This window comes from Paenibacillus sp. RU5M (genome assembly GCF_900221055.1).
GTDB lineage: Bacteria > Bacillota > Bacilli > Paenibacillales > Paenibacillaceae > Paenibacillus > Paenibacillus marchantiae.
The window spans coordinates 230,686-346,028 of record NZ_OBQM01000005.1; the positions used below are offsets into that span (position 1 = coordinate 230,686).

The 115,343-nt window shown below is 47.6% G+C and carries 112 protein-coding genes and 2 riboswitches (2 of these 114 only partly in view); of the genes, 27 read left to right on the forward strand and 85 right to left on the reverse strand.

From position 1 onward, the window contains the following. The 5 genes from CRO25_RS17115 to CRO25_RS17130 all read right to left on the reverse strand — a co-directional run. A protein-coding gene (locus CRO25_RS17115) for a lanthionine synthetase LanC family protein (RefSeq protein ID WP_079695805.1) crosses the window boundary here: on the reverse strand, positions 1-920 show its beginning. 1,822 nt of this gene lie to the left of the window's left edge; the window shows 920 of its 2,742 coding nt (coding positions 1-920); the start codon lies at positions 918-920; the stop codon falls past the left edge of the window. A 114-nt stretch (positions 921-1,034) separates the two neighbouring features. Then, entirely contained in the window at positions 1,035-1,172 is a 138-nt protein-coding gene (locus CRO25_RS33415) for a hypothetical protein (protein ID WP_157258615.1), read from the reverse strand. Between the two features lie 186 nt (positions 1,173-1,358). Next, on the reverse strand, positions 1,359-2,639 hold the full coding sequence (locus tag CRO25_RS17120) for an MFS transporter (RefSeq protein ID WP_079695806.1): 1,281 nt from the start codon (positions 2,637-2,639) through the stop codon (positions 1,359-1,361). Next, a complete protein-coding gene (locus CRO25_RS17125) occupies positions 2,620-2,997 on the reverse strand; it encodes a hypothetical protein (protein ID WP_063566187.1) in 378 nt (125 codons plus the stop codon). The genes CRO25_RS17120 and CRO25_RS17125 overlap by 20 nt, the downstream gene beginning before the upstream one ends. A 222-nt stretch (positions 2,998-3,219) precedes the next feature. Further along, complete coding sequence (locus tag CRO25_RS17130) at positions 3,220-3,633, reverse strand: GNAT family N-acetyltransferase (protein ID WP_079695807.1); 414 nt, start codon at positions 3,631-3,633, stop codon at positions 3,220-3,222. Positions 3,634-3,851: 218 nt separating this feature from the next. Here CRO25_RS17130 and CRO25_RS17135 point away from each other — a divergent pair, with 218 nt between their 5' ends. Then, a complete protein-coding gene (locus tag CRO25_RS17135; RefSeq protein ID WP_079695808.1) occupies positions 3,852-4,772 on the forward strand; it encodes a hypothetical protein in 921 nt (306 codons plus the stop codon). Between the two features lie 148 nt (positions 4,773-4,920). On the opposite strand, the gene CRO25_RS17140 is transcribed toward CRO25_RS17135, so the two are convergent. The 6 genes from CRO25_RS17140 to CRO25_RS17165 all read right to left on the reverse strand — a co-directional run bounded on the left by CRO25_RS17140 (position 4,921) and on the right by CRO25_RS17165 (position 11,961). Then, positions 4,921-5,160 carry a YezD family protein gene (locus tag CRO25_RS17140; RefSeq protein WP_062322628.1) on the reverse strand — a complete coding sequence of 80 codons (240 nt, stop codon included), beginning with the start codon at positions 5,158-5,160 and terminating at the stop codon, positions 4,921-4,923. A 226-nt stretch (positions 5,161-5,386) separates the two neighbouring features. Further along, on the reverse strand, positions 5,387-6,262 hold the full coding sequence (cysW, locus tag CRO25_RS17145; protein ID WP_064642596.1) for a sulfate ABC transporter permease subunit CysW: 876 nt from the start codon (positions 6,260-6,262) through the stop codon (positions 5,387-5,389). Positions 6,263-6,302: 40 nt separating this feature from the next. Next, positions 6,303-7,139, reverse strand: coding sequence for a sulfate ABC transporter permease subunit CysT (gene cysT, locus CRO25_RS17150; RefSeq protein ID WP_063566191.1), 837 nt, complete (start codon positions 7,137-7,139; stop codon positions 6,303-6,305). An 82-nt stretch (positions 7,140-7,221) separates the two neighbouring features. Further along, on the reverse strand, positions 7,222-8,301 hold the full coding sequence (locus tag CRO25_RS17155) for a sulfate ABC transporter substrate-binding protein (RefSeq protein WP_063566192.1): 1,080 nt from the start codon (positions 8,299-8,301) through the stop codon (positions 7,222-7,224). A 481-nt stretch (positions 8,302-8,782) separates the two neighbouring features. Then, positions 8,783-10,657 (reverse strand): rhamnogalacturonan lyase, encoded by a 1,875-nt coding sequence (locus CRO25_RS17160; RefSeq protein WP_079695809.1) that lies wholly within the window; start codon positions 10,655-10,657, stop codon positions 8,783-8,785. A 248-nt stretch (positions 10,658-10,905) separates the two neighbouring features. Next, on the reverse strand, positions 10,906-11,961 hold the full coding sequence (locus CRO25_RS17165) for a lactonase family protein (RefSeq protein WP_079695810.1): 1,056 nt from the start codon (positions 11,959-11,961) through the stop codon (positions 10,906-10,908). A 325-nt stretch (positions 11,962-12,286) separates the two neighbouring features. On the opposite strand from CRO25_RS17165, the gene CRO25_RS17170 reads away from it, so the two are divergent. Beyond that, on the forward strand, positions 12,287-12,970 hold the full coding sequence (locus tag CRO25_RS17170; protein ID WP_079695811.1) for an S-layer homology domain-containing protein: 684 nt from the start codon (positions 12,287-12,289) through the stop codon (positions 12,968-12,970). 115 nt (positions 12,971-13,085) lie between these two features. On the opposite strand, the gene CRO25_RS17175 is transcribed toward CRO25_RS17170, so the two are convergent. After that, positions 13,086-13,712, reverse strand: coding sequence for a nitroreductase family protein (locus tag CRO25_RS17175; protein WP_063566195.1), 627 nt, complete (start codon positions 13,710-13,712; stop codon positions 13,086-13,088). A 249-nt stretch (positions 13,713-13,961) separates the two neighbouring features. Then, the gene (locus CRO25_RS17180) at positions 13,962-14,426 is read right to left on the reverse strand and encodes an Rrf2 family transcriptional regulator (protein WP_079695812.1); all 465 of its coding nucleotides are present in this window, start codon (positions 14,424-14,426) and stop codon (positions 13,962-13,964) included. A gap of 436 nt (positions 14,427-14,862) precedes the next feature. Here CRO25_RS17180 and CRO25_RS17185 point away from each other — a divergent pair, with 436 nt between their 5' ends. Continuing rightward, the gene (locus CRO25_RS17185; protein WP_177031245.1) at positions 14,863-15,588 is read left to right on the forward strand and encodes an MBL fold metallo-hydrolase; all 726 of its coding nucleotides are present in this window, start codon (positions 14,863-14,865) and stop codon (positions 15,586-15,588) included. After that, positions 15,585-16,154 (forward strand): TetR/AcrR family transcriptional regulator, encoded by a 570-nt coding sequence (locus CRO25_RS17190; protein WP_079695814.1) that lies wholly within the window; start codon positions 15,585-15,587, stop codon positions 16,152-16,154. Before CRO25_RS17185 ends, CRO25_RS17190 begins: the two co-directional genes overlap by 4 nt. Before the next feature lie 97 nt (positions 16,155-16,251). Here the strand turns inward: CRO25_RS17190 and CRO25_RS17195 are convergent, their stop codons facing one another. Beyond that, a complete protein-coding gene (locus CRO25_RS17195; protein ID WP_079695815.1) occupies positions 16,252-17,382 on the reverse strand; it encodes a hypothetical protein in 1,131 nt (376 codons plus the stop codon). A 462-nt stretch (positions 17,383-17,844) separates the two neighbouring features. Between CRO25_RS17195 and CRO25_RS17200 the strand changes: the two genes are divergently transcribed. Next, positions 17,845-18,330 carry a CcdC family protein gene (locus CRO25_RS17200; RefSeq protein ID WP_170867906.1) on the forward strand — a complete coding sequence of 162 codons (486 nt, stop codon included), beginning with the start codon at positions 17,845-17,847 and terminating at the stop codon, positions 18,328-18,330. Between the two features lie 102 nt (positions 18,331-18,432). Here the strand turns inward: CRO25_RS17200 and CRO25_RS17205 are convergent, their stop codons facing one another. The 4 genes from CRO25_RS17205 to CRO25_RS17225 form a co-directional block, all read right to left on the reverse strand. Then, positions 18,433-19,446, reverse strand: a complete 1,014-nt coding sequence (locus tag CRO25_RS17205; protein ID WP_079695816.1) for an NADP-dependent oxidoreductase — start codon at positions 19,444-19,446, stop codon at positions 18,433-18,435. Between the two features lie 174 nt (positions 19,447-19,620). Beyond that, positions 19,621-20,367, reverse strand: a complete 747-nt coding sequence (gene map / locus CRO25_RS17210) for a type I methionyl aminopeptidase (RefSeq protein ID WP_063566201.1) — start codon at positions 20,365-20,367, stop codon at positions 19,621-19,623. 503 nt (positions 20,368-20,870) lie between these two features. Next, positions 20,871-21,713: a protein kinase gene (locus CRO25_RS17220; RefSeq protein ID WP_079695817.1), complete on the reverse strand. Its 843-nt coding sequence runs from the start codon at positions 21,711-21,713 to the stop codon at positions 20,871-20,873. 113 nt (positions 21,714-21,826) lie between these two features. Beyond that, a complete protein-coding gene (locus tag CRO25_RS17225) occupies positions 21,827-22,480 on the reverse strand; it encodes a hypothetical protein (protein ID WP_079695818.1) in 654 nt (217 codons plus the stop codon). Between the two features lie 501 nt (positions 22,481-22,981). On the opposite strand from CRO25_RS17225, the gene CRO25_RS17230 reads away from it, so the two are divergent. Next, complete coding sequence (locus CRO25_RS17230) at positions 22,982-23,935, forward strand: L-lactate dehydrogenase (RefSeq protein WP_063566203.1); 954 nt, start codon at positions 22,982-22,984, stop codon at positions 23,933-23,935. A 132-nt stretch (positions 23,936-24,067) separates the two neighbouring features. Here the strand turns inward: CRO25_RS17230 and CRO25_RS17235 are convergent, their stop codons facing one another. The 6 genes from CRO25_RS17235 to CRO25_RS17260 all read right to left on the reverse strand — a co-directional run bounded on the left by CRO25_RS17235 (position 24,068) and on the right by CRO25_RS17260 (position 31,729). Continuing rightward, entirely contained in the window at positions 24,068-26,782 is a 2,715-nt protein-coding gene (locus tag CRO25_RS17235) for a PAS domain-containing hybrid sensor histidine kinase/response regulator (RefSeq protein ID WP_079695819.1), read from the reverse strand. Positions 26,783-27,058: 276 nt separating this feature from the next. Beyond that, a complete protein-coding gene (locus CRO25_RS17240) occupies positions 27,059-27,793 on the reverse strand; it encodes an ABC transporter permease (protein ID WP_079695820.1) in 735 nt (244 codons plus the stop codon). Between the two features lies 1 nt (position 27,794). Next, positions 27,795-28,511 carry an ABC transporter permease gene (locus CRO25_RS17245; RefSeq protein WP_079695821.1) on the reverse strand — a complete coding sequence of 239 codons (717 nt, stop codon included), beginning with the start codon at positions 28,509-28,511 and terminating at the stop codon, positions 27,795-27,797. After that, entirely contained in the window at positions 28,508-29,422 is a 915-nt protein-coding gene (locus CRO25_RS17250; RefSeq protein WP_063566207.1) for an ABC transporter ATP-binding protein, read from the reverse strand. The genes CRO25_RS17245 and CRO25_RS17250 overlap by 4 nt, the downstream gene beginning before the upstream one ends. Positions 29,423-29,483: 61 nt before the next feature. Further along, entirely contained in the window at positions 29,484-31,049 is a 1,566-nt protein-coding gene (locus tag CRO25_RS17255) for a HAMP domain-containing sensor histidine kinase (protein WP_179132201.1), read from the reverse strand. Beyond that, a complete protein-coding gene (locus CRO25_RS17260; protein WP_063566209.1) occupies positions 31,046-31,729 on the reverse strand; it encodes a response regulator transcription factor in 684 nt (227 codons plus the stop codon). Before CRO25_RS17260 ends, CRO25_RS17255 begins: the two co-directional genes overlap by 4 nt. A 279-nt stretch (positions 31,730-32,008) precedes the next feature. On the opposite strand from CRO25_RS17260, the gene CRO25_RS17265 reads away from it, so the two are divergent. Further along, complete coding sequence (locus CRO25_RS17265; protein WP_079695823.1) at positions 32,009-33,763, forward strand: alpha-glycosidase; 1,755 nt, start codon at positions 32,009-32,011, stop codon at positions 33,761-33,763. Between the two features lie 148 nt (positions 33,764-33,911). Here CRO25_RS17265 and CRO25_RS17270 read toward each other — a convergent pair whose 3' ends face one another. The 15 genes from CRO25_RS17270 to CRO25_RS17330 form a co-directional block, all read right to left on the reverse strand. Continuing rightward, positions 33,912-34,424, reverse strand: a complete 513-nt coding sequence (locus tag CRO25_RS17270) for a PadR family transcriptional regulator (protein ID WP_079695824.1) — start codon at positions 34,422-34,424, stop codon at positions 33,912-33,914. Positions 34,425-34,542: 118 nt separating this feature from the next. Continuing rightward, entirely contained in the window at positions 34,543-35,760 is a 1,218-nt protein-coding gene (locus CRO25_RS17275; RefSeq protein WP_179132202.1) for a YhgE/Pip domain-containing protein, read from the reverse strand. Between the two features lie 343 nt (positions 35,761-36,103). Then, complete coding sequence (locus CRO25_RS34295; protein ID WP_372828833.1) at positions 36,104-36,232, reverse strand: hypothetical protein; 129 nt, start codon at positions 36,230-36,232, stop codon at positions 36,104-36,106. 126 nt (positions 36,233-36,358) lie between these two features. After that, positions 36,359-36,514 carry a hypothetical protein gene (locus CRO25_RS33420; protein ID WP_167434728.1) on the reverse strand — a complete coding sequence of 52 codons (156 nt, stop codon included), beginning with the start codon at positions 36,512-36,514 and terminating at the stop codon, positions 36,359-36,361. Positions 36,515-36,523: 9 nt separating this feature from the next. Then, positions 36,524-36,664, reverse strand: a complete 141-nt coding sequence (locus CRO25_RS33425; RefSeq protein ID WP_167434729.1) for a hypothetical protein — start codon at positions 36,662-36,664, stop codon at positions 36,524-36,526. 110 nt (positions 36,665-36,774) lie between these two features. Then, positions 36,775-37,377: a hypothetical protein gene (locus tag CRO25_RS17285; protein ID WP_079695827.1), complete on the reverse strand. Its 603-nt coding sequence runs from the start codon at positions 37,375-37,377 to the stop codon at positions 36,775-36,777. A 76-nt stretch (positions 37,378-37,453) separates the two neighbouring features. Further along, positions 37,454-38,839 (reverse strand): hypothetical protein, encoded by a 1,386-nt coding sequence (locus CRO25_RS17290; protein ID WP_079695828.1) that lies wholly within the window; start codon positions 38,837-38,839, stop codon positions 37,454-37,456. 857 nt (positions 38,840-39,696) lie between these two features. After that, positions 39,697-40,641 carry an L-serine ammonia-lyase, iron-sulfur-dependent, subunit alpha gene (gene sdaAA, locus CRO25_RS17295; RefSeq protein ID WP_079695829.1) on the reverse strand — a complete coding sequence of 315 codons (945 nt, stop codon included), beginning with the start codon at positions 40,639-40,641 and terminating at the stop codon, positions 39,697-39,699. Beyond that, positions 40,631-41,320: an L-serine ammonia-lyase, iron-sulfur-dependent subunit beta gene (gene sdaAB / locus CRO25_RS17300; protein WP_063566214.1), complete on the reverse strand. Its 690-nt coding sequence runs from the start codon at positions 41,318-41,320 to the stop codon at positions 40,631-40,633. The genes sdaAA and sdaAB overlap by 11 nt, the downstream gene beginning before the upstream one ends. A 258-nt stretch (positions 41,321-41,578) precedes the next feature. Then, positions 41,579-41,702, reverse strand: a riboswitch (glycine riboswitch). Between the two features lie 337 nt (positions 41,703-42,039). After that, the gene (locus CRO25_RS17305; RefSeq protein ID WP_079695830.1) at positions 42,040-43,317 is read right to left on the reverse strand and encodes an MFS transporter; all 1,278 of its coding nucleotides are present in this window, start codon (positions 43,315-43,317) and stop codon (positions 42,040-42,042) included. A gap of 29 nt (positions 43,318-43,346) precedes the next feature. Continuing rightward, positions 43,347-44,477: a phosphotransferase enzyme family protein gene (locus CRO25_RS17310; RefSeq protein WP_079695831.1), complete on the reverse strand. Its 1,131-nt coding sequence runs from the start codon at positions 44,475-44,477 to the stop codon at positions 43,347-43,349. 188 nt (positions 44,478-44,665) lie between these two features. Then, positions 44,666-45,421 (reverse strand): phosphate ABC transporter ATP-binding protein PstB, encoded by a 756-nt coding sequence (pstB, locus tag CRO25_RS17315; RefSeq protein WP_063566217.1) that lies wholly within the window; start codon positions 45,419-45,421, stop codon positions 44,666-44,668. Positions 45,422-45,433: 12 nt separating this feature from the next. Beyond that, positions 45,434-46,321 carry a phosphate ABC transporter permease PstA gene (pstA, locus tag CRO25_RS17320; protein WP_063566305.1) on the reverse strand — a complete coding sequence of 296 codons (888 nt, stop codon included), beginning with the start codon at positions 46,319-46,321 and terminating at the stop codon, positions 45,434-45,436. Positions 46,322-46,323: 2 nt separating this feature from the next. Further along, positions 46,324-47,232 (reverse strand): phosphate ABC transporter permease subunit PstC, encoded by a 909-nt coding sequence (pstC, locus tag CRO25_RS17325; RefSeq protein WP_090810399.1) that lies wholly within the window; start codon positions 47,230-47,232, stop codon positions 46,324-46,326. A gap of 142 nt (positions 47,233-47,374) precedes the next feature. After that, a complete protein-coding gene (locus tag CRO25_RS17330; protein ID WP_079695832.1) occupies positions 47,375-48,298 on the reverse strand; it encodes a phosphate ABC transporter substrate-binding protein PstS family protein in 924 nt (307 codons plus the stop codon). A gap of 194 nt (positions 48,299-48,492) precedes the next feature. On the opposite strand from CRO25_RS17330, the gene CRO25_RS33065 reads away from it, so the two are divergent. Continuing rightward, on the forward strand, positions 48,493-48,768 hold the full coding sequence (locus tag CRO25_RS33065; protein WP_143806558.1) for a hypothetical protein: 276 nt from the start codon (positions 48,493-48,495) through the stop codon (positions 48,766-48,768). Positions 48,769-48,845: 77 nt separating this feature from the next. Here the strand turns inward: CRO25_RS33065 and CRO25_RS17335 are convergent, their stop codons facing one another. The 23 genes from CRO25_RS17335 to serS form a co-directional block, all read right to left on the reverse strand. Continuing rightward, positions 48,846-50,138 carry an arsenic transporter gene (locus CRO25_RS17335; protein ID WP_079695833.1) on the reverse strand — a complete coding sequence of 431 codons (1,293 nt, stop codon included), beginning with the start codon at positions 50,136-50,138 and terminating at the stop codon, positions 48,846-48,848. Positions 50,139-50,327: 189 nt separating this feature from the next. Continuing rightward, complete coding sequence (locus CRO25_RS17340) at positions 50,328-52,424, reverse strand: methyl-accepting chemotaxis protein (protein ID WP_079695834.1); 2,097 nt, start codon at positions 52,422-52,424, stop codon at positions 50,328-50,330. A gap of 216 nt (positions 52,425-52,640) precedes the next feature. Beyond that, positions 52,641-53,684, reverse strand: a complete 1,044-nt coding sequence (locus CRO25_RS17345) for an EAL domain-containing protein (protein ID WP_064642647.1) — start codon at positions 53,682-53,684, stop codon at positions 52,641-52,643. Positions 53,685-53,897: 213 nt separating this feature from the next. Continuing rightward, positions 53,898-56,156 (reverse strand): bifunctional 2',3'-cyclic-nucleotide 2'-phosphodiesterase/3'-nucleotidase, encoded by a 2,259-nt coding sequence (locus CRO25_RS17350; protein ID WP_064642650.1) that lies wholly within the window; start codon positions 56,154-56,156, stop codon positions 53,898-53,900. 481 nt (positions 56,157-56,637) lie between these two features. Continuing rightward, the gene (locus CRO25_RS17355) at positions 56,638-57,051 is read right to left on the reverse strand and encodes a pyridoxamine 5'-phosphate oxidase family protein (protein ID WP_079695835.1); all 414 of its coding nucleotides are present in this window, start codon (positions 57,049-57,051) and stop codon (positions 56,638-56,640) included. A gap of 467 nt (positions 57,052-57,518) precedes the next feature. Continuing rightward, positions 57,519-57,977, reverse strand: a complete 459-nt coding sequence (locus tag CRO25_RS17360; protein ID WP_079695836.1) for an NUDIX domain-containing protein — start codon at positions 57,975-57,977, stop codon at positions 57,519-57,521. A 63-nt stretch (positions 57,978-58,040) separates the two neighbouring features. Beyond that, a complete protein-coding gene (locus CRO25_RS17365) occupies positions 58,041-58,808 on the reverse strand; it encodes a LamB/YcsF family protein (RefSeq protein ID WP_079695837.1) in 768 nt (255 codons plus the stop codon). Continuing rightward, on the reverse strand, positions 58,805-59,833 hold the full coding sequence (locus CRO25_RS17370; RefSeq protein WP_079695838.1) for a biotin-dependent carboxyltransferase family protein: 1,029 nt from the start codon (positions 59,831-59,833) through the stop codon (positions 58,805-58,807). The genes CRO25_RS17365 and CRO25_RS17370 overlap by 4 nt, the downstream gene beginning before the upstream one ends. Beyond that, complete coding sequence (pxpB, locus tag CRO25_RS17375) at positions 59,830-60,540, reverse strand: 5-oxoprolinase subunit PxpB (protein ID WP_079695839.1); 711 nt, start codon at positions 60,538-60,540, stop codon at positions 59,830-59,832. The genes CRO25_RS17370 and pxpB overlap by 4 nt, the downstream gene beginning before the upstream one ends. A gap of 39 nt (positions 60,541-60,579) precedes the next feature. Then, positions 60,580-61,410 carry a DUF2785 domain-containing protein gene (locus CRO25_RS17380; protein ID WP_079695840.1) on the reverse strand — a complete coding sequence of 277 codons (831 nt, stop codon included), beginning with the start codon at positions 61,408-61,410 and terminating at the stop codon, positions 60,580-60,582. 3 nt (positions 61,411-61,413) lie between these two features. Then, a complete protein-coding gene (locus tag CRO25_RS17385) occupies positions 61,414-62,004 on the reverse strand; it encodes a histidine phosphatase family protein (protein WP_079695841.1) in 591 nt (196 codons plus the stop codon). After that, entirely contained in the window at positions 62,001-62,591 is a 591-nt protein-coding gene (locus CRO25_RS17390; protein ID WP_079695919.1) for a DUF1572 family protein, read from the reverse strand. The genes CRO25_RS17385 and CRO25_RS17390 overlap by 4 nt, the downstream gene beginning before the upstream one ends. Before the next feature lie 33 nt (positions 62,592-62,624). Continuing rightward, complete coding sequence (locus tag CRO25_RS17395) at positions 62,625-62,954, reverse strand: DUF952 domain-containing protein (RefSeq protein ID WP_063566229.1); 330 nt, start codon at positions 62,952-62,954, stop codon at positions 62,625-62,627. A 51-nt stretch (positions 62,955-63,005) separates the two neighbouring features. After that, positions 63,006-63,563 (reverse strand): GNAT family N-acetyltransferase, encoded by a 558-nt coding sequence (locus tag CRO25_RS17400; protein ID WP_079695842.1) that lies wholly within the window; start codon positions 63,561-63,563, stop codon positions 63,006-63,008. An 18-nt stretch (positions 63,564-63,581) separates the two neighbouring features. Further along, a complete protein-coding gene (locus CRO25_RS17405) occupies positions 63,582-63,983 on the reverse strand; it encodes a DUF2809 domain-containing protein (protein WP_079695843.1) in 402 nt (133 codons plus the stop codon). 3 nt (positions 63,984-63,986) lie between these two features. Continuing rightward, on the reverse strand, positions 63,987-64,538 hold the full coding sequence (locus CRO25_RS17410) for a GrpB family protein (RefSeq protein ID WP_079695844.1): 552 nt from the start codon (positions 64,536-64,538) through the stop codon (positions 63,987-63,989). Positions 64,539-64,748: 210 nt separating this feature from the next. Further along, positions 64,749-65,846 carry an Ig-like domain-containing protein gene (locus CRO25_RS17415; RefSeq protein WP_256863669.1) on the reverse strand — a complete coding sequence of 366 codons (1,098 nt, stop codon included), beginning with the start codon at positions 65,844-65,846 and terminating at the stop codon, positions 64,749-64,751. A 324-nt stretch (positions 65,847-66,170) separates the two neighbouring features. Further along, complete coding sequence (locus CRO25_RS33430; RefSeq protein WP_179132204.1) at positions 66,171-66,314, reverse strand: hypothetical protein; 144 nt, start codon at positions 66,312-66,314, stop codon at positions 66,171-66,173. After that, complete coding sequence (locus CRO25_RS17420; RefSeq protein WP_079695846.1) at positions 66,307-67,413, reverse strand: undecaprenyldiphospho-muramoylpentapeptide beta-N-acetylglucosaminyltransferase; 1,107 nt, start codon at positions 67,411-67,413, stop codon at positions 66,307-66,309. The genes CRO25_RS33430 and CRO25_RS17420 overlap by 8 nt, the downstream gene beginning before the upstream one ends. Next, the gene (locus tag CRO25_RS17425) at positions 67,362-68,387 is read right to left on the reverse strand and encodes a polysaccharide biosynthesis protein (RefSeq protein ID WP_063566235.1); all 1,026 of its coding nucleotides are present in this window, start codon (positions 68,385-68,387) and stop codon (positions 67,362-67,364) included. The genes CRO25_RS17420 and CRO25_RS17425 overlap by 52 nt, the downstream gene beginning before the upstream one ends. A gap of 169 nt (positions 68,388-68,556) precedes the next feature. Then, on the reverse strand, positions 68,557-69,942 hold the full coding sequence (locus CRO25_RS17430; RefSeq protein ID WP_079695847.1) for a cell wall metabolism sensor histidine kinase WalK: 1,386 nt from the start codon (positions 69,940-69,942) through the stop codon (positions 68,557-68,559). Beyond that, positions 69,935-70,582 carry a response regulator transcription factor gene (locus tag CRO25_RS17435; protein ID WP_063566237.1) on the reverse strand — a complete coding sequence of 216 codons (648 nt, stop codon included), beginning with the start codon at positions 70,580-70,582 and terminating at the stop codon, positions 69,935-69,937. Before CRO25_RS17435 ends, CRO25_RS17430 begins: the two co-directional genes overlap by 8 nt. A 218-nt stretch (positions 70,583-70,800) precedes the next feature. Beyond that, the gene (gene serS / locus CRO25_RS17440; RefSeq protein ID WP_063566238.1) at positions 70,801-72,099 is read right to left on the reverse strand and encodes a serine--tRNA ligase; all 1,299 of its coding nucleotides are present in this window, start codon (positions 72,097-72,099) and stop codon (positions 70,801-70,803) included. Positions 72,100-72,478: 379 nt separating this feature from the next. Between serS and CRO25_RS17445 the strand changes: the two genes are divergently transcribed. Then, entirely contained in the window at positions 72,479-73,714 is a 1,236-nt protein-coding gene (locus tag CRO25_RS17445) for a sugar MFS transporter (RefSeq protein WP_079695848.1), read from the forward strand. A 183-nt stretch (positions 73,715-73,897) separates the two neighbouring features. On the opposite strand, the gene CRO25_RS17450 is transcribed toward CRO25_RS17445, so the two are convergent. After that, positions 73,898-74,386, reverse strand: a complete 489-nt coding sequence (locus CRO25_RS17450; protein ID WP_063566240.1) for a hypothetical protein — start codon at positions 74,384-74,386, stop codon at positions 73,898-73,900. Positions 74,387-74,573: 187 nt separating this feature from the next. On the opposite strand from CRO25_RS17450, the gene CRO25_RS17455 reads away from it, so the two are divergent. The 7 genes from CRO25_RS17455 (at position 74,574) to CRO25_RS17485 (ending at position 80,369) form a co-directional block, all read left to right on the forward strand. Next, positions 74,574-74,960, forward strand: coding sequence for a VOC family protein (locus tag CRO25_RS17455; RefSeq protein WP_064642680.1), 387 nt, complete (start codon positions 74,574-74,576; stop codon positions 74,958-74,960). A 16-nt stretch (positions 74,961-74,976) separates the two neighbouring features. Continuing rightward, positions 74,977-75,732, forward strand: coding sequence for an NAD(P)-dependent oxidoreductase (locus tag CRO25_RS17460; RefSeq protein ID WP_072734946.1), 756 nt, complete (start codon positions 74,977-74,979; stop codon positions 75,730-75,732). A 145-nt stretch (positions 75,733-75,877) separates the two neighbouring features. Next, a riboswitch (TPP riboswitch) is annotated at positions 75,878-75,990 on the forward strand. A gap of 221 nt (positions 75,991-76,211) precedes the next feature. After that, positions 76,212-77,252, forward strand: coding sequence for an ABC transporter substrate-binding protein (locus CRO25_RS17465; RefSeq protein ID WP_079695849.1), 1,041 nt, complete (start codon positions 76,212-76,214; stop codon positions 77,250-77,252). 223 nt (positions 77,253-77,475) lie between these two features. Beyond that, positions 77,476-77,766 (forward strand): MTH1187 family thiamine-binding protein, encoded by a 291-nt coding sequence (locus CRO25_RS17470; protein WP_079695850.1) that lies wholly within the window; start codon positions 77,476-77,478, stop codon positions 77,764-77,766. Beyond that, a complete protein-coding gene (locus tag CRO25_RS17475) occupies positions 77,766-78,524 on the forward strand; it encodes an ABC transporter permease (protein WP_079695851.1) in 759 nt (252 codons plus the stop codon). The genes CRO25_RS17470 and CRO25_RS17475 overlap by 1 nt, the downstream gene beginning before the upstream one ends. A 43-nt stretch (positions 78,525-78,567) precedes the next feature. Beyond that, positions 78,568-79,467 (forward strand): ABC transporter ATP-binding protein, encoded by a 900-nt coding sequence (locus tag CRO25_RS17480; protein WP_079695852.1) that lies wholly within the window; start codon positions 78,568-78,570, stop codon positions 79,465-79,467. Between the two features lie 95 nt (positions 79,468-79,562). After that, complete coding sequence (locus CRO25_RS17485; RefSeq protein ID WP_079695853.1) at positions 79,563-80,369, forward strand: TatD family hydrolase; 807 nt, start codon at positions 79,563-79,565, stop codon at positions 80,367-80,369. 108 nt (positions 80,370-80,477) lie between these two features. Here the strand turns inward: CRO25_RS17485 and nfsA are convergent, their stop codons facing one another. The 9 genes from nfsA to CRO25_RS17530 form a co-directional block, all read right to left on the reverse strand. Further along, complete coding sequence (gene nfsA / locus CRO25_RS17490) at positions 80,478-81,221, reverse strand: oxygen-insensitive NADPH nitroreductase (protein WP_079695854.1); 744 nt, start codon at positions 81,219-81,221, stop codon at positions 80,478-80,480. Next, positions 81,205-81,813, reverse strand: a complete 609-nt coding sequence (locus CRO25_RS17495; RefSeq protein WP_063566247.1) for a TetR family transcriptional regulator — start codon at positions 81,811-81,813, stop codon at positions 81,205-81,207. The genes nfsA and CRO25_RS17495 overlap by 17 nt, the downstream gene beginning before the upstream one ends. 227 nt (positions 81,814-82,040) lie before the next feature. Beyond that, the gene (locus tag CRO25_RS17500; RefSeq protein WP_072734951.1) at positions 82,041-83,201 is read right to left on the reverse strand and encodes a YhgE/Pip domain-containing protein; all 1,161 of its coding nucleotides are present in this window, start codon (positions 83,199-83,201) and stop codon (positions 82,041-82,043) included. Positions 83,202-83,535: 334 nt separating this feature from the next. Beyond that, the gene (locus CRO25_RS17505; RefSeq protein ID WP_372828882.1) at positions 83,536-85,968 is read right to left on the reverse strand and encodes a heavy metal translocating P-type ATPase; all 2,433 of its coding nucleotides are present in this window, start codon (positions 85,966-85,968) and stop codon (positions 83,536-83,538) included. A 257-nt stretch (positions 85,969-86,225) separates the two neighbouring features. Next, positions 86,226-86,426, reverse strand: a complete 201-nt coding sequence (locus CRO25_RS17510; RefSeq protein WP_079348675.1) for a copper ion binding protein — start codon at positions 86,424-86,426, stop codon at positions 86,226-86,228. Positions 86,427-86,474: 48 nt separating this feature from the next. Then, on the reverse strand, positions 86,475-86,876 hold the full coding sequence (locus CRO25_RS17515; RefSeq protein ID WP_079695856.1) for a metal-sensitive transcriptional regulator: 402 nt from the start codon (positions 86,874-86,876) through the stop codon (positions 86,475-86,477). 162 nt (positions 86,877-87,038) lie between these two features. After that, positions 87,039-87,521 (reverse strand): GNAT family N-acetyltransferase, encoded by a 483-nt coding sequence (locus CRO25_RS17520; protein ID WP_079695857.1) that lies wholly within the window; start codon positions 87,519-87,521, stop codon positions 87,039-87,041. Positions 87,522-87,670: 149 nt separating this feature from the next. Then, positions 87,671-87,853 (reverse strand): hypothetical protein, encoded by a 183-nt coding sequence (locus tag CRO25_RS17525; RefSeq protein ID WP_063566250.1) that lies wholly within the window; start codon positions 87,851-87,853, stop codon positions 87,671-87,673. Between the two features lie 124 nt (positions 87,854-87,977). After that, entirely contained in the window at positions 87,978-88,868 is an 891-nt protein-coding gene (locus tag CRO25_RS17530; RefSeq protein ID WP_063566251.1) for a DMT family transporter, read from the reverse strand. A 210-nt stretch (positions 88,869-89,078) separates the two neighbouring features. Between CRO25_RS17530 and CRO25_RS17535 the strand changes: the two genes are divergently transcribed. Beyond that, complete coding sequence (locus CRO25_RS17535; protein ID WP_076290666.1) at positions 89,079-89,966, forward strand: LysR family transcriptional regulator; 888 nt, start codon at positions 89,079-89,081, stop codon at positions 89,964-89,966. A gap of 185 nt (positions 89,967-90,151) precedes the next feature. On the opposite strand, the gene CRO25_RS17540 is transcribed toward CRO25_RS17535, so the two are convergent. From CRO25_RS17540 to CRO25_RS17565, 6 genes are all read right to left on the reverse strand, one after another. Next, positions 90,152-90,910 carry a nucleoside phosphorylase gene (locus CRO25_RS17540; RefSeq protein ID WP_079695858.1) on the reverse strand — a complete coding sequence of 253 codons (759 nt, stop codon included), beginning with the start codon at positions 90,908-90,910 and terminating at the stop codon, positions 90,152-90,154. Between the two features lies 1 nt (position 90,911). Beyond that, positions 90,912-91,583 (reverse strand): sulfite oxidase-like oxidoreductase, encoded by a 672-nt coding sequence (locus CRO25_RS17545; RefSeq protein ID WP_053779836.1) that lies wholly within the window; start codon positions 91,581-91,583, stop codon positions 90,912-90,914. Between the two features lie 46 nt (positions 91,584-91,629). Further along, the gene (locus CRO25_RS17550; RefSeq protein ID WP_024632282.1) at positions 91,630-92,553 is read right to left on the reverse strand and encodes an ABC transporter permease; all 924 of its coding nucleotides are present in this window, start codon (positions 92,551-92,553) and stop codon (positions 91,630-91,632) included. Continuing rightward, positions 92,537-93,604 carry an ABC transporter permease gene (locus CRO25_RS17555; RefSeq protein WP_063566254.1) on the reverse strand — a complete coding sequence of 356 codons (1,068 nt, stop codon included), beginning with the start codon at positions 93,602-93,604 and terminating at the stop codon, positions 92,537-92,539. The genes CRO25_RS17550 and CRO25_RS17555 overlap by 17 nt, the downstream gene beginning before the upstream one ends. Continuing rightward, complete coding sequence (locus CRO25_RS17560) at positions 93,601-95,100, reverse strand: ABC transporter ATP-binding protein (RefSeq protein ID WP_079695859.1); 1,500 nt, start codon at positions 95,098-95,100, stop codon at positions 93,601-93,603. Before CRO25_RS17560 ends, CRO25_RS17555 begins: the two co-directional genes overlap by 4 nt. A 104-nt stretch (positions 95,101-95,204) precedes the next feature. Further along, a complete protein-coding gene (locus tag CRO25_RS17565; protein WP_064642704.1) occupies positions 95,205-96,236 on the reverse strand; it encodes a BMP family protein in 1,032 nt (343 codons plus the stop codon). A gap of 277 nt (positions 96,237-96,513) precedes the next feature. Between CRO25_RS17565 and CRO25_RS17570 the strand changes: the two genes are divergently transcribed. From CRO25_RS17570 to CRO25_RS17580, 3 genes are all read left to right on the forward strand, one after another. Next, entirely contained in the window at positions 96,514-97,956 is a 1,443-nt protein-coding gene (locus tag CRO25_RS17570) for a hypothetical protein (protein WP_079695860.1), read from the forward strand. Between the two features lie 239 nt (positions 97,957-98,195). Then, the gene (locus CRO25_RS17575; protein ID WP_063566258.1) at positions 98,196-98,828 is read left to right on the forward strand and encodes a DUF5317 domain-containing protein; all 633 of its coding nucleotides are present in this window, start codon (positions 98,196-98,198) and stop codon (positions 98,826-98,828) included. Between the two features lie 254 nt (positions 98,829-99,082). After that, positions 99,083-100,915, forward strand: coding sequence for a diguanylate cyclase (locus CRO25_RS17580; RefSeq protein WP_063566259.1), 1,833 nt, complete (start codon positions 99,083-99,085; stop codon positions 100,913-100,915). Positions 100,916-101,043: 128 nt separating this feature from the next. Here CRO25_RS17580 and CRO25_RS33435 read toward each other — a convergent pair whose 3' ends face one another. Further along, positions 101,044-101,211, reverse strand: coding sequence for a hypothetical protein (locus CRO25_RS33435; RefSeq protein ID WP_162842449.1), 168 nt, complete (start codon positions 101,209-101,211; stop codon positions 101,044-101,046). 303 nt (positions 101,212-101,514) lie between these two features. On the opposite strand from CRO25_RS33435, the gene CRO25_RS17585 reads away from it, so the two are divergent. From CRO25_RS17585 to CRO25_RS17600, 4 genes are all read left to right on the forward strand, one after another. After that, complete coding sequence (locus CRO25_RS17585; protein WP_079695861.1) at positions 101,515-102,345, forward strand: sensor histidine kinase; 831 nt, start codon at positions 101,515-101,517, stop codon at positions 102,343-102,345. 1 nt (position 102,346) lies between these two features. Next, complete coding sequence (locus CRO25_RS17590; protein WP_063566261.1) at positions 102,347-103,003, forward strand: response regulator transcription factor; 657 nt, start codon at positions 102,347-102,349, stop codon at positions 103,001-103,003. 180 nt (positions 103,004-103,183) lie between these two features. Next, positions 103,184-104,878, forward strand: coding sequence for a copper resistance CopC/CopD family protein (locus CRO25_RS17595; protein ID WP_179132205.1), 1,695 nt, complete (start codon positions 103,184-103,186; stop codon positions 104,876-104,878). A gap of 243 nt (positions 104,879-105,121) precedes the next feature. Further along, positions 105,122-105,892 carry a YcnI family protein gene (locus CRO25_RS17600; RefSeq protein ID WP_256863670.1) on the forward strand — a complete coding sequence of 257 codons (771 nt, stop codon included), beginning with the start codon at positions 105,122-105,124 and terminating at the stop codon, positions 105,890-105,892. A 175-nt stretch (positions 105,893-106,067) separates the two neighbouring features. Here the strand turns inward: CRO25_RS17600 and CRO25_RS17605 are convergent, their stop codons facing one another. The 4 genes from CRO25_RS17605 to CRO25_RS17620 all read right to left on the reverse strand — a co-directional run bounded on the left by CRO25_RS17605 (position 106,068) and on the right by CRO25_RS17620 (position 109,608). Continuing rightward, positions 106,068-106,340, reverse strand: coding sequence for a hypothetical protein (locus tag CRO25_RS17605; RefSeq protein WP_053780102.1), 273 nt, complete (start codon positions 106,338-106,340; stop codon positions 106,068-106,070). Positions 106,341-106,393: 53 nt separating this feature from the next. Continuing rightward, entirely contained in the window at positions 106,394-107,644 is a 1,251-nt protein-coding gene (locus CRO25_RS17610; protein ID WP_079695921.1) for a hypothetical protein, read from the reverse strand. 82 nt (positions 107,645-107,726) lie between these two features. Further along, on the reverse strand, positions 107,727-108,008 hold the full coding sequence (locus CRO25_RS17615; protein WP_063566264.1) for a hypothetical protein: 282 nt from the start codon (positions 108,006-108,008) through the stop codon (positions 107,727-107,729). 343 nt (positions 108,009-108,351) lie between these two features. Then, positions 108,352-109,608 (reverse strand): DUF445 domain-containing protein, encoded by a 1,257-nt coding sequence (locus tag CRO25_RS17620; protein ID WP_063566265.1) that lies wholly within the window; start codon positions 109,606-109,608, stop codon positions 108,352-108,354. A gap of 336 nt (positions 109,609-109,944) precedes the next feature. Here CRO25_RS17620 and CRO25_RS17625 point away from each other — a divergent pair, with 336 nt between their 5' ends. Next, on the forward strand, positions 109,945-110,772 hold the full coding sequence (locus tag CRO25_RS17625) for an aldo/keto reductase (protein ID WP_079695863.1): 828 nt from the start codon (positions 109,945-109,947) through the stop codon (positions 110,770-110,772). A 95-nt stretch (positions 110,773-110,867) separates the two neighbouring features. Here the strand turns inward: CRO25_RS17625 and CRO25_RS17630 are convergent, their stop codons facing one another. After that, positions 110,868-111,326, reverse strand: a complete 459-nt coding sequence (locus CRO25_RS17630; RefSeq protein WP_063566267.1) for a cupin domain-containing protein — start codon at positions 111,324-111,326, stop codon at positions 110,868-110,870. 258 nt (positions 111,327-111,584) lie between these two features. Here CRO25_RS17630 and CRO25_RS17635 point away from each other — a divergent pair, with 258 nt between their 5' ends. Beyond that, the gene (locus CRO25_RS17635) at positions 111,585-112,436 is read left to right on the forward strand and encodes an AraC family transcriptional regulator (protein ID WP_064642722.1); all 852 of its coding nucleotides are present in this window, start codon (positions 111,585-111,587) and stop codon (positions 112,434-112,436) included. A gap of 114 nt (positions 112,437-112,550) precedes the next feature. On the opposite strand, the gene CRO25_RS17640 is transcribed toward CRO25_RS17635, so the two are convergent. After that, positions 112,551-114,164 carry a glycoside hydrolase family 28 protein gene (locus tag CRO25_RS17640; protein WP_097115788.1) on the reverse strand — a complete coding sequence of 538 codons (1,614 nt, stop codon included), beginning with the start codon at positions 114,162-114,164 and terminating at the stop codon, positions 112,551-112,553. A gap of 437 nt (positions 114,165-114,601) precedes the next feature. On the opposite strand from CRO25_RS17640, the gene CRO25_RS17645 reads away from it, so the two are divergent. Next, positions 114,602-115,343 carry the 5' portion of an amino acid ABC transporter ATP-binding protein gene (locus CRO25_RS17645; protein WP_079695864.1) on the forward strand. It continues 11 nt past the right edge of the window, so only the first 742 of its 753 coding nucleotides appear in the window; it begins with the start codon at positions 114,602-114,604; its stop codon lies beyond the right edge, outside the window.

Consider the following 115,343-nt stretch of genomic DNA (forward strand, 5'->3'; position numbering starts at 1 on the left):
AGAATCAGATACCGATTCTTCTCATAATTGAACAGATCAAGTGGCTGGGGGGTATATCCCGTCTCCTTCAACAACTCAAGTACATGATATTCATTCTCTAGATAGTCGTGGGCAGAGCGTCCAGCACTATCGACACGCATTCGATGGACCGCTTCTTTCATAACGGCTTGCGCATGCCGCGCATTGGAAATGAGAAATACCCCGCCCTTGCCTGACTTCTTGAACACACGCTTTACGCGAATATTTCGTATTCCGAACTCATTGTTATTGGCACTGGATACTTTGGAGGAAGAAATATCCTTCTTTGTGGCCTGGATACGAAGAAGTTCCTCCGGCTCGTTGACCCATTCAGGCTTATACCTGCCAGGTATACGGCGATCCTCCTCCAACTTACCTTCGGTATTCTGGATCGCATGCACTTTTGCTCCCGAGTAACGGTCATAATAGAATCGTTCTGTGAACGCACCATAACGATAAAATACGCATCCGCTCTCTCGGTATGACCGATCTGTAGGAATAGCCGGGCCTTCAAATCCGCTGGTGCATACATACATATCCTCAAGCAGGTTCAGAAACTGTTTCTCGTTTGCTGCATAGATCGTGACACATTTACCCGTTTGAGGCAGGGGGCTAGATCCATTGGACGTTTCAATCAATTTTAATCCACTGTTCACAACCTTCCACTGTACACCGTGCTTCGTCAAAACAGGTGTAATGCGGCGTAACAGTTCAGCTCCTACTCCAGGAACCACAGATAGATGTATTTTCCAGCCTTGTGAAGGAAGTTTCAAATCCTCTGGTCTAAAACAAATCCAATGGCCGTCATTCGACCATTGGATGGATTGGGGAAGTTCCCGGATTATATGTTCCAAAGCGTTCTCAAAGGCGTCCTTTTTAGCGGATACATTTGCGAATTTCAATGAGAATCACTCCTCTTGGTTAAAGTTAGAGGGGGAGGTACAATTATTTTAGTAATGCGAAAATCAAAGACTTATCCTTAAATTTACTGGATAGAGCGTTTAATGAAGATGTTCCTAGCTCTCGACAGCGATTGTCTGTGAGCTTGTCCAGCTACACACGGTACACAGGCTTGTTTCCTCGAACATGTAGTTATCCTCTTCAACCTCTAATGCCATCAAGTCCTGTACAGATAAAATTTCCTTGTTTTCCATGATAAATTACCTCCCATTTGTCTCCCCCTCTTAATAACCAATTTCTACATAAATTTTGATATTCCTTCTTTTTAATTGAATTATTTTACAATAATTATTTACATTATCCATTTATATGACATATAGATGTTAATCCAATCGGAATTATCGTATAAAAAAAGAGATAATATGACATACGAATCCTGATCACATAGATGCCGTTTGCTGTTTGGAGCGTTGCCCCTGTTCCTCTCGGAAAGGCCGGACAAACATGCTCCCCAGTCCCATGACAATAACAAATGCGCCGATTCCCATGTACACCCAGGATGGATTATACGTTTCAATGAGCCAGCCTCCGAGCAATAAACCCAGCGGATTGCTGATGCCACTCATTAAGACCCCCATACTGTTCATGACACGTCCCCTCTTTTCTTCCGGTGTGGATAGAAGAATCGAGGTAACCAAAGGTACATTTACGAGGGCAAGCCCCAACATTAAAAAGAATGAACAGACGATGGCGATATACAGATTAGGAAACATAGGCATGAGCAGCAAACTTGCACCTGAGATGAGATAACTGATTAGGAACCATCGAGCAAGCGAAAGCCGTTTGGCATATTTCCCGCTGAGCAAAGAGCCTGCAATACTACCAGCGGCAAAGGCAGATTGGAGAAGACCATAGCCTTGTGGTCCGGCATGAAGAACCATGTCAGCAAAAATCGGAGTGAAGATATGCAGAGGCGCGCCAGCAAAGTTGATAATGGCACCAAAAATGATGCAACTGGCCAGAATTTTACGTGAGAACAAAAAGGTAATCCCTTGCAAACTGTCCTTCATGAAGCCAGAAATCCCTTTTTGTTTGACCACTTTGGTCACCGGAATATGAATAAAGACAATGGAGAGAGCAGATAGCAGAAAGGTAAGTGCATAGATGAAAAGGATGGACTGGACTGAGATGAACGCCACCAATATGCCACCTACAGCATATCCAAGCAATTCAATTGTTTTGGAAGATGAATTTAGAAGTGCGTTGGCTGGTGCTAACTGTTTCGACGGGTCGGGCAGAATTGCGGGGATGACGGTCTGGGTTGCCGGATTGAACAAAAATCCAAGAATCGCAATGAGCAAATTGGCAGCATAGATATGCCACGGCACCATCTGACCACTCATGAATAAAAGCGCCAATATACAGGCCACGCATGCTCTAAGTACATCTGTCCAGATCAAGAGCTGCTTTTTGGGCAGCCGATCACTGATTGTAGCCAGTGGTATACCCAAAAAAGCATAGATAAAGTATGGCAACATAGGAATCAGTGCTGCTGCGAGTGCTGACTCGGTTAGTTGAAGAATATACCACATCGTAGCCATGGAAAATAAAATTTGACCTGCACCGGATATCAGCCTGCCTGCAAGAAGTACACAAAAAGATGGAAGACGCAGAACAGATCCATAACTGTCGTTATGGATTTCATTTTTCGTCTGTTTCATTCACTCTCTCTCCTTTCCCTTCGATCTCACTTCCAGTTTCACTTTGCAGACGTGTCAACAAACCTGAATTGCGAATGGACTGTTGTATTTTGGCCTTTACCCGCTCAAGCTCTGCCGTATACTCCTGAATCTCGTTCAATAACGATTGATGAGTCCGAATCCCTTCCCTGATTAACATCGCCGTTGCATCAGATCGGTTCTTGGCCAGTTCAAGAAATACAAGCTGATCAATAATATCAATCTCCTCCTGACTTAATCTTACGGAGACAACCCCCTTGGTTCCCGATAGGTTTCTGCTGGCTTGCTCCATGGACCGTTCCACCATTCGATTAAATTGAGTCCGCTGGTCTTTATCCAATTTTGTCTCCTCCATTCTGCATTTATTATGATTATCGTATTTTGTAAATCGTAAATTGTATTTAAATTACATTATACTTGTAAATAAATGGATGTAAAGCAAAAAAACCTATGGATAACCAAAGGTTTAATTAGTTGGATACACGAATGAGGTATTGATAGGCTATTTCCCATATATAAGGCTAATTTTATTTAAACAGGCTTAACTCAGCTTATTTCCGCTCTATTCCCCTTGTCTCCACCACATACCTTCCGATTTCGGACTGGTGTAGGTGAAGCCGAATTGAGCGTACAGACGATCGGCAGGAACGTCAGCCAATAGGCTAACCAAGCCACGAGCAGGCACATGTTCACGCAAATAATTCATGATTTCGCTCATGATCAATTTGCCATATCCTCTGCCCTGCTGGTCCGGGCGTACGGCGATATCCACCACCTGAAAGAAGCAACCTCCGTCCCCGATGACCCGGCCCATGCCTACGATTTCATTTTCTTCACGCAGACATACGGCAAAAAGACTATTGGGCAGCCCAATCTCCGCCCCCTCGTTGCTCATCGCACTAAGACCTGCGCTTTTCCGTAACGCTAGGTATTCTGCTGCTGAGGGCGGTGTGTGTTCAATGTTGATCTGGTCCATGTATCATGCTCCCTTCCTATTAAACCTATAATTATGTGTAGAATTAAAAAAATTCATGGAAATTACATCTTCTTTGCATGGGTGCCGTGGTCCTTCTTATGACAGTAAATTCCTACTGTTCCTGCTTGAATTCACGCAATTCCTGTGTAATAGTGAGAGAAAGCTTATGTGAACCGTGTTTCATGCTACACTACAGTTTTTGCAAAGGAGGAACCATTGTGCTTCAACGCTGGATGCTTGCTCTATTCTCATATCCGGGCTTCGTGGCGGTTCTACTCGGAATGATCGCTGTGCTGCTTGGACTCTACGTGTGGTCAGCCACTGAGGTCAGACGAAGCCGGGACAGGCGAATGCACGCGATACGAGATACATTATACATAAGTACAACCCTATTGGGACAACTCACAGCCAAAGAACAACGGAATGTTGCTATAACGGAACATGAGCATCATGAATTAATAACGGCCATGCTGTCCTGCCGAGCCGCAGTGCATCTGTCTCCACAGCTTCAGGATCAGATCCGCAGCTGTATTATCGATGTTGATCCCGCTCGACTGGCATTGATGCACAGGGCTCTGGAACGAGAGAGTGCAGCATTGTCCGATGAATTGAATCGATACGCACATCCTGACCAGTGGGGAAGAGCGATCTGGAATGTCATTCGTCCAGCTGCCGAGCCCACCGCTGTAGTAGCTGTACTGTACCTAATCGCTGATTTTGTGTTTCGTCAACAAGGTCTGTTGTATCCTTTCTGGCATTCATGGTTCAATGCTTTGCCATGGATACGCTTCGTTTCCTTGATCATAACGGTGTTCTATGGTTATCTGCTCTGGTCCAGCCCAAGACAGGGTTCATCGGGCACAGTAACCAAAGCACTTGTTACTCTAATTGCCATGTGCTCGCTGCTTCATCTGATCGGACTTGCTGCTGCTCCCTACGCATTGGGATTGCAACTCATCCTGTTCATCTCTGGCTTCAGCCTGACAGGAACGCCTTCTCGCAGTGATCGCCCGTACGCGGGACACACCGATTCGGATAAGGAATTGAATAGCAGTACAGAAGCACATGAGGATGAGAACCTGGATATGGAGCTAAACCTCTATAAACCACGCACATCTGGAGCCATTTCTGAAAAGTGAACCTCTCTGTTAACTCGGTTGGCTTGGTATCATCAGACTCAGTTCATTCAAACCCAAAAAAGAGAAGCCCGGAAAATCGCGGCTTCTCTTTTTTGGGTTTCTACTATTTTTTGCATTATGCCTAATTCGATCCTGGATTACATGATGCCTATCCCTTCGCACTTGCATTCGATGAGCGCAGTGAACGGGGTGAGCTGCTTCGTGCAGTGCTGCCGGATTTGGAGGCGCTGCCGGAGGGCGTATTTTCAAAACGCTTGCGTTCGGTCCGCTCCATCTGCACAATCTGGCCTTCATGTACAACGATGTGTAACGAGCCAAACTCCATGTCGTTCAGTTGTCCGGCAATTCGATCCATCCATACCTCATCCACTTTTAACGGCTTAGCCATAGAGCCGCCTCCTCTTCTCGGGCTACTGCCCGCTATATTCCTCAAGTGCGCTGTCATCCAACCCGACTTATAATTCATTCTTATCCAACCTATATACTTGGTTTATACATTAGCAGGGCTTCCAGTAGCTGTCAATCCGAATTTTCATGAAGTTTAAACAAAATCCATTTTCATTCGGAACCCTCTTCAAAACCAAGATGATCGGCATGGATATAGGATTGTTACATCACTTTTCGGGAATCGTTTTATGACCCAACCAGCTCTTGAGCAGCAACGTTGCCAGAGCCAAAATCAGCAACAAGGAGGCGACGGCAAACGAAGCAGAGAATTGATATTCGTTATACAGGATCTCGACATGCAGCGGCAAGGTGTTGGTCTCCCCGCGAATATGTCCCGATACAACAGACACGGCACCAAACTCGCCCATTGCCCGCGCATTACACAGAATAATGCCATATAACAGTCCCCACTTGATGTTGGGAAGTGTCACGTTCCAGAATATCCGCCACCCGGAGGCCCCAAGCGTAACCGCCGCTTCTTCTTCCCTCGTGCCTTGATCCTCCATCAACGGAATCAGCTCTCTGGCAACGAAGGGAAACGTAATGAACAATGTTGCGATGACAATGCCGGGCAGGGCAAAAATAATTTTGATATCATGCTCGGCCAGCCACGGTCCAAACCATCCATTTGAACCAAAGATGAGGACAAAGATCAACCCGCCTACCACAGGCGAGATCGAAAAAGGAAGATCGATCAGGGTGATCATGAGTCCTTTGCCCCTGAACTGGAACTTGGTAATGACCCACGCAGCCGCCACACCGAATATCGTATTGAGCGGTACGGTAATCCCGGCAACCAGCAGCGTAAGTTTCAATGCCGACATCGCGTCCGGCTCGGTAAGCGCGGCGATGTAGACACCCCAGCCTTGCTTTAAAGCCTCCATCAGCACGATCACCAGCGGCAAGATGAGCAGCCAGAGCAGCACCAGACTTGCCAATCCGATCAACAACCATTTGACCCATGGTGCTTCCGTGGTTGCACGGTTTGGCCCCGGCCCGGTTCGCACACGGGAAGCAGGCGTCAATGGAACGGTACCCGCCATATTCTGTACCTCCTTTTGGTTTAGGTTGGCTCACTGCTCACTAAGCTCTGCCTGCCTTGCGGCTCCAGCGTTGAAGTGAATTAATGATCAGCAATAGGACAAAAGAGACCAGCAGCAGCAGCAAGGCTACCGCCGTAGCTCCCGCATAATCGAACTGCTCCAGCTTCGCCATGATCAGCAGGGGCGCAATCTCCGTTTTCATCGGCATATTGCCTGAGATAAACACCACTGAACCATATTCGCCAATGCCTCGGGCAAAGGCTAACGCAAAACCGGTCAGCAGCGGCGGGATCAGATCCGGAAGCAGAATCTTACGAAATATCCGCCATCTTCCCGCTCCCAGCGTAGCCGCAGCTTCCTCCACTTCAGTCTCCAGTTCCTGCAAAACCGGCTGCACCGTACGCACCACAAACGGAATCCCGATAAACATCAGCGCGAGAGTAATGCCCGCCTGTGAATAGGCCAGCTTGATGCCCAAAGGTTCCACAAACTGCCCAATCCAGCCATTCCCGGCATACAGCGCCGTTAAGGCAACCCCCGCCACTGCTGTCGGCAAGGCAAAAGGCAGATCAATAACGGCATCAAACAGCCGCTTTCCAGGGAACTCATACCGGACAAGTACCCAAGCCAGGAGCAGCCCGAGAACCAGATCGATCAGGGCCGCTGCACCTGCAGTCAGAAAACTCACCTGGAAAGAAGCCAGTACCCGGGGATTGGTCGCCACCTCAATCAATGTGGACCAGGTCAGCCCCGTGGAGTTAAACAAGAGCGCTGCGAGTGGAATAAGTACAACCAGGCTCAGGTAAAGCACACTGTAACCCATCGTTAATCCGAATCCCGGCAGTGTGCGACTCCGGGCCACCATCACCTTGCTCATGCACGTTCATCCTCTCTGCCTTCAGTCGGTCGGACTGGTTGGCCGCTTACATGGTCACGCAACATCATCGATGGCAGATGCATCAGCTGCCCGGCACATAAATCTGGTCAAAGATACCGCCGTCATTAAAGTGCTTGGCCTGGGTATCGCGCCATGTACCAAATACATCGTCCAATGTGAACAGCTCAAGCTGCGGGAACTGATCCTTGAACTTTTCCTTCACGCTGTCCAGGGTTGGACGGTAATAGTTCTCGGCAGCAATGGTCTGCCCCTCTTCGCTGTACAAATATTTCAGATAGGCGTCAGCCACTTCGCGGCTGCCCTTTTTGTCTGCATTTTTATCTACAATCGCTACAGGTGGTTCAGCCAAAATACTGACCGAAGGCACCACAATATCGAATTTGTCCGGACCCAGCTCTTTAACTGACAAGAAAGCCTCATTCTCCCATGCAAGCAGTACATCACCAATACCGCGCTCTACAAACGTAGTCGTCGCTCCACGTGCTCCAGAGTCAAGGACAGGTGCATGTTTGAACAGCTCTGCAACAAATGCTTTGGCCTTCTCTTCATCATTGTTGTTATGTTTGAGCGCATATCCCCATGCCGCCAGATAGTTCCAACGTGCCCCGCCGGACGTTTTTGGATTCGGGGTAATGACTTGGGTATCTCCCTTGATGAGATCATCCCAGTCCTTGATGCCTTTCGGATTGCCTTTGCGTACCAAAAACACGATCGTTGACGTATACGGGGAGCTGTTGTGCTCGTATTTGTCCTGCCACCCCGCATTGATCAGACCTTTATCTTCAATAGCATCGATATCGTATCCCAATGCCAAAGTAACCACATCTGCGTCCAGCCCATCAATGACGGAACGACTTTGTTTACCTGACCCACCATGAGACTGCTTAACCGTTACTTCCTGACCTTTCTCTTTCAGCCAATACGCCGCAAATGCCTTGTTATATTGTTCATAGAGTTCACGTGTCGGATCATAGGATACATTCAGCAGTTCGATCGCTTTTGCCCCTTCTTTGCCACCTTCCGTTCCCCCCGATGTTGCTGCCGCATTCGTGCCACCGCTATCTGATCCGCATGCCGCCAGTACCCCTGTTAACACCAATGCCAGACCAACCAGAATACCCTTATGAATTCTCTTTTTCATAGATAACACTCCCCCCGAATGGATCTGCAAGATTACCCCAACAGGCTGAACAGCATGGAACGCACCGAAAAAAAAAACAAAAAACGGAGGAACCCCCGCGCACTTCTCCCTCATAAAGTCATGCCGGCCCAAAGGCCGTGTATGCTTCATCCAGAAATGATGCGCTGCGGTGTTCCTCCGTCTATACGGTGAGAACGTTATTCTGTTCACGTTACGATCGCTCATGTGACTGTAAATGACTGCTTCCGCAAATAGAGCGAAGTCATTTTTATTATTCCTACCTGTTTAGTGAGTTATATACGTATCATAAGGGCAGTACATAGGACTGTCAAACGTTTTTTTCCGATTTCTACCGAATATCTGTGTAAATGGCAGAAAAAGAAGAACAACGGACCAAAGTCCGTTGTTCCCTTGTCAGCATTAAGTTTAATTCGCTGTAACATCATCTCTGGGGTTGGCATGAGTTCATGCCCTTTCCCCCTTATTTGCCAGCGTACCGGATATTCGGTACGGGAGGTGTGCTCATGCCATCTCCCAAATAAAAGCCCGTATGTGGCGGTTGGTTATAGGCTACATTTTGCCAAGCTACGCCAAGACGGTATACCGGATCATGCATCAGGGTGTAGATCCGTTTGTCCGTAACGGCTGTTGTCGTATAGATGCGCAGCGCAGAGCTATCATTGGTCCGCCATACCACTTCTTCTCTCCAATCGCCGAACAGGTCAGCCTGCAGATTCGGTGTGGATTTCGTTCCATTATTGGAAGAAACACCGGATGCCGTCAACAGATTAACCGTTTGGCTATTGGCGTAGTCCCATTTATCAATTCGGTTGCTGTCCAGCAATTCGCGGAGCAGGTCACCATCCCACCAGATACCAAAATTCGTGGAGGAAGGCAGGGTTGTCCCAATTTTCTGCCCTTTGGCTGTATACAAACCACCATCTGCCCAAACTTCAGCACCCTTATAACGTGGATCGATATCGGCTGCCATGCCGCGTCCAATATCTTTTGTCGTAGGTATGCCCCAGATCAACTGACCTGTACGCGCATCACGGAATTCCACTCCGGCATTGGATGCTGTCTCATGCACCTGAAATACTTCAAGTCCTACACGATCCGGGTCCAGATCACTGAGATGCATTGCATCCCCATGATGAAGCCCTGTCGTATAGAGTCCTTTGCCGTTATCATCTACCGCCATCGCGCCATATACGATCTCATCTTTGCCATCGCCATCCACGTCCGCCACACTCAGATTATGATTACCTTGTCCAGCATAACCGGAATTACCTGATGTATTGGAATCAAAAGTCCATTGTTTCGTCAATTGTCCATCCCGCCAGTTGTACGCCACCAGCACGGTTCGGGTGTAGTATCCACGCGCCATGACCAGACTGGGCCGCTCCCCATCCAAATAGGCAATCGCAGCAAGGAATCGATCTACCCGGTTGCCATAGTTGTCTCCCCAATCGGACACATTACCGCGCGCTGGTTCGTAGTTCACCGTGGAAAGTGCTTTGCCGGTCTGTCCATTAAAGATCGTAAGGAACTCCGGTCCGGACAGAACGTATCCGCTGGAATTACGATAATCCTTGCTGGCATCCCCGATGACTACTCCCGTACCATCCTTCGTACCATCAGCCGTTTTCATCGCCACTTCGGCCTTGCCATCTCCGTCCAGATCGTACACCATGAACTGGGTGTAATGAGCACCGGCACGGATATTTTTACCCAGACTAATTCGCCATAGGCGCGTTCCATTCAATTTGTAGGCATCGATAAATACTTCACCCGTGTAGCCGCTTTGGGAATTATCCTTGGAGTTGGACGGGTCCCACTTCACAATCAGTTCATACTCGCCGTCCCCGTCTACATCTCCTGCACTCGCATCATTGGCACTGTACGTGTAGGCTACACCATCCGGTGTTGTGCCTCCTGCGGGTACACTGAGAGGTACAGACAAATAATTATTGCCCCATACGCTCGCTGCCGCCGAAGCAGCCTGTTCGGTTCCACTGACTACGGCTCGAACCGTATATTTGGAACTACTTGTCCCGCTTGCATCCTGGAGGTTGGTGCTGTTCGTTATGGGCGATGCATTTACCTTAGTTCCATCCCGATAGACATTAAACGATACATTCGACCCTTCCGTACCCAGAAGCCGCCAACTGACAAACACACCTGTGCCTGTCTTCACTGCAACTACACCTCGGTCCAGAAACTCCATCTGACGGGCACCAGCAGCATGAGTGACTGGTATGTTTCCAAGACCGAGCGAAGTAACCAGTAACGCAGAACTCAGCAGGGATACCCCTGCGGTCCGCAATGCACGCTTCCATAACGATCGTTTTCCCATAAAGCCATTGCCTCCCCAATCGAATTGGTAAGCCCGATGCCCTTGGTAGCGCCATCTCACATCCATGTAAGCGCTTTAATATATTCATTTTAAATTAAACATATAATTCCATCTATAGGTCTAACTTAGTAATTTTATGTATGAAAAAAAGGGGAAAAGCCGAAAGATGAATCTTTCGACTTGGATGCTTCTTTCTCACACGCTCGATCGGAATCTGAACGTAACAAAGAATGTTGTTTCATCCCACCTTATACTACCGGAGCAATACACACTGGGCGGGGTATTTCCAATTTGAATCCGTTGTGTGTCAGACGTCCATCTTCACCATTGATCTGAAAAGCAACCAGGTTGTTGCTGTCCTGATTGGCCACCAGCAGAATACCACCGGCAAGCAGGTTGAAGTTACGCGGAGTCTGACCAATAGTGGAAGTCCACTCTATTGCCTCCAGCTCACCGGATTCCTGGTCAATGTGATACAGCACAATGCTGTCGTCCCCACGGTTGGAAGCATAGAGGAAACGACCACACGGGGACACACGGATATCCGCTGCCGTACCTTCTCCAGAATGTCCTTCAGGCAGTGTGGTGATATGCTGCAACGTATTGAACTCACCTCTGCGTTGATCATACATGAACGCCGTAACGGTGTTACTCAATTCATTAATCACATAGGCCCATTTCGAGCTTGGGTGGAAGACGAGATGTCTCGGTCCGGAGCCTGGATGCTGATTCGTCTCACGATGCGTAACCAGGCGGCCTTCTTCCTGACGATACACGATAATCTGATCCAGACCCAGATCACAGACAACGGCATACTGACCCGAAGGGTCTGGTTGAATGGAATGGGCGTGCGGTCCTTCCTGACGGTCATCATTCTGCCCTCTTCCTGTATGCTCAATCAACGCACTCATCTCTTCCAGCGTGCCTTGATCTCCTACCGGGAATACATTCACACTACCACTGCTGTAGTTCGAAGTCAGCACCCACTTGCCGTCCTCCGTGACAGACACATAACAAGGCGAAGCGCCCTTCGTTAACTTGCGATCCATCAAGTGCAGCTCTCCCGTTGCAGCATCCCTGCGATAGACCAGCACCTCTCCCTCATCTGTCTCACTTACCACGTACAGACTATTCCCATCCGGAGATAGAGCCAGGTAGGATGGATTATCCACCCCATCCATATGATTTACAATCCGCAACTCGCCTGTATCCTTGTTCAACGCACATAGAAAAATCCCCGGCTGTTCTGCTGATGCATAAGTACCTGTATAGAAAAAAGCTTCATTCGTTGCTGTTGGTTCCATCGTCTCATTCTCTCCTTATTGATTCAAATGATTAACCTTACACTCTAATTACATGCAATTATAAGAAGTTGTAACCCGAATAGTTGATTCCACTGTTATGTACTTACCCAAATCACAGACCTTTGCTTCAGTGGTTATCTTTCCTCACCATAATACAAAGCATAAGGCCTTACAATAGTCCATTCACTTTGTACATATTCCAACAGAATTTCTTATAGAAAAACAATGGAAAATTACAGCAACCTTTTGAGGAATAGGGTCGTCTATAGGGACAAATAACTTTTATACAAAGGGATACTCCCTGGAAAAGTGAGGCGAATCTGATATGAAAAAAAATATATTAGCTACATTAACAGCCGGAGCTTTACTTACCCTTTCTCTGAGCGCTGGTCCGATTCACGCCGCTCAAGCGGAATTCACTGATATTCAAGGTATTGTGGGGGCAGACAAGATTGAATCCCTACATCAGGATGGTTTAATCAAAGGCGTGAGTGATAGCTTGTTCAAACCGGAACAGGAACTAAACACAGCTCAGGGTATCCAGCTCATTGCAGATGGCCTCCATCTGAATTTGGACACGATTCGTTTTATCAAACAACCCCTGCCAAGTGACTACTTCTCCAACGTAAAAGATGGCGTATGGTACAGTGATGCTTTTGTCCGTGCCCAATTCAATGGCATTAAGATGTCCAACGATATCGATCCTTCCAAGGCGTTGACCCGTGAACAGTATACCCTTTTCTTGATGCAGGGCATTGAAGCCAAAGGCGGCCTGCCGATGATTAACATCAAACCTGTAGATATCACGGATGAAAAAGAGCTGACTCCAGAATTTCAAGGTGCTGTTCAACGTTCCCTTGTCTTGAAGATTAATGTACTCGATGCAGAAGGCAACTTCAATCCGAAGGAAACGATTACCCGCGCCGAAGCTGCGGTTATGATGTATAACGCAATTGAGTATCTGGAAGATTTCAATGCACCGAAAATCCCGGAAACACCAGAGAAATAATGCCCTTCTTCATCATTTAAATACCAAATAGCCGCATGTTCCCTCTAAAGGGGACATGCGGCTATTTACGTTATATATATTACTCTCTATAGCGATAACTGATCCAAAATCAGTCTTAGAAAGAACCTTTAACAACAACTTCGGACAGCGGGAAACGACCTGCCGGACGAGCTGGTACTGCAGCTTTACCTACAGTGATCAACAACGTTGGTAAATAACGCGCAGGGATGTTGAATGTTTCGATCAATTGTTGCGGGTTGTAACCACCCATTGGGCAAGTATCATATCCCAGGGAACGTGCAGCAAGCATAATGTTCTGTGAAGCAAAAGATGCATTGCGGATTGCTTCGTCACGGGCGATTTGCGGATTTTGGTAAGCACCGTTGATCTGTCCAACCAATGCGTCACGAACTTCAGCCGGGATCGCACCTGCTTCAACAGCCTGATCATAAATCACGGCGTTGCGGTTTGCTTCCAAATCTCCGAGTACAGCGATCGTAACGGAGCTGTCTGTGATTTGACTTTGGCCGTAAGCGATTGGCAGCAACTTGGCTTTGTCTGCTTCGGATTCGATCACGAGGAATTTCCAGTGTTGCAGGTTCCATGAAGACGGTGCTTCGGAAGCGGCAGTCAGGATAGCGTTCAGATCTGCTTCAGGCATAACAAAACCACTTTCGTACTTTTTGACAGCGTGACGTTCGTTAATCACGCGAAGTGTTTCATTGTTTTCAATGCTGGACATGCGTTCCACTCCCCAAATTCTTTTTTTATTTTTTTACGTTCGTAAGGCCAAACTCTACCGAGTACTCACCTTCCGAAAATAACATCAGCGCAGACGATCGCTTCCATCTGTGTTCACGTTATGCCCGGAATCGCCTGAAACATCAACGGATCTTACAACCGGAGCAAACGCCCTTATATAGCCTGTCCACCATGCCTGACAGCAGCAGTCCAAGGCCAGGTCATGAAGAGCTGTTAACGATCAGTTCTGTCACGACCTATCCTTCATGGACAAGGGTTCCATAGACAAAGAACATTCTTCCCCATTACCGATACGATGCTTCACATCCTCAATGGATATACGGTCAAAATAAGCACTCAGTGCCTCTTCGCCTCCATCGTAGATACTTCCCATCACATCCTGCATATTGGAAGAAACAACGCACGTTGAACCGGATTCTCCCGAACACCAGCTGGGACCAAGTGATCCACCTGCTACCAGTCTGTACAGTTCTCCAAGCTTGATTTCTTCACTCGGACGGCTGAGCAGATATCCACCGTGGGCACCTTCCTTGGTGGTCAGGTATCCATGCTTCCGCAGCACACTAAGCACCTTGCGTACTCTGGCTGGATGCGTACCAACACTTTGAGACAAGTCTTCACTATTGGCCATACACTCATCCTTCATGGACAGAAAGACCAGACAGTGCACAGCAATGGTAAATTCACTGTTCATTACTTACTCCCTTCCCGGCATATCGTTCACCGCTGAAAATTCAATCCAAGGTAAGTATAACTGTTATTATAGGAATAACAGTTATGTTTGTCAACATTCTCAACTTAGGGGTTAGAAAACCTGATTCCCCCTGTCATACCAGTATATACAGGCCCTTCATAGGCTTAGTAAAAAGGTTGAGTTCCTCCGTGATTTTGAGGGAACAGAACAAAAAAAGTGAGCCTATCGCTTCGCGAAAGGCTCCAATAAGATAGACATATGAAAGGGCTTACGAGATTATTATAATCGGTTATTCCTATTTTGAAAACGCTTTTTTTGTAAAGTGTTTTGGGATTTTAAAATATGCTATTTTTTAAGCAAATCTACATAGGGTATTGCAAAAACTAATTACATTAGTTATATTACTAATAACATTAGTTTTAAGGAGGATTCAATGATGCGAATTACACGTGAGCATGATGTTGTCCAAGTTTCATTCCTTCCACGCCTCTTCCCTGTGAACGTATATCTTGTTGAAGAAAAAGAGGGGTTTACCCTTATTGATGCCGGAATGCCATTCAGTCTCAAGGGGATTTTGGCTACTGCACAATCCTTGGGCAAACCGATTATCAGAATTATTCTGACTCACGCCCATGGTGACCATGTTGGTGCACTGGATGGTCTTAAGGAGGCACTGCCTGAAGCCGAGGTCTGCATCTCAAGAAGAGATGCCCCACTGCTTGGCGGAGACGCCTCCCTGCTTCCCGGCGAGCCACAGACTCCGGTACGCGGCAGTGTACCCAAAGCGATCCGCACCCGGCCGGATCGCTTGCTCGATGACGGCGACCGGATCGGATCCCTGGTCGCCATTGCTACCCCAGGCCATACGCCGGGCCATATGGCCTTCATGGATACGCGCAGTCGCGTGCTCATCGCTGGCGACGCGTATCAGCTGCACGGCGGCCTCGCCGTATCCGGCCGCCTGCGCCCGCTCTTTCCGTTCCCCGCGCTGGCGACGTGGAACCGTGAACTTGCTCTTGCCAGCGCCAAGCGCCTGGCTGAGCTGGAGCCGTCCGTGCTCGCTGTAGGGCACGGACGAATGCTGCGTCAGCCCGCCGCGGCCATGCGTGCAGCTACAGCAGACGCAGAGCAGCGGCTGCGCCCTGCCGGGGGGCATCTGTGAGCCCCCGCCAAGGGCTGGATCGCGGCGCTCTGTTAAGTGCCGCCACCCAGCTTGCCGACAGCGACGGATTCCATTCGCTAACACTGGCCGCTCTGGCCCAGCGGCTGGACGTGCGCTCCCCGTCGCTTTATAACCACATCAACGGTCTTCCCGGGCTTCGCCAGGAATTGGCGTTGATGTCCGCACAGCAGCTCAGGCATGCATTAACTGAGGCTTCTGTCGGCCGTTCGGGTGACGAAGCCATTCAGGAGGTCGCTGCCGCATATATCGGCTTCGTCCGCAAGCATCCAGGGCTATACGAAGCCTTCTTCCACGCCCCGGACCGTCAGGAAGCGCAGCTCGTTGTGGAGAGTACAGCTGCCCTAGATCTGCTGCTACGCCTGTTGCAGCCCTATACGCTAAGTGAAGCGGAAACGCTCCATGCCGTTCGCGGTTTACGCAGTCTTTGCCACGGCTTCGCCTCCATGGGTGAAAAAGGTGGCTTCGGTATGAACTTTGACCCGGATGAGAGCCTGCAACTGTCCGTGGCCGCTTTCCTGAATGGGCTGCAACATCTTCATTCATAAAACCTGATATATCTTGATGCCAAATGGAGGAGGGCTGCAGATGATCTGCAGCCCTCCTTATGTATCCTACCGTCCCGCTACCAAAGGAACGGTTTTTCTATTGCCAGGGTGCTTGCCCTGTTTGGACTTCCTGCAAAATCTTCTTCATCACGGGTACATATACTTTCCAGTAAAACCGATCCGGAACGCCCTTTTGATCCGGTGTGAGCTTCGTTTTTACCACATCCCACCCTTTAATACGGCGCCAGAACGAATAATGCTCAAGCTCTCCGAAGGACCCTGCCATATAATATGTCCGATTATATCCCTCATGCCGGATAAGAGCAGCGAATTCCACCGGAATACCTGCGTCCATCAGTTTCTGCTGACCATTCTCCGTTAGATCCGTCTTATACCAGGCCAGTACAGTAGCCTGTTGTTCAGGCACAATGATGTCGAACCATTCGCTGTAATAGATATCCCGGGTAATTCCACTCCATTCCCCACCTTCCTGTGTAAAGGAGAGCTTTATGTCGCCGGTCTTTACATCACGGCCTTGCTTCAGTACAATCACCCGTCCATCCTCATGAACCAGTACAATACCTGCTCCATGATAGGGCCACTCTTTTTTCTCCCTAAGCTCATAGTTCATTCGTACCTTCTGTGGCACTTCATCCAAGCTCTGCAGATCCGATACCGATCTCCCCTGCCATCCGCTGCTTTTCATGCCCAGAATCGGATACAATTGCTCTCTTGTCATGTTCGAAACAGCATTCGACAAGGCGCTAAACTCAGCGACAATCGTTACGCCTTTGGTTGCAGCTTCACGAATTTTGTGCGCATCATATATCGTAAGACCTTCATAAGCTTTGCCTTGTATACGTTCATTCGTATCTGTAGATGAAATATGATGATTCGCCGTCAGATAGATCAGGTCCGTGTCGGTCACCTCATCCGGCAATTTCCGTTCAAACCGGGAGATCCCGTTCTGTATATCATATCCGTAGTAGTCTTCTTCATACGTATAATGTTCCCCTGTCTGTTGGACAATCTTCTGCTGATTCAGAATCCAGACTAGTCCCTTATGCCCCACATAGGACAAGTCCGGTTTACTTTTGTCGACAATCATGATGTTAAGCTGTGTCGGTGCCTGTGATTGCCACAAAATCCAGGGGATAACCAGAACCACTGATACCACGGTCAGGCAAGCCAAAGTCCATACCGTGAGTGGCCTGTGATTTCTATTCATGAAGCGTATTCCTCCTTGCTCTGTTCCAAGGTATTACTATGATCGGCATATTACCCCTTTCCCTTATTACTGTCGTTCCTTCTGTAGCCCATCCACCCATAGATCGGATCGGGAATGTATATAATACGTCCACGCCCTTTCATCTGTTTCATATGTTTGTGCAGTCGCATGAACAAGCTCTATATGACCCACTTGGTTATCTGTCTTGTAATCACCGATTTTTATGACCCTAAATGTTCGTTCATTTCCTGAATTCCCCTTATTCGAATAAACCGCCTCACAGTGGGTACAATAATACAAATTTTTCAAATGAATCCTGCATATACAATCCGGGTAAATGATACACTAAGCATTCTATCGGCTTTCTTCGTTTGTGATATAATAGAAACAGAAAATTCCGGTAATTCGCATCATGTTCCGGATGTCCGGATAACATATTATTCCAGAAAGAGGGAGTTTTACGTGGCTCAAATCAGTCCGTCTTACCTTCAGATCGGTGCAACTCTGGGTATGCTCGTCATGGCCCTGCTTGCCATTTTTATTCGAATGAAAGCCAGCCATCGTCCGGTAACCATTCGCAAAATACTTATTCCCCCGCTGGGAATGAGCACGGGTTTTCTCATGTTTGTTGTACCCCAGACACATGTCCCGCTTCTATGGGCAATTATCGCGCTGTTGGTGGGCTGGTTTATATTCTCGTACCCCCTCATTCGCAGTACTCGCTTTGAAAGAGTTAATGAAGAAATTTTCGCCACACGTTCACGAAGCTTCGCGTTCATTCTGCTTGGATTGCTGGCAATACGTCTAATCCTGCATGAAGTCATTCAGCGTTATGTGAGCATTCCTCAAACGGGTGGATTGTTCTTCCTTCTGGCCTTCGGTATGATCGTACGCTGGAGGGTATATATGTACAAGCACTATAAGGAAGTTGTTGCTGCGGAATCTTAGCATCATCGCAACTTCCTAACAACTAAAAAGACACGTTCTGTGCACTTCACCGTGCGGAACGTGTCTTTTCCTGTCCTGGTATATGTTCAAGGGATTCTATATCTATTCAGGGTCTGCAACCTTTACTAGCTGTTTGCCTAAGTTATCTCCAGAGAAGAGGCCCATAAATGCTTCCGGTGTCTGGTCAAAACCTTCCACAATGTTTTCTTCAAACTGTAAGTGGCCTTCCTTGATCCATTTTGCTAGTTTGGCACGGCCTTCCTTAAAGGACTTGGCATAATCACCCACCAGGAAACCTTTCATCAACGCTGTATTCGTTAATAGTAACGTCTGCGGGCGCATGCCGATATCCGGCTTCTCCAAATTATATGACGAAATCTGTCCACAGAGTGGAATACGTGCATTCCGATTAATATGGCTTAGTACCGCATCGGAGATTTCACCGCCAACATTGTCGAAATAAACGTCTACGCCAGCCGGGCAAGCCCGTTCAATGGCAGCAGACATATCCTCTTCGTGCTTATAGTTCAACACCACATCGAATCCCAGATTTTCTTTCAGGTAAGCACATTTCTCGTCAGAACCTGCAATCCCGACTACACGCGCACCTACAATCTTGGCGATCTGGCCCGCAATCATACCTACCGCTCCGGCTGCTCCCGATACGACCACCGTTTCGCCGTCCTTCGGCTTACCAATATCTTCCATGCCAAAATAAGCGGTCAAACCGGTCATGCCCAGCGCACCCAGGTAAGCCGTAATTGGAGCTTCTTCTGTATCAATCAAGGAAATATCTCCCGTATTTACGGCTGCATACTGCTGCCAGCCCCACATGCCGGATACCAAATCCCCTTTGCGCAGATTGGGTTCCGAAGACTCCACCACCTGCCCAATCGTTCCGCCCTTGATCACTTCATTCAACGCATAGGGGGGAGCATAGGATTTTGTATCTTTCATGCGGCCCCGCATGTATGGATCTACAGACAAATATAGCGTACGTACCAGGACTTGTCCTGCTTCCGGTTCAGGAAGGGGTGCATCAATGAATTTAAAGTCTTCTCTGGATGGGGCACCTTCGGGACGAGACGCAAGTACGATCTGTTTATTTTCAGACACCAAAATGACCTCCTTCTTGCCAGTGGACAGGGGTTAACCCTCTGTCAGCTGATATCATTCACCACCGGCTCTATGTGTATCGCCTCTAAATAGTTTAAACCGAAACAGGCGGATCACAAACGTGGGCCGCCTTGAAATATGCAAATATCATCACATTGGAGACATTGAGCGTAATTATTGAGCAGTCAGAATGACAGGACCATCTGCTGTAATGGCAATCGTATGCTCATATTGGGCAGACAGACTTCCATCCTGAGTACGTGCTGTCCAACCATCCGAGTCCAGCTTGCTACGGTACGTACCAATGTTCAGCATCGGCTCAATGGTAATAACCATGCCTTCCTTGAGACGTGGACCACGGTGTGGTGGGCCGTAGTGAGGCACCTGTGGTTCCTCATGCATTTTCTCGCCGATCCCATGACCGATAAATTCACGGACAACCGATAGACCTTCACCTTCTGCATACGTCTGAATCGCATTGGAGATATCACCGATCCGGTTGCCGATCACAGCCAGTTCAATCCCTTTGTAGAGAGATGTTTTGGTAACGTCCAATAGATGTTGTGCTTCTGGAGTCACCTGACCCACCGCATACGACCAAGCGGAATCGGCCAGCCAGCCGTTCAGATTCACGACCATATCAATCGTAACGATGTCTCCATCCTGCAGTACATATTTTCCTGGAAATCCATGACAGATCACATCATTAACCGACGCACATGTCGCATATTGGTATCCGTTGTATCCCTTTTGTTCCGGTGTAGCGCCATTTTTCTTCATAAAAGCTTCTGCAAACTGATCAATTTCCTGTGTCGTGATCCCTGGACGGATCATTCCAGCAATTTCTCTATGGCATGCGGCAAGAATTTCTCCAGCCTTCTTCATAAGTTCGATTTGTTCTTTGGTCTTCAACGTAATCATTACAACTACTCCTGTCCGTTAAAATCTCATCCTGTCTTCTATTGTAACGCGAAATGCTCAAAATAAAAAATTCCGTGTAATCCTCAACATTCTATTATACGCCTAGCCCCTGTCCAATGAATATAATCCCCCTTAAAAAATCCGAAACCCACTCCAACAGAGCCCCGTATATGCTTAAAACGGTTGAAGACGAAAGGATGAACTTTCATGTTCAAAAAGATTATCGGCAAACTCCTCGATTCTAAATCTTCATCTCATCGTAGGCGTAACAGCTCATCGGATAGACGCTCATATAAACGTCACAGCAGTTCCTCAGGCAAGCGTGCCTATCAACGCTATTCATCTTCGGATGCGAAGCGTCGAGATAGCCGCCACGGCTCCGGTTATTATAAAAGCAGGAAATACAGCTCCAGCTAGACTGGCGCTAAATCATCGTATATGTATTAAAAGGGTTGTTCTGCCAGCCGTCTTCACGGTTAGCAAAACAACCCTTATTTATTTCTTCATATCAACTTTATCAGCACACGGTCAATATCCGCCTGTAATTCCAGCGCCCCACCTTCATAGCCACGACGAAGTCCAAGCAGTCGTTCCAGCATATCGTGAACTTCCGGCGTAAGCTTGAGTTCTTCCTGCCAGCTAGCCGGTTTGCGGCCCTTATCTGGCTCGTAAGCGGAATACAGCATGAACAAAAGAAAATGACCGAGATCCTGCAAATCCTGATCCGGCGCAGCCAGTTCATCTTCAGGCTCGGGCAATTCACGCATCCGGCGTTTCAACTCAGGCAACAACGGCTCCCCCATGCGCCGCGCCAGGCCAAAATCAATCAAATGCACCTGCCCGTCACGTAAAATGACATTTGGAATACGGACATCCCCATGAATATATCCCTGCTCATGAACATGCACAATGGGAGCCAGCAGTTGTTTTACCAGCTCCAGACAATCCTGTTCCGTATATTTGCGACCTTGCTCGAATATGCACTGTTCCAGTGTCTCCCCAAGGATATACTCGGTGACAATGTAACTGCGCGCCCGGTATGTGAACACATCCAGCAACTTAGGGATGGCCGGATGATCCATCCGATTCATCACATCCGCCTCCCTGTCCAGCAACCGTACAGCGAGTCTACCCTTGCTGGGTTTGGATTCTTTTAACGCTACATCCTTGCCAGTCTGTTCATCGTTACACAGGTATGTCAGTCCATAACTTCCCATACCAAGCAAGTCATATATCGTATAACGCCCGGCGATCTTCGTACCTTTCCTCCGGGGACGATCAGTCCATAGGCCGAGTAGTCTTTGCCAGCTTCGTCGCAGCTCCACAGGTCCTCCCACGCCAGCCATCTGATCTCCTGTTTTCCGTTCAAGCAGAGCAGATCAGCAGCCAGTCTTGTTGTTGTATGGGCTCATTATACCAAGCTAGCTGTGTAAAATCACGACGAGCATGGACCGGGTTCTCAGGCTTCTTTGTGCTTTTTGGGCAGCAGCCCAAACAACATTCGAAGCGATGTTCCTTTGGGTTTGCGTTTTCTTCCCTGGAAGCTGCGCAGATTGGTGACCAGTTCACGGTCTCGCTCCTCTTCCAGCTTCTCATTCATCCATAGGCGCTGCTTCTCCATCTGCTCCTGGAGAGCAAGATGGGTATCCGCCAGATGCTGCAGCGTTAACTCCAGTTCGTCCACCCGATGCTGCAGCAGCTGGACCTGATCATCCTGCTGTCCGACAGCACCGTAAGTCACTTCACTCACCAGTTGTCCCAGACCTTCATAAGATCTCAATGCTCCAGTTAGTTCAGGTTCCTCAGGAAATATTGCAGGCATCACTGTTGCCGCACATTCTGCCACTGAGGCCTCCTCCATTACCATCACAGGCACGTCTGGAGTCAGTACGGTCACCACAGCATCTGCAAGTGGCAGGTTATGTTCCCTAAGTTCTGTCATCAGGCGTTCGATGCACTCGATATCGTCCGACTTGAACAATCTGGATTTGTTGGCGGAACGCTCGAATCGATACCCTTGTTCCTCAAGCGCTGCCGCATATTTACGAAGAGTACTGGCACCAATGCCCAGGCTCTTGGCCGTTTCCGTCGTTGCTCCTACTTCTTCAATCATTATTATTCCCTCCCGGAATGAAGTCTTTTTGAATATAAGGTAGTGGCTTCAGCGTTCCCTTTTGGAACTGTCATCGGATCGGGTCAACCTGTCTCATAGATCAAGTACGCATATTTCATTTGCTTGTCCGTATGTATTCGTCAGTCTCTTTGCAGATCCCTTTGACGCTTTTCTTCTGTTTCTGCGGATTCATAAGAGCTTTTGTCAGTTGCCTCATTCGTAAAAATAACCCTTCATCCGACAATGAGCATGAATGCTGTCATGTCGAAATTCGTTGGTGCAAACGCCGTCACTTTTTATGAGGATGAATTATTCATGTCAATTTTGTTAACTCCGTCACTCCAATACGCTCCCGCGACAGAGGAAATCATTGCTGCACAGCTTTTCCATGTGTTATCTTATGTAACGTAGAAGCAGCTATTAGCATAAAATAAAGGACTATACTTAACATATGTATTATTACGAACGGATAAATCAAATGTAAATGGGGGCTGAACAGCAGTGTTAGGCAAATCAGGTAAAGTAGCGGTGATCGGGGCGGGACTTGTCGGTTCAAGTTGTGCATATTCCATGATTAATCAATCGATATGCAGAGAAATTATGATGGTTGACCGGACGTATGACCGTGCGGTTGCACAGGCGCTGGATTTTTCCCATTGTATGGACTTCACACATAACCGCACGAAGGTATACGCTGGCACTTATGCAGATTGCGGCAGCATGGACGTCATAGTCCTGACTGCCGGAGCGAATCCGAAGCCAGGGCAGACTCGTCTGGATATTCTGGAGGAAGCGGAGTCCATTGCCAAAGATATCGTTGTTCCTATCATGAATAGCGGATTCCGGGGGATTTTTGTCGTCGCGGCCAATCCGGTTGACATAGTAACTTATATGGTATGGAAACTGTCCGGTCTTCCGCGTGAACGAGTCATCGGTACAGGTACGTCTATTGATTCCTCCCGGCTCAAAACGCTGTTGTCAGAGGTCTTCTCCATCGATCCACGCAGCGTGCATGGATATGCTCTCGGGGAGCATGGGGAATCCCAGTTCGTGGCATGGTCCCATGTCACCATCGGAGGCAAACCGATTATGCACATTATGGAACAGCACAAGGAACGCTTCAAACATCTGGACCTGGAAGATATCGCCCGCAAAACGAAAGACGCCGGTTGGGAAATTTTCACTCGTAAAGGTTCCACCCAATTCGGAATCGGTAACGCACTCGCACATATTACCCGTTCGATTCTCAACGATGAACACAAGATCATTGCTGTCTCCGCAATTCTTGATGGAGAGTATGGACAGAACAACGTATGCGCAGGTGTTCCAGCCATTATTGGCGGGGATGGGATTCAGGAGATTATCGAATTGAATTTGGATGCATCTGAACGTGAGAAATTCGAGCGTTCCTGCGAGGTTTTGTCAGGCAATATCAATCGTCTTACCCTGGTTTGACCAGTTCAGCCATTTAAGGATGGTCCATAACAAAATAAACAGAAACACAAAAACGCCAATAACCTCCTGATACAGAAGCGTCATTGGCGTTTTTGTGTTGTTTGTCTTTATCCACCTTGGGAGTACGAGTCTTCAGCTTGGTGCAAGCTGCGGTTCATCTGTTGGCCCCCATTGCTGCAATACCCGCTTTAATTCACTCAGCATGATTGGTTTGCTGATGAAGTCACGCATCCCAATCTCCAAACAAGCTTCCTTGTCTTCACGTTTGGCATTTCCGGTTACCGCTATAATAGCTGGAATACGCTCCTGCGGAATTAATCGGTGTACAAGGTCTGTCGCTTTGAGTCCATCCATAACAGGCATCTGAAGATCCATCAAGACAATATCATAGGCATTTTGCGAAATGGCTTCAATCGCTTCAACGCCATTGGTGCATACATCTGCTTGGTATCCAAGCTTCTCTAGATACTCCGATAAAATCTTTCGGTTTACCGGGTGATCCTCGGCAACAAGAATACGTATTGCTACCTTATCCCCCTGGCGTGTCCGATCATGGCTGAATTGACGTGCAGATTGCTCTGCCTCTGCAGTCGCATCTACACTTGTGGCAGGCACAGCGAACCGGAAGGTTGATCCCTTTCCTTCTTCACTCTCCACACTGATACTGCCCCCCATAATCTCCACGAGTCGCTTCGAGATGACTAATCCAAGACCTGTCCCGCCATATTTGCGGTTAATGACAGGATGCAGTTGAGAGAACGACTGGAACAACTGATCCAGCTTATCTTCTGGAATACCGATCCCCGTATCCTTCACCGCAAAGTCCAGCACACTCGCTTCCGGTCGATTGCCACGAATAATATCTACCGTGACATCAATGCCCCCCTGATCCGTAAACTTCAAGGCATTGCTCACCAGATTGACGAGAATTTGCCGAATACGCATCGCATCGCCCACCATAAACTCAGGAATGTCGGGATTGAGACGATATCGGATCTTCAACTGCTTCTCTTCCGCTTTAGACGAGAAAAGTTCCGCAACCTGTTCCAACATGATGCGCAGCGAGAACGGTTCGTAGGCCAGAGCCATTTTACCGGATTCCAATTTACTGAAATCAAGGATGTCATTCAGAATATTTAACAGTGCATCACCGCTTTCACGGATGATCTCGGCGTATTCTCGCTGTTCCTCCGACAAATCCGTGCTGATTAGCAATTCAGTCATCCCCACGATTCCATTCATTGGTGTACGAATTTCATGACTGACCATGGACAGGAATTCCGACTTGGCCTGTGCCGCGAGTTCAGCGGTTTCCTTGGCGCGCACAATTTCGCGATCACCCGTCACATCATTGAACACTATAACGGCGCCACGAATCTGACCCTCATCGATAATTGGCGTAACCTGGTATTCCACCAGAAAGCTGGTTCCGTCTTTGCGCCAGAACACATCCTCCTTCACAGTGCGACGCTGCCCGTCCATCACCGTCATATGAATAGGGCATTCACTTTTTGGAAAATAGCTGCCGTCTGCACGTGAATGATGAATGATAGGATGCGAGCTTTTGCCGACAAACTCTTCCGCTTCGTAGCCGAACATGGAAGCAGCAGCCGGATTCATAAACCTGGTGATGCCATCTGCGTCCAGTCCATAGATGCCCTCTGTAACCGAGTTAAGAATCAGAGCATGCTGTTTGCTAAGCTCCTGGATCTGCTCTGTATAATCCTTACGCTCCGTAATATCAGACAGAATCCCATATACACCCACGAGTTCCTGGTCCACAATGATGGGAACATTAATGATAGATACATCAACCTTCCGGCCACTGGAATTCACGATCCGCGTTTCATAGTGTTGGGGTTTCCCCTGCTTCACCAGTTCGAAATATGCTTGCCCGCCGTGCACTTCACATTTATCCAAATGCGAAAGAAAGGACTGCCCAATCAATTTGCTCCGAGGTACATCCAGCATTTTGACCAGATTGCGGTTCACTGCCGTATATTTGCCTTCGAGATTCAGCGAGTATACCGCTGCTGGATTATGTTCGAAGAGAGATTTGTAACGTTGACGACTCTCTCTAAGACGCCTTTCTGCATTTTTATGCTGGGTAATATCCCGGCTGACGCTGACGATCTGAGTATTCTTGCCCTCTTCTCCGGCCACCGGCTTTGCCAGCGTTTCCATCCAGATGTAGTACCCCTTCTTATGAAGCACTCGCATCTTGCAGCCATTCCCACTCGACGACATCTCTAGAAGTTCAGGGTAATCCTCAGGATAACAGTAATCCTTCAGGAACTTTCCTGTTACCTCTTTCGGACGATATCCCAGCAACGAATAGACGGAAGGAGAGACATAAAGCAGCTTGCCGTCCATCGAACTCGTGGTAATGAGGTCCTGAGCATGGTCCGCCAACATCTGATATTTCTCCTGCGTTTCATGCAATTTACGTTCCACTTCCACGATCTCGGTTACATCCCTGGCAATACCGTATATCCCCACAATCTCTTCTTTCTCCGTTATGGGCACATAGGTAATCTTGGCCTGTTTCAGGGAACCGTCTCTATGATAAAACGTGATCGGCTTACTGACTGAATGGCCAGCCAGTACCTCACTAATGTATTCTCCTCGTAACTCCTCACTCTCAGGAGGGCAAATCCTATCTCGATTTAAGCTACGGAGTTCTTCAAATGTATACCCTGAAATCCTCTCAATCGAGGGATTGGCATCAATATAATTTCCATGGATGTCCATCACATATATGGCATCTGGGTGATTAAAAAACAAGGATTGGTAAGAACTTCCCTCAGAAATAATGCGCTTTAGGGTTTCCGTTTTATTAATATCCAAGGCTTACCCCTCTTTTCTTAGCCTATATCTTCATCTAACAACCAAAAAATATAATTTTCGGCGAAATGGGCCTACCCTCGAATAACCATGTAAGCCCTCCTAGAAACAGCTTTTTTTATTTTATCAGATTCCAGTTCGAATTTGCTTACAATCTCTTCACCAAAACCATGTAAAAGCGACAAAAAAATCCCCTTTAAGCGACATAGTCCGTCAATAACTGAGGTCTATGTTTGCTTAAAAGGAATTTATTACACAACTAATGAATAAATTCTACGATTAAATTTCTTTTTTTCTAAAATATAAAACTCCAATTAAAATGAAGAGAACTGCACTGCCCCCGACTACTGCAAGCATGGTCCCAAGTGGAACATTATAAGCTCCGAATCCCCCACCTTCAAAAGGTGTCATTAGAATCATCGGCTGCGCCCAAGGGTAATACGGGCCAAATGTAGCCGAGTTCACGATCAGAATGTTCGGTACGGTCAACGCAAAATTCAATGCCAGCGGTGCGGCAAAGCTGCTCCATACCAAGGAAACGAACATTTGGAGAGCAGCGAGCGGCACACAAGCGAATAGCCCCAGCAGCAGCTTACCTGTAAGCAATCCCCATGGGATGGGATCCGTCATGCCCTGGATCGTACCTGTCAGCAGGATGGCCCCCAGCAACAGTAATTGTGTGCCCGCCAGAAGCAAAATCACAATGGTCAGTTTGCCTGCATATACGCCCGTACGAGTAAGCGGCAGCACCAGCATTTGTTTCCATCCTCCACCCGCATGCTCGAAACGACAGACGAATGACGTAAATACGCCGGTCAGGATGGGCAGCAATAACAAACCGTGCAGAAAGACCATTGAGCCCATAAGCACATTCCATTGACCAGATGGTGTGGATAGCAGCCCGATAAGCAGTGCGATCAATGGGCTCAGCAGAATCAGAAGCCAGACAGGTGATTTGCCCATTTTTAGTCGTTCAGAGGATAGGATTCGAAAATAAGTAGTTGCAAAACTCATCTTAGGCCACATCCTTCCGGCTAAAGTGCACCATCCCCAGCATCATAATCAAGAGACCCGAACCTACGCCCAAACCGACATACACGAATGGTGTCGGGCTGGCCCAAGCCATCTGTGCCCAAGCAAGCGGAAAGTACGGTGAGATACTGAGTGCGAACATCCCCATTACTGCGAGTACAATCCCAAGAGTGACGGGAAGAGCCTGATTTTTATTTACCATCGTCAGCCATAGCTCCAGCGATAACACCGGAAGTGCGCCAGCCAGTGGCAATAAACCCAACTTGATTGCATGTATCCAAGGGATCTCACCCGCGTCGAACCCAAGCAGCAGTCCCAGACCAATAGTTCCCGCGGTTAATAACAAACAGGAGATGATGAGCAGCATACAAGCGAGCAGGAATTTGGCCAAATACACCGCAGGTCTTGTGATTGGCATCGCCAGCAATTGCTTCCATGATCCCTGCTCATGTTCAACATTTGCGATCATCGAACTGAGAATCGTCGCCCCCAGCATCAAGGCAAGCGGTACAAAAACAACCACATTATCCAGCAAACTCTCCCACAGATGACCCCCATACTGTTCTTTCAGATAGTCCAAACGAAGCCCAAAATTCAAAGCTTGCATCGCCGTCAGTCCAATGGGGGCCAAGAAAACGAGGAACCAGATACCTTTGCCACGAATTTTGAGCCAGTCGGACGATAACGCACGGCCCGTCATACCGTTGCCCCCTCACCGATGACCCGCATGAACAAGTCTTCCAGGGATTGACGGTGCTCTTCCACACGATAAACCGCATGGTCCTGCTCGACCAATCGACGGACCAGCAATGCAATCGCGCTATTATCCATATACGGGAACGTGAGCGCCGCTCCTTCACGTTGACCGAATTGTCCCTGCTCTCGTGCCAGCTTCATCGCCTCTTCCGGCTCGGAAACGGTCAGTCGAATGGAGCTGCCCGTCTGGCTATGCAGATTGGCGATCGTATCTTGAAGGACCATTTTCCCCTCACGGATAATGCCAACCCGGCTCGCCATCTGTTCCACTTCACTCAGCAAATGGCTGGACACCAGTACGGTGATGCCGTGTTCCAGCGGCATGCGTTTGATTAATTCCCGGATCTCCTGGATGCCCGCTGGATCAAGACCGTTCGTCGGCTCGTCCAAAATCAGCAGCTCCGGCTGACCCAACAAGGCACATGCAATCCCCAGACGCTGTTTCATCCCAAGCGAGTAACCTTTTACGGAACGTTTGGCATCCCGGGTCAGATCCACGATAGAGAGCACTTCGGCAATCCTCGATTTGGGTACATCCAATATCCGGCGCAAGGTTTCCAGATTCTCCACCGCGTTCAGATGTCCATAGTAAGACGGATATTCAACCAACGAACCGACACGTCGCAGAATGTCCATACGATCCTTGCGGATATCCTTGTCGAATACACGGATGACACCTTTGGTTGGCTTGATTAAGCCAAGAAGCATACGAATAGTTGTTGTTTTGCCAGCGCCGTTGGGACCAAGGAAGCCATAAATGTCTCCCTTTTTAATATGCAGATCAAGTTCACGGACCGCCGCACGGTCCCGGTATGTTTTCCATAAGTTAGCGGTTTGAATAATGTTATCAGTCACTGTTTAATCACCTCGGATATCATCGTAACCTTCCAAGGTTAAAGCTGAAGTCGGTTGAAGTTTAAGTTTTGTTTAAAAAAAGGTACGGCCTTGATTTCCCAGCTCCTCCGCCGCTATAGAGGCACACCCGCAATCCATTCTCAGAGCTGTCTACCCTCTTCCGCAGCCCCATCTCACGAATCAGCAGATCCACGATGGATAACCCCAGACCTGTTCCCTTGGTATCCGAATCTTCCTGCAATCCTGGGCCCCTATCCTGAATAACAAGAGCCTTCTCCCCATGGATCTGTTCTGTCGATATGCCAATATATTTTCCTCTCGCTGCATGACGGATGACATTCTGAAACAGGTTATCGAGAACACGACGTAATCCCTGCTCATCCACCTGCCAGAACAACGGTTCTTCCGGCAGATCGATATCAATCTCAAACTGCTCTTTCTCCCAAACGGGATACCAGGCCGCTGCCGTTTCTCTGACGATTCGCAGGACGTCCTTCTGTTCCAGCTTCAATGTATATTTTCCGCTGGTGAGCAGGTTGTACGATAACATGTTATCGATCAATCCGCTCAAATCATCCATCTTGGCTTCCATACGACGCAATGAAGTATCCGCAGCCGTGCTTAGTGGTTCTTTGTGAAGGGAATGCATATGTCCACGGATGACGGTCAGCGGTGTACGCAGATCATGCGACAATCCCGCGACAAGACGTTTGCGAAGCTGCTCTTCCTCCCGCTCCCGGTGACGGCTGTCTGTCAACTGATGCACCATTTCGTTGAACGATTCCTCCAGATGTCCAATCTCATCCGATCTGCGAATCTCCACAGGAAGGGGAATGCCTTCCTTGCCCGGAGTGATCATCGCCGTCTGGAGCCGGATGAGCCGCTTGCGAATTCGCGCAAAGAACAGGATCGACATGATGATAAATAACAGGAAGATGATCATCATCAATCCACCCAAATACAAAAGTTCCATAGGCCAGTTGTTCTGTGGCTTTTGCAAAAGATACCTTGGAACCTCAATCACCATAAACCCTTGTCCCTTGTCTTCACTATCTCCACCCACAAAAGAAACAACCGTTAGCGGATCACGATAGGAGGCTTCCTTCATAAATTCCAGGGAGCTGTTTGCATTCCATATCGAAGGAATCCGGGTCTCTGTATTCGGATGATCCAACGTCCATTTCAATGTCGTCATTGTTGTTCCATCCACGGTGGACTCCGATACATCAACGTCCTCTCCAGCGAGAATAAATGCCGTTTCACCGTTTTGGTCCACACGGTACATCGAAGATTTGGGATATTTACGATGCAGCTGTTCCATACGTTGATTGATTTTTTCAGATGTCGCCCCATCCAGCTTCTCGGATTCCCGGGTCCACAGGTTGCTAATTTTCGTGCTATCGCCATAAGGTGCCGTATTGTCTTTATTTGTATTGTTCACCACCACCACATAGATAATGGATGTAATGGGGAGAACGACCGGCACAAACAAAACCGCTGCCAAGATCAGGAGAATATATCGGGACATCAAGGTCCGTCCAAAACGCATTTTCCGTTTGCCTGGAAGACTACGTTTCACTCCCCTATTCCTATCGGATGGATCACGCATCGTCGCTTTTCTTCTCATGGCTTCTTCACACGATACCCAACACCACGAACGGTTTGAATGATGGTTGGGTTCGCCGGATCACGCTCCAGCTTCTCGCGCAGATGCCGGATATGTACCATTAATGTCTTGTCCCCGTCCAGATAAGGCTCGTTCCAAACGGCTTCGTAGATCTGTTCCTTGGTTCGAATCATGCCCATATGCCTGAGCAGGTAGGCGAAGATATGAAACTGTTTGCCCGATAAAATAATTTCTTCCTCTGTCTCCTCATTCACGATCCGGTGATCCTTCTCGTAGATGGACAAGTGGTCCAGTTTTACCACGGTATCGGCCGAGATCGCTGTCCCTGCCTTCCGAAGCTGGACTTCAATCCGTGCGGCAAGTTCATCGGGATGGAATGGCTTGGTTACATAATCATCGGCAAAATCAAGCCCATGCAGCTTGTCGTCAATGGACGTTCTAGCCGAGAGCATGACAATGGGCACTTCAGGATGTTCCTTTTTGAGTCGCTGTCCTACCGTAAATCCATCCAGTCCCGGCAGCATGACATCCAGAATAACCAACGAGCAGCCCCCGGCAGCTTCAGCCGCACCTTCACCACTTCCGAGCCATACCACCTCATATCCACGCTCCTCCAAGTCGGCCCTAACCCATGTGGCAATTTCCGTATCGTCTTCAATGTATAACAGTTTCGTTTTCATGCGCGTATTCGTTTCCTTTCTGTACCCTTTGGGTTAATTATATATTTGAAACATAATGAAGTATCTTGTTTATATAAAATGTACGAATGATGATCAAACGACCATGGATATCCTTTTATTTTAAATTATACCTTAATCATCCGCTTCGCATAATTCATGCAGGGATTGAGAGGTTGATTCAACAACATAAGCATGTGGCATTCATCCCGAGATTGATTTGCATCGAATGCGGCTACTTGCTCACATACTACGTGTGTATACGACGGGAGGAACTTCATTATGCTGCTGGAAGCCATCTATCATCAACCGAAACGGAACTGGGCCTACGCCTACGATAAGGATACCATTCGTCTGCGTTTGCGTGCCAAAAAGAATGATCTCACCGAGGTACATGCCCTGACTGGGGACAAATACGCCTGGGATCGCACCAAAGAGCTGGTTCCTTTAATCAAATATACATCCGATTCCATGTTCGATTATTATGAGGGACAAGTAAAGCCTCCGTATCATCGACTGAAGTATTCCTTCCTGCTGAAAAGTGGCACAGAACAGATCTGGATGACCGAAACGGATTTCCAAACGCATGAACCCGACGATCCTGGTCACATGTTCCAGTTTCCGTACATCCATCCCGGAGCTGTATTTACACCGCCTGCATGGGTGAAGGATGCGATCTTCTATCAGATCTTCCCTGAACGATTCGCAAATGGCAACCCGAACCTTGATCCAGAAAAAGTGGAACCCTGGGGTGGTGAGCCGACCCCGTTTAACTTCTTCGGCGGTGATCTCCAGGGCGTCATCGACCATCTGGATTACCTTGAAGAGTTGGGCATTAACGCCATTTATTTCACACCAATCTTCGAGGCAACGACCAATCACAAATACGATACCGAAGATTATTTGCGAGTAGATCGGCATTTTGGTGATGCAGATACAGCTAAACGGCTTGTTGAGCTGTGCCATGCACGCGGAATCCGGGTGCTATTGGATGCGGTGTTCAATCATTCTGGGAAGACTTTTGCGCCGTTTGTCGACGTGCAGAAGAACGGGGAGAAGTCCAAATATAAGGACTGGTTCCATGTGCATGAATTCCCGCTGGACGTGAGGGATGGCATTCCTACGTATGAAACATTCGGATTCGAAGCCCACATGCCGAAGCTTAACACGGAAAATCCCGAGGTGAAGGCGTATTTGCTGGAGGTCGCCGAATACTGGATCAAGGAAGTGGGCACCGACGGCTGGCGGCTGGATGTCGCGGATGAAGTGGATAATGCGTTCTGGCGCGACTTCCGCCGTGTAGTGAAGGCTGCGAATCCGGATGCCTATATCTTGGGTGAGGTATGGAATGAGTCTTCTTCCTGGCTGCAAGGTGATCAGTTCGATGCCTCGATGAACTATCCATTTACGGAAGCCGTAAATCGTTTTTTTGTAAAAGATGCCATGCACGCCGAACAGTTCGCGAACTCGATCGGTCGTCAACTGTCCCGCTATGCGCTGCAAGCCAGCGAAGTGGCGTTCAATCTGCTTGATAGCCACGATACACCACGGCTGCTCACCTTATGTGAGGGTGACCAGCGGAAGATGAAACTGGCCGCGTTGTTCCAATTCAGCTATATGGGTGCCCCGTGCATCTATTACGGGGATGAGATTGGGCTGGACGGCGATCATGATCCCGGCTGTCGGAAATGTATGGAGTGGGATGAGACGAAGCAGGATCGCGAGCTGTTCACCTTTTATCAGAAGCTAATCGCACTTCGCCATGCCCATCCTGCCCTGCGTGCAGAAGGCAGCATTCGATTCCTGCAGGCCCGTGAAGGCGGAAGCCAGCTTGTGATGGAACGACAGGATGAGGAGGAGCGCATTCTGATCCTTTTCAATCGTTCGGAAGAAACAGCTATCGTGGAGCTCGAAGCGGGTGCCGGGGAATGGACGGAGTTATTTGGCGAGAATTATCGTACAGCCAAGGAAAAGGGCATCCTGGCCGTTGAGCTGCCCGCATATGGATATGCTGTACTAAGTACAGATATCGCGTAACTCCTTCATATTGTTGTATCCTTGCAATTCCAACGCATTGCAAGCAACGCCGAATAAGCGCTCACAGACCTGTTACTGATCTGTAGAGCGCTTTTCTGCGTTATGGATGGATCGTCAATTGATTTAGTGACACGGATACTATAGAAAGCTACTGAGGCGCGGTCAGCTGTTCCTTGAGCAATCGGATGGTAGCCTCATATTGCACAAGCCCCACTTGCATACACAAACGCTGTGCAGGTGAGATCTGTTCGCCAAATTGCTTCATCTGGCGCTGCAGCTCGGCATACAGCAACTCTTTACGATTCAGCTCCGACCGGACCCACCCTGCGACAGTATCTTCATCCGCCAGCTCTCCGAAATACAGACGCATCAGAAAATCAGAACGGAACACCTCTCCTTCCAGGGGACTCATCAAATAGGTATTAAACTCCGCAGACCCTTCCGGTGTTAAGGTATACACATTTTTGTCAGGTTTCCCTTCTTGTCTAACGGATTCCTTGGTTAACAACCCTGACTTTTCCATCTTCGCAAGTGTGGGATAAATGGTGCCAAAGCTGGCATCGAAGAAAAATGAAAAATATTGTTCAAAGTACTGCTTGATCTCATATCCGGAACATGGCTGATTGTGCAGTATTCCGAGGATGACATGCTGCGTGTTCATCGGTGTACCGCTCCTTTCCAATTGCTCTTAACGTATCACATCCTCCCTTATACGTTCAACATCATCAGACGTTCACGAATTGGCTTATCCGGCAAAAGGGGGCTTATCGTTATCCATGTTATCCACGATCAGGTGAAGGCAGGTTTCCAGTCAGAGCGACAGGTTGCGCAGCAGACTTGGACTCCAAAGGAATGCCGGATTGTGCAGGACCTGAGCGTTTAATCCACGTACACACCGCTCCCAGAATCAACGTCGCCGCTCCAATCACCACCAGAAGCAGAACATCATGACTAATTCCATCTCCGCCAAGCACCAGATTCATCATACCCTCCACCGCGTAGGTTGCCGGCAGATAATGACCGATCTGTTGATAGAAGTCAGGCATGACATCGCGCGGAATGGTTGCACCTGATGACAACATCAGCAGAGGCAACAAGGCACTGTTTAACCATGCTCCAGCATTTCCAAGCAGCAGCAAGCTCAATTGCGCCACGAATAGAAAAGATAGAGTAATCAACAACTGAAATAGCCATAACATCCACCATCCATCTGCTGATGATACACCCATAACATGCATCATCCCTGCTCCAACGAGCGATACGATAAATGCAGCACCAACATTGATGATATTGCGCGCCCAAAAGCGTTCCCATTTTCCTGCCCTGCTACTGAGTTCACCAGAAACCTTTTGCAGATTCATGCCAAGAAGCATTGCACCTGTAAAGGTAGCCGTCACAATCAACATCGGTACCATGGAAAAGGCAAAATTATGAACTGGATTCAGCCGTTCCACTTCTGCCTCCACCCGGGAAGATAACCCCGCTGCCATCACATTCGCCTGATCGTCAGCCATACCTGATTGATTCAGCACTCCCCGAATGCTGTTTTGCTGTACTTCACGGTTCAACGTCGCTGTAACTTGTGCGGACACGGTCTGCATCACACTTTTTACGGTAGCCACGTTGGATTCATTCATTACATACTTCACTGCCACCGGGCCCGACAAGTCTCCCGCCTGCTGCATGAAACCGGATGGAATCTCGATAATCATGTATACATCCCGGTCCGTTAACATCTGTCTGGCTTCTTCCATAGTTGCCGAAGGTTTAATCGCGAAATGAAGCCCCTCTGCAAGAGACTTTGCCACAGGCTCAGCCGCAGCCCCATCTTCATTTACGATGGTCACAGCAAGCTGATTCATCCGTGCATTTACCTGATCATATCCACTAAGCCAAATGGTATTAAAAAAAACCTGGAACAGTACGGCTGTAATTAACCCGACTACTGTAGCTCCATTTTTCAAAAACAGAAGACTCGTTTGAAAAACACTTTTCATGTTATCCATCTCCTTAATTTGTATAACTTATTCTCGATCTTATATATCGTTTTGATATATGACAATAAATAATATATCTAAACGATATATAAACGTCAATACCTTTTTATTTTTCTTTGTTGGAACAGCAAAAAACCAGCTAATACTTGTCAGCAATTCAGGTTGATAAATTCTCTTTTCTTGTTACACTTTTTCCGACCAACACGAATAACCTCCATTGCCGTGGAGGTTATAGTTAAATATGGTTTATGTTTGGTAGGGCTGCTCCTTTGGCAAGATGATCAAAATGTAATGAACAGCTTGTTTTCTCATTACATATTGTACAGCCAAGTACAGAGAACGTCTAAGCCTCTTCTAGCCCCGTTTCGTTGTTCGTGTGCTTATCGCTGTAAACACTAGAAGTCGTAAGGTCAAGGCCTGCAAACGCCACGAGTTGTTGCTTCGCATCGCTAAACTGCTTCACATCACCCATTTCAGCTACAATCGCTGTCGCCAGTTTCGCTCCAATTCCCGGATGCTTTTCATAAGTCCGGCTTCGTCCAAGTCTACCGCAATGTCCTTCATTTGCTTTTCCAACTAGTTTAGTTGGCGAGCATCGTCAGCAATAACGTGACCACACCAAGCAACGCATGGCTTTAAGTCTTGCTACTCCCCAGTCATCCAGCACTTCCTCCAGTTTTCCGACTTTTTCAATCTCCCATTGCTTGGAATCTCTCTCTGAACAACTGGCCAGTACCGTTAATGACCTTACCAAAAACACATTCTAAAATACCTCTTCATACCCCGGAAACACTTGCCCTAGTAGGTCTTTACTGCTCAGCTTCTCCTGTACATAGATGCCTGTTACAGGTTCATACCCCCAAGCAACGACGTTCTCCCGGCTCCCCCATCGAAAAATGACCAAAAAAAAGGCCAACCAGTACTCACTGGCTAACCTGATAATAGCGAATTTGAATCGTTCGCAACTACATCAACTCATTAATTTAGTAATTCAATTGATTACTGAAAATTCATTTATTTTATCTCTCTTCTCTTAAGCCAAAATTCCTCGATGTTTTCAATTTTATTTTCTTCAAGAAAAATATGAGTATCTTTTTCAAAGTCAACAAGTAATTTAATCCATGAATCATCGGCGATACTAGTTATCTGTCTACTAGAAATTGTACCACTCCATTTTGAATTCAAATCTAGTGCCTTCTCAATTATAACTTTCGAGTTAGGATCAAGAAAATCTTCCTTACCTGCATCTTGTAGATCCTTAAAATAAAGTGTAAGTTTCAAGGCATTTTGTGGTGTGTCCACGTATTGAAACCCTTCCTTCATCTTCCCAAGATGAACAGCTAAGGCAGAGTAATCTCCAACGATCCTCCTTATTTCATCGTTATTTCCCATAAGATAGTTAGCTTGACTTTTTGAGACTTTTCCTGAGCGCAGAATCTCCCCATATACATTGTCATTTGATGATATTGCACTCCGCAGCTCCGAAATGTCAGCTATAAGCTTACTTGTAAATGCTGATTTATATATTTCTTTAGTATGGTATTGCGATATACAAAGGATAAGCAGTGCTATTATTAAACAAACAAAAACTATTCTACCATAATTTTTTTTTAGCATATTTGAGCCCTCTATCTCTTTAGGTAGTTTGAGTAAAGACAAGCGGCGACATCAGTCGCCGCTCGCTTCAGGGGGGTTATTTGGAGACACTATATTGGAACGAGACTTCCTTTTGATTCGAATCTAGTAAAGCACTTGCATAATAAACATCCCATTTAATTTTTAAAAGTCCGTTTGCTGTAGCCGATGTTCCAGAGCTACTCTCGTATTGAACAACAGTTTGAAGATCTAGATGATGCCCAGTATTAGTCCCGTTTACATCTGTATACTTGAACAATTCATTACTGCCTGAATTAGCACTTTCAACTACTGTAGGTGATGTACTAAGCTTAATGTTTGAGCTGCCTAGCGTTATAGTTTTACTTGTACCGGCATCAATGATTGCATCTACCCATCCCTTGATATCGCTAATTGAAGGTGCTACAGGTAAAGCTGTTGACCATGCTTTTTCTGCAATTTTCATTGCTAAACTAGATCCATTGCTTGCTCCAGAAAGTTTACCATCAATATAAGCGGTTATTATGGTAGACTTAGCTCCAACCCCCGTACTTAATTTCACATTACGATATTTAAACGGGCTGTCAACACTTCTATTGGTTGTTCCATTCACAGTCACATGCTCCGCAATTTTAAAGCTGTTTGTCCATGTAGATTGATTTTTTACATCCAAAGCTTTCCATGAGCCATAAGGTAAGGAATAGGCTTGAATATAATCGCTACCAATATAGAAAGATTTATAATAGGTTGTACTATGTGTCCAATCCGAAAAACTCCCAACTGCTTTTAGGCCAATAGAAGATACACCAAGTTCAGCTTTAATTTTTTCATCCGTCGGAATTTCTTTTTGTTCATATGGGGTAATTACACCAGTAAACCAAAAAAAGTCCTTATTTGTATCAATCTCTTCAATATTATTAACAGAAATATATTCTAAATCATCAGGGAGAGGGATCTCAAATAGTAGGATATTTTCCTGATGATCTGTTAAATACGCTTTCAAATGAGGTTTGTTTTGAAGAGACTGATCTACGATCATCTTATCTTTAAATGTGTCATTATAAACATCAAACAATTTAATGTCAAAATTACCGTTACTATCTTTAAGGTCACCGACAACACTGTTAATAGAATCTTGTTGCTTATAGCTGTTGTAAAGCTCACCAGTAGCATCAAGTGCTTTAGTTTGGTTATTGTAATTTACTGTCGCAGAAAGTGATAATTCGCTTCCAGTAAGCTTAATACTTTGGATTTGAATGCTCGCATCTCCTCCAACAATTGGGATATCATCTGTATGGCTCGTTGGTTTACCATAAAGATCGTTGAATGTGTTAATTGGCAAGAATACCCCTTTAGACACATCAATGTTTTCTATTTCACTTTGTTGGGCAAGGGCTGGTACAGATAAACTAAAAGCAAGAACAGAAGTAAGAAGAAAATTTGCAGCCAACTTGATACTTTTCATAAAAAATCCTCCTTTTTTTGTATATTTCAACATAATAATACCATAGTAACAAATGGAATTATATAAAAATTTTTATAACTCAACTTTCACATATCCGTTCACAATCAAACCTATATAACTGGGTAAGCCAGAGTCCATTCGTTTAGTTATAAAAAATAAACGTTTTGTTCTTTTTGTTTTCGCTTGAGATATGTCGAGAAATAAACTCATCAATTGCTAAAGGGCCGGTTCGGGAGCCAAGATCATTAACCCCATCGCAAAAAGATAGAAGAGTCAATCGAGCGTCCGGGCATCTCTGGATTCACCTCGTTTGTACTTCGCCGCCAACTCACAGGAAGACCTCAATCCACGAGCTGACGAAGCAGTGGGGATTAAGTATACGTTTTTCCTCATCTCGCATTGCTCAGCCAAGTACAGAGAACGTCCGAGCCTCTTCGAGCCTCGTTTTGTATTCGTGCGCTTGTCGCTGTATACTTTCCTGAACTAAAGGTCATGGCCTGCAAATGCCACGAGTTGTTTCGTATCGCTAAACTTCTTCATTTCAGCTACACACCGCGCTTTCTTTTTTACAGGTCGAAACCCTTCCAACTCAAAAATGATCTTTTGGAGGTCGCGTGAGAACAGCCTCTTGTAACGAGGTCCCCCCAAGCGGCCACGTTCTCCTGGCTCCCCATCGTAAAACGACCACAAAAAAAGGCCAACCAGTAATTACAGGCTAACCTGATAATACCAAAAAGCCGATACGCTTCTTCACCAGGAAGAATTCGTATCGGCTTTTTTATCATAATGGTAACAGATCATTACCGTTAATGATCAAGCTCCACGAATTAAATTCAGTTCATGTACGTTCATGCATGTTATGCCTTGGCTTCTGGTTCATTTTCAGCAGGAGACTCAGCTTCAGTCTCAGGCTCCGCACGCTTCGCCTTCGGTTTAGCAAGCTTCTCCATCATTTTCCGTCCTGTCGGTGTTTGGGCAAGCCCACCTTGGGCCGTTTCACGGTGCCTGCTCGGCATCGCACTGCCCACTTCCAGCATGACATCAATGACTTCGTCAGAAGGAATGGCACTTCGTACCCCGGCCAGCGCCATGTCGGCCGCAGCCAACGCAGTTACGGCACCCAGTCCGTTACGCACGATGCACGGAATTTCCACGAGGCCTGCGACGGGATCGCAGATAAGGCCTAATGTATTTTTTAACGCGAGGCCAACCGCATGAACCACTTGCTCCGGCGTCCCTCCACGCAGCTCCACCATGGCTCCAGCGGCCATACCGATGGCAGAACCCACTTCAGCCTGACAGCCACCCTCGGCACCGGAGATAAATGAATTGTTGGCAATGACATAACCAATCGCTCCCGCACAGAACAGACCGTTCACCAGATGCTCGTCACTCCAGCCAAAACGCTCTTGGGAGCTGATAAACACACCCGGAATGATGCCGCAAGAACCGGCTGTCGGTGTCGCTACGATCCGGCCCATGGAGGCATTCACTTCCGATACACAAAGGGCATACGCCATGGCCAGTGCAGAAGCATCTCCAGAACAAGTCTCACCTTTACGAATGTACTCAGCCATTTTTTTGCCGTCTCCGCCAGTCAAACCGCTGCGTGATGTCGTATCTTCTGTCAGCCCTTTGTGTACAGCTTCCTTCATCACCTGATAGTAATCTGACATCTGCTGTATAACGTCCGCTTCCGGGATATTCGTCTCCTGAACCTGCTCTTCGATCATCAGCTCGGCGATGGTTTTGGATTCTGCTGTACAGATGGTATTCAGTTCATGTAGATGTTTAAACCGCATCAGGCTCGACCCCTCTCTTTAAATCAATCACGCGAATGTCCAGCATATGATCCAGTGACCGCAGTCGGTTCAGCATCTCAGGATTCGGCACACCATCCATCTCCATCGCTGTCAATGCTTCACCATCCCGGGCTTTCCGATCCACTTGCATGTACCCGATGTTCACCCCGGACGAACTGATGGTCGAGGTTACGGAAGCGAGCACCCCTGCTTTGTCCGAATGGCGCAGTACAAGTGTGGGGAACTCTCCGCTGATCTGTACACGAAAATCATTCAATGCATGCACTGATACACTACCTCCGCCGATGGAAGCACCGATTAGTGAGCATTGGCGGGCTCCATGCCACAGTTCAATTTTGACCGTATTCGGATGAGGAGCAGGCAGGCCGCTTGTGAAAAACTCTACCTCCATACCCGCTTCCTCTGCATATTGTTCTGCATCCGGTATACGTGGATCATCAGTCACATAATCAAGCAGGCCACCGATCAACGCAAGATCTGTACCATGCCCCTGATACGTATCGGCGAACGAGCCATACAGTGTTAATCGAGCGCGTTCAGGCGTGCATCCCAGCCACTGACGGGCAATTCGCCCCAATCTTGCCGCTCCAGCCGTATGTGAACTTGATGGACCTGTCATGGACGGACCAATAATTGAAAAAACGTCTTTAAAACGCATCGCAAACCCTCCATTTATAATCGTCATTTTCATCCAGACGTACACCCATAATGTTCCTTTATTACTGAATGATGACATGAGAAAAGGACAGAAGAAGGCCCTAGGCCCTCTCTCTGTCCTCGATACCTGAGAGTTTCATGATAAGCAGCGCGGCGGATCGATGCATTCCTGTATTCACAGGTGATGTCACCCTGCACACCGTGCTGCTTGACCATATACCCCTTGGGTGGCGCAGTTTCGCGCACTCTCCAGAGTTGCGTCCAACGATGGTACATTTACCTGAGAGATTAACCACTGCGCCGGGTGCGTAGCAGCTTGCTCCTTCGGTGCCCGACAGCTGCCATTTTACTCGACATGCCCAGGTCTCTCCCGCTCGCTATCATTCGCTGTATGGAACCATTCTGATCTTGTAACAGAACGATAATTGAAGTTTTTAATACTTTCTCATTAAGATTAATCGACCGGAAGATCAGTGTCAACAAACTTAACGATTTCTTTGTGAATATTTGCTTTTTTCCATTTTATACACTAAATAAATTAACGAACTGTAAACTTTCATCACATGAATGTGTTAATGCGTTTCATCTCGAAAGCGTATACATTGTTCATTTTCTATTAGTGACTATCAGTGTTTAATACTATTTATGTTATGTTCCACAGAACGGTTCGGGTATTCAGGCAACCTTTATTCTGTATTAGAATTGCCGTATTTCTGCCTGTCACCCCACCATCGCCTTGGGCTTCGATGGTTCATCGTAATACCTGCTTCGGGAAGGAAGCATACTCGTCACCCACAATCCCAACGCAGCCAGCAGCATAACCCCGGATACAACTGTATATACCATACGAAGTGACAACTGCTCGGCCACTACGCCTGCAATCAAAATGGAAGCCACCTGTAGCATACTTAACACTAGTCCAAGTACACTGCTCATTCGCCCCATCAGATCGACAGGGATATTATTTTGATAAAAGGTAACCAGGCCCGTATTCGCCAGTGCGGAGCACAGACCGAGCAGAATAAAGGCAACCGCCGCCAGCTCAAACGAGAATGAACGGGAGAACAGAAAATAACCCAGCGCGACCAGAAGTACACCGCCACCCATCATGTGACGGATCGGCAAATGTTTGGCGAACATCCAAACCAGCATGGAACCTGCCAAATAACCGATTCCGGTGATACTCATTAATGCTCCGTACTGTGATTCAGGCAGGTTCATCACCTGACGGATAAACACCACTTCCTGAGCATCCAGCGACATGCCGACCACCAGAATAATCTGGAACAGGGCATATATACCGACCACGTAGCCCGACTTTCGGCTGAAGCTCAGTACAGCTCTCCAATCCTGGGCAATCATCCGAGGTGTCAGTCTGCTTCCCGTCCCTATATTCTGTTCTCCAATGCCCAGTTTGGGAAGAAACATTAGAATCAACGCAGAAGCAGCAAAAGAAACCGCATTGGCATAAATGGCTGCCGCCGGAGATAAATAAATTAGCATCACTCCTGCAACTGCTGGGCCGGTAATAAATGCCCCTGAGCTGATCAGGGCTTGTAGGGAATTGAAGCGCTTGCGCCGTTCAGCAGGTACCAACCGGGTAATGTATACCTGAGAGGAAGGGACAAATATAGATGAAGACATGCTGATCAGAAACATCACTGCGTACATCATCCATAGGCTGGACATCAGTGGGAGCGCCGCCACCAACAATGCCCGTAGCATATCAGCACCAATCATCAGCTGTCGCTGATCATAACGATCAATCAGGCTGCCTGACCAAAACTTAGTGCACACCGAAGCAATCGGCGAGATAATCCACAACCCTGCGACTGCCGCTGGAGACTGTGTCATATTCAATACCATCAGGTTGATCGCCACAATATATATGAAATCACCCAGATTGGATATGCCCACTCCGCTAAGTAGCAATCCGGCATGCTTCCAGCCACCAGACTGCCCCTTCGATGCAACTCTCTTTGCACGAATGTTCTTCATAGCGCTACCCACCCACTAGAAATCACAAATTATAACTCATAGAAAATACTCTCGTTCTGCAGATATGGTCTACAAAATTTGCTGCATATAAGAGGCATCCGCTCTTTCATCCATTCGTACCTGGACTCATTCTCCATCTGAAATGCAAAATAGCCGAACGTAAAGATCAGCATGAATCCTTCCATTAACCGAATATCACGCTTCGTCAGTGGTCCTGTCTGCTCCGTATATCCCGATAGGAAGACATCCCGTTCCTCCCGATTGAAAATCGTAGCCGCACCTCCGGCATCAAAGAGATAGTAGCCATAACCGTATAAACAAAAATCAATCATAGATATACCCTGATCCGTCACTAGCAGATTGCCGCGGGTAATATCTCCGTGAATTACTCCCCATGTCTCGGCATTGTGCGGATACGTTTCGAGTTGCCCGTTAATGTTCTCAAACGTCTCACGAATCAGATCGAAATCTTCAGGAGTAAAGATACCACGTCTAACGCCTTCCTCCAATTGCTCCAACATGACCAGATTCTCTTTGATCGAGCCATAGGCTGGTCTTACTCCCATTTGCTCTAAGGCAGGGCTATCGTTATATATATCTGAGATGATCGCCTTATCAGCGTGCTGTTCACGGTCATTCGTCTGCTGCCCGCTTTCAGACTTCAGTGAACCCACCTGAGGCTCAGGAGCTCCCGTTGGTCGTCGTCCATATTGGTGCAACGTCTGCAACTGTACGCCCAAATCATGAATCTGCGCTGTTGTCAGACGTTCTCCCTGCTTAATATCCCTGCCCTCAATCCATTCCAGAACAGTACAACAGATCTCTTCTCCTGCTTCGTCCAACCAGACGGTGACCCACTCATCCGATGTATTGCGTACAGGAGTCTGCACCCGCAATGGTCTGGTAGCCCGTAATTCATAAAGTAGATTCATCTCTGCTTCAAGTGCAGGTCGTGTATGCTGGATGCCCGTCATGCTTGCAAAAGCGGCTTTATGTATACGCAATAGGTACTTCTCTCCGGTTGATTCATCAACCACCTGATACGTTAGATTTTCATTATGTCGGATAAAGGAAATTGCAGGCTTTTCTATGGAATAATGCGAGATAATTTCAGTTGCCATGGTGTCATGGGCAATCTTATGGGTAGTTATGATCCACATCTCCTTCTCTTATCAAATTAAAGGTGGTGCTCACAAATATCGTAGCATGATTGTTTTTATTTTGGCAAACTATTCCATATGTAGAATGATGTAAAAAAGCATAACCCCCGAACGACCTCGCCCGAGTGTTATGCTTCCTTCTATCTCTATAAATCTATCTCGATCTCATACTCCATCCAATTTAACAGTTAACCGAAACGTCCCATAATATATTCTTGAGTCAGACGATTGTCCGGGTTGGTGAAAATATGTTCCGTATCCCCGTGCTCAATCATGCTTCCCAGATAAAAATAAGCTGTATAATCCGAGATGCGTGCCGCCTGCTGCATATTATGGGTAACAATCACGATCCGCAGCTCCTTCTTGAGCTCCGAGATCAACTCCTCCACCTTACCCGTTGATACCGGGTCAAGCGCAGATGCCGGCTCATCGAGCAGCAAAATCTGCGGATCAACCGACAACGCGCGGGCGATACAGAGCCGCTGCTGTTGCCCACCCGAAAGGGCCAGGGCAGATTCATTCAGTCTGTCCTTCACTTCGTCCCAGAGCGCAGCGCGACGCAAGCTTTTTTCCACAATTTCATCTAGTGCCTTCTTGTTCTTAATACCGCGGTAGCGGGGGCCAAACGCGATATTGTTGTAGATAGACTTGTGGAAAGGGTTCGGCTTCTGCCACACCATGCCGATCTTCTGACGGAGTTTGATTACATCTGTGCCCGGCTCATTCAGATCATTGCCATCCATCCAGATATGTCCCTCGGTGCGGGAACCGGCAATCTCGTCGTTCATTCGGTTGAGCGACCGCAGGAACGTGGATTTACCACAGCCGGATGGTCCAATGAGTGCCGTTACACTGGCTTCGGGAAAAGTCAGGCTGATCTGCTTAACTGCCTGAAAATGCCCATAATATATGCTTAACTGTTCCGTACCAAAAGGTATGGCCATGTTGGTTCCTCCTTATTTCGAAGCTGTCATGCGGCGGTAAACCACCCGACCGATCCAGCGTGCACTGAGATTGAACGCCAGTACGAGAAGTACAAGCACGGCTGAAGCGCCAGCTGCTACTTCTTTGGAATCCGGGCCAATGCCTTCACTGTTTACTTTCCAGATGTGCACAGCTAACGTCTCTGCCGGACGCAATGGATTGATCGGCGATCTTGGACTCGTTGGATTCCAGTCCGTGAAGTCCAGCGGTGGACTACTCATACCTGCTGTGAACATCAGGGCTGCTGCTTCACCGAAGATCCGGCCCGATGCCAGGATCGTACCCGTGATTAAGCTTGGCAATGCCACAGGCAGCAGAATGGAGGTGATAATTTTCCATTTGGACAATCCGAGTGCAAGACCCGCTTCCTTCTGCTCTTTCGGAACGGCCCGGAACGCTTGCTCCGTTGTCCGCACCATGAGTGGAAGATTGAATATAGCCAAGGCCATGGCACCCGATAATAAGGAGAATCCAAGACCAAATGTATTAACAATTAACAAGAGTCCGAACAAACCAATAACGATAGATGGGAACGAGGATAACACTTCGACAACGAGTCGAATAAAGCTTGTAATCCGGCCCGGCTTGGCGTACTCAGCCATATAAATACCGCCGCCCCATCCGAGCGGAATCGTAATAATCAAGGTCAGAACAAGCAGGAATATCGAGTTGAATAATTGCGGTCCAATCCCGCCTCCACCTTTGAGCAGCTGTGGTGCACTGGTCAGGAAGTGCCAGTTAATCTGCCCAATCCCACGTACCAGAATGAAGCCAAGCAAACCGAGCAAGAGAACAACAATGAACAGCGCCAGAACAACGATAACGGATGTGGCAACTTTATCTACCGTTTTAGCCTTCATTTTCATACCCGGTTCCTCCTTTCAAGCAGGCGAACCAGAATGACGAAGACAAAGGTCATCACCAGCAGGACAAGCGCCATACTCCACAGTGCATTATTATGAACAGATCCCATCGTGGTGTTACCCATACTCAGGGTGATTACACTCGTTAACGTTGAAGCCGATTCGAGCAGTGACGTCGGTACATGTGGTGCATTCCCGATGACCATCTGTACGGCAAGAGCTTCACCAAATGCGCGTGCCATACCAAGTACAATCCCTGTCAGCAAAGCTGGAAGAACCGTCGGGATAATGACACGGTAGATCGTTTGCCAGCGTGTTGCCCCCAGTGCGTAGGACGATTCACGCAGACCTTTCGGCAGTGCTGACAGTGCATCTGCCATAATACTTGTTACGGTAGGCAAAATCATAACAGACAGAACCAAACATCCGGCTGCAATCCCGACGCCGGCTCCGCCAAACATGCTGCGCAATAAAGGAACGATAACACTGAGACCGATAAACCCGTACACAACGGAAGGAATACCGGACAGCAACTCAATCGCAGGTTGCAATATCTTTTTACCTTTACCTGGTACAATCTCGGTCATGAAGAGCGCTGCACACAAGCTAAGTGGACTTGCAATCAGAGCTGCAAGCAATGTTGTTATGAATGAACCGGTAATGAACGGCAACGCTCCATAGGCAGCAGGTTCTCCCGTTGGATTCCACGTTTTTCCGGTTAAAAATTCGCGCATACTCACGCCATCCTGGAAAAAGGTCGACAAGCCTTTGGACGCTACAAAATAAACGATGGAAAACATGACAACGATCAGGAAAACGACACAAATCGACGTATAGATCCGTCCCGTCCACTCTTCCCAATAATGCTTCTCTCTCAAGGGCCGGCGCGGTTTCAACTTGTTGTTCATTACCGTTCCCCCTTCGGTCTGTTCCATAACAACCATCCTTCTATAGTAGAATTCATGCAAAATATGGGATTAATCCAGAGCAAACCGCGCAAAGAGGCAGGACCTGGGTCCGCCTCTCTCGCTGTATGCGCAAGTTCAAAGATTATTGAGTCACAGTGCCTGCTGCGTCACGTTTTACTTTCATGCCGGATACTGGGATGTAACCAAGCTCCGTCACGTCGTTTTGTTGAATTTCGTCACTCAGGATGTAGTCGAGGAATGCTTTTGTTGCTGCATCCGGGTCACCTTTGGTGTACATGTGCTCGTAAGCCCATACCGGATAAGTTCCTGCTTCTACGTTTTCAACCGTTGCTTCTACACCTTCGTATTTCAAAACTTGCAGGCTGTCATCCAGGTAGGACAGAGCCAAGTAACCAATTGCGCCCGGCGTTTCAGCTACGAGCTTTTTAACTGTACCAGAGGAATCTTCCTGAATAGAACCTTGGATATCTTCCACTTTTGTTCCCAGTGCAAAGTTCTCGAATGTTGCACGAGTACCGGAGCTGCTAGGACGGTTTACGATAACGATGGCTTGATCTTTACCGCCAACATCTTTCCAGTTTGTGATTTTACCAGAGAAAACGTCGATCAGTTGTTGCTTCGTCAAATCTTGTACACCTGCATCTTTGTTGCTTACTGGAGCGATGGCTACAACAGCCACTTGGTGGTCTTTCAGTTCGCTTACTTTTGCTGCGTCATCGATTTTCTCTTCTGCAAATACGTCAGAGTTACCGATTGTAGCTTGTCCTTCGGATACTTGTGTCAGACCTGTACCACTACCGCCGCCTTGCACTTGTACCATCACGTTCTTATATTCATCAACTGCCATAAATTTTTGTCCAGCTTGCTCTACCAGAGGTTGCAGTGCTGTTGATCCAACAGCGAGAATGTTACCACTAAGTTCAGTAGCAGTTTCTCCTGTGGAACCATTGCTTCCCTCTGTACCAGCGTCATTTTTCGATCCGCATGCTGCGAGTACCAGTACGAACGTTAAGGTCATCAAAATGAACGGCAACTTTTTAAACATGTTTTGTTTTCCTCCCCCAAATTAGTGACGGCGATTTGCTTTTATTTTTGTTCACCATCAACTCTTTATTCATTGTAGTTGCGTTATGTCATCTCAAAATCAATGTTTTGTAAACGCAATGTTAAAAATGTTTACTGTGGATTGAAATACATCTGTGACAAATTGCGCTGAAGTGGCCGCTCCGGGAACGGACGTTGTTTCAATCGCTGTTATCCCCGGATTTATATGATTTACTTTTCTCAAGGAATACATCCGGGGATAAAGGCGAACGCTTCGCTTTTACACAATCGTTCCGTTCCCTGCGCTGTGTCAGCGCTGGTGGGGTCCCAGGCATTTTAATCCTCAGCCTGGGGACGGCAAAAGAGAAGGCCAGCACTATAGAAAGCTGGCCTTTATGTACACGCTTTAATGTAGAAAGGGAATTTGTTTCTTCTATAGAAGAAACAAAAAAACTGCCTCATAGCTGGTAGGTAGCACCAGCGTGTGAGAGCAGCTTTTTACAATAAGTTGGATCATATGATGATTGCTAAAGTAAAATACGATTTTACTAACTCAAAATCCATAGCCATAACGCTAATCCGGCCAAGGTGATTAATAGTGTGGGAATGGTTAAGATGATGCCTGCCTTGAAATAATATCCCCATGTAATCTTCACACCTTTGCGGGACAGCACATGCAGCCACAGTAATGTGGCAAGTGAACCGATTGGCGTCATTTTGGGACCCAGATCGGAACCAATCACATTAGCATAGATCAGCGCCTCACGCACAATACCTTCGGTGTGTGCACCCTGAATCGCGAGTGCGTTAATTAACACGGTGGGCAAGTTGTTCATTACGGATGACAATATCGCTGCGATCATGCCCATCCCCACTGAAGCTGCCAACAGGCCATGGTCTGCGATGGCATCAAGCCAGCGGCTCAGGTGATCGGTTAAACCGGCATTACGCAACCCATACACCACGATATACATGCCCACCGAGAACACGACAATGGACCATGGTGCTTCTTTGATCACGCGTTTCAGGTCCACAGCTTCGCTCTTTCTTGCCAATATAGCGAACAAAAGAGCTACGGCACCGACGATAACCGATACGGGAATCGGCAAAAACTCACTGGAGGCATAGGCCACGAGCAGCAGCACCAGCATGAACCAAGCGATGCGGAACATCCGCGGATCACGAATAGCTTCCCGTGGATCACGTGCGGCAGAGATATCGTAGCGAAGCGGGATGCTTTTGCGATAAAACAAGAACAACATCCCAGTACTCGCCACGATGGAAAAGAGATTAGGTACGATCATCCGCACCGCATATTCCACAAATGTAATACCGAAATAATCGGCAGATACGATATTCACCAGGTTGCTAACGACCAGCGGTAACGACGTTGTATCCGCGATAAATCCACTAGCCATAACAAAGGCAAGCACCATGCGCTCATCGAACTTCAAAGCACGTACCATCGCGAGCACAATCGGGGTAAGAATGAGCGCAGCACCATCATTGGCGAAGAGCGCCGACACCGCCGCGCCGAGCAAAATGGAATAGATAAAGAGCCTACGTCCATTTCCTCCTGCCAACCTTGCCATATGAAGAGCGGCCCATTCGAAGAAACCTGTCTCATCGAGTATTAATGAAATCATGATAATGCCGACAAAAGCGAGCGTTGCATTCCATACAATGGATGCCACATCAGATGCATCGTTCAGACTGACGACACCACACATCAATGCTAGCAGAGCCCCACCCATGGCGGACCAACCAATACCTAATCCGCGTGGTTGCCAGATAACCAATGTGATGGTCAGGACAAAAATCAGAATTGCTACATATGTCATAAAGCCTCCTGCGCCGCTGTATTCATCATGTTTTGGAGCATGATATGAGAATGGCCTGCCAGATATGATTACACCGCAATTATTGCGGATAAACCAGACGCTATAGTTATACAGGGCTGCAGGAGAAATGTCTATCTTTATTTCCTTCTAATTTCTATAGAAACTGAGATAAAAGATATCGCCTAATGGTTAGGACTTGTCCCCATCCTTCGGCGTGTCCTCCACCATTTTGAACATACCCAACAATCCTTGTAGTTGCTCCGCCATACTGTTCAGATGTGCTGAAGACGAAGCGATCTCCTCCACAGATGCCAGCTGTTCCTGTGAAGATGCCGAGACGGATTCCGTATTCGCAGCAGATTCTTGGGTCACAATCGAAATATTGTTCATTGCTTTGGCAACGTGGGAGGCACCATTCTCCAATTGCTTCGTTGTTTCGGACAAGTCATCCAGCGTATGAACAGCATCCTCTACAGCCTCCCGAATCTGTGCAAAGGATTGTCCGGACGTATTCACGGCCTGAATTCCGTCTCCAACCCGAGTCTGAGCTGCATTCATAGCGTTCAGGGCAGCATCCATATCCTGACGGATATTATGAACGAGTTGACCAATCTGCGCAGCCGAGCTTCCCGATTCCTCTGCGAGCTTCCGTACCTCTCCCGCTACAACTGCGAAGCCACGGCCAGCATCTCCCGCTCTTGCCGCTTCAATGGAAGCATTCAGAGCCAGCAGATTGGTCTGTTTTGAAATTGTGGCAATCACATCTACCATACTGCCGATCTCAACGGAGCGTGCATTCAGTGACTGAACCACCGTCGCCAGCTGTTCCACCGTTTCTTGAATGCTATTCATCTGCTCTACTGCGTGACCTGCAGCCTCATTACCTGAATATGCCGCTCCAGATGTATGCCGCATATTCGTTGTAATGGATTGCACTCGCTCAGACATCATGCGAACATCTTCCGCCATTTGTCTCATTTGTCCTGATCCATCCGTTACACTCTTCACTTGCCGCTCGGCACCCTCGGCAAGTTCCTGAATTGCCATCGTTGAATGCTCAATGGCCTTGGTTGTTTGATCCGCACTAGCGGACAATTCCTGTGAGGAGGCAGATACCTGCTCTGCCGTTTCCTGCACACCCAGAATCATCATGCGCAGATTGTCGACCATCCGTTCAAAGTACTTCGCCAGATCGCCTACCTCATCTTTGCGTCCTGTGTCCAATTTCACCGTCAGGTCGCCTTTACTTACGGATCTGGCGGATTCCTGCAGACGTTTAATCGGACGCAGCATCGAACGTGTAAACCAGATAATGAAGATCAGAGTAAGTAATGTGGCAGCCAGGATAACGATGAGTGTAGCCATCCGAATGTCTTTACTTGCATTGGATACTTCGCTTTTGAACATTGTACCGCCAATTTTCCACCCGGTTTCCTCATTCGTAGAGAAAATCATGGTTTTGGGATCATCATTATAGATATAGCTGAACTCACCTTCCTTGCTATCGAACATTGGATCCAGCGTTGTTGTTTGTTCTTGTGTACCAGCTTCCACGACTGGGGATACGACATAATTTTTGTCTGCATCCAAGATGACGACATACCCTTCTTTGCCAACCTTAATGGATGCCTGTTTTTGAAGCTCTGTTAGATCCATGGATAAACCAATAACACCGGATTGATCATCAAGCGTTTTGGAGACAAAAACAACAGCAATGCCGTCCGTATTTTTGGATACAGGTGAAACTACTGTAGTGCCTGGCTTCTCTATTGCTAGCTTGTACCATTCGCGTTCCCGGGGATCATAGGGCGACCCTTGTGAGCTTCCCGCAGATTCCTTACCACGGACCATGACTCCCTCTTTGGTTCCCACAAAAATATTTAAAGCATCCGGATGTAAACCCAGATACTGTTTCAATTTCATTTCAAGCTCAGGACTTTCATTTTGTCCTTTAATCATGTCTTTCTCAATCAAACTGGCAAAATAATTGATATCATGAATCTTCGCATCCACATGTGTCCCAATGATTGAATTCGTTGTGTCTACACTTTGTTTGGCACTGTCCATCAGTTGGTCTTCCACCGTATGATCAGCGATAATCAGCGTAACGATCCCAATGGCTAGACTCGGCAAGAGCAGAACCGCCAGGAAGGATACCAATAATTTGTTCCTTATGCTCCAGACGAAGCCTTTTTTCTTTTTGTTTTTCTTTTTCGGTTTATTATCTTTTGGCTTGGCTGGCTTGGTTGCTGCCTTAACTTGCTCATTCCCCTGAGTGTTCCCCATTTTGCTTCTCCCCCTCCAAATATAAATCTGCCCTTTTTCTTTTTTATGTAGGACCTCCCCAACCTAATTAAATAAGGTGTCACATAGACGCCCATCTAATCTAAAGGCCTATCCTATATATCGGTTGGATGAGCGTATTTATAAATTTACATAGCATGACAAACAAGCCACTCCGATCATGCGAAGTGACTTGTTTGTACATCCGTATTTTATTGTTTATGCAGATGTTTTTCCGTAGGGACCTTGTGGCGGATATGCGGTTGGCTTACCAAAATAATACCCTTGTGCCAAATCAATACCCACGGATCGACAGAAATCAAATTCCTCGATTCGTTCAATGCCTTCGGCAAGTACCCGCCCCTCAAATCGACGCGACATCTCAACAATATTGATAATTTGCTGCTGTTTGTTCAAATCATGATCACAATGATCAATGAGGCTCCGATCTATTTTGACAAAATCCGGCTTCAGCCGATTCATTACTTCGATCGTCGAGAATCCGGCCCCCACGTCATCCAAGGCAACCGACATTCCATGAGAACGATACACCTCAAAAATATGCTGCAGGATGGACATATGCTGAATCTGTTCCGTTTCCACCACTTCAAACACAAAATCCTTAGGGTCTAGCGAAAGGCGTTCAATCGTCTCAAATGTGTGCGTCAGGCAGTATTCGGGGTTATAGATGGAGGAAGGCAGGAAATTCACAAAACGTTTGACACCATGCGGTAAAAGAACGGCACTCGTCTCGATGGCAGCAACACGTGCTGTCCGATCCAGAAAAGAATGCAATCCGGTATCCCTTGCAACTTCAAATAATTCATATGCACTGAAGGGTCTACCCTGTTCAGCAGGACGAAGTAAAAATTCAAATCCGATAATCTGCTCCGATGCATCTACGATCGGCTGCATATGACTGCTGAATTGATGTTCCAGGATAACAGAAACCAGATCAGCATGTTTGAGGCGAGCTTCCTGCATGGATAGACTAATCCAGCTATCAGCATCGGCCTGGCCATACAGTGGAGTGACCTGAACCGTTAACATATCTGGCAGGGTCGCTTCAATCTTGAGAATATCCTCAATACAACGTTTTACAGATTCAAGATTCAAAAAATGCATCCAGATGAGTTCATCCGAATGTTCGATATGTCTTCCCTGCTTTTGCAGTGCTTCCAGCAAAGCGGGGGAGATGGGACGCATATACAGGGTACCTTGATCCTCTATAGGATGAATTGGACTGCAGCCACTGCAATTCATGTAGAACCCCCTTGCCAGTTTGTGATTCTATCTCATTAATGTTTACTGGTATATACCCAAAGTTTGTAAATATTATAGCATGGGTCTTGAAATTTATCTCTACTGTTTTGATGACATCAACTATGACGGTTACTGATGCATTAACGTATCAGCATAGCATGAAAAAGACCGACAGTCTGATGACTGTCGGTCTTCATTTACCGCTAATTAATCTTAAGAAGCGGGAATTACGATTTTCTGTCCAACTTTAAGATTATGCACATTTGTAATTTTATTTACGGAAACCAGCTTGCGCCAGTCCACACCGTATTTCAAGCCGATGCGGTAGAGGTTATCTCCTTTTTTCACTACATGAACCACTTTGCCGCCTGCTGGTTTCTCAGGTTGTGGCTTGGTTGTAGGTTTAGTTGGAGTTGGGTCTGGTTTCGTAGGCGTTGGAGCAGGCTCCGTACCTGTTTCTGGAGTCGTTGTTGCTTCTCCTGTCAATTTCAAGCCATACTCAGCAAAACCGTCTTTGTTTGTCCCAATGAAGGACATCGCCGGGTTCGCTTCAACCAATGCTTTGGCATCTGGGGAAGACGCGAACACCACTTCAAGATCGTTAAGTGCAGCTGCTGTTACACCTGCAGAAGGCTTAATTGGCGCAAGCGACCAGTTGCCATCTGCTGCCGGGTTAATCGTTTTGTTCTCACGGATGTAATCAATGATCACTTGACGGTTCTCATCCGGTGCAGCCAAGACGATACGTTTACCGTCTGGGTTAGCCAGTTTGGACGAAGAAGCACGATAGTTATTCGTTGCCACGATGAATTTTTGTGCTGGATCAACCGGTTTACCATTGAAGCTCAGGTCTTTAATCCGGTTGGCAGATGCATTTACAATCGTTGCTTTGCCATCGTATTTCGCTGGTTGTGTTACATCAATTTGGTACGTAACACCATCGATAACGTCGAAGTTATACGTTGGGAAGTCCATATTGACCAATTGTTGCTGTCCACCTTTTGCCGGATCGATCTGGTTAAATTGGCCAGCAGACCATTCCAACCATTCTTTCAGCTCAGCGCCATTCACCAATACGGCATGTACCGTATTTGGATACACGTACAAGTCAGCTACGTTTTTAATCGCAATGGTGCCTTTAGGGATATTCGTGTAATACGATGCGCCTGAACGTCCGCCTGCTTTGAACGGAGCGCCTGCAGACAATACAGGAATATCTTCGTATTCTGTTCCTTGCATATGTTTTTCAACATACCATTTCTGTGCATTGGTTACGATCTGAATGGATGGATCATCCTGAACCAGTGCAAAGAAGCTGTTGATTGGAGCTGTCGTTTCGCCGACTGGGCCACGCACATACTCAAGCGTACCTTCATGTTCGTCATGAACAGCATCAACGATCTCTTGATCAGCATCTACCAGAGCTTTTTTGTTAGCTGTGTCATAGATAGGGCGTGCCTCCACTTTGGAGTCTGCCACTTTCCATTTGCCGTCTACCAGTTCCAGATCCAGATCGATAATTCCAAGGTGGTCACCCCAGAAGCCTGGCTCTACAGCAGGAACGCCATTAATTGTACCTTTTTCAAGGTCTACACCTTTTTTACCGGCAAAATCAGCGCTCGGGAATACTTTATGGGCATGTCCGAAGAGAATGGCATTAATGCCCTCAACCTGGCTCAGATACAATACCGAGTTTTCCATCAGATCCGTTTGCGGAATATCTTCAAAACCGGAGTGAGGAATAGCTACAATAATGTCGGCACCTTCAGCCTTCATTTTAGGAATGAATTTTTTCGCAGTAGCGATAATGTCTTTGGCAATGACTTTGCCTTCCAGATTAGCGCTGTCCCACTGCATGACTTGTGGTGGTACAAATCCGATGACACCCACCTTGATGGTGTGCTCTTTGCCACTCTCATCGGTAACTTTTTTGTCTAAAATTTTATACGGGGTAAAATAGTTCTTGTCATTCGTCTCATCGTCGTCACCGTCATCTACATATACGTTGGCATTGATGTAAGGGAAGTTCGCACCTTCCAGCGTCATGTCAAGGAAATCCAAACCATAGTTAAACTCATGGTTACCGATGTTTCCTGCATCATAATCGAGCAGGTTCATCGCTTTATATACAGGGTGAGTCTCACCCTTTTTGAGTGGATCAATCTTCGCTACATAATCCCCGAGCGGATTACCCTGGATCAGGTCACCGTTGTCGAACAGCAAGCTGTTCTTTGCTTCGTCACGGGCTTTTTTGATCAGCGTAGCTGTCTTCGCCAGACCATACTGGTCTGTCTCTTTGTCGGAATAGTAGTCATAGTTAATCAGGTTGTCGTGAATGTCCGTTGTTTCCATGATCCGCAATTTAACCTTGGTAGCGTCCGCAGCCGATACAGGTACCGGAAATACCGCAAGCACGTTTAATGCAACCAAAGCGGCAGTCAGGCTTGATAATACTTTTTTACTCTTTCTCAAAATAACCCCTCCCGGTTATGTACATTGAATCATGCATTAGTGAGCAAACGAATAAGCGCAGAAATGCGAAAGATCTCATGGGTTGTGCGTACTGATTTCCTGATCGTATGGTTCAGAATTCCAGGTTAGTTTATCTCACATGAACATCTATTCATATCTGTGCGTATCGTTTACATTCCAAATCATAACGCAATGTTCAGTCATTGAAAAGCATTATTTTTTACGTTATCCGCACATACCTACCCCAGTTTACAATAACATGCGTGATTTCGACATATTTTGCATGTTTTTGGATGAAAATAGTTTACTCACGCTGTTAAAAACGTATATTACATGTGGCTTACATCTATATCCATATTAGCTGAATCGACCCATATCAAAAAACCGTGAAGCCTTCTGGCGTTCACGGTTTGCTATATCTTTTCCAAATAGTCGGCACGGCCTTCCACTTAGAAAAGGTGATTTTCAATATCTAAAATTGTTACTCCCACACCTGATGCTCATGATCTTTGCCGATGTATTCAATCCGTTTTGGGGTAATGTCCAGAATGACATAATTGGGATCGTTCGGGCCGTCAAACCAAGCTTTTAGTTCATCATTCCATACCTGTTCGCGTAAACCTTCATTTTTCGTCACTTCGCATGTTCCTTCAATCTCAACCACTTCCTTGGAGCCGCCCGCTTCATATCCTAGCAAAAGGCTGACGTTTGGATTATTCTCCAGCTCCTCTACCTTGTGCGTACGGCGGTTTGTCGCCAGATGAATGTTCATTCCATCGTTGAAAAGCGCCATATAGCGGGATTTCGGTTTACCGTTCTCCACCGTGGAGAAACTGCAAAAAGGGTTGTTTTCCAATGCTTTTACAATGTTTTGTTCCAATTCAGTCTGGTTCATGGGACATGCTCCTTTCGATTTGGGGGATATTTGAAGAGCCTTGTAGGCGGCCGTTACGGGTACGGATCGTTCTTTCGATCGCTGTTATCCCCAGATTTTTTTGAAATCCTATTTCATAGGATAAAATCCGGGGATAAAGGCGAACGCTTCGCTTCTACAGAATCGATTCCGTCTCCTTCACTACGTCTACTGTTCTTTCAAATTGAGGAGTGGGTAAGCTAAAGTTCAAATCAAAACCTGTCGACGCCTCAACTTTGCAGGTTTTGTTTCCTTAGGTTTTTTATCCACTCCGCTGCCGTGTATAAGTACAGTCAGCTTACGTTAGGTGTAATAAGCCTGTACTTATAGTGTACCCACCTCATCTATGGTGAATCCATGAACCGGTTCGTAAACGTGACAGTTTTGGAAAAGTTATTTATAAAAATGTGTACATAAAGGAAGCATTTCGTGACCCTATGGATTAATTTTTAATTCAAATCCCCAAGATAAATACGTGAAGACGCCTGATCCAGTAACAACTCACCAATTGTTTTCGGATATAGGCGAACCTTGGACAGCTCTTCAAGCGAAATCCATTCTACGGCTACCTGATGGTCGTCTGGGCTGGAGCCTTCAAAGATTGTAGCTTTCGGATCAATCAATCTGCATTCAAAATAAAATTCAACCTGGTGGACATCGGCATCCCACTCGGCAAATTCATGGTTTTTTCCGATATACTCCCGGATATGCAGCAATTCTCCCACAGTCACTGCCTGTCCAATCTCCTCCAGACATTCACGGGCAACGGCATCCTTAAGTTCTTCGCCTTTCTCCTGTCCTCCGCCGGGGAAAACATAAGCGTCACCATATTGATCCTCCAGCCGGATCACCAGCAAACGTCCATCCTGTACAATAACGGCCTTTGCCGAATTACGTATCGGTTTCATGCTCTAATTTCACTCCTTACAAACTCTTATAGATCGACCTCTGGCCCTCGGTTACCTTAGCAATCATCTAGTAACTCCAGGTGCAGAAAGGTTAATTCCATCAGATTCAAGCAACGTACGTATCTCTTGAGCAAATGCAAGGGCATGAGCTCCGTCGCCGTGAATGCAAATTGTCTCTGCCTTTATGGATACAGGTGTACCTACCGTCGACACAACGATTCCCTCTTTCACCATGCGCAGCACTTGAGCAAGAGCTTGTTCGGTCTGCTGAATGACAGCCCCGGGCTGACTGCGTGGGGTTAGAGTCCCATCCGGTCCGTAGGTTCGATCCGCAAAAACTTCACTGACACTGCGCAGTCCAATGCGATCCGCTGCCTGTATCAGCGCACTTCCGGCCAGGCCATAGAGGTACAGTTCCGGTTGCACCTTATAAAGCGCCTCGGCGATTCCCTCAGCGAGTTGATTATCTTCAGCAGCCATGTTATACAAGGCTCCATGAGGCTTCACATGATGCATACGCCCCCCGTATGAACGGACAAAAGCATCCAGCGCACCAATCTGATACACAACCATGTCATAGGCTTCCCGTGGTGTAATATCCATACGTCTTCTGCCATAACCCTGCAAATCCGGCAGACCGGGATGGGCGCCGATGGCAACCTGATGCTCTAATGCTTGCTGTACGGTTTGCCGCATCGTTGCCGGGTCACCCGCATGAAATCCACAAGCGATGTTGGCTGAAGTGATTAGCGGCAGAATCGACTCATCCGACGCCATCCGGTACACCCCGTAACTTTCGCCAAGGTCACAGTTGATATCCACCGTGTTCATTGATGGTCCCCCATTTCTGCCAATCTCCTGCGAATCAGCTGATCGGTTAGTCGCCACTCCAACTCCTGTTCCAGGAATAGCTGCTGTGCTTCTTCATATGTAATCCGTTCAAAAGTAACCCGCTCCCCTGGCTTTGCCTGTGCCAGTATCGGTAAATCTACGCGTGCCACCTGTGCGATCACAGGATAGCCCCCGATAGTCTGATGATCGGCCATCAATATGATGGGCTGACCATCTGCTGGAACCTGAACTGTACCATAGGTGACGGCTTCGGACAGCCGATCCATTGGTTGAACGAGTTCTAGCTTTGCACCCTCCAATCGATAACCCATCCGATCCGATTGAGGAGAGATTACATATCGTTCTTTATGGAATCGTTCCAGACTATCTTCATTAAACTCTGCACTGTCTTTGCCCGGCATGACACGAATAACAGGTTCAGCATGGTAGGCGGGCCATTCCCTGCTGGACAAATACCAGGCAGGTGCATGCATCCGCCAGTTATTCTTTTCAGCTTCTACAATCAATCCATGCAACGCCGCTTGCGCTTCACGAGAAGCTTCCCCCACAGACAACCTGTCTCCCACCTTCAAGGCACGTCCTTTAAACCCACCAAAACCTGTCTTGAGATCCGTGCTTCTACTGCCCATGATCTCAGGTACCACGATTCCACCAGCAATCGCCATATAAGACCGCAAACCGGAACGGCATCGTCCAAATCTCAGCACACTTCCAGCAAGCAACACGACCGGACGCCATAGTGGAACAGACAGACCATCCACGGTTGCTGTCAGATCCGCACCACATAAAGAGATCAGCCGATTTTCATGGAATCGAAGCTCCGGTCCCGTCATCGTCATCTCCAGCACAGCTGCATCGCGGGAATTCCCAACCAATGCATTGGCTGCTATGGCCGCAAAGGTATCCATAACCCCGCCCGGATGAATTCCATACCGGCGAAATCCCATTCTCCCTTCGTCCTGAACGGTTGATAACAAACCTGGGCGAATGACTTCAATACTCATCGTTCGCCCTCCTTTTGTTCCAGATACTCCTGAAGTGAAATCGATGCAAAACGAACCCGATCCCCTGCTGCCAGCAGGCTTGGTAGATTTTCCATCGGACGAAATAGCGCCAGCGGTGTGCGGCCGATACATTGCCATCCGCCGGGAGTCGTCACCGGATAAACTCCCGTTTGTTTGCCACCAATGCCCACCGTTCCCGCCTCAACTCGAAGCCGAGGTGTAGGTCGTCTGGGCGTGGCGATCTTCTCCGATAATCCGCCCAGATAAGGAAAACCCGGCGCGAATCCGATCATGTGAACCAGGTAATCTCCGGATGTATGAATAGCTATGACCTCATCTGGCGTAAGCCCATGTTCAGTAGCGACATATTCCAGATCAGGACCCAATTCACCACCATAACATACGGGAATAATGATCGTTCTGGGTTCAGCCAGCGTTGCCTCTTGCATCTTGTTCAACTCATGAAGCAGCCTTCCGCATACCTCGTGGTACGGGGAAATCAACGGATCATAGAATAGCGTTACCGATGCAAACGAAGGTAACCACTCCAAGATGCCCGGTAGTTGGCTCTTTTCCAGCAAAGTACATACCGACATCACCCTCCGGTGCACCGCTTCGGATATCGCGTCCCCACAACGGATCATAACCCCTGTTTCGCCCAAAGGAGACAGCACATCCTCAGTCCATGAATACGACAGTTCAGTCATGCTATCACCCTCCTTCTCCACAAGTTTATAGTCCCTTGATCATTTTTTCTCCAAAGCCTGCAAAATAAGTGAACGAACAGCGGGAAAGGGCTCTGCTTCTTCTGTCCGTATGGCAAGATAGAGCGTCTGCAGAAAAACGCGCACATTCAAGCTCATCTGGCTGATCTCCAGAAGCGATTTCCCCTCCTTCTTATCGTTTGGATTCAGTGAATCGATCCAAGACGAAATATCGTTTTGCTCCAGCAGATTGCGACCAAGGATGGTGACCACTGCATGAGCAATCCGTTGATCCTCATCATGGATATAGACTACACTTGATTCGGTAATTTTCACAGTGAGCGCATGCAAAAGCTCCCGCAAGGCGGCCCGCTCCATATAAGGCGACTGTGCAAGATCTTCAACCGCATCTGCCGCGTGTGCCGGGGCGTGCGCCCAGCCCTTATCATCGGTATAGCCACGAACATCTTTTTCACGCTCCAGATACGTGGTCAACCGATGATGAATAACCTCTATATCTTCCTTTTTCAGAAAAGGCCGCTGACGATCTACACTCAGAATTGGAGGCAGGAGCAGCACAGAGAAGGTTCGGGTAAACACACTGTCCGTGCCTTGTTCTCCAATACCATGAAAAAGATGCTGATCATCCAGCGCCATCTGTAACAGCTGAATGAGCTGTTCTTCCGAAAATACACCCTGTCCAATCCAGGTCGCAAACGTAACATAGATCAATTCATCCCGCAGAACCGGGTCTGGACTGCCAATATGCTGCATCATATGCAGAGCCAATTCGTAAGGATGTTCCACTTCATGGGCGGATAGGTTAGCCGACTGAATCTGCCGCAATTTCTGTTTTAATGCCAGAGCATCCATCTATCACAACTCCTTGGAGGAGTCCAAATGTACACTGCAATTGTATAGCTCACATTGCCAAGACTCCGTTTCCCAAGAAATTCGGGTGATCGACGTGTTGGACAGCTTTGCACTCACATCAAGTTCAGGCACCAGACCTCGCAGTGTATTACGGAGAATAGCGCCATGGCTGACAACGATCACTCTTCCATTGGGATGCTGACGTACAATATCTTCTATCGCGGCACTGCCCCGAATCGTACCTGCATTCGCAAGCTCCCGGCCCAAATCGAGATCACTCCAATCCGCTCCCCATTGGGCAACTCGTTCAGCTTCGGTCGTACCCTCCACCTGCCCACCGCCCATTTCACGCAACCTCGGATCCAAGTGAATCTCCTGTATTCCCAAACGGTCGCCAATGATGCGAGCCGTCTCACTTGCACGCTCCAGATCACTTGCATAGATGGCATCCCACGTTTCCTCACTCAGTCTTGCAGCAAGCAATAGTGCCTGTTCTCTGCCTTCCTGATCCAGCGGATTATCCGTCTGTCCCTGCGAACGTTTTTCCTTATTCCACGCCGTGCTTCCATGGCGAATTAATGCGATCTGTGTCATTGCTGTTCCTCACCTTTACCTTTTTCTATGCGCAATTCATCATCTGTAAAATGCTTTCGTGCCTTCGGCTTGGCAAATTTGCCGCCATTATATTGACTAGTACCGTTTCTCGGAATGGAAAGACTGTTCCATGCGGTTTCTTTGAGCATTTTGGCTGCATAGATAATCTGCCCCACATGATAGGGGTAATGCGCCAATTGCCGGATAATTGCTTCCATGACGGTATGTCCTTCATTGCGAATATATATAATATGAGACAGTTGCTCCGGTGTAAACGAACGAATGGCTCCAAGTAGACAGTTCCAGCCTTCCTCCCATTTGGCGAGCAGCTCTTCCCGAGTCGAAATATCATTCACAAATTCCGCATCACGTTCACGCCATGGCTTTTCTCCATCGGTTGTCAGTACATCCGTCCAACGGGACAGCATATTGCCCCATAGATGCTTCACAATAACTGCAATACTGTTGGCATCTTCATTCCAGGATTGAAATAGTTGCTCAGATTCCAGTTGCTCCATGGCCTTTTCACCAAGCTGTTTGTAATACAAAAATTGCTTCTCGGCTGTATCCAGAAATACCTGATTCATATCCACACGTTCACAACCCTTCGCAAAATGTCTTTATTCAGGAAAAGAAAACGTCCCGTCCTCATTTGGTTCAAAGGAAATGACTTTCCGTACAGCATCCAAATTAAGTTCACCATAAATATGTGGAAATAGTTCATTCAACTCATACAGGTCCTCATACACCAGTTCCGGCTTCAAGGCCCTCTCATCAATACCAATCAATAACAAATCCGTACGTCCTTGATAAAATTGAGCCGCTACCCATGGAATCTGTTCTTTAGTGGAACAATGAATGAAACCGTCCGTCTCCAGGCTATCCGGTGCATACACGCTCTGCTTGGATACCTGCTCCCATACCGCTTGGGAAATAATACTGTAGATCATTGTTCCGCCTCCTTCAATTTCTTCTATGTATCCTGTACGTCATTGGAAGTATTATAGATCATCCCGGATACGGGAGTACAATTTTTGATCTGTAAACACACCTTTGATCTTCAACTGTTTACGCAGCAAACCTTCATACGACATGCCCATCTTCTCCATCACTCGTGCAGAGCCGATGTTGCCTGCATTGCATGTCCCCTCCAGCCGATTGCAGTCCAATTCCTGAAAACAATATTCAACAATCGGCTGCATCACTTCTGCTGCGAGGCCTTTGCCCCAACAACTGCTGGCAATCGCGTACCCCAGTTCAGCACTTTGCATGGATTCATTCAGATGAAAAATGCCACCTCGCCCGATCAGCTTCCCCGTTTCCTTCAGAATAAAGGCCCATATATAGACCGTTTTCTTCTCATAATTATCTAACACTCTTTGAATATATTGAACGGAGTCATCCAACGTCTCATGACAGTTCCACAAACTTTGCTGACTCACTTTCGGATCGGAGGCAAACATAAAATAATCATCGAGGTCGTTGAGCGTAAGACGTCTCAGTACCAACCGATCTGTCTCAAATTCGGGTGATTCCGTAAAAAGCTTCTCTACATTCACTTAAGTCCCTCCCCATTATCAAGCCTTCTTATTTCTCAGGAAATAACGATCAATCCCATACACACACAGAATGCCAACAGCATACCTCAGCAGATCCATCACCAGAAATCCACGTCCCAAAATAAGCGCACCCAGCACCGTTGAACGCACTTCGTTCAGCCAAGGGGTTTGAATCATTTGCGAACATTCAACGGCCCAGCTAAAAATCAGGCTCACGATCAGCGCCAACTCTTTGCTGCGATTAATCCAAATCATGCTTACCCCAAAATAGATCATCGCTGCCCACAAGGCATCACCGAAATGCTCATGCACAAAATCCGGTAAAAGTTCACCATAGTGTCTGGATGCCAACCCTGCCGCCATGGTTATGATCACTGCGATGAAATAAATCAGCCTCTCTTTGAAAAATGCCTTCATCATCGATCAAATGCCTTCATCAAGCACTTGTAAAATAAAATCCGTTTTGGCAGCGGTATACGCTTCTCTGTCATCCTTATTCTCATCAGCAAGTTTAGCTTTCAAGGCTGCGTAAACCTCTACCAGATCTGGGCGTTGTCTCAGCACATCCCGAAACTGGATTTGGCGATCCCAACGTTCCTCTCCTGGGCGCATCAGATGAAGATGTACAGCCCTTTTACCATCCTTCACTCTGACCCAGAAACGTCTATACTCCCGACCATCCAGTTCAGGCGGAACGTAGTTCCAGCCTACCGGATTCAGCTGATCTGCAATCATGTCCATGTCCTCCCATGACTGCACCTCTCCCATCAAATCAATAATGGGCTTGGCGGGCAATCCCGGGATGGACGTGCTTCCGATATGTTCAAATTTATGAATATTGAGCTGCTGTAATAGTTCTCTGAGCTGACGAATCTCTTCCTGAGCCTGTAGGCCCCACATAGGGTTGGCTTCAACAATCTCTACCGATTCTGTCGCCCATGCAGGCCAATTTTCCGGTTGCAGATGATCTGTCATTCAGATGCTCCCTCCTTTGCAGGACTGAATTTCAATCGGTATTGTTCCAGGTACTTCGTATGGGATCGTTTCTTCCCGTCCTCAACTGAAGAATTCAGTTTTCATCACATCCAATTTTTTATACTTAAAAGGGGCGTATGTCTACGCCCCATCTGTTTCTGTTCACGATGATGAATTTATTTCATTTGATATGCTTCATTTGTTGAAACTTTATTTTACCGTTACCGGTATAGTAACTTTTTTATTGCCCCACTTGGCAGTGATGGATGTTTTGCCTTTACCCACGGCCACAATCTTGCCGCCCGTTACTGTGGCTACACTTGGTTTGGTGCTGCTCCATACGGCACTGCTCGTTACAATCGTGGTTTTGCCTGTATCATACTGCGCCATCACACTCAGTGTTGTACTTGCCTGTGGCGATAAAATGAGTGTTTTCTGGCCTGTAATCAGTTTTTTGAGCAAAGGAACAACGGTAACCTCTGCCTTTATTGTCTGATTTTGATAAGTTCCTGTCAAGGTGGCTTGTCCTTCCGTCAGTGTTTTGACTGTACCATTCTTGACGATGGCTACATTATTGTTGGAAGAGGTCCACGTTACCTGTTTCGAAAGATTAATCGTTTTCCCATTGGCATATGTACCGATTACCTTCAACGCTTTCGATTTCTTAATATTCAGCTGCATGACAGCAGGAGTTACTTCGACTTTGGTAATCTCGTCCGTGATCGCTACGGGAACTTTAACCGTCTCTGAGCCATATTTGCCTTGTAACAGCACTCTGCCAGGCGTGATTCCTTTGATTTTACCACTCTCCAGCACCGCTGAGGCACTCGACACCGTCCATACAATCTCGGATGTGACGTCTTCTTCCTTGCCGTTTGCACGCACAATGCTTACTTTGGGCAGCGCACTTTCACTACCTTTGACAAAATTATAGGAACTTGGCGAAGCTTTGATGCTTTTAATTTTATCCTGAACCTTAACAAGCAATTGCGCTTTGGCGCCATCTACCTGTGCGTATATCGTCGCTTCTCCCGCTGCCACAGCCTTCACTTTGCCTTTAATAATGGTGGCAACAGCTTCGTTACTCGTGGACCATGTGACGCCTCCAGTAACATCCTGCTTATTATCAAACCCTTCAATAACCGCCATTACCTGAAGCGTAGTTGTCTGGGATACACTCATCTGTTGCGGACTACTGTTGGTAATCTCGATAGATGTCACGTCACCCGTGGCTGCTAGGGCAAACGAAGGAGCCAGTAATACCAATACTAAAATAAAGGCCAAGCTGCCTCGTATTGCTAATTTCATTCCATTCATTGCAATCTTCATCTCCTGTAATCCAATATTTTACTTCTATTATATTATATCGGAAACTCATTACATAAAAGTGAATATCCCAAATAAGTAGAGGCATTCTGCAAGTCATTAGGAAGTGACTGAAGAATGCCTCTTTATTTAGAAGAAGAACGGGATTGTAACAGGTTGCAACCCTATATAAATTAAACTATTCATTTACACAGAAACGGAGAGGACAGAAAAAACCTGGAAAAGCGAAGCGTTCGCCTTTATCACCGGATCTTCCCCTTGAGAAAAGGAAATTTTAAAAATCTGGGGATAACAGCGATTGGAAGGTTATTCTGTCATCGGAGTGTTCAGTGTAAAATCTTTAGTTCTACTTATATAGTTTAATACAATAAACGTTTTGAGAATAATCAGGATAGATACGATGAGCAAAAAGAACATGACCAGCAGCAGTTCGGGAAATCTTTTACTCATGTTCAGCTCTTTCTACCGAAGAAACCGTTGTATGAATAAGCTGCAGAACCTTGTCAACGGCGTTGTCCGTTCCACTCGCCTTCATATGGCCCACCATATGATCTCTCTCCTTATATACAAGGTCAATATCTCGCAGGAATGTCTGAGAAGACAGCTCTTCTTCCTGGAGAACTCTTGCATAACCTCGCTCCTGAAAATACTTCGCGTTCAGCGTCTGTCCAACAAGAGATCCGCCGTTGGCATGGGGAATCAGGAGCATTGGCTTGCGGAGCAACAGCCACTCATGTATCGCATTGGAGCCAGCACGTGACACAACTATATCCGCCATAGCCATTAGATCCGCAAGTTCTTCATGCACGTATTCAAATGCCTTGTAGCCTGCAAAATGTGGGAAGGATGAGTTCAATTTACCTGTACCACATATATGAATGATTTGATACCGCTTGAGCAGCTCTGGCAGTGTTTCAAGTACCATTTGATTAAGCTTTTCCGAACCCTGACTGCCACCCATAATTAACAGAATAGGTCTGTCGGAGACAAATCGGCAAAAATGAATCCCCCGTGCTCGGCTGCCAAGCTTCAACTCCTCCCGAATTACAGGTCCCACGTACATCGTCTTGTCTGACGCCTTAGAGGAAGCGAATGTCGCTGTATCCATAAACGTAGTACACATCATTTGGGCGTATCGCCGTGACAGCCTGTTGGCCAGTCCCGGATGAAGATCCGGCTCCAGAATCAGCACCGGAACCCGATTCCACCCGGCACCCACTACAGCAGGAACAGCCACGAATCCCCCTAACGAAAAGCATACATGTGGTTTAATTCGTAAAATGAGCAGATAAGCCTGCAGCACTCCAAGTATAATTTTGAACACATCGGAAATATTCGCCCACGCCCAATATCTTCTCAGCTTGCCTGTTGCAACCGCATGATAATGAACAGCCGGGATTTTGCCGATTAATTGGCGCTCGATGCCATGCTTGGAACCGATATAATGAATTTCCCATTGCTCCTGAAGCAATCTGGAGATCAGAATGAGGTTAGCTGTTACATGACCGGCGGAGCCGCCTCCTGTAAATATGATCCTCCGCTTGAACACAGAAATCCCCCTCTCCACAGCATGTCGCGAACCTCTGCCTTGGTCATGATGACATCTTCCGAATGATATCCTCTGCCAGGAAGAACAGATGTCTCACAACCCTCTTTATCCGTTAATTTGGTTGAAGATGAGGCGGTGACAACAAAGTACGACTTCTCCTCTTCCACTTCCTTAACGTTTTCCCAATCTGAAATCAGCGTTTCATAAAGCCGTTCTCCCGGACGGGCACCGATGAAATGTATCGGAACATGCTTTTGCCCAGCATCCTCTGCCAAAACCTGTGCGATATCCGTTATTTTGCAGGATGGCATTCGAGGCACAATAATCTCGCCGCCCTCGCATTGCTCCATGGCCGACAGGAGAATTTCCACGGCGTCTCCAAGGGGAAGAAAAAAACGTGTCATTCTGGAATCGGTAACGCTGAGTGGCTGCTTCAACTCAAGCTGGCGTTTGAATAACGGTACTACGCTGCCTGTGGATCCAAGAACATTCCCGCTTCGTACACAAGCAAAGCTTGTAGCGGAACGACTGTCAGCTAATAAGATCAATTTTTCCCCGATGGCTTTGGTCATCCCGTACATGCTGGAAGGATTCGCTGCTTTGTCCGTAGAGACATATACCACCTTCCGCACACCATTCTCGATTGCAGCATCAATGACGTTCTGCGTTCCGGTTATATTGGTTTTGACCGCACAATCCGGTTGGTCCTCACAGACCGGAACATGTTTAAGCGCCGCAAGATGAAAGACATAATCTACATCCTTACAGGCACCTGCCAGCTCCCATCGGTCTCTGATATCCCCCAGTACAAACTTCACTCTCGGGTCAGAGATGGTTTGTCTCATTTGAGCCTGAAGCGATTCATTTCGTGAGAAAATACGAACCTCTTTCGGCTCCTGCACGAGCAATTGTTTGACCAACTCTTCTCCCCATGAGCCTGTGCCTCCCGTTATTAAAAAGGTTTTATTGAACATCGGATATCCCTCCATGAATTAAGTTCTGATTTGGTGATAGGCCTATCCTAAGGCAATTGTGTTACATCAGTATGACAGGGGAACAATTGGCTTTCCCCAACATGAAAAAGGCTCTAATTCAGGTTGCTTCTCACACAAAAAAACCACCATTTGCATGGCGGCTCCTTCATTAACGTTGTATTAAAGGTAAAGAAAAATAAAACATAACTTCTCCATCGGCTACACTAAGGCCATAGTCGGCATGGTGATTCTCCAGAATCGTCCGGGCAATAGACAAGCCCAGACCCGTCCCGCTAAACTTTTTGCTGCGCGAACTATCCATTACATAGAAAGGCTCCCAGACCTGATCCCACTGTTCATGCTCTTCCTTATCCGTTTCATTGGCGATACCGAAATGTGCCGCTTCCCCTTTCAGTTCAAGGGTAATGGTTATTCGGTCACCGCTTGTATATTTCACCGCGTTGGTCATCCAATTGTGCAGAACAGACTCCAGCTTCCGTCGATCAGCCAGCACCCATGTCTCGGCAGTCCATCGATCCTCCACTTCCACATGCAAGCCATGCTGCTGAAATACGGTTTCATAGGTATGAAGGGTCTCCGTGAGCAATTGACGAAGATCAACGGGTTCAAAATCGTATATTTCGGCCTGCAGACGGGATAACTCCAACAGACGGTCAATTAAACCAGCCAGCTCTTCGCTCTGTTGCTGAATTACTCCAGCATAGGTTCCGTCATCTAAGCCATCCTGAATACCAGAGGCATAAACTCGAATCAGGGAAAGCGGTGTTTTCAACTCATGCGAGATATCCGAGATGAACGTTCGCAGATTGGCATTTTTTATCTCCAAAGAATGTTGCGCCTGCTGTAATTTGTCGCTCATCACATTGATGCTACGCCCTAAAGACTCAATCTCATCACCTGTCTTTATATCAACCTTCGTAAACGATAAATTGGAAATGGCTTCAGCCGTTTCGCTTAGCTTTGCGAGCGGTTTAACGATCCGGGCGGTATACAGCACGGAAAGCAGGATAAGCAACAGCAGCATACCGAGCCATATGTACGCATTGAACTGATTAATGATTCGAATCGTCTCCGATGAATGGGAGATGGATTCGCCGACAGCAAACACGGAATCCCCCACCTTCACAAAGTTCACGAGAAAGCTTGATTTCAGCTTGGTCTGATCATAGAATTTATTAACCCGGGCACCCTCACGCAGCGCAGAGATACTCTCTTCTGTCAGCCAAAATTTACTAAGGGCAATTCCCTTGCGGTTATATTGAAATAACAATTGATCGTTAATATCATTCACACTATCCTTCAACGATGCATAAGCGATAGCGACCTCGTATTGCGTTTCAAGACTCTCAATCCGTGATAGCTGATCGCCATGTTCTGAAGCAGAGATTTCAGTCGTTAACTCGGCCAACTTCTGCTTTTTCTGATACAAAAAATAGCTAGGCAGGAAAAACGTATTGACGATAAAGGATAGGAAGAAGACAACACACAATGCACTGATTATGCGCACGAGCAGTTTACGGGTCAGTTTACTCATCTTGATCCTCTAGGCAATAGCCCATTCCCCGGTACGTTTTGATTGAATCTTCTCCAATTTTCTCACGCAGTCTGCGGATATGAGTGTCTACCGTACGCTCCTCGCCGAAGTAATCGAAACCCCACACCTGATCCAGCAATATTTTACGGGTTACGATCTGCCCCTTATTCATTCCCAGAACCTTCATTAATTCGAATTCCTTATGGGTAGCCCCTACATCCACTCCACGACGGTAAACCTTCTGGCCTTCCAGATCGACAGTCAGTTCTCCCACAATGATTTTGGAGGAAAGTTGCAGCAGCTTCTTTACACGCAATAGCAGGATACGCGAATCAAACGGCTTGCGCAGATAATCATCCGCTCCGGCCTTCAAGGCAAGAAATTCATCATCCGATTCCCCTTTGGCTGTCAGCAGCAGTACCTTCGCACGACTCGTACGCTTGATTTCCCGGCACACCTCAACACCGCTGCGTCCTGGCATCATCCAATCCAAAACCGCCAAATCGATTTGATTATTATAAAAGAGATTCAGGGCTGCTTCCCCATCCTCGGCTAAAAACACCTGAAAGCCCTCTTTAACGAAATAGGCTTTTAATATTTGCAGCATCAACGGCTCATCATCCGCGAGTAGCAGGTTCATATCTGTGCCTCCTTTCCAAACTGCATTCTACTATACAATCTGTACGTTACAGCTGTGTGACATACCCATCTGGTTTGGCCATTTCCCACATTCCTGTACTGCGGTAACCGTAGCATAAAAACGCTGCCCACCTTCACCGGTCCCAAAATCACAGGCAAAACAAAAAGAACCCCAAAAACAGGGTTCCCTTTTGTTTCTCAACACAGCTTGTAATCCTTTTAAACCTCTTCATCCTGGTGCGGCAAAATCAAATATTCGGCACCGCCCATATAAGGCTGAAGTGCGGCTGGAATACGAATGCTCCCATCCGCCTGCTGATGATTCTCCAGCAATGGAATCAGAATGCGTGGTGAAGCCACAGCCGTATTGTTCAACGTATGGCAGTAGGCAAGCTTACCTTGGGCATCGCGACAACGAATATTCGAACGCCGAGCCTGGAAATCATGCAGATTCGACGACGAATGTGTCTCCCCGTACGCATTGCGGCTTGGCATCCAGGTTTCAATATCGTACTGTTTGTACGTTTTCTGCGACATATCCCCTGTACACACAGCCACAACACGATAAGGCAGTTCCAGCAATTGCAGTAATTCCTCGGCGTGTCCCGTAATTTCCTGCAGCATTCGCTCCGATTCTTCCGCATCCGGTGCACAGATAATGACTTGCTCCACTTTGGCAAATTGATGCACCCGGTACAATCCGCGTACATCCCGCCCGCCTGAGCCAACCTCACTGCGGAAACATGTCGATGTGGCTGCCAGCTTGATTGGCTCCTGCACATCCACAATCTCATCCGCATAATACGAAACCAGCGGCACTTCCGATGTTCCCACCAGCCACTTGTTCTCGCCTACTAATTCATAGACCTGATCCCGTCCTGTGGGGAAGAACCCCGTGTTCAAGAGTGTATTCTCCCTCACCATCAGAGGAACTTCCATTGGCGTAAATCCATGCTTCAGCAGCAGATCAAGCGCAAGTTGCTGTACAGCCCGGTGCAGGAGAAGCCCTGCTCCTTTGAGCACATAGCTTCGTGTTCCGCCGATTTTCACCCCACGTGGGATGTCGATTAGATCATGCCGTTCACCGAGTTCCACGTGATCCTTGGCCTCATAATCGAATACCGGCAGCTCACCCACACGTCTCAGCTCCACATTATCCTCATCCGATGCACCCACTGGCGTGTCTGGCGATACAACATTGGGTACCAACCATTGCAGCCTTGTCACTTCCTCTTGCACAACGGCAAGCTTGGCTTCAACTTGCTCTAACTGACCATTCAGCTGTTTCACCTGTTCCCTTAAACCCTCGGCCTGTTCACGCTCACCAGCTTGCATCAGTCTGCCAATATCTGCAGATAACGAATTACGAACTCTACGCCCTTCTTCCGTTTCCAGTAAAAGTGCTCTGCGCTCCTCGTCCCGTTCCAACAATTCGCGAATATTGATATTCATTCTCTTGCCAACTGCCGCAGCTTGCACCTCTTCTGCATGCTCCCGAATCCACTTCATTTCCAACATGGTCACCGTCTCCTTTGGCTGTAAAAATACAAAGAGCGCCCTCATCCCTTGGGACGAGGAGCGCTCTGCTCGCGGTGCCACCCAACTTGCCAAACCAGAATATTCTGGTTCAGCCTCTTGGTCCGCGATAACGGGCGGTTCCGGTTAACTTGGGGAATAACGCTCCCCTGGCGAAAACGCCTCAGAGTTGGATGCTCTTCAACGGCATGGTCCGATCTGTAATTGTTGTTTTTCAGTATATACGAACTTTAGCCTCCATTGCAAGTTATCCGTGCACACCCTTACATGTCCTGTTATGATAGAGATTGTTTGTTTTTAGGAAATACTCCTGAATGGCAGACTTACTACATAACATAATATCAAGAAGGAGTTTTTCTTCATGAAAAAATTGCTTTGGATTGGATGCTTGTCCTATTTCCTCATCGGACTTGCCCACGTCGTTCTCGGCTCCATCCTGCCCGTTGCCCTTGAACATTATGGCAAGGATTATAGTCAGGGAGGCACACTGATATTTGCCCAATTTGCCGGGTTCCTGGGTGGTGTACTTTTATCTCCGTGGTTGAATAAACGCTTTGGTAAACGAGGTGGCATATTAATTGCTACAGCTCTGCTCTGCATTGCAGAGTTATCCTATATGCTGCTGCCTCCTTGGGGCTGGATGTTCGTCATTGCACCTGCAGCTGGATTCGGATTCGGCATGATCGAGGCTGTCATCGGTACAATCATCATTGCTGCAATTAAAGATAATACGGCGGTTGCCATGAGCCGACTCGAAGTGTTATTTGGTATCGGCGCCATGGTCATGCCGCTCATTGCCAGCGGTCTGATTTCTGCCGGGTACTGGCGCATGTCGTTCCTCGTGGTTGCCGTCTGTGCAGCGATGACTTTTATCTTCTGGGCCAAAAGTTCATTCGGTGAGCTGGACAACGAACTTAGTCGACGTAACTCAGACCAGACTCCTGGACACACTCACGCTGCTGAATTGCCAAATGGAATGAATCCTGCAGACATTAAACCAACTCGTTCAACCTATCGCGGCCGTAATTTGGCTCTTCTGTCTTTATTTGTTCTATTTTTCTTTCTCTATGTCGGCACCGAAATGAGCCTTGCCAACTTCATGCCAGCCATTCTGATTGAGAAAATGAACATGAAGGAAGCAGGTGCCGCACTTAGTGTTACCTGCTTCTGGATCGCCATGTCTGTTGGACGACTGTTTGCCGGATATATTGCGGAAAAATTCCAATATCGCGTCTACGTTCTGTACAGTTGTCTTGCAGCAGTTGTACTGCTGATGATCTTTCCTTTTACCAACCAGATCTGGTCGGCATTTCTGATCATCCTGTTGCTCGGGCTCGCACTATCGGGCGTGTTCTCCATTGCCCTCGTCTTCGCCAGCAAAATGCTGCCTGGAACAGAAGAATCAACGCCCAGCATCCTGATTGCATCAGGTGGTGTTGGTGGTGCCATTCTACCTTTGGTTACAGGCTGGAGTTTGGACCATCTGGAAGTTAACCAGTCGGCGTGGATGCTTGCCATTTTTGCAGTTGGTCTGCTCATTATCAGCGTGATCGCCTATCAATGGCAGCGCAGGCATACTGTGAGTTCGGCATCGTAATATCTACCGAACCGAAGATAAATTAAATTCCATTAATCATAACTGGTAAAAAGATAGGCTTCGTAGCGTGAATGCTACGAGGCCTTTTTTGATTTGAAAATGAACAATTACTTCTTTATCTTAGTGCAGTGGACGATTGCCCAGGAAATACTTTCAGGTGCTCTAAATCGGAACTAACGTTATTTAGGTTGTAGGGACTACACTCCCTTTATCCTTAATGAATTTACCGAATACATATCGAACGAGTGGTCCCAGAATAATAATTTGGTAAGGAAGCGCCAGGCTGAAATTACGAGCAATCGTATGAAGATACGTACTTAGTACGGATGCTCCATTTAACTGATTCGCAAGATAAGCGGAAATCATTCCGTACAAGGACATAATCAGAACCATTCCAATGACCATGAAAAATGACATAGCGAGCACGCCTAGGATTTTGTTGGACTTGTCAAAAGGTAAGGAAAATGCAATTTTTCTCGCTACAGGTCCGACAATAAAAGACTCCACCAGAAATGCAATGACAAAGCACAATATGAACTGAAGCAGTATTTCAAGCGCGGACATCTTGCTCAATAACCCATTGTGCCATAAATTGAAGGCCATCATGACGATGACCATTCCTGTGCACATCATCATTCCAAAAATAATCTGTTCTTTCTTCGTTGTTGGCAATTCTCTCATCCTCTCTGTTTACCTTCGTAATTATAGAGATGACGAACCCCTCCTCATAAGTGAACATTCTGTGAACAATTATAATTTTTCCAACTTAAAATCTTATTTGACAACCTCGTGGTACAGCCCTATGATATCCCTTAAAATGGTAGAAAAGATTCACTGCATATAAAGGAGGATTTGGATTATGAGTTTTCAAAAGCGCATTGACCACGTCGGCATTGCCGTTCGTGATCTAGAGACCACGCTGCGTTTCTATACGGAGATTGTTGGTCTTGAATTGAAAGATCGGGTAACCCACACCAACGGTGTCATTCAGCTCGCCTTTCTCGGCTTCAACGGAAGCGATGAGACCGAGATTGAGTTGATTCAGGGATACAGCGACAAGCTGCCTTCCGAAGGTACGGTGCATCATTTTGCTATCCATGTCGATGACCTTGAGTCTGAGTACAACCGCATTAAGGCAACTGAGGCCGAGTTTATTGATGGAGAGATGATTACACTGCCTAACGGTTACCGTTATTTCTTCATCTATGGACCCGAGAAGGAATGGATTGAGTTCTTCCAGCGCTAAGAATTGGAGCTGATTTATGAACATTTTAATTACCGGCGCAGCCGGAAAAATTGGACGTGACTTGTCCCAACACTTGTCAGAAGCATTTCACCTGCGACTAACGGATTTGAATATCGACAGACTGCATACGTATCAAGGGACAAGCCATGAGATCATGACACTTGATGTGACAGATCCCGAAGCCTGTCAGCACGCTTGCGAAGGCATGGATGTGGTTGTACATCTGGCGGGAGATCCTTCCCCGCATGCCGGATTCTATGAATCGTTGTTGGACATCAATATCAAGGGCACGTTTAATGTATTCCGTGCAGCTAAAGACCAGGGTGTACGAAGAGTCATTCTGGCAAGCAGTGCACAGACGATTGAGGGGTATCCCATTGATGCTCAAGTCTATCCGGATATGCCGACACGCCCACGGAATTTGTACGGGGTTAGCAAATGTTTTGGTGAATCGCTCGCTTCCTATTTTGCATATACCGAAGGTTTACAAAGTGTAGCAATACGTATAGGTGCATATGATGATTTCCAACCGGATGGACCCGCGCTGGAGGCAAGGGATATGAGCGCGTATATTAGTCCGGCTGACTTGTGTGATTTGATGTTCAAAGCAATTACAACTACAGATCTGGAGCCCTTCACCATACTGCATGGGATCTCGAATAATCGGTTTAAACGATTGAATCTGGAAACCACTCAGAAACAGGTAGGCTATGACCCGAAATCCGATGCTTTTGCACTCAGTCAGATTTCCTTATATGATTCGCCACGATAATTGTTGAAAATCACACATCTAGAGAGGTCGTTATACGCATGTATAATGGCCTCTTTGATTCATTCATACGTGCCCCTATCCAGTTCCTGACTGGACATGCGTGGGCCTCTGGCCTATAATTACACCTAGTAATGCCCGTAACTTCATAGTTTCCCAGGGGAGTCGGAATAGGCCGGCTGAGAGTGTATCCCACCAAGATACTGACCCTTAGACCTGATCTGGATCATGCCAGCGTAGGAATCGGAGTATATCGAATTGGCCCAGCCTCTTTGCTGAGTGCCACATCTCTAACGCCTGCACGCGTCCCGGATTAACGGGGCGCTTTTTTAATGTTCTTTTATATAGCCAGAGAGCTAAAAAAAGTGACGTCATCCGGATCATAGCTGGTATAAATCTGTCGATTTATGCAAGAAGCTTGGATATGAAGCCAAGGAGTACCCCGCGCCACTGGCCGGACAACATGAAGGAGAGAAATGAAGATGAGATGGCGTAAAATGATGGGCCTAATGCTCTCGTGCGTACTACTCGTGGCTGTGGCCGCATGTGGCGGCAAAGAAGCTGCACCTTCAGGAGAAAATGGCAGCAGCAACACCGAAAACAGCAATGAAGGTGCCAACGCAGCCCTCAAGGACATTAAAGTGGTGCTGGACTGGACACCAAATACGAATCATACCGGCCTGTATGCGGCCGTAGATCAAGGTTTTTACAAAGCCGAAGGCTTAAATGTCGAGATTGTACAGCCAGGTGCCGGAGGCGCGGATACGATGGTGGCTTCGAACGAAGTGCCTTTTGGCGTAAGTTATCAGGAGAGTGTAACCCAGGCCCGCACACAGGGCGTACCGCTCGTGTCCATCGCTGCAGTCATTCAGCATAACACGTCCGGATTTGCCGCTCCGGTGGATCGGAACATCAAATCTCCCAAAGATTTTGAAGGTAAAACCTATGGTGGCTGGGGCTCCCCGGTGGAAGAAGCTGTGATGCAATCCATTATGGAAGGCGAAGGCGCCGATGTATCCAAAGTAAAAAATATTAGCATGGGCGATGCAGACTTCTTTACCGCTGTGAAACGCGATATCGACTTTGCCTGGATTTTCTACGCATGGACGGGTATCGAAGCCGAACTGCGCGGCGAACCGATCGACATGTTATATGTGAAAGATTATTCCGAAGCACTGGACTACTACACACCTGTACTCGTTACCAATGAAAAGACGATCCAGAACGATCCCGAGCTGGTTAAAGCGTTCTTGAAAGCGACTTCCGAAGGATATCAATACGCGATTGAACATCCCGAAGACGCTGCTAACATTCTGATCAAGGCCGTACCGGATCTGGATAAGGATCTTGTACTCGCAAGCCAGAAGTGGCTGAGTCCAAAATATCAGGATGACGCACCGCGCTGGGGTGAGCAGAAGCAGGAAGTATGGCAGAACTACACGGATTGGATGTTTAGCAAAAAACTGCTCGATGATCAGGTAGATGTATCCAAAGCATATACAAACGAGTTCTTACCCCAATAAAATTATCCATATAAAACGAACTTAGTATTTACACGATGACGAAGAGGACAGAAATAACGTGAAAAAGCGAAGCGTTCGCCTTTATCACCGGATTTTCCCTTTGGAGAAGGGAATCAAAAAAATCTGGGGATAACAGCGATTGGAAGGTTATTCTGTCATCGAAGTGGCAAGTGTAACAGTCATTAGTTCATTTTATATATTTCGAAAGGAAAAGTGATCTCTCATGGCAAGCACACTACTTAGCATTCAAGTCATTCCCAAAACGCCAAATGGCGAAAATTCCCATCCTTATGTTGATCGTGCGATTGAAGTCATTCAGCAGTCTGGCTTGAAATATCAGGTTAATCCACTGGATACTACGATGGAGGGAGAACTGGAGGAACTGCTGGAGGTTGTCCGCAAAATGCACGAAGTTCTCGTGGAAGCTGGCAGCCCTAGCATCATCTCACAGATCAAAATCGCCCATAGCCCAAGTGGCTTCAGCATGGACACCCTGACGGAGAAATATCGCTAATGCATGCCTATTGGAAAAGCGTATGGCCGCCCTTTGTGGCGGTTATTCTCTTTATAGCGATATGGCAGGGAGCCGTCTCCCTGTTCCATATTGAGAAATGGATGCTGCCTGCGCCTTCGGACATCGCCCATGAAGCAGCCTCCCAGGCCGAGCGACTTGGCATGCATGCATGGGCAACAATCCAGCTGACATTAATAGGGTTTGCAGCAGGTACGCTCGTGGGATTACTGATTGCGATGGTGCTGCATTTGATTCCATTTTTGAAATCTGCACTCTATCCATTACTTATTCTTAGTCAAAATATACCGACCATTGCGCTTGCTCCGCTCTTGCTGATCTGGTTCGGATTTGGGCTGCTGCCCAAACTGATTACCATCATCCTGGTCTGCTTCTTCCCGGTGGCTGTAGCTGCCATGGACGGGTTGACCCGCACCGATGCGGCGATGATGAACTATATACGCATGGCTGGTGCAAAACGCGGCCAAATTTTCTGGAAGCTCGAACTTCCACATGCATTGCCCTCGGTGTTCTCGGGGATTAAAATTGCCGCTACGTACAGCGTCATGGGTGCGATTATCGCCGAATGGATCGGTGCAGATAAGGGCATCGGCTATTATATGATGCTGCAAAAATCAGCCTATCGGACGGATCGTCTTTTCGTGGCAATCATGATTATTGTGGCATTGAGTCTGCTGCTCTTCCTGCTCATTGCGCTACTGGAGAAGCTGCTCGTACGCTGGCGTCCACAAAAGCGATAACTTTGAAATATGCACCATATAAAGGTTAGGAAGTGATGACAAGATGACACCCGAACACAACGAGCGGGTAGCTACTGCGCCGGATGAAGGTGCAACCACTCCAACGAGTAATGGAGTTCCTGAGCATGGAGCCGTTGCCTTACCTGCACATCATTCATCACCCGCGTTGGAAGTTCTGAACGTGAATGCTTCGTTCCGAGAGCGACGCAGCACTTTGCCCGTTCTGGATGGCCTTTCTCTGACCGTGGAACAAGGAGAATTCGTAGCCATTGTTGGTCCTTCCGGCTGCGGTAAAAGCACCCTGTTTCACATCATCGGCGGTCTGCTGAAACCTCAGGCGGGCCAAATCCTGATGAATGGTCAGGATGTCACCGGACAACGCGGCAAGATTAGCTATATGCCGCAGCAGCCTGCCCTCTTCCCATGGCGTAGCATTGAGGACAATGTACTGCTTGCAGGTGAAGTGTCTGCGGATGCACCACCCCGATCAGAGGCGCTTGCAGATGCCCGGAAGTGGCTGAGCAGTGTCGGACTGGCTGGGTTCGAACAAGCCTATCCGCATATGTTATCGGGCGGCATGCAGCAGCGGGTTGCCTTTCTGCGCGCCCTGCTCAGTCCGCAGGAGCTGATGCTGCTAGACGAGCCTTTTAGTGCGCTGGATGCACTGACCCGTAGCGACATGCAGCGCTGGCTGCTCGATATCTGGGAACAGAACCGCCGCTCGGTGCTGTTCATTACGCATAATATCGAGGAAGCATTATTGCTTGCGGACCGTATCTATGTTTTATCGAATCGGCCTGCGGCTGTACTTCACGAGGTCGATGTTCCCTTTGACCGTCCACGTCGCGAAGCGATTACGGAGGAATCTGCTTTTCTTGAACGGAAACGGCAGATTTCCCAGTGGATGAGAGAAGAACAGCAGAAAACCCGCCTATCTAAATAGTGCGGGTTTTTGAGTTATTTTTTCCCTAAAATGGGTGATCCAAGACAAACTACCCTGCGTATCATTGGTAAAAGACAAAAAGGAGGGGTCCATCCATGCAATCAACAGCTTTTGCACCCTTGATCGATGCACATCTTCACCTGGACAAATATACACCTGAAGAACAACGTGAGATGCTGCATTCCTTCCCATCCCAGCAGGTTGAGTCTGTCATCGCCGTTTCCATGAATCTGGCTTCTGCCCAGAGTAACCTAGAACTAGCTTCCCAATACCCTCGTACCGTATATCCGGCCTTTGGGTTCCATCCCGAGCAGCCCCTGCCGTCCCTAGCAGAGCAGGATCTATTTATCAAATGGATCGAAAAGCATATGGGACAAGCCACAGCGATTGGGGAAGTTGGATTGCCTTATTACAACCGACAGGAAGCCGAACAGGCAGGACAGTACTTTGATCAGAGCGGCTATATCGATCTGTTGGAGCGATTTATCCAGCTAGCGAAACGGCACGGTAAACCGATCGTACTGCACGCTGTATATGAGGATGCCGATATCGCCTGTGACCTGCTGGAGCAATATCATCATCGCCGGGCACATTTTCACTGGTTCAAAGGCTCCAAGCGGACCGTCCAGCGAATGGCTGACAACGGATACTTCGTCTCATTTACACCTGATATCATATACGAAGAGGAAATTCGCGAATTAGCTCGCCAGTATCCTTCCGAGCAGGTTATGGCAGAGACTGATGGACCTTGGCCTTTCGAGGGACCTTTCCAGGGAAGAATGACACATCCAGCCATGACCAGACAGGTCATTCAAGCGTGGAGTGAAGTGACCGGTATGGGAACGGAGCGGGCTGCGCGTCTCTTTTATCAGAATACGAAACGCTTCTACGGTCTTCCTTAGTTCCGAATTGGCATCCATTCTTGTGCTGGTTCCTCAACTAAATAGATATAGTATGCAAAAAAAGAAGTCAGTCGGCATCTGCCGAACTGACTTCTTTTGAATTTACACTTAACGTTTCAAGAATCCTTTGCCTTCGAGGAATGGCTTCATCTGTAGACGTACCGGTTCTGTGAGGCGTTTCGCCATCATTTCGGACCACGGTGTAGAACGTTCCCCTTGAGTGCGCTCCTTCATGTATGCAGCAGTCGTTTCGTCATAGCTCTCGACGCCTTTGAGGGTCTGCTCGGCGTTATAGCGGCCATGGTGTAAGACCGTATCCAGCGGTAGACGCGGACGAATACCCGTATCCTGATCAGCAACACCAATGCACATTCCATATACTGGATATACGCCGTCAGGCAAGCCCAATACTTCGCTCACTTCCTCAATACGGTTGCGCAGCCCGCCAATATATACAATTCCGAAACCTAGTGACTCTGCTGCAAGCGCAGCATTTTGCGATGCGAGTGCAACATCAATTGTGGCTACCATAAAGTTTTCAGTGGAGTCCTCATAGGATTCCTTTTCAGGCAAATGACGCTTGGCAGCATCACTCAGGCGATAAAGGTCAGCACACCATACGAGAAACACAGGGCATTCATTGACGTAAGACTGATTGCCTGCCAATTCAGCCAATTTGGACTTCTGCTCCTGTTCGGTAACAGCAATTATAGTATAGGCCTGCACACTACTTGAAGAGGAAGCCATCTGCCCGGCCGCCACGATTGCTGCCAGCTGCTCCTCACTTACCGGGTCTGGCTTGAATTTCCGCACAGAGCGGTGCTTCATCATCAATTCAATGGTTTCGTTCATTGCTATTCACTCCCAATCCTCGTAGTACGAATTCAATGGTTTGCTCAGCCAGTTCATCTGTGTTCATATCCTGATAGTCAAAGCTAAACCGCGAATTCTTAGCCCGTTTGTGCGCCAAAGCCACACCCATGACCTGAAGCATCGCATAAGATACGGACTCGATCTGAAACACGCCCTGCTCCTTGCCTTCTTGCAGCAGTTCTCTCACTCTGGTCCAGACGGGGTCCAAAAAACGAAACACGGTAGCTGTGCGATGGGTACGCAGCGTAATTTCAAGCTGCACAATATCGCTCATCTCCCGGTCGGTCATCGTGAATTTTACGACTTCACCTATGATTCGTCGGATACCCTCCACGGGGGAGGACATGGACTCTTCAGCCAACTCGTTCATCATATGATCAGGAAAAAAGTGCTCAAATAATGCTTCGAACACCTTTTCTTTTCCACCAAAATGATACGAGACCAGCGATACATTCGCACCCGCCTCATCACAGATTTGACGAACACTTGTCCCGTCATACCCCTGCTGTGCAAAAAGCTTCTTGGCTGCAAGCAAAATCCTCGTTTTTATATCCAATTCCGGTTCCGTCATTCCGTCCGCTCCTCTTGTCCGTTCTATTCATTTGCTCCAGCTCACCGGGCTGCAGCGAGACTACTCTATCGTTTCATTATGAAAGTTTGTGCATCAAAGCGCAAGGTGTGCCGCCTGTGGTTCTGCAAAGCTAGCCACCTCAACCTACTATTAAACCAAGCACCCCGGTGAAAATCACCGGGGTGCTTGATCATATCCTATGAAGAACAACCATGATGACTGGAATATTAGCTGTTCATTTGAGCCGGGCTTGGTGCCCCAGCTGGCATAGGTTGTTTTTTCAACAACGTCACCACCAGGGAGAGGGCTACAGCAACCAGCAATACAATGGTAATTGAGCCAGCCGCGGATTGAACTCCAGGTCCACCCAGTTGAGCGCTCAGAACACCTTGAACGGCATATGTGGCAGGCAGATACTGACCAATACCACTGTAGAAGCTGTTCAGCAATTCACGTGGCACCATTGCACCGGAAGATACCAGTTGCAGCGACAGTGAAATGATGTTGAACAAACTTCCCGCTGGTCCAAAGCAGATCAGGAAGAACTGGGAGAAGAACATGAACGTGCAGAGGAACAACGCCTGGAACAACCAGAATGCGATAAATCCTTGCTCGATCTGTCCGCCCAGCGACACGATCAGTGATGATCCCAGCAGGGAAACCACAAGAGCAGACCCCAGATTAATGACTACTCTGGCGCCAAACAAAGTCCAGCGGGAGTGAGTAGCCGACAGCATACCCATCGCTGTCTGCAGGTTCATACCCATAATCATGGCTCCCACATAAGAAGCGAGTACCATCATCATCGGCACCATCTGGTTGTTCATGCCGTTAACCGGATTAATAGAAGTCGTTGTACCTTCCACGCGGGTAGTCAGGTTGGCAGCAGCTTCAGCTGCCTGATCTGCAGGCGCTCCAGAAGCCGTCAACACAGCTTGCACACCTTGAGCGGTTGCTTGCTTGTTAATCGTGTTCGTCACGCTCTGCGATACACCTTGCATCATGCTTTTGATCGTAACCGGGTTCGCCTCGTTAATGGTGTACTTGATTTCGGCAGTGGAACCGGCTGTCTGAATCAGCTCGTTAAACCCTGCAGGAATATTCAGCACCATATGAATCTTGCGATGATTTAACTGGTCAAGTGCTTCGGCAGCACTCAGATTCGTTACGGTATGAAAAGGAAGCGTCTCAGCCATACGATCTGCGATCCCCTTGGACTGCTCTCCATCCTCATTGACAACGGCAACCGTCAATTCATTCATCCGGTCATTCACTCCGGAATATGCTGTCATCCAGATCACGCTGAAGATCACTTGGAACATAAGTGCCGTCACGATCCCCACAATTACTGGCGGTTTTTTCAACAATATACGTAAAGCCTGCAACATAAATGATGTCCTCCATTACTCATTAGTTCGAATTTGATGTAAACGATTGTTTGAATCAAACGATCGTTTTAAATTTTAAGTCTATATGTCTATATTGTCAATCTATTTCTGAAAGGTTCAGAAAGATTAAGATGTGTTTCGCAAACAATGAATTCCATTTCATAAGAGGACATCACTTCACATACTCACCTTCTAATAACAAGGAAAGGACCATTCCCTTAGCATATTTCAAACACCTTTCCTCAACAAAAAAAGCACGGTCCGCCACAGCGGACCGCACCCTATGCTTACTTTTGAGCATAATAGAAAGTTGAATCACGTCCCTCAATGGACATCAGTCATTGCTTTTCAGTTTCATCCGTTGCAGACGCAGCGAATTCAATACAACCGACACAGAGCTGAACGCCATGGCCGCACCTGCCAACCAAGGGGCTAGGAAGCCTACTGCTGCAATTGGAATCCCAATCACGTTATAGCCAAGTGCCCAGAACAGGTTCTGCTTGATATTGCCCATCGTGCGCCGGCTCATCTCGATTGCATCTGCAATACTGTTCAGATCGCCGCGCATTAGCGTAATATCCGCTGCTTCCATCGCTACATCGGTTCCGGTTCCGATGGCCATACCAATATCTGCTGTAGCAAGGGCCGGAGCATCGTTGATACCATCTCCAACCATCGCTACCTTGAGGCCACTCTCCTGAAGTTTTTTCACTTCTGCCGCTTTACCCTCTGGCAGTACCTCAGCCAGAACTTTATTAATTCCGGCTTGCTCCGCTACAGCGCGTGCTGTCCGCTCATTGTCTCCCGTAATCATGATAACATCGATTCCCATAGTATGAAGCCGCTGAATGGCTTCCCTTGAAGTATCCTTGATGGTGTCAGCCACGGCAACAACCCCAGCCCATTGTCCGTCTACCGCGACCAGCATCGCTGTGCGCCCTTGTTCTTCAAGGTTGTTCATCTGTTGCATCGTTTCCTCGGAGACATTCACCTTCGCATCCGTAAGCAGTCGGCGTGTCCCGACCAGGACCTCTTGTCCCTGAACCCGAGCTCGCACACCATATCCCGGTATGTTCTCGAATTGCTCTGACTGGACCAGTTCCAGACCTTTACCTCGGATTCCTTCTACAATCGCCTCAGCCAATGGATGCTCCGAACTCTGCTCTGCTGCTCCCACCCGTTGCAGCAGGTCTGCTTCCGTCCATTCTGGAGCCGTCACCACATCCGTAAGCACGGGCTTGCCTTGGGTAACTGTACCTGTTTTGTCCAGTACAACGGTTTGGATCTGCTGTGCCGATTCCAGATGTTCGCCGCCTTTGAACAACACACCATATTCCGCCGCACGCCCTGATCCAGCCATAATGGACGTTGGAGTTGCGAGTCCAAGCGCACAAGGACAGGCTATGACAAGTACAGCAATCGCCTTCTCCAGCGAACCGGCAAAGTCACCGGGACTGGCGAAAAAATACCAGATCAGGAACGTGACTGCCGCGATGCCTACAACAATCGGAACAAAGATACCTGAGATCACATCGGCAATCCGCTGAATAGGGGCCTTGGAACCCTGCGCTTGTTCAACCACTTTAATAATTTGGGATAACGCCGTGTCCGAGCCCACGCGGGTCGCACGCAGTCTTAATACTCCATTTTTGTTCAGCGTAGCGCCTGTAACGGCGTCCCCTGGTTTTTTATCCACGGGCAGGCTCTCTCCGCTTAACATGGATTCGTCGACAGAAGACTGCCCCTCCTCCACGACGCCATCCACAGGAATGCTGTCTCCGGGTTTTACCAGAACGAGATCACCTACCGCGACATACGCAGACGGTACAATAACCTCCTGTCCATCACGAATCACTCTGGCTTCACGCGGAGCCAGTTCGATGAGGCTCTTGATTGCCTGAGAGGAACGTCCCTTGGCTACGGCCTCAAACCATTTTCCCAATAGGATCAACGTAATCAGAATGGCACTCGTCTCATAATAAAGCTCCACGGTTGGCATGGCTGCTGTAGCCATTCCCGTCCCACCATGATCCATCATGGTCAAAGCTGCATTGCCACTGGTCAGGGTCAGATACAGACTGTAGAAGAAAGCCGCACTTGTACCCAAAGCAACCAGTACATCCATATTGGCACTGCCATTACGGAGCGCTTTATAGGCTCCCACATAGAATTGCCATCCAATCACAAACTGTACTGGCGTTGCCAACACCAGTTGGAACCATGGGTTCATGAACAGATCCGGTACCCAGATCCACGAGGTAAATGAAAAGTGACCCACCATGGCCCAAAGCAGTGGCAAAGATAACAGGGCGGAGATCATCCATTTCCACTTTTTACGCTGTAATTCACGCTCACGCACTGATTGGGTATCTTCCTGTGTCTTCTGCAACTCTGCTCCATAACCGAGCTGTTTGATCTTCGCCGTAATATCGGTTGCCTTCAGTACTCCTGCTGCAAATTCCACATGTCCCGTTTCCAGCGCCAGGTTCACGTTTGCACGGGATACACCCGGCAACCGGGAAAGACCTTTTTCGATTCGAGTAGAACAAGCAGCACAGGTCATGCCTGTAATGTCCAGATCCACGGATTCCGTTACTGTACCATAGCCAAGCGCCTCCACCTTATCCCGCAAAGCATTGATGTTCGTTGTCTTCGGATCATAGGATACCGTTGCTTGTTCTATAGCGAGGTTAACATTCGCCTGATTGACCCCTTCCATTCGGGACAAACCCTTCTCAATCCGGGTAGAGCAGGCAGCACAGGTCATGCCTGTAATTTGCAGTGTTGTCTGCAATCCCGCTGCTTCCTGTGAAGGTACGGGTTCTGATGCTGTTGCGTTTTCCGTTGTTGATGACTTATCCATGTTGTTAGCTCCTTTCTCTATGAAATATCCCTACACATTAAATACCCCCAAGGGGTATATAAAAGACAGAAAATCAGGCTTAAACAATGAACTCATTTAATGGAAAAGACCTGTTGAATTCCTTTCCATGCAAAGGGAAGTTCAGTTTAAGCCTGCGATGATTAGACTACGTCATACCCTTGATCTTCGATGGCTGCTTTGATCTGATCCACATTGACTTTTTGCTCGTCATATTCAACTGCGACAGTTCCTGCTGCCAGATCAACCTTACCATTCGCTCCCGCATTCTTCACAGCTTCTTCAACCGATTTCACACAGTGATTGCAAGACATTCCTGTAACGTTCAACGTAATATTAGACATGGGTAGTTCCTCCTTAGATATATAAATGATGAGTTCATTCAAAAATAATTACTTCATTAACTTTCTTACCGTTACCAACAATTCATCCACAACCTCATGCTCTCCGGCCTGAATGCGCTCAACGATGCAGCTCTTCATGTGGCCTTCCAGCAATAGCTTGCCTACTGAATTAAGAGCGGACTGAGCAGCCGCGATCTGTGTCAGCACATCATCACAATAGGTATCCTTCTCGATCAATCCCTTGATCCCGCGAATCTGTCCTTCAACACGGTTCAAGCGGGAAATCAGGTTGCCCTTCATCTCTTGGGAGTGATGGCTCTTGCGCACATGCTTTCCATCACTGCCTGACGTATGACATGAATTGGCTTGCAGATCATCGGTCTGTGAGACTTCGTTCACCTCTGTTACGGATGACTCCAAAGGTTCCTTGGGATGGCTCTGATGTTCCATCGCGAACACCCCTTTTCTTTCGTTCTGTTATAAGAGTAACATACCCCATGGGGGTATGCAAGACTATTTCTTTTATTTTACTCCAAATGGATGTATTCCATGCTTCCTACGACTGCACTAACGCGCCAGACATCTCATTATTCTTCGTACAGCACATTATAGTTATAGTATGTATTCCATTCTGCTGCTGCGTACAGCCAGACCCATCTGCTCATAGAAAGCTTGAGCACCAGTATTAAATGTAGACACGGTCAGTTCAACACTGTCGACCTGCATTTTTTTGCCAAGTTCGATTAACTCCTGCATCAACAGTTTGCCTGTCCCATGTCCACGATGTTTGCTACCAACGATGATCTCATGGATATATAACATCTTTCGATCCTTTAACAAATCCACATTCTGAATAACATTCAACTGTGCGCTCGCAAATCCAACAATCTCACCCTGTTCCAGCAATTCCGCAACATAGAGATAACGATGATCCGTTTCCAGTAGTTCTTCATATTCCTTGTGACTCATTCTCGTCTGCAGCTCTCTGTATACGTCTGGCCTGGCCTCCACATGCAAGTGATGAAGTTCATCCATTAAGGCAGATACTCCCGTGTAATCTCCGATGACAGCCCTTCTAATGTTAATCTCACTCATCTTCACATTCTCCTCTCACAAACGTTTCCCATGATTATACAATAAGACATCAGGAAGATGATGCTCCGAAACGTGCTTAACCATTCTGATATAAAAAAGCAGATACCTTCTACGGTACCCGCTTCTTTTTAAGCTATATTTGGTTCCTCTTATTCTTTGGATGATTTACCTTCATCAAATGCTACAGGTGACGGTTTGGCAGACCATTCGTCCGCTTGCGGCTCAATATCCACACCGCTCAAAATTTTCTTTTTCTCCATCAAGGAATCCCCGTCTTCATCCAGTTTGTTGCGAATTGCCGCCTCATCCTGAGGTTGATTGTTCTGTGTCATGCTGGAGTCCTCCTCTTCGTAATCATGGTGATGTTCCTATATATAACTTACCCATTTTTTGCATTGTCATTCGGAATGTATACAAGGTTCAACAACCACTTGAAGAAAGTTCACCATAATAACTTTATATTTTCGCCACTTTACTGCCTTTCACTTTAACATTCACAAGCAGGATGCTGGCAATAATCATAACCAGACCTGCGATCAGATTGACCGTAACCGACTCTCCGAGGAACAGCACACTGCATAACAGGGCGATCAGCGGAATCAGGAACGTAAACGATCCTACTTTGCTGGCTTCGCCGGAGCTAACCAGTTTGAAGAACGCGAGCCAGCCCATTGCAATGACAAACACCGAAATAAATAGCGTATCCAGTATAAAAGGAAGCACCCACTGCACATCAGCCCAGCTCTCTGTGACCGTACCTGTCAACGTCAGAACAACTCCGCCGATCAAAATCGGAATGGCTGTCATCCAGATTCCATCGACCTTCATTGAATTTCGCTTCATATATACGGTCCCGATCGCCCAGCTAATTGCACTGAACAGCCCAAGCATAACCCCTTCAGGGGATACTTTGCCTGTCATGCCGCCAATACTGATCGTAGCCACCCCTGCAAAACCGATCACCAATCCGGCAATCTTCAGTCCATACATGGACTCACCCAGCCACAACCATGCCCCGATTCCGAGCAGCACAGGCTGTAGGAACACGATGGATGAAAATAATCCTGCTGGCACTTCCGTCAGCCCCACGGTCTGAAAACCGTAGAAGAAGATGATGTTAAGCACCGCAGATATGGCATAAATATGCCAGGTTTGCTTCAACCGCAGCGTTTTGTAGCGGGGAAAAGCATACAGCCCCAGCACCAGACCCCCAATTAACAGGCGCATGCCTGCGAATATGAGCGGCGGTGTGAAATTTAATGCGTATTTGGTCAGGGGCCAGTTTACTCCCCACATGAGTACCAGAAAAGCCAGGACCCAGCCTGCTTTTGCACGTGATAAAGCCATATGTTTATTCTCCTATCCGGCACACATCTACAGGCGCAGTTTAATCAATCGTACACATTATCCTGCGCTCTTTCTGTGCCTGCAAACCATTTGGAATCCGATCCAGATCCGTTTTACATTCGTTCTTTGATCGTTCCGTGTCTTCATGATACAATAATGATCGAAATAATTGAAATGCATGTTAATCATAAGGAGCATACCATATTTGTTATGAACAACTCACAGTTGCAGTTATTTGTGAAAATTGCGGAGACGGGAAGTTTCACCCGTGCAGGCCAGGAACTGAATATGACACAGCCCGCAGTCAGTCGGGCCATCTCTTCGCTAGAGAATGAACTGGATGTCACTCTAATCATACGGGATCGCAGGAACGGCATCGTGCTTACGGATGTGGGACAGCGAATTCTGGTTATTTTCCGCCGCATTTTACAGCAATTTGATAAGGTACAGCAGGTCGTTGCGGCCGAAAAAGGGTTGGAGATTGGTACGATTCGTATTGGCTCTTTCCCTATGTCATCCGCCCATCTGCTGCCAAAAATCATCCGCTCGATTCGGGACCGCTATCCTCAGATTCAGTTTGAGCTGCACGAGGGGAACATCCTTGAAATTCAGGAGTGGCTAAGCTCACGCGCCATTGATGTAGCTCTCATTATTGCCACAGATAAAGAACCAGTAGATGTGGCTTATGAGACGCTTCCACTCTATAGCGAGGAGATGCTCGCGGTGTTTCGGGACGATGAACCTTTTGCGAATCAGGAAATTCTGCCGGTACAAATGCTGGACAAACACCCCATGATTATTTGCAAAGGCGGCTATGAGGTACCGATTGTTGATCTGTTCAATCGAGCAGATGCAGAATTACATTTCGGATTTGTCGTGTATAACGTAAACACTTGCCTTAGCATGATCGAGCAGGGACTCGGGACCGCCATGCTGCCTGCGATCTCACTATCCTGGCTGCCTCCGGGTGTCAAAGCACTCCCCACAGAGCCGAAAGCCTACCGCAATATTGAGATTGCCGTTCCTTCACTTGTTGATGCTTCTCCCGCATCCCGGTTATTTATTGAGACGGCACAGCAATTGTTCGGACAACGCTAACGAATCGATTGCACCTTCCAATCTAGCAACAGTCGCTTCTATCTCAAACTCAAAAGGGCATCCCAAAGTCATGAATATGACCTTATGGGACGCCCTTTTATATTGTCCACCTCAGATGAACATCATTTACGCGTTTAGCTTTTTACCAGCAATAGTACTACAAAATACCCTGATGATCTCAGCTTTTACGCCTGATCCTGACGAGCCAGTGCAGCCAGTGCACGCAGTGCCGCTTCGATCTCCCGCTCAACTGCATCAGCTACCGCATTTGTATGCGGATCATACTCGGCTGCCAGGTCGCTGTCTGCGAAACCGTCGATAGCGACAATAGCTCCGGCACGAGCGCCGCGTAGTGTGCTGACGATGTAAAGTGCGGCAATTTCCATCTCAGCGGCAAGAGCACCCGCCTGCTTGTACTTGCGATGAGGAATCTCTTCAACGCCTGTGAAGAATGCATCCAGCGTAACGGTAATGCCCACGCCAACTTTACCCGCACTTGAAGCTTTCGCTGCACTTGCATGCTCACGAGTTGCCTCGATTAACGCTTGTGTAACACCAAGGTCCGCTACCGCAGGGAAACCATCTGGTACCAGCTGACGTGTCAGCCCGTCCGTACGCACAGCGGCCGTGCTGACGATTACGCTGCCCGCTGGATAATCCGTTGTGTACGAGCCCGCTGTACCTACACGAATCAGGGTCGTTACCCCTGCCCGGATCAGTTCTTCGAAGCAGACAGCTGCTCCTGGTGAACCTACGCCATGGCTGACCACGGCCATTTGTACACCTTCATACAATCCTACAAACGTGCGATACTCCCGGCTGAACGCCAGTTCTCTCGCCTGCTCCAGCTTGCGGGAAATTTTCTCCGCACGTGCCGGATCACCACAGACAATGGCATATGCAGGCATATCTTCGGAATGAATTTGCAAAATAGGCATCAACATCTTAATCAAACTCCTTCTTCGTCCATTCGTCTTCCGGAATCGGAATATCTTCACCAGAGAAGCGCTGCTCCTTGAACGGATCGGCAAAATGATGGAAACCATTGACTTCCCAGAAGCCATTGCGATCTTCTTTCATGAATTCCAGACCCCGTATCCACTTCGCACTCTTCCAGAAGTAGAGTTGTGGAACAACCAAGCGCAGCGGATAACCGTGCTTTGGTGTGAGCGGCTCACCGTTAAATTTAAAAGCAAGCAATACATCATCATGCATCAATTCTTCAAGCGGAACATTCGTTTCATAATCATGATCCGCGTGGATCATAACATATTTTGCTTCCGGTTTGACGCCAAGTAGCTTGATGAAATCCGAAAACCGTATGCCTTCCCATGGTGTATCAAACTTCGACCAGCGGGTAACACAATGAATATCGCTCACCGTGTTCACTTGAGGCATCGCCTGAAGCTCGGCGAAGGAGAATACCTTCTCTTCTTCAACTTCACCGAATACCTTCAAATCCCAGGTGGAAAGGTCGTATTCCGGCACTTCACCTTCATGCAGAATCGGGAATTTCTCGGTCAGTACCTGCCCCGGTGGCAGTCGGTCTCCGTGCTCAGCACCCGCTTTGGGTGCCGGGCTTTTCGTTTTTTTCAGACGTTCAGCCTTATTATGCAAGCGTGATTCCTCCTTCTTTATATGCTTCCAGCATAACATTCAGGATTTAACGCGAGCTTCCGCCCGCTTTCAGTGCGTCTTGTGCATAAGTACGGTCCTTGAAGAAGAACATCGCCACCAGTGTCACAATATACGGCAGCATCATGGTAAAGTGAGTTGGCAGCGCAAAGCCCTGCAGTCGGATACTAAGAGCTTCCATGAACCCGAACAACACACTGGACCCCATAACGCCGAGCGGATTCGCTTGACCCAGCATGGTCGCTACCAATGCGATGAAGCCGCGACCTGCGGTCATGCCCTCGGTAAACATCGTAACCTGACCGAGCGATAACTGTGCACCCGCCAAGGCGCACAATACGCCGCACATCAGAACTGCACCATATTGAATGCCGCGCACCTTGATGCCGATACTTTGTGCCGCTACCGGATTCTCACCCACGGAACGAAGACGGAAACCGGAGACACTTTTGAACAGATAAAACTGCAAGGCAATCACGATAATAATCCCGAGATACACGAGCGGGCTATGCCCTGAGATAACATCGCCTACCCACGGAATGTCCTTAATAAGAGGAATGTCCCATTTGGGGAGTCCCACCATATCCTTGTCATAGTAAGCACCTTTTACATCAAAAATCGCCCGCAGCGCAAAAGTCGTCAGTCCTGTGGCCAGAAAGTTAAGCGAGATCCCGACCACAATGGCGTTGGCCTTCAGGTTAATACTGATAAAGGCAAATAGCGCAGAGAACAACATGACGATCACAATAGAAAATATTACAGCCAACAGTACATTGCCGAACAGATAGTTACCGACAATAGCGGAGAAAGCACCGATCAGTACGAGTCCTTCCAGACCCACGTTGAACAAACCGACACGAGAGCATAAAGCCCCACCGAGCGCTGCAAGCAGGATCGGCGTCATAATCCGCAAGGTAGAGCCAAACATGGCTGCATCAAACAGTTGTTGCATTGGACTTTTTCTCCTTTCTCCGCTTCAGGAATGAATATCCGATCTGAGCCGATACAAATAACGTCAATACTGCTTGGATGACACTACCGACTTCCAGCGGCACATCCGTATTCCGTTCCATCCCCATAGCACCTGTCTGCAACGCTGCAAGCAGGATTGCCGCCACAGCTGTTCCTAGCGGATGCGAGCGGGCAAGCAAGGTCGCCATAATGCCGCTCCATGCATAACTTGCCGATGACAACGATCCATCAAGGAAACGGTACTGTGTACCCAGCACTTCCCCTGCACCCGCAAGACCTGCAAGTCCACCACTGATGATCATGGACAACATCATCATGCGAATGCGTCGCACGCCACCATACGTTGCAAACGAAGGATTGCTTCCCAACATGCGAATCTCATAACCAGTTACTGTCTTGTGTGTGAACCAGTAGATGAGAATCGCCGCCACAATAGCAATGATGAATCCGGCATGCAGTCCCATACCCTGGAACAGCTTCGGCAGCCAGACACTCTGATCAATCATTGGCGTCTGGGCCATTGCCGCTGATCCTGTACGGTCTTTAAACGGGTAGGATACCATGTATCCTCCAAAATAAATCGCAATATAGTTGAGCAGCAGTGTTGTGATCAACAGATTCATGCCAAAGCGGGCATCCAGCCAACCTGCAAACAGCGACCAGACCCCACCGGCGATGATCCCCGCCACAATGGCTGCAATACAGACAAACCAGCCTGGACCCGGCAGGTAGAGCGCCGTCAGCGCTGCACTAAGTCCGCCCAGAACCATCTGTCCCTCAGCGCCCATGTTAAAAAATCCGGCGCGGAACGCCAGTGCTACGCCCAGCCCCGCAAGAATAATGGGCGTCGAACGTGCCAGTGTGTTAGTGAAGAAGTAGAAGTTGCCGAAGGCCCCTTTCCACATCTCCGCATACGTATCCACCACGGACCCGCCAACGATCAGAATGGCTACAGCACCTGCCAGTAAACCGATGAATACGGCAAGCAGCGGCTGTATGAGTCCGCGAAGTGTTTCTTTTACCCGATTCATATCCGCTCTTTCCCTCCTGCCATCAACAAGCTGATCTGTTCTTCTGTTGCTTCATCTGCCTTCAGTTCCCCGGCAATTCCGCCTTCATACATGACAATGATTCGATCCGATAATTGCAAAATCTCGGACAATTCCGAGGAAACGAGCAAAATACCCGCACCCTCATTCCGTTTGCGCAGCAATTCAGCGTGGATAGTCTCCATCGCTCCGATGTCTACACCCCGCGTAGGTTCAGCCGCAATCAGAAATGGCGTATCCTGGGCAAATTCACGCGCAGCAATCAGCTTCTGCAAGTTACCGCCGGAAAGGAACTGCGCCTTCGTTTCTGCAGAACCCGTTTTGATGCTAAACTGCTTAATCCAGTTCTCCACCATCGTCCGTGCTGCCTTCGCTTTAATGATACCGCGTGAGTGAAGCCGGTGATGATGACCCATCAGTCCATTTTCACGAACGCTCGCATCCTTCGCCGCTCCCCACATATAACGGTCTTCCGGGATATGGGCAAGTCCATGCTCCCGAATGCGCCGCACCGGCCAATTGGTTGTATCCTGCCCTGACAGCAGGACGCGGCCGCTATCTGCCTTGCGTAGTCCCGCAATGATCTGGATCAATTCAGACTGGCCGTTGCCGGAAATACCCGCGATTCCAACGACCTCACCTTTCCGAACTTGCAAATGGATATCCTTGAGTGCAGAACGGTCCTCTGCCCCTGACAAGTTTACCGCTTCCACCTGAAGCACAGCTTCTCCCGGAACGGATGGCTGCTTGTCCATGCGAACCAGCTCACGGCCTACCATCAGGCGGGACAGTTCCTCTACATTCGTGTCTTTTGCTTCCAATGTACCAGTCACCTGACCATCACGAAGAACCGTGATCCGGTCTGCCACATCCATAACTTCCTGCAGCTTGTGCGTGATCAATACAAAGGTTTTGCCCAACTTGGCAAGGGATTTCATATTCGCGAGTAGTTCTTTCACTTCCAGCGGTGTCAGTACCGCTGATGGTTCATCCAATATAATGATGTCCGCGCCCTGATGCAGCACCTTGAGAATTTCAACACGCTGCTGCATGCCCAGAGGGCATTCAAATACTTTTTTCCACGGATCAACTGGCATGCCATACGTTCTGCCCAATTCATTCACCTGGGCCGCCGCCTGTTTGCGATCAAATACCCCTGCCGCAGACGGTTCACGGCCAATCACGATGTTCTCGGCAACCGTAAAGGAAGGAAACAGCATGAAATGCTGATGCACCATGCCGATACCACTTGCCATGGCCTGAGACGGAGTTGCGAAGCTGACCTCGCGTCCACGAACTTTGATTGTGCCTGATGTCGGTTGCTCCATTCCATACAACATACGCATCAGGGTTGTCTTACCAGCGCCGTTCTCACCCACGAGGGCATGAATCTCTCCTTCTCGCAAATTAAAACGGATGTCCCGGTTAGCGGTGAAGCCGCCGTATTTCTTCGTAATCTGCTCCATCTCCAACAGCATATCTCGCGTTCTCTCCTCTCGGTCTTAAATAGCAGCAAAACCGGCTGCCTGATCGGGCAGCCGGCTGATCAACTCAATTACTCAATCCTATGAAACAAACAATACTACTGTTGCAATGGATCTTTCACAACGATTTTGCCGGATACGATATCATCCTTGATTGCTTTAACCTTGTCGATAACTTCTTGTCCAACAAAAGCATTCAATGGAGTTTCGCTATCACGTGTTACGTAAGTCAGGCCTACGCCATCTTCTTTCAAGCCATAGTTCACAGCGCCCGCCTTGAAGTTTCCTTCAACGAAGTCTTTCACCGTCTGGTAAGAAACTGTATCAGTCGACTTTAATTGAGACAATACGATATGTTCCGGATCCTCAACGGTACGGTCCGTATCCTGACCGGAAGTATAGAAGCCTTTTTCTTTCGCGGCTTCAAACACGCCTAGATCCCCTACAGCGGATGCTGCGGCAATGAAGTCAGCACCTTTGCCGAATTGTACCAACGCAAGCTCTTTGGCTTTGGCCGGGTCGTTAAATCCACCAACGTAGTTCACAAGGAATTCCGCTTTCGGGTTAACTGATTCCAGACCAGCTTTGAAACCTTCTGTATATTTCTTGATCAATGGAACGTCCATCGCGGCAATCATACCGACTTTGTCTGTTTTCGTAGACAGTCCGGCAGCTGCACCAAGCAGGTATGCTCCTTCATATTCATGGAAACCAACGCTACGTACGTTCGGTAGATCCACCGTTGTGTCTACAACGGCAAAGGACTTGTCCGGATTTTCGGCAGCCACTTTCTTCAGTGCATCTTCTGCCTGGAATGTCGCTGTAATGATCAGATCATAGTTCTCAGCAACTGCAGCACGCAGGTTTTGCTCAAATGCTGCCGGGTCAGTCGATTCAATCGTTTTGGTATCTACCTTGAATTCCTCGCCTGCTTTTTTGAAACCTTCATCCATCTGTACGAAGAACGGGTTTACCCCGATTTTTTCAGGAAGTACAAGCGCCATGCGCAGTGATTTTTCACTGTCGCCACCTTGGGCCGATTGTTCGTCTTTGGAAGCAGAATTTCCACAAGCCGCCAGCAATATAGCCAACATGATGATCGATAAGACGAACGATAAACCTCTTTTCATTTTGAAAATTCCCCTTTTCACTATTCTTTTTTTATAATCCTAGCGGATACTGTCGATCCTTGTCAATAAATCTTTGAGCGTATACACTAAATGGAATATAATAGTTGATTTGCCTTTGACAGAGCCTCCGAAGCCTCTCTATACCAAGGTTTTTTCCGTTGACATCCAGAGCTGCTCCATGCTAAAGTCAATCCAATTATTATATTCAGATAGGATTTGTCAGAATTATAACGCAATCTTATTTATTTTCCAACCCTATTTTGAGGAGGCTATTCATTTGAAAAAAATCACCCAGATCACACTGGCCGCTCTGCTCGCCGCTCCGGTTACACTCGGCAGCCTCAGCTTGCCCGCTTCGGTATCCGCAGCATCCGCCACTTCCGCCGGACAAACGACCTCACAGGCTGTTAAAGGACCGGCAGCACAAGCTCCTTCAGTTTATACCGAGAGTGCAGCTGATTACGCCCAATTCCTGCAAGCTAAATACAATATCCAATTGCCGAAACAGTTAACGAAGGGTGACTTCATCAAGGCGATTGCTACCATTCTTGAAGCCGATCAAGCTGCTCCTGCTACAGATGAAGCAAGTGACAGTTTAGTTAAGGCCCCATCCTTTACTGATCTGAAATCGAATGATTCTGCTTATAAAGCTGCCGTTTCCTTATATAACAATGGCATCCTATCCGGTACGGAAGTTCGTGCCAATGACAAACTGAGCACTTATGCCGCTGTCTTCATCGCAGTCAAAGCAGCCGGATTCAAAGAGCTGGCCTATACATATCCTGAAGACAAAACAGCAAAGGCACTTGCAAAACTGGGCATTAGCCCAAGCCGCGTGCAGGGACAAGCCGCGCAGGAACTGGCCGCTGCCATCGATACAGGTCTGATCCCCGAAAATCTGTACCCCGCTCTTCGTAAGGGTGGCGAAGCGAGTTCCGATTTTGCCAACATTTTGCTTGGACGGGTATTAACCAGTCAGGGTAAATATAAAAATGAAATTGGCCGTTCCGGCGACGCTGACATCTACTCCAAATTGTACGCTGCCTATCGCACTGCTGATTTAATAGAAGCACCGGAGCTTCGGACCATTGTGGATCAAGCTCTGCGGAATGATCTCGTCACAGGTTACAATCTTAAGGATAGTCGCTTTGATTCCAACTTCATCGATGAACTGACTTTAACTTACGGTCATGATGATATTAAACATGCTGTGCAGTTGATTGGACTGTTGCGCAGTGAAGGCATCGATGCTGATGTACAGTTCCAGCCGAAGACATCTGCCTTCATCTATTTGAAGGAATGGGGAGAGCCCAAAGAAACACCGGATTACAAAGTAACCCAGATCGAGAATGGCAACTACATCGCCTACGCCAAAGAATATGACATTCAGTTCGAGTTCAATAACACAGCGGACAAAGCCCGTTTCAACGATATTATATTGAAGTATGCCAAAAAGAATAGCGATGACACCTCTGCCTTAATCCATGCTTCCTGGTGGCAGCCGCTGTATTATTCACCGACTGCTCTGGCGGAATATCCGGTCATTGCTAACAATAAAATTTCACTTGGCAACTATTACGCACAATCCTTCTCCCTTAAGGAGAATTCCAAGGCAATTCAGGAAGGATTCCGTAAGCTCGCCCCTGATGCGGATATTTCCAGTTACACCTTCTGGGTTGACCACCCGTTCTTCAATTATCTCAACGGGGAATCAGAATAAATCGAACATATGCTAGGTGCATTAAAGCTCGCATTTTGACATAATATAAAGCCGTCTTTACCGAACTTTTCAATGGATTCGACCCATTGGTTCGTAAAGGCGGTTTTTTGTTTATTTTTTTGCAAATTTCTTCTCAAAAAAATATTTTCCATTGAAGGATTTACCAGTAAAAGGTCGAATAACATAGATACACAAACACGCAATCACATTTACACATATCTGTAAGACAGGAGTTAATCATGGTATACGACGGCATTCTGCTAGGCTTGATCGTTGGACTGTTCCGGGGAGGATTTCGGTATGGTCTCCACCAGTTTGCAGCACTCAAGCTGCGAGGCGGATGGATATTCCCGCTGTTGCTGCTGGCCCAGTTCTTCATCTTTTTCTTGCAGGAAAGGCTTGATTGGGTTGCATCCATCAACGGGTACCTGTTTGCTGCCGTTTATGTCACAGGTCTAGCATTTTTGTGGCTTAATCGACATTACAAAGGTTTTACGTTGATCTGGATCGGTGTCTTTCTCAATTTCATCGTCATGGCAGTGAACGGTGGGCGTATGCCGGTTTCCGTGGACGCCTCTGCTGTTCTTGGGCCCTATTATGTAGATATGCTGCGCGAAGGCGGGGCGGTATCAAAGCACTATATGATGGATGCTTCCACACATCTTTCATTCCTAGGTGATATCATCCCGCTGTCCAGCCCTTATCCGCGGACCCAGGTGATCAGCATCGGCGATGTGGTCATGAACATTGGCATATTCCTGTTTATCCAGTACATGATGGTGAATCGAACCGGAGAAGCTTTGCAGCCAGTGAGTTCCATCAGGCCTGAAGACATTCGGACAGACTCCAAGGAAGGGAGGTCTTTTCCATGAAAAAATTCGAAGGCATTAAATATTCCCGTCTCGTCATCAACGCAATCATCGTAGCTTCTGTCGTTGTTGCATTGACTTCGGGATACAAGCTGGGCGGCTAGTACATATACTTCGCCAACCAAGACAAACAGGCTGCCAGCGGCCTGTTTTTTCTTTCTGGATTTTTGGGAGGTAACTTGTTATGTTATACATCAATATAGTACAAGCCGATATATTCACATCAAGAGCAGACTAAACCAAGCAGGAGAATTTTTATGAACTTTATTCGTAACCTTATCCATAAAGCAGATCGGAGCAGCATGTATGTCGTCTTGCTTAGCTGTACCGGCATCGGTATTTTTCTGTATATGAACAAGTGGTCTTATCTCCATCTATCCTCTGACGAATGGGTAATGGTATACACGATGCTTGGTGCGGCGCTGATTTTGGATTATTTCACGTTTCAAATTCCGCCCAAAGGCAATCAGCAATCCATGGACTCTTCCGTGTACCTCGCCTCTATCTTCATGTTTGGTGGTGCATTCAGTCTGTCTGTACTGCTGCCTGTTTCCCTCATTCTGTTAATCAAGGATCGCAAACTCACCTGGTGGAAACATATCGTCAATTTCAGCATTTACAGCCTCATGATTGCTGGAGCGGCTTATGTATTTACTTGGACTGGAGGAATTCCGGGAGCACTGGATGGATATAACTTGCTGCCCTATTTTGCGGCACTTGCAGCCTACTTCATCATCAATACAATCACGCTTGGCCTGTTTTTTCATTTCTCAACAAAGGATGCATTACAGCAGATGAAGCGTGTGTTCGTTACCGAATCGCTGCTCGTCTATTTATGTACATTGATTTTGGCACTCGTGCTGACCATTCTCGTTGTGCATAACGGCGTTCTCGGTCTGCTGCTCTACCTCAGTCTTAGCATTCTGCTATCACATGCGTTCAAACAGCTGTTTGTGATGTATCAGAGTATTGAGGAAAAGGCGAATACGGATCAACGTACAGGTTTGTTTAACCATAGTCATTTTGAAAGTATGCTGGAGACCGAGCTTGGTAACGCCCGTTCTCAGGGAACCCCACTTTCACTGGGACTCATCGATATTGATGATTTCAAAAAGTATAACGACCGCTTCGGTCATCTCCAGGGTGACAGCCTGCTGGCTCTTCTCGGAGATTTCCTCAGTCGGAAGACGGAAGGCACTTCGGTCACCGCCTTTCGTTATGGCGGAGAAGAGTTCACCCTGCTCATGCCAGGCATGGATCTGGACGAGGCTTATGCTTTCATGAACAAGCTGCGCAAGCAGCTGAACGACACACCTTTTGAAGGGGTTGAAGTGTTTCCGCACGGTTGTCTCTCGTTCTCCGCAGGTGTTGCGCGTTATGAAGTCGATATGTACAACAAGTCACAACTTGTGGATCAGGCGGATAAAGCGCTGTATTATGCCAAAAAGCAAGGCAAAAACAATGTGCATCGCCACGGTAGTAATGATGGCATGGAGCAAGAGATTGATCTGGTGCAGGATGTGCGCGACATTGAGCAACAGCTCAACTTGTTCAGGTATAAGGATATGGATACATTCAAACATTCCAAACGCGTATATAAGTATGCTCTCGATATAAGTGAGTTGCTGGAACTCGATAATGTGGAGAAGCGGAATTTTGTACTGGGCGCACTGATTCATGACATCGGAAAGCTCGAAATTCCATGGTCCATCTTGAATAAGAAGGAAAAGCTTACCGCTGAAGAATGGGAAACGATCAAGGGCCATGTCACCTGGGGCAAAAAAATGGCCATGACGAACGAGCGTTTTGCCGATCTCATTCCCTATATTGAATTGCATCATGAACGATATGACGGGGCAGGCTACCCTTATGGTCTGAAAGGCTGTGAGATTCCACGGTTGTGCCGGATGCTCACGGTGATTGATTCCTTTGACGCAATGACGACAGAGCGACCGTATCAGGAAACGAAAAATGTCGATGAAGCAATCAAGGAACTACAGATGTGCTCCGGTTCTCAGTTTGATCCCGAGCTAGCCGAACTGTTCATCCGATATATTCAGAAACGAACGGTGCAGCAACAACTTGTGTAACACCCGCAGAATTCCCCCTTACAAAGCCAAAAGCGCTACCCCCGGCCTAATCGGGGATAGCGCCATTTTCATGTTCATCATGGAATGAATCATGCACGAGATTACTTCATTCTTGTGCAGATTCTGCGTTATCGAGTGGTATTCATCTCATGTGAAGTCTGATGCAGCTCTTTAATCATCTGCTGCAAAAACATGTTATCCTGACGACTGATTCCGTGCTGATTGTCTTGAAGAAGCATTTGATGAATGTTCTTCTTGAGCAACTCGCTGCGACGTTCCAATACCTCTTGATTCATGTTGTTGCGTTCACTCCTTAACATCTTTTGTAATGAATTTCTGTTCTATATAAGTATAGAGGACCTTCTCCAATAGGGAAAATGGATACAGCCCCGCTCATCTGTACTCACCAAGGCTCACCCTGCGTGACATAATTTCACCCCATGTTGTTCTTAGATATCCTTCTAAATGCTCCCTTATCCACCCGAGGTTCCCCCGAAGAGAGCCAGACTAGGGTCTGAAGCAAGCATGCGTTATAATGGTGCCAGCCCTTGAAACGGAGTACATATAAATGGACCTTATCTCAAAGGAGTTCTGTATTCATGTCATACAAACAGATTAAATGGATGATTCTGCTGGTCCCCACATTCACGGTTGGTCTCTGGGAATACATCCGTCACCAATTCCTGATGCCCTACCTTTCCATGGATGCGGGCAACTGGCTTACCCCACTTATCCTGTACCTCATAAGTGTCACCTTGCTAAGTCGCTTATTTAAGATGCTGGAAAGTGCCAGGGCCGCTCTGGAGCAGGAGCGTGCTTCCAAAGTGGCTCTCGAAGCTCGGGATCAACTAGCCCGCGAGCTTCACGATGGTATCTCGCAGTCTCTTTTTCTCCTGTCGGTAAAAACAGACAAGGCCGAGCGCAGTTTGGCTGGAAGTGGTCACGAGAATGAAATTCAGGAAATACGCAAAACCGTACATGAGGTCAACGCTTACGTACGGCAGGCCATCGCCCAGCTCCGCTACGTCCCTGGACAAGCGGCAGTACCGGAGGGAACTTCCCTGTATTCACAGGTAGAATTACTTATAGAGGAGACGGTTCCTTCGGCGCGTCTGGAATGGGATCTCGACAGCACCTTCTTCTCCCCAAAGGAGCAGGTAGAGCTGCTCGCCTGCATTCGGGAAGCACTGCTTAATGTACGTAAACATGCCCGGGCCACAGATATTCGGGTGATTGCAGAAGGAACCCCTTTTGTCTGGTCCATCTTCGTTCAGGATAATGGTGTTGGTGTGAGCGGGGATCCACTGCATCTGAAGGATCGGTACGGCTTGCGAATTACGAAGGAACGTGCAGCTCAGATGGGCTGGTCTTTCGCTCTTGATTCAAGGCCAGGTTACACTCGAATAACCATTGGAAAGGGGCATGCTTAATATGGAACTTGTACGGGTATTGGTTGTCGATGATCACGCGCATGCGCGTGAGGCGATCTGCAGTATTTTATCCGAGGACAGCCTGTTTGAAGTTATTGGTACCGCTTCGACTGGACTAGAGGCGCTGGAGCTTACCGGGCAATGGATGCCCGATCTTATTCTGATGGACGTGCAGATGCCGGATATGGATGGGCTGGAAGCCACCCGCCAGATTAAACTGCGCTTTCCTTATGTCATTATCGTCATGGTTACTGTATCGGATGATGTCACGTACCTGTTCGAAGCGCTGAAGCAAGGGGCTCAAGGATATTTGCTCAAAAATCTATCTCCGTCCACTTGGCTTGAATACCTTCGCGCCATCGTCAGTGATGATGCACCCCTGAGCAAGGAACTTGCCTATCGAATCCTTCAGGAGTTCCCCGCACCTCGCACGGAAGATGTACCCGATAATCCGCTGACTACGCGGGAGCTTGAGATCCTGCAATGGGTATCTGCGGGATATACTAACCGTGAGATTGCCGACCAACTTGGCATTTCGGACCAAACGGTGAAGAATCACCTGAAGAATATTTTACAGAAACTGCATCTCGAAAATCGTGTGCAATTAACCCGCTATGCATTGGAAAGCGGACTGGCAGGCCGTAAGCTGCGTAAATAGCGGCACATTCATGTTTTTGTCACAATTCCATGGATCATTTCGTTTTTTTATAGCCCAATGTAGTCATACAGTGTTATTTTGGACAAAGTTATAATGGTATAGATTGTGCTCGGTTAACAAAGAATGACTTACAATTCTAGACCTAAGGGTGATGATTTTTTGATTTTGAGTAGGTTCACCATGAAATTGGGCAAACGGCACTGGGCACTTATGGTCGCCCTGATGTTATTGTGTTGCCTTGTTATGCCACAATGGGCATCCGCCCATGCTTATATTGTGCAGGCCTCACCAGGTGAAAATGAACTTGTTGCGACAGCACCTGAACGCCTGACTCTGGAGTTCAACGAGTCTTTACAGACGGCCTTTTTTGATATTAAAATCACCGGACCTGACGGAACACAGGCAGATGACGGCAATGTGCATGTCGACGAGAACCGTCCTCATATTCTGGAGACCGGACTGCGGACCGGACTTGGAAACGGAACCTACGCCGTGAATTGGAAGGCCGTGTCTGCTGATGGTCACCCCATTCAAGGGGCCTATGTGTTTCATATTGGGGAACCATCTGGCGCTCCTGCTGGTCTCGCTGATTTAACCTCAGGTTCAGGCCAAGTTGGCGGACCTTTAAAATGGATTTTGTCGCTGACCGACTGGATTCAATATCTGGGGTTGTCTATGATTCTGGGCACACTTGCTTTCCTGCTGTTCCGGATTGCGCCTGCTTCCATGGCGAGAGAACCACTGGAAGTGCCAAGGAGCTACAAGTTGTTATGGATCAGTTATGGCGCCGCTTCTGTTGCCGCTCTGATCAGTCTGCCCCTGAACACGTTGTATGAATCAGGCGTTTCCATCGGAGAGTTCAGCTGGGCACTGATGGGTAGCGCACTCAAATTGACGTCATTTGGCCAGATCTGGATGGTACAGATGCTTATTGTGATGCTGCTGGCGGTTACCATCCTCTCCGGATATGACCGGGATCGCTCGCTGCGTATCCGTATCTGGTCATCATACGGATCATTGGTCCTCGTTCTTGGCTGGTTGTTTACCCATGCGATGACAGGACATCCGGCTGCAGCAGAACATCGCGCGCTCGCCATTGCAATGGACTTCGTTCATCTGATCGGAGCCGCTTTCTGGATCGGCGCTCTAACTGCCATGGCTGCGTGTCTCCCTCCGCTCGCGGATAAACTGCCTTCCACGGTGCGAGGTGAGGTCTACTGGACGGCGATCCGACGCTTTACAGCTTGGGGCATCGGCGCTGTTGCTGCTCTCGTCGCTACGGGGATATACAGCAGCCTGATCATTTTGCCTGCACCTATTCTTACGTCTTTGTTCACAACGGCGTATGGTCTCGTGCTTATCGCTAAAGTTGTCTTGCTTGTGGCGATGCTTCTATTGGCCTGGCGTCATGCCAGAATGGCACGTGCAAGCAGCGGCAACCGACTCGCTGGCAGCCTGAAGGCCGAACTGATTGCTGGAGCCGTCGTGCTTGCGTTGGCCGCCGTGCTGACACACCTGTCTCCCGGACAACCAGCAGCCGTAGGACCCTATAAAGAAGTGCAGACTAAGGATGACGGGACTACAATTACGCTTCAGGTAAGTCCCAATCGTACCGGAGAGAATCAGTTCAAGGTCGACGTGAAGAAACCGGACGGCAGTACAGTCAACGATCTGGAACAGATCACATTGTCACTGACCCACCTGGATATGGATATGGGCATTTACGAGATCACGATTCCGAAAAATGATACTGGCGTATACGAAGCAGAAGAATATATCTCCATGCCAGGACGCTGGAACATCAAGGTTCATCTGCTAACCCGATCTCTGGATTCGCTGGATACCGAATTTGAGATCGACACTGCTAATCCGTAGTTATAGCCGATTAATGATTGGCCATATATGTTCAATTAAACATTTACACAATAACGGAGAGGACAGAAAAAAACTGGAGAAGCGAAGCGTTCGCCTTTATCCCCGGATTTTCCCCTTTGAAGAAGAGGATCAAAAAATCTGGGGATAACAGCGATCAGAAGGTTGTTCTGTCATTGTAGTGGCTAGTGTAAATATTCTTTAGTTGAGCTTATATATTAGAAGATTTGAGAGGGGTAAATTATTTTGAAGAAAACATCATGGACTTCCAAACTGACATCCAGCCTAACTGCTGGAGCCGCTGCGCTGATGCTGTTCGCGGGATTCGCCAGTGCACACGTTACCGTTAACCCAACTGTGGCACAAACAGGTGCATGGCAGACGTATAGCATCAAGATTCCATCCGAAAAAGAGCTGCCTACTACCAAGATCACGCTGAAAGTACCGCAAGGCGTTGCATTCAAGCAATACCAACCACTGTCAGGCTGGAAAATCACTACCGAAAAAAATGATTCCAATGAAGTAACATCAATCACTTGGGAAGTAGACGGAGATAACGAAGGAATTCTTGCTGGTCAATTCCAGCAGTTCAACTTCGTAGCTCAGAATCCGGATGCCGAAACGGAAGTAGCTTGGGATGCGTTCCAGTATTATAGCGATGGCAGCATCGTGGAATGGACAGGCGGACCAAGTGACAGCAACCCGCACAGTATTACGGCAATCAGCCAAGATCCTGCTGCTGCAGGTAATACTGCTACAGGCGGAGGTCATGATAGTGCAGGCACAGCCGGCAATGCTGGCCATGATGATAAAGCAGCAACGGGCGATGATAAGAAGGCAAACGACGATACCACACTGGGTGACGCGCTGAACGACACCGTTACTGGTGAGCCAAACAACACGGATTCAGACCCAGGCACATTGAAGCTGCAACAGGCAACACTGATCGTATCCATTCTGGCATTGATCCTGTCCTTCCTGGGTATCGCTCTGGCAACACGCCGCAAAAAACGTTAAGAGCTAACATAGAGTCTTGTATGTAGACTGAAAAAGAAAGGAGCCTTTGGCGAACGGGATCTTTCCCGATGTGCCGAGGCTCCTTTTTGATATCTGTATGCATACGCCAACTTCGATTTCAAATTTCCATGCTTAAGTTCACTGATTAAGAACAGCGTCCCTTACAACTTTTCCCCTATCGTCCCTGATCCGTCTGGATCATGATTTCAATATATTGCAGCAAGCTCTTCTTCTGTTGTTCAATCGACTGTATTCGTCCAGACAGACCCGCGAAAAACGCTTCGATCTGCTGCCTTGTATAATCGGCCGATTGTCCCTTCCAATCGTCGAGACGGTTGTATAGGCTTCTTGCCTCCTGCTCATCTGCCTGGAGACGGGCAAGCAGCTGGGTCAATTCTTTTTCAGCAATCCGAAGATCATTTAGCTCTACCAGCAATTGTCCGCTCACTCGTGTTCCCTCCCTTATGTAAGTTCCAATCGCCAGGCCCTTCACGCAAAATTCTATTTAAAACTGACCTGACTCTCATCCGCTTGACGGAATGCTTCCGCCTTCTCTTCGATAAAGTTCAAGAATTGACTCGTATGCTTCATATGCCATGTGCTCAATTCGTTAATAGACCCATCCAGATGAGTGACGATAGGCTCAAGTCTGCGACTACGGCTGGAATGCAGGTAATGCGCCATTCGGCTCCGTACCGTATTCAACTCTGCATTACACTGTTGTGCATTTTGCTTCCACCGGGCAGCGACACTTTTGAGTTCTTCTGGCGTTACCTGAATCAGGCCAGATGCTCCTGCTGCTGCGGCCATACCTCTTGCAAGGTTGCCTGCTTGCCCACCCAGGTTCCGCATGAATGCTACGAGATCAGACAGGACATTGGATGGCTGACGTGGTGAATAACTGATTTGCTCGCCAGTAACCGGATCGTATAGATCGTTGGAAATATAGCCATTCTCGAATTTGTACTGTTTCAAACCGTGATACTCTTCACCACCAAAGGTATTACTGATTTTATCAAACATGCCCATGTCATCATTCATATCCTTGTAGTTGGAATTGATGTAATACATGGAACCTACATGACGATCATATCCACCAAAAAATCCGCTGGTTACAAAATCTCCGGGATGTCCGTAGTTAATGATTTGGCTATCAAACCCACCCTCTTCAGCCTTTCGTTTTGCCTCTGGCGTGAGGCTGGAAATCACGGATGGCGCACTGAACGTCACCGCGGAAAGTCCCGTGTATGCGGCCGCATACTGGGCATTGCCCCCTCCAAGCGAATGACCAGTCAGCGAAAAATCCAAATCCTTATATTTTTTCTGCATATCTTTGGCGTAATCTTCCGCTTCATACATTTGGTTGGGACCCAGCCCGATTGTCTTATCCAGCTTTTTATCCAGTTCTCCCACAACATTCTCGACTTTAGTGATTCCGGTCACATCTCTTACCTTCTGGATTCCATTAGCTAACCAATCTGGCGTAAGGTCAGTACTTTGTTCAATTTTTCTGCCGAGCTCAGGCAAACCGATTTGTGCATCCGCGTAATAATCAGGGGCACTGCGATCCAACGATGCACTTCCCTCTGTGCCCCGATATGCGATAACCGCCTGTTTGGTCTCAGGATTGTAGAAGGTCACCGCATCAAAACCCGATTTTTTATTTCCATGAGTGTCCTCAAGAACTTGCCATCCGGGAAGATTGTCAAACTCAATACCTGATTTCAGATTCTCGTAAGCTAATTCAGACATCTTGTTGTATGTTTCATCATCAATTTTTGGTGATTTACTCACAACCGTTGCACCTCCAAGAAAATCAATCCTGAATTATGATTTATTTGTTAAACGGATCATATCCCTTAGCTATAATTGCTTCCTTAATTGCTGGACTCATGCCAAAGTTTTTGATTTTTTTATCCTCATAGTCGTACGAGATCGTAAATTCTTGCTCTTCATGTTCAACCACATGCCCTTCCATAGCAATAGAATCAAGCGCCATCTCAGGTAACAGCTCTTTATTTGTGATCACGACATCCAGTTCATATTTATTTTTCAGATATTTTACAGCTTCCGCTTCGGCTTCTTTAAAATAGGCCTGTTTTTCACTTTCCTTCATGTTCTGACACCCTCCCAAAATGAAAGTAGATAGTATGGTCAAAAAAAATAAACATGCGAGTCGTCGCTCCAACCTCATATCAATCACCTTTTCTTTATCATTAAATATATTCGTATACCCACTCTTTTCTTCTGTTATCTGCATCATAGTACAAAATCAACATGATCACATCGGCTGTTGGCATCGTTTTTATGTAACTTTGTTCCTAAATGATTCCAATAGAGCATTCGGGTGTACATTACCCAATTCAACTGTTTTTGCATCATTTCTCTATTTATCATTTGCCCAGACAAAAAAAGAGCCTGCTCCAGAGAGCGGCCCTAATCTTGCCATTATCAATGAGTTACTCCAATACCATCCGCAGGGCGGTCAGTGCAATCCCGATTATAAATCCGGTAACAGCCCCGTTAATCCGAATCCACTGCAGATCCTGTCCTACCTTATCCTCAATCAAGGAGATCAGTGAGGCATTATCCATTTTGTCGACATTTTCGCGTACGAGGTTGCCGATTTTGGAATGGTTTTTCTCCAGCAGCGTCGTTACACCTTCCACAATCTTCGCATTCAACCCAGCCAATAAAGCATCGTCTGACCGCAAATCAGACAATACCCGCTCAATCGCGGGTAGAGCAAACGTCTCCACATACTGGCCATCTTCCATTGCAGCGAGCGCCTTTTCCCTCAATTCAGTGAGTTTGTTCAGCACAGTTTCCTCTGCGTTCCATCCATCCAGCATGTTGTTTTTCCAGCCGTTGACTCCATCCTGCACACTTTCACTCATCGCCAGCCGGATAGCCTGGGTTCGCAACAGATCTAGCACTTTGTAACGAAGAGCGCTGCCCTCCCGCTTCATGTCCTCCACCCGATCAAACAGATATCCTTGCAAAATACTGCCCAGACGCTCCTCGTTCAGATAACCCATGAATGCATTCATCGCAAATTGCATTAATCCGTTCATCTGGATACCACTGATTGCCTTTAGGCCGCTTTCACCCAAAAACATGATCGTCTCCGGCTTCACCAGCCATTCCTCTGCCTGCTTCAGACCATAGTCCAGTGCTTTGGCATCATATCCACGCTCACTCATCTGGATCGAAGCCCGTTCCAGAATCGGACCCAGGTCGAAGGCTCCCGCCTGTGATTTGATCTCGCCCGCAACCAGTGGAGCAATCTGCTCCAACGGCAGGCCTGCAAGGATTCGTTTGCAGAGCGTATCGATCATGGTTTTGACTCCATCGTTGTGAAGTTCCCTTGTCATGGTATCCAGAACGATTTCTGCCGCCTTGAAGCCCGCAATTTTCTCGGTGATGCTATCCTTGTTCAGCAAGTTGTTTTCCACCGCGGAGACAAGGCCTTCAGTCAATTTGTCCCGATTTTTGGGCAGCAAAGCCGTATGGGGAATCGGAATACCCAGTGGATGACGGAACAACGCTGTTACGGCGAACCAGTCCGCAAGTCCACCTACCAATCCCGCTTCAAATGACCCTACCAGCAGTTTGCCTACTACACCGCCTTGAAACGGCAATGATGCGGCAAATCCCGCTCCCATAATAACGAGAGACCAAGCTGCTGCTTTTTTGGTTTGTTTAGGTTTAGCCATTGTATTCTTACTCCTTTATCGTTAATCACACGGGTTCAATAACACCCAACTTTCCCGTGCTCTTCTGTTCTTCATGTGATTGCTTCCATAGGAAAGCTTCTGTTTCCATATTTCGTATACTTCATCTTATCACCCGTAAGCGTCAAAACCAAACCTCTGGCTGGCGAAAAAGGATAAAAGAGGGGTTTTTCCTATCGAAATGGTCGTATTCTTTTCCATTACCAAAAAGGTTTTAGTATAATCAATACAGACGGCCCTCCATTTAGGATTGGCCGGCGGTCAGCAGGGTAATTACATAATGGAATAATGAATGAATCAGAGGAGGAATTTCGGACCATGAAACACGTGCAGGACACAACGACACTTTATAACGGAGTCAAAATGCCTTGGCTGGGTTTTGGTGTATTCAAAGTTAAAGATGGAGAAGAAGTGGTTGCAGCCGTCAAAACGGCTATCCAGGCAGGTTATCGCAGTATCGATACAGCGAAAGCGTATAACAACGAAACCGGTGTAGCTCAGGGTATTCGTGAATCCGGAATCGCCCGCGAGGATCTGTTCATTACCACCAAAGTGTGGAACGGGGACCAAGGCTACGAATCCACACTGGCGGCTTTTGAAGCAAGCATGGAACGACTCGAACTGGAATATCTGGACCTCTATCTGATCCACTGGCCTGTCAAAGGCAAGTATAAGGATACCTGGAGAGCGCTGGAGAAGCTGCATAAGGAAGGACGCATCCGCGCCATTGGGGTGAGTAACTTCCAGATTCACCATCTGGAGGACCTGATGACCGATGCCACCATTAAACCTGCTGTGAATCAGGTGGAACTGCATCCGCTATTGATTCAAACGGAGCTACGGGAGTATTGCAGCAAACATCAGATCCAGATTGAAGCCTGGTCTCCACTAGGTCAGGGACATCTGCTGGAGCATCCGCTTCTTCAGGACATCGCTGCCAAGTACAGCAAGTCACCGGCACAGGTCATTCTGCGTTGGGATCTGCAAAATGGCATTGTGACCATACCTAAATCCGTTACACCACAGCGCATCCGCGATAATGCGGACCTGTATGACTTTGAGTTGACCACGGAAGAAATCGAGCGCATCAATCAATTGAACGAGAATAAGCGCTTTGGTTCCGATCCGGACAATTTTAACTTCTAACCTCAATATATAATCAAGCTAGAAAACATCAAAAAATCCCGATCTGGATGCACACGCACCTGGATCGGGATTTTGCTTATTCATTTATAGTTATATTAGCCTTTGGAAACCAGTTTGAAATCATCAAAATGGAAACCTGGTGCTACAACACACGTTACCAGTACAGGCTCATCACCCAGCGGACGTGCTGTTTGCCATACTCCGGCTGGAACGAGTACCTGCGGCGATTGCCCCGCAGCAATATCCATACCCAACACGAGCACTTCTTCATTTTCGGGGTTTTCCCCGTTGCCGCCCAATTTCAATTCTACTGGACTGCCGCTATGCCACAACCAAAGCTCATCGGACAATACGGTATGCCATTCCGAGACTTCATGGGAGTGCAGCAGGAAGTACGTCGAACTTGCCGAGAATCGAGGGCCTGAGTATGTATCCGGCAGTACGGATTGTGGAATTTGGTACGATGCCTTCCATTCTTCCTTATACCAACCGCCTTCAACGTGCGGCTGCATATTCAATGCAGCAACGAGTGGCGATAATTCATGTGTCGTCATATTCTGTTTCCTTCCTTCCAAATCGAATTGGAGACACCCCTATCCAGAGGTTAGTCTCACTCCCCCTACTGTAAAACATGAATAGACTTTTGTCACCTTTACAGCATATATAAGCTTGCCGAAAATCATTCCACCCGTATGCTATTCATTTCGTCTGGTCGGACCCCTATTCAAATGATAGCGTTTACAACAAACTGGATTTTCCGTTATGATATGGATATTAACCGTAAATCAGCTGGCGCAGAGGGGAGACGTGTTATGAGTGTTATAGAGGATCGGATTGGACCCAAATATCGAATTGGCGAGAGTTCATTCACCATTGAACACATGAGCAGACACGAAGGGAACGCCATGCCACAGCCTCACGCCCACCCTTTTTATGAACTGTATTATCTGCTTGAAGGAGAACGCGTCTATTCCATGAATGGTCAGCTTCTTACCGCCCGCAAAGGTGATTTGATCCTGATCAATCCCCATGATGTACATACGACGTCCAAAGGAAGTATTCCCGGCTTTGAACGAATCCTGATCGGATTCTCGCCTTCTTTTGCCACCGGGATGGAGCTTGGAATATGTGGTCTGCTTCCCTTCGATCGTTCAAGGCTGCTGCACTTTCCTGATGCGGAACAGCCCGAGATCGAACGAATGCTATGGCAGATGCTGCAAGAATGCAGGGAGCGCCGACCTCATTATGACATCGTGGTGAGAAGCCTGCTTGCCCAGATCCTGATTCAGATCCACCGGGTTGAAGAAGATACTCGGCAATCCTCTCCGGTCCCGCATCATCCCATGCAGGATAAGATCAGTGAGATCGTCACTTATGTAAACAATCATTATACCGAGCCCCTTACGTTGGAAGAGGCCGCAGCGCGATTTTATATCAGTCCATCCTATTTGAGCCGGATGTTCAGCCGTTTTACCGGATTTCGCTTCAGTGAATATTTACGTGTTACCCGGGTTCGGGAGGCACAGAGACGTTTACTCTCCACTCAGGAACGGGTGCAAATGATTGCGGAGAAGGTCGGATTTGAGCATACAGCCCATTTTAATAAAACGTTTAAACAGGTGACCGGGACCACGCCGCTTCGCTATCGCAAAGAACATCGATAGATCTTGGAAGCGACTGGCGAAGCCCGACACCTGTCATATGACACCCTATCATGACACCGCGCGCCAGGAGATGCCCGCGGTGATATGCTAAGCGTATACTAAGTCGAACCCTTCTTACCTGCGGATAATTACACCACTTCTTACTTCAGGACCAACGGAGATTTGGCGTCCCTCTGTATCTGCATCACTTTCCCGGCATACGATTCCTGCCGATTCATGTCCTGTCACCATCAGAAGCCGACCGTCCGCGCCTACACCCTCAATCGCTTCCAATTCCGCACCCTTACACTGATGCAAATGAATTAACGATCCATCGGTAATATGTGCGTTCATTTCGGCAATTCGCAGGTGCTTCGCATGAGCGCATTGCACCCCATTACGAGCCGTCACCGTATATCCCTGAATGACCAAACCATCCAGAGGCATTTCCGGCAGTCCACTCACCAATAACGCGGTTTCCGCTCCTGCACAGACCACATCCGATATCCGAATATCCCGGAACACCGGAGTCCGTTCACTGACCTCCTGAGTCAAGTCGCTACCACGAGCGGAACCCTCCTGATTGGCATAGAAAAAGGAAAACGAAATAGCTTCCATAATGATATCTTTCATATAAATGCGCTCCACCTGAATATCCTCAACGACTCCGCCGCGCCCACGCGCGCTTTTGAAGCGAAGCCCAATATCCGTTCCAATAAACGTACAGTCCGAGACCCGGACATGCCGCACACCACCAGACATTTCACTGCCAATGACAAAACCGCCATGACCGTGATACACGGTGCAATTGCGGATCGTAATATATTCCGAGGGCAAACCGAGCTCACGACCTTCTGCATCCTTGCCGGATTTCAGGCAGATCGCATCATCACCAACATCGAATACACTCTGCTCCACAACGACATGACGGCAGGATTCGATGTCCAGCCCATCACCATTCTGAGAAAACCATGGATTCCGCACACTCACGTTACGAATCGTGACATGCTCGGATGCCCAGGGGTGCAGATTCCATGCAGGCGAGTTCTGGAACGTCGGTCCGTCCAAAAGCACTCGTTTACATTGACGCAAGCTGACCATGTTAGGACGCAAAAAGTCTCTGACTTCGTCATAAGCAGCCACATCACACACTTGCTCCAGATGCAGACGATTCGCAATCGCACCGCCTTCAAGAGCAGAAGTCGAGGGCCACCAAATGGCTTCGTCTCCGCCAGTCTGCTCCACCACACCGCCCGAAGAAACCAGTCGATTCCACTGCGAGGCCGTCATCTTGGATCGTTTCACCGGACGCCATGCCTCTCCACCGCCATCCCAAATCCCCTCACCCGTGATCGCAATATCCTCCAACTGCTCACCATCAATAGGCGACTGACACCGCACTGCCTGCCAACCTTCGAAGCTGGACGCAATCAGGGGATATTGATCGAAATTACGGCTGAACGTAACCAGAGCACCCGCCTGAACATGAAGCTCAATTCGACTGCGGAGAACAATCGGACCCGTTAACCAAACACCCGCCGGAATGACAATTCGGCCACCGCCCGCTTCTGCACAAGCTGCTATAGCCAGTCGAAACATCTCGGTATTATCGGTCAAGCCATCCCCTACCGCACCATAATCCGTAATCTGAAAATCCCGTGCAGGGATGACAGGTAGACTCACTTCATAAGCTTTCGTATGGGATTCAACACCTTCTCCTGTACTCAGTGGGGAGTAATATGTATTCATCGTTCAGAACATCCTCTCTACCTATAATTGGATCGGACTGTTTTTAATATTGCATTACTTACTGGAAAGCGCATTCTCGCTCCATCATATCAATGCCATAGGGCATAAGGTTGAGCTTTTTTGCCATGTACGATTCAGAATTTGATGTTATTTGTTTTTATGATCAGAGTCATAAAGTAAACATCTCTTCCAGTATACTCTATACATCTATTCCAATGGTTGTAAAACAACTAGGAGAATGGATTCATTTTTCTGTCAGGATTCGTCACAAAGAGGCTGTCAATATAACAAATATATAACATAATTACTGGCTATGGCCCTATAGAACCCATTACTTATGTCATGTTTTATCACAAACCAATTGCCTTTAGCAGGATGAGTATGTATGATTAAATAACTAGTTTCAATTTATTCCTTAATATTCCTTTTACAAACAGATGTTGCAGAAAGGATGGGGTCTCTTGATTGAATTTAGGGGTGTCCAGAAACATTTTGGCCATTTTCATGTCCTCAAAGATATTCATCTTCACATTGAAGAAGGAGAAGTCGTTGTCATTATCGGCCCTTCCGGCTCAGGCAAAAGTACATTGCTCCGCTGCATCAATCGTCTGGAGACGATTACCGAAGGTGAACTTGTCGTCAGTGGTGTCCCTTTACATCAGAAAAAGGTGGACATCAACCTCTTCCGCCGTGACATCGGCATGGTATTTCAACACTTCAATCTCTACCCTCACAAAAAAGTCATCGATAACATTACCCTTGCACCCATGAAGGTGCGTAAACAGCCCAAAGCACAGGCAGCCTCTACGGCGATGAAGTATTTGACCCGGGTCGGCATTGCCGACAAGGCAGACAGTTATCCTTCCCAGTTGTCCGGTGGACAACAGCAGCGAGTAGCCATTGCAAGAGGTCTTGCCATGGAGCCCAAAATCATGCTTTTTGACGAACCCACTTCTGCACTAGATCCCGAAATGATCGGGGAAGTTCTGGATGTCATGCGGTCTCTTGCACATAACGGGATGACAATGGTCGTTGTTACACATGAGATGGGATTCGCCCGCGAGGTCGCAGACCGAGTCATCTTTATGGATGAAGGCCGAATTGTGGAAGAAGCCTCCGCCGCTGAATTTTTCGACAACCCGAGAGAAGAACGGGCCAAGCAATTCCTGAGTCGTCTGA

What these genes read in the sequence shown, in the direction of transcription:
- CRO25_RS33415 (WP_157258615.1), bottom strand. Translation starts at nt 1,172, where the DNA reads ATGGAAAACAAGGAAATTTTATCTGTACAGGACTTGATGGCATTAGAG.
- CRO25_RS17120 (WP_079695806.1), bottom strand. Translation starts at nt 2,639, where the DNA reads ATGAAACAGACGAAAAATGAAATCCATAACGACAGTTATGGATCTGTT.
- CRO25_RS17130 (WP_079695807.1), bottom strand. Translation starts at nt 3,633, where the DNA reads ATGGACCAGATCAACATTGAACACACACCGCCCTCAGCAGCAGAATAC.
- CRO25_RS17140 (WP_062322628.1), bottom strand. Translation starts at nt 5,160, where the DNA reads ATGGCTAAGCCGTTAAAAGTGGATGAGGTATGGATGGATCGAATTGCC.
- cysW (WP_064642596.1), bottom strand. Translation starts at nt 6,262, where the DNA reads ATGGCGGGTACCGTTCCATTGACGCCTGCTTCCCGTGTGCGAACCGGG.
- cysT (WP_063566191.1), bottom strand. Translation starts at nt 7,139, where the DNA reads ATGAGCAAGGTGATGGTGGCCCGGAGTCGCACACTGCCGGGATTCGGA.
- CRO25_RS17155 (WP_063566192.1), bottom strand. Translation starts at nt 8,301, where the DNA reads ATGAAAAAGAGAATTCATAAGGGTATTCTGGTTGGTCTGGCATTGGTG.
- CRO25_RS17160 (WP_079695809.1), bottom strand. Translation starts at nt 10,657, where the DNA reads ATGGGAAAACGATCGTTATGGAAGCGTGCATTGCGGACCGCAGGGGTA.
- CRO25_RS17165 (WP_079695810.1), bottom strand. Translation starts at nt 11,961, where the DNA reads ATGGAACCAACAGCAACGAATGAAGCTTTTTTCTATACAGGTACTTAT.
- CRO25_RS17170 (WP_079695811.1), top strand. Translation starts at nt 12,287, where the DNA reads ATGAAAAAAAATATATTAGCTACATTAACAGCCGGAGCTTTACTTACC.
- CRO25_RS17175 (WP_063566195.1), bottom strand. Translation starts at nt 13,712, where the DNA reads ATGTCCAGCATTGAAAACAATGAAACACTTCGCGTGATTAACGAACGT.
- CRO25_RS17180 (WP_079695812.1), bottom strand. Translation starts at nt 14,426, where the DNA reads ATGAACAGTGAATTTACCATTGCTGTGCACTGTCTGGTCTTTCTGTCC.
- CRO25_RS17185 (WP_177031245.1), top strand. Translation starts at nt 14,863, where the DNA reads ATGCGAATTACACGTGAGCATGATGTTGTCCAAGTTTCATTCCTTCCA.
- CRO25_RS17195 (WP_079695815.1), bottom strand. Translation starts at nt 17,382, where the DNA reads ATGAATAGAAATCACAGGCCACTCACGGTATGGACTTTGGCTTGCCTG.
- map (WP_063566201.1), bottom strand. Translation starts at nt 20,367, where the DNA reads ATGATTACGTTGAAGACCAAAGAACAAATCGAACTTATGAAGAAGGCT.
- CRO25_RS17220 (WP_079695817.1), bottom strand. Translation starts at nt 21,713, where the DNA reads ATGGCTGGCGTGGGAGGACCTGTGGAGCTGCGACGAAGCTGGCAAAGA.
- CRO25_RS17225 (WP_079695818.1), bottom strand. Translation starts at nt 22,480, where the DNA reads ATGATTGAAGAAGTAGGAGCAACGACGGAAACGGCCAAGAGCCTGGGC.
- CRO25_RS17240 (WP_079695820.1), bottom strand. Translation starts at nt 27,793, where the DNA reads ATGAGTTTTGCAACTACTTATTTTCGAATCCTATCCTCTGAACGACTA.
- CRO25_RS17245 (WP_079695821.1), bottom strand. Translation starts at nt 28,511, where the DNA reads ATGACGGGCCGTGCGTTATCGTCCGACTGGCTCAAAATTCGTGGCAAA.
- CRO25_RS17255 (WP_179132201.1), bottom strand. Translation starts at nt 31,049, where the DNA reads ATGAGAAGAAAAGCGACGATGCGTGATCCATCCGATAGGAATAGGGGA.
- CRO25_RS17260 (WP_063566209.1), bottom strand. Translation starts at nt 31,729, where the DNA reads ATGAAAACGAAACTGTTATACATTGAAGACGATACGGAAATTGCCACA.
- CRO25_RS17265 (WP_079695823.1), top strand. Translation starts at nt 32,009, where the DNA reads ATGCTGCTGGAAGCCATCTATCATCAACCGAAACGGAACTGGGCCTAC.
- CRO25_RS17270 (WP_079695824.1), bottom strand. Translation starts at nt 34,424, where the DNA reads ATGAACACGCAGCATGTCATCCTCGGAATACTGCACAATCAGCCATGT.
- CRO25_RS17275 (WP_179132202.1), bottom strand. Translation starts at nt 35,760, where the DNA reads ATGAAAAGTGTTTTTCAAACGAGTCTTCTGTTTTTGAAAAATGGAGCT.
- CRO25_RS34295 (WP_372828833.1), bottom strand. Translation starts at nt 36,232, where the DNA reads ATGGGTGATGTGAAGCAGTTTAGCGATGCGAAGCAACAACTCGTGGCG.
- CRO25_RS17285 (WP_079695827.1), bottom strand. Translation starts at nt 37,377, where the DNA reads ATGCTAAAAAAAAATTATGGTAGAATAGTTTTTGTTTGTTTAATAATA.
- CRO25_RS17290 (WP_079695828.1), bottom strand. Translation starts at nt 38,839, where the DNA reads ATGAAAAGTATCAAGTTGGCTGCAAATTTTCTTCTTACTTCTGTTCTT.
- sdaAA (WP_079695829.1), bottom strand. Translation starts at nt 40,641, where the DNA reads ATGCGGTTTAAACATCTACATGAACTGAATACCATCTGTACAGCAGAA.
- sdaAB (WP_063566214.1), bottom strand. Translation starts at nt 41,320, where the DNA reads ATGCGTTTTAAAGACGTTTTTTCAATTATTGGTCCGTCCATGACAGGT.
- CRO25_RS17305 (WP_079695830.1), bottom strand. Translation starts at nt 43,317, where the DNA reads ATGAAGAACATTCGTGCAAAGAGAGTTGCATCGAAGGGGCAGTCTGGT.
- CRO25_RS17310 (WP_079695831.1), bottom strand. Translation starts at nt 44,477, where the DNA reads ATGTGGATCATAACTACCCATAAGATTGCCCATGACACCATGGCAACT.
- pstB (WP_063566217.1), bottom strand. Translation starts at nt 45,421, where the DNA reads ATGGCCATACCTTTTGGTACGGAACAGTTAAGCATATATTATGGGCAT.
- pstA (WP_063566305.1), bottom strand. Translation starts at nt 46,321, where the DNA reads ATGAAGGCTAAAACGGTAGATAAAGTTGCCACATCCGTTATCGTTGTT.
- pstC (WP_090810399.1), bottom strand. Translation starts at nt 47,232, where the DNA reads ATGAACAACAAGTTGAAACCGCGCCGGCCCTTGAGAGAGAAGCATTAT.
- CRO25_RS17330 (WP_079695832.1), bottom strand. Translation starts at nt 48,298, where the DNA reads ATGTTTAAAAAGTTGCCGTTCATTTTGATGACCTTAACGTTCGTACTG.
- CRO25_RS17335 (WP_079695833.1), bottom strand. Translation starts at nt 50,138, where the DNA reads ATGACATATGTAGCAATTCTGATTTTTGTCCTGACCATCACATTGGTT.
- CRO25_RS17340 (WP_079695834.1), bottom strand. Translation starts at nt 52,424, where the DNA reads ATGGGGAACACTCAGGGGAATGAGCAAGTTAAGGCAGCAACCAAGCCA.
- CRO25_RS17345 (WP_064642647.1), bottom strand. Translation starts at nt 53,684, where the DNA reads ATGAATTGCAGTGGCTGCAGTCCAATTCATCCTATAGAGGATCAAGGT.
- CRO25_RS17355 (WP_079695835.1), bottom strand. Translation starts at nt 57,051, where the DNA reads ATGAACCAGACTGAATTGGAACAAAACATTGTAAAAGCATTGGAAAAC.
- CRO25_RS17360 (WP_079695836.1), bottom strand. Translation starts at nt 57,977, where the DNA reads ATGAAACCGATACGTAATTCGGCAAAGGCCGTTATTGTACAGGATGGA.
- CRO25_RS17365 (WP_079695837.1), bottom strand. Translation starts at nt 58,808, where the DNA reads ATGAACACGGTGGATATCAACTGTGACCTTGGCGAAAGTTACGGGGTG.
- CRO25_RS17370 (WP_079695838.1), bottom strand. Translation starts at nt 59,833, where the DNA reads ATGAGTATTGAAGTCATTCGCCCAGGTTTGTTATCAACCGTTCAGGAC.
- pxpB (WP_079695839.1), bottom strand. Translation starts at nt 60,540, where the DNA reads ATGACTGAACTGTCGTATTCATGGACTGAGGATGTGCTGTCTCCTTTG.
- CRO25_RS17380 (WP_079695840.1), bottom strand. Translation starts at nt 61,410, where the DNA reads ATGGATGCTCTGGCATTAAAACAGAAATTGCGGCAGATTCAGTCGGCT.
- CRO25_RS17385 (WP_079695841.1), bottom strand. Translation starts at nt 62,004, where the DNA reads ATGACACAGATCGCATTAATTCGCCATGGAAGCACGGCGTGGAATAAG.
- CRO25_RS17390 (WP_079695919.1), bottom strand. Translation starts at nt 62,591, where the DNA reads ATGAATCAGGTATTTCTGGATACAGCCGAGAAGCAATTTTTGTATTAC.
- CRO25_RS17395 (WP_063566229.1), bottom strand. Translation starts at nt 62,954, where the DNA reads ATGATCTACAGTATTATTTCCCAAGCGGTATGGGAGCAGGTATCCAAG.
- CRO25_RS17405 (WP_079695843.1), bottom strand. Translation starts at nt 63,983, where the DNA reads ATGATGAAGGCATTTTTCAAAGAGAGGCTGATTTATTTCATCGCAGTG.
- CRO25_RS17410 (WP_079695844.1), bottom strand. Translation starts at nt 64,538, where the DNA reads ATGACAGATCATCTGCAACCGGAAAATTGGCCTGCATGGGCGACAGAA.
- CRO25_RS17415 (WP_256863669.1), bottom strand. Translation starts at nt 65,846, where the DNA reads ATGAAATTAGCAATACGAGGCAGCTTGGCCTTTATTTTAGTATTGGTA.
- CRO25_RS33430 (WP_179132204.1), bottom strand. Translation starts at nt 66,314, where the DNA reads ATGAGTAAAAGATTTCCCGAACTGCTGCTGGTCATGTTCTTTTTGCTC.
- CRO25_RS17425 (WP_063566235.1), bottom strand. Translation starts at nt 68,387, where the DNA reads ATGTTCAATAAAACCTTTTTAATAACGGGAGGCACAGGCTCATGGGGA.
- CRO25_RS17430 (WP_079695847.1), bottom strand. Translation starts at nt 69,942, where the DNA reads ATGAGTAAACTGACCCGTAAACTGCTCGTGCGCATAATCAGTGCATTG.
- CRO25_RS17435 (WP_063566237.1), bottom strand. Translation starts at nt 70,582, where the DNA reads ATGAACCTGCTACTCGCGGATGATGAGCCGTTGATGCTGCAAATATTA.
- serS (WP_063566238.1), bottom strand. Translation starts at nt 72,099, where the DNA reads ATGTTGGAAATGAAGTGGATTCGGGAGCATGCAGAAGAGGTGCAAGCT.
- CRO25_RS17445 (WP_079695848.1), top strand. Translation starts at nt 72,479, where the DNA reads ATGAAAAAATTGCTTTGGATTGGATGCTTGTCCTATTTCCTCATCGGA.
- CRO25_RS17455 (WP_064642680.1), top strand. Translation starts at nt 74,574, where the DNA reads ATGAGTTTTCAAAAGCGCATTGACCACGTCGGCATTGCCGTTCGTGAT.
- CRO25_RS17460 (WP_072734946.1), top strand. Translation starts at nt 74,977, where the DNA reads ATGAACATTTTAATTACCGGCGCAGCCGGAAAAATTGGACGTGACTTG.
- CRO25_RS17465 (WP_079695849.1), top strand. Translation starts at nt 76,212, where the DNA reads ATGAGATGGCGTAAAATGATGGGCCTAATGCTCTCGTGCGTACTACTC.
- CRO25_RS17470 (WP_079695850.1), top strand. Translation starts at nt 77,476, where the DNA reads ATGGCAAGCACACTACTTAGCATTCAAGTCATTCCCAAAACGCCAAAT.
- CRO25_RS17475 (WP_079695851.1), top strand. Translation starts at nt 77,766, where the DNA reads ATGCATGCCTATTGGAAAAGCGTATGGCCGCCCTTTGTGGCGGTTATT.
- CRO25_RS17480 (WP_079695852.1), top strand. Translation starts at nt 78,568, where the DNA reads ATGACACCCGAACACAACGAGCGGGTAGCTACTGCGCCGGATGAAGGT.
- CRO25_RS17485 (WP_079695853.1), top strand. Translation starts at nt 79,563, where the DNA reads ATGCAATCAACAGCTTTTGCACCCTTGATCGATGCACATCTTCACCTG.
- nfsA (WP_079695854.1), bottom strand. Translation starts at nt 81,221, where the DNA reads ATGAACGAAACCATTGAATTGATGATGAAGCACCGCTCTGTGCGGAAA.
- CRO25_RS17495 (WP_063566247.1), bottom strand. Translation starts at nt 81,813, where the DNA reads ATGACGGAACCGGAATTGGATATAAAAACGAGGATTTTGCTTGCAGCC.
- CRO25_RS17500 (WP_072734951.1), bottom strand. Translation starts at nt 83,201, where the DNA reads ATGTTGCAGGCTTTACGTATATTGTTGAAAAAACCGCCAGTAATTGTG.
- CRO25_RS17505 (WP_372828882.1), bottom strand. Translation starts at nt 85,968, where the DNA reads ATGACCTGTGCTGCCTGCTCTACCCGGATTGAGAAGGGTTTGTCCCGA.
- CRO25_RS17510 (WP_079348675.1), bottom strand. Translation starts at nt 86,426, where the DNA reads ATGTCTAATATTACGTTGAACGTTACAGGAATGTCTTGCAATCACTGT.
- CRO25_RS17515 (WP_079695856.1), bottom strand. Translation starts at nt 86,876, where the DNA reads ATGGAACATCAGAGCCATCCCAAGGAACCTTTGGAGTCATCCGTAACA.
- CRO25_RS17520 (WP_079695857.1), bottom strand. Translation starts at nt 87,521, where the DNA reads ATGAGTGAGATTAACATTAGAAGGGCTGTCATCGGAGATTACACGGGA.
- CRO25_RS17525 (WP_063566250.1), bottom strand. Translation starts at nt 87,853, where the DNA reads ATGACACAGAACAATCAACCTCAGGATGAGGCGGCAATTCGCAACAAA.
- CRO25_RS17530 (WP_063566251.1), bottom strand. Translation starts at nt 88,868, where the DNA reads ATGGCTTTATCACGTGCAAAAGCAGGCTGGGTCCTGGCTTTTCTGGTA.
- CRO25_RS17535 (WP_076290666.1), top strand. Translation starts at nt 89,079, where the DNA reads ATGAACAACTCACAGTTGCAGTTATTTGTGAAAATTGCGGAGACGGGA.
- CRO25_RS17540 (WP_079695858.1), bottom strand. Translation starts at nt 90,910, where the DNA reads ATGTTGATGCCTATTTTGCAAATTCATTCCGAAGATATGCCTGCATAT.
- CRO25_RS17550 (WP_024632282.1), bottom strand. Translation starts at nt 92,553, where the DNA reads ATGCAACAACTGTTTGATGCAGCCATGTTTGGCTCTACCTTGCGGATT.
- CRO25_RS17555 (WP_063566254.1), bottom strand. Translation starts at nt 93,604, where the DNA reads ATGAATCGGGTAAAAGAAACACTTCGCGGACTCATACAGCCGCTGCTT.
- CRO25_RS17560 (WP_079695859.1), bottom strand. Translation starts at nt 95,100, where the DNA reads ATGCTGTTGGAGATGGAGCAGATTACGAAGAAATACGGCGGCTTCACC.
- CRO25_RS17565 (WP_064642704.1), bottom strand. Translation starts at nt 96,236, where the DNA reads ATGAAAAGAGGTTTATCGTTCGTCTTATCGATCATCATGTTGGCTATA.
- CRO25_RS17575 (WP_063566258.1), top strand. Translation starts at nt 98,196, where the DNA reads ATGGTATACGACGGCATTCTGCTAGGCTTGATCGTTGGACTGTTCCGG.
- CRO25_RS17580 (WP_063566259.1), top strand. Translation starts at nt 99,083, where the DNA reads ATGAACTTTATTCGTAACCTTATCCATAAAGCAGATCGGAGCAGCATG.
- CRO25_RS33435 (WP_162842449.1), bottom strand. Translation starts at nt 101,211, where the DNA reads ATGAATCAAGAGGTATTGGAACGTCGCAGCGAGTTGCTCAAGAAGAAC.
- CRO25_RS17585 (WP_079695861.1), top strand. Translation starts at nt 101,515, where the DNA reads ATGTCATACAAACAGATTAAATGGATGATTCTGCTGGTCCCCACATTC.
- CRO25_RS17590 (WP_063566261.1), top strand. Translation starts at nt 102,347, where the DNA reads ATGGAACTTGTACGGGTATTGGTTGTCGATGATCACGCGCATGCGCGT.
- CRO25_RS17595 (WP_179132205.1), top strand. Translation starts at nt 103,184, where the DNA reads ATGAAATTGGGCAAACGGCACTGGGCACTTATGGTCGCCCTGATGTTA.
- CRO25_RS17610 (WP_079695921.1), bottom strand. Translation starts at nt 107,644, where the DNA reads ATGTCTGAATTAGCTTACGAGAATCTGAAATCAGGTATTGAGTTTGAC.
- CRO25_RS17615 (WP_063566264.1), bottom strand. Translation starts at nt 108,008, where the DNA reads ATGAAGGAAAGTGAAAAACAGGCCTATTTTAAAGAAGCCGAAGCGGAA.
- CRO25_RS17620 (WP_063566265.1), bottom strand. Translation starts at nt 109,608, where the DNA reads ATGGCTAAACCTAAACAAACCAAAAAAGCAGCAGCTTGGTCTCTCGTT.
- CRO25_RS17625 (WP_079695863.1), top strand. Translation starts at nt 109,945, where the DNA reads ATGAAACACGTGCAGGACACAACGACACTTTATAACGGAGTCAAAATG.
- CRO25_RS17630 (WP_063566267.1), bottom strand. Translation starts at nt 111,326, where the DNA reads ATGACGACACATGAATTATCGCCACTCGTTGCTGCATTGAATATGCAG.
- CRO25_RS17635 (WP_064642722.1), top strand. Translation starts at nt 111,585, where the DNA reads ATGAGTGTTATAGAGGATCGGATTGGACCCAAATATCGAATTGGCGAG.
- CRO25_RS17640 (WP_097115788.1), bottom strand. Translation starts at nt 114,164, where the DNA reads ATGAATACATATTACTCCCCACTGAGTACAGGAGAAGGTGTTGAATCC.